Annotated in this window: 115 protein-coding genes, 3 pseudogenes and 2 riboswitches (2 of these 120 only partly in view); of the genes and pseudogenes, 97 read left to right on the top strand and 21 right to left on the bottom strand. The window is 38.4% G+C overall.

Annotation, left to right across the window (positions count from 1 at the left end; all coding sequences use genetic code 11):
• From ABC382_RS08440 to ABC382_RS08420, 5 genes are all read left to right on the top strand, one after another.
• Positions 1 to 848, top strand: the 3' portion of a protein-coding gene (locus ABC382_RS08440; RefSeq protein ID WP_322605348.1) for an MBL fold metallo-hydrolase. 223 nt of this gene lie to the left of the window's left edge; only the last 848 of its 1,071 coding nucleotides appear in the window; its start codon lies off the left edge, out of view; its stop codon occupies positions 846 to 848.
• Positions 841 to 1,650: a hypothetical protein gene (locus tag ABC382_RS08435; protein WP_412926707.1), complete on the top strand. Its 810-nt coding sequence runs from the start codon at positions 841 to 843 to the stop codon at positions 1,648 to 1,650. Before ABC382_RS08440 ends, ABC382_RS08435 begins: the two co-directional genes overlap by 8 nt.
• Positions 1,651 to 1,837: 187 nt before the next feature.
• Positions 1,838 to 3,136, top strand: a complete 1,299-nt coding sequence (locus tag ABC382_RS08430) for a M48 family metallopeptidase (protein ID WP_322605471.1) — start codon at positions 1,838 to 1,840, stop codon at positions 3,134 to 3,136.
• Between the two features lie 84 nt (positions 3,137 to 3,220).
• Complete coding sequence (locus ABC382_RS08425; protein WP_412926706.1) at positions 3,221 to 4,039, top strand: YitT family protein; 819 nt, start codon at positions 3,221 to 3,223, stop codon at positions 4,037 to 4,039.
• A 123-nt stretch (positions 4,040 to 4,162) separates the two neighbouring features.
• A complete protein-coding gene (locus ABC382_RS08420) occupies positions 4,163 to 4,528 on the top strand; it encodes an MmcQ/YjbR family DNA-binding protein (RefSeq protein WP_322610410.1) in 366 nt (121 codons plus the stop codon).
• 68 nt (positions 4,529 to 4,596) lie between these two features.
• Here ABC382_RS08420 and ABC382_RS08415 read toward each other — a convergent pair whose 3' ends face one another.
• Positions 4,597 to 4,941 (bottom strand): GIY-YIG nuclease family protein, encoded by a 345-nt coding sequence (locus tag ABC382_RS08415; RefSeq protein ID WP_312505692.1) that lies wholly within the window; start codon positions 4,939 to 4,941, stop codon positions 4,597 to 4,599.
• A 17-nt stretch (positions 4,942 to 4,958) separates the two neighbouring features.
• Positions 4,959 to 5,714, bottom strand: a complete 756-nt coding sequence (locus ABC382_RS08410) for a DUF2087 domain-containing protein (protein ID WP_274796308.1) — start codon at positions 5,712 to 5,714, stop codon at positions 4,959 to 4,961.
• A gap of 257 nt (positions 5,715 to 5,971) precedes the next feature.
• On the opposite strand from ABC382_RS08410, the gene ABC382_RS08405 reads away from it, so the two are divergent.
• Positions 5,972 to 6,673, top strand: a complete 702-nt coding sequence (locus ABC382_RS08405) for a ZinT family metal-binding protein (protein WP_274796309.1) — start codon at positions 5,972 to 5,974, stop codon at positions 6,671 to 6,673.
• Between the two features lie 319 nt (positions 6,674 to 6,992).
• On the opposite strand, the gene ABC382_RS08400 is transcribed toward ABC382_RS08405, so the two are convergent.
• From ABC382_RS08400 to ABC382_RS08385, 4 genes are read right to left on the bottom strand one after another with little or no spacing between them, the layout of a single operon-like run.
• A complete protein-coding gene (locus ABC382_RS08400; protein WP_322605346.1) occupies positions 6,993 to 7,868 on the bottom strand; it encodes an ABC transporter permease in 876 nt (291 codons plus the stop codon).
• Positions 7,868 to 8,788, bottom strand: coding sequence for an ABC transporter ATP-binding protein (locus tag ABC382_RS08395; protein ID WP_322605345.1), 921 nt, complete (start codon positions 8,786 to 8,788; stop codon positions 7,868 to 7,870). Before ABC382_RS08395 ends, ABC382_RS08400 begins: the two co-directional genes overlap by 1 nt.
• A gap of 5 nt (positions 8,789 to 8,793) precedes the next feature.
• Positions 8,794 to 9,195 carry a DUF3021 domain-containing protein gene (locus ABC382_RS08390; RefSeq protein WP_274796312.1) on the bottom strand — a complete coding sequence of 134 codons (402 nt, stop codon included), beginning with the start codon at positions 9,193 to 9,195 and terminating at the stop codon, positions 8,794 to 8,796.
• Position 9,196: 1 nt separating this feature from the next.
• On the bottom strand, positions 9,197 to 9,646 hold the full coding sequence (locus ABC382_RS08385; RefSeq protein WP_322605344.1) for a LytTR family DNA-binding domain-containing protein: 450 nt from the start codon (positions 9,644 to 9,646) through the stop codon (positions 9,197 to 9,199).
• 218 nt (positions 9,647 to 9,864) lie between these two features.
• Here ABC382_RS08385 and ABC382_RS08380 point away from each other — a divergent pair, with 218 nt between their 5' ends.
• The 5 genes from ABC382_RS08380 (at position 9,865) to ABC382_RS08360 (ending at position 15,093) form a co-directional block, all read left to right on the top strand.
• The gene (locus ABC382_RS08380) at positions 9,865 to 10,893 is read left to right on the top strand and encodes an AbrB family transcriptional regulator (RefSeq protein ID WP_312505686.1); all 1,029 of its coding nucleotides are present in this window, start codon (positions 9,865 to 9,867) and stop codon (positions 10,891 to 10,893) included.
• 161 nt (positions 10,894 to 11,054) lie between these two features.
• Positions 11,055 to 11,195, top strand: a complete 141-nt coding sequence (locus tag ABC382_RS08375) for an RAxF-45 family protein (protein ID WP_322610411.1) — start codon at positions 11,055 to 11,057, stop codon at positions 11,193 to 11,195.
• A 104-nt stretch (positions 11,196 to 11,299) separates the two neighbouring features.
• A complete protein-coding gene (abc-f, locus tag ABC382_RS08370) occupies positions 11,300 to 13,102 on the top strand; it encodes a ribosomal protection-like ABC-F family protein (protein ID WP_322610412.1) in 1,803 nt (600 codons plus the stop codon).
• Positions 13,095 to 13,886, top strand: coding sequence for a GNAT family N-acetyltransferase (locus ABC382_RS08365; protein WP_322610413.1), 792 nt, complete (start codon positions 13,095 to 13,097; stop codon positions 13,884 to 13,886). Before abc-f ends, ABC382_RS08365 begins: the two co-directional genes overlap by 8 nt.
• Before the next feature lie 472 nt (positions 13,887 to 14,358).
• Positions 14,359 to 15,093 carry a hypothetical protein gene (locus ABC382_RS08360; RefSeq protein ID WP_274796317.1) on the top strand — a complete coding sequence of 245 codons (735 nt, stop codon included), beginning with the start codon at positions 14,359 to 14,361 and terminating at the stop codon, positions 15,091 to 15,093.
• A 154-nt stretch (positions 15,094 to 15,247) separates the two neighbouring features.
• Here the strand turns inward: ABC382_RS08360 and ABC382_RS08355 are convergent, their stop codons facing one another.
• Complete coding sequence (locus ABC382_RS08355) at positions 15,248 to 15,625, bottom strand: hypothetical protein (protein WP_274796318.1); 378 nt, start codon at positions 15,623 to 15,625, stop codon at positions 15,248 to 15,250.
• 153 nt (positions 15,626 to 15,778) lie between these two features.
• On the opposite strand from ABC382_RS08355, the gene ABC382_RS08350 reads away from it, so the two are divergent.
• Positions 15,779 to 16,309: an NfeD family membrane protein gene (locus ABC382_RS08350; RefSeq protein ID WP_313470677.1), complete on the top strand. Its 531-nt coding sequence runs from the start codon at positions 15,779 to 15,781 to the stop codon at positions 16,307 to 16,309.
• A 15-nt stretch (positions 16,310 to 16,324) separates the two neighbouring features.
• Positions 16,325 to 17,878, top strand: coding sequence for a flotillin lipid rafts scaffold protein FloT (gene floT, locus ABC382_RS08345; RefSeq protein WP_274796320.1), 1,554 nt, complete (start codon positions 16,325 to 16,327; stop codon positions 17,876 to 17,878).
• 39 nt (positions 17,879 to 17,917) lie between these two features.
• On the opposite strand, the gene ABC382_RS08340 is transcribed toward floT, so the two are convergent.
• Together ABC382_RS08340 and ABC382_RS08335 are read right to left on the bottom strand one after the other, a co-directional pair.
• Positions 17,918 to 18,463: a GNAT family N-acetyltransferase gene (locus tag ABC382_RS08340; RefSeq protein ID WP_322610414.1), complete on the bottom strand. Its 546-nt coding sequence runs from the start codon at positions 18,461 to 18,463 to the stop codon at positions 17,918 to 17,920.
• Between the two features lie 14 nt (positions 18,464 to 18,477).
• Positions 18,478 to 19,302, bottom strand: coding sequence for a methyl-accepting chemotaxis protein (locus ABC382_RS08335; RefSeq protein WP_312505677.1), 825 nt, complete (start codon positions 19,300 to 19,302; stop codon positions 18,478 to 18,480).
• Between the two features lie 291 nt (positions 19,303 to 19,593).
• On the opposite strand from ABC382_RS08335, the gene ABC382_RS08330 reads away from it, so the two are divergent.
• On the top strand, positions 19,594 to 20,799 hold the full coding sequence (locus ABC382_RS08330; protein WP_322610415.1) for an MFS transporter: 1,206 nt from the start codon (positions 19,594 to 19,596) through the stop codon (positions 20,797 to 20,799).
• Between the two features lie 24 nt (positions 20,800 to 20,823).
• A complete protein-coding gene (locus ABC382_RS08325) occupies positions 20,824 to 21,552 on the top strand; it encodes a sulfite exporter TauE/SafE family protein (protein ID WP_274796324.1) in 729 nt (242 codons plus the stop codon).
• 48 nt (positions 21,553 to 21,600) lie between these two features.
• On the opposite strand, the gene ABC382_RS08320 is transcribed toward ABC382_RS08325, so the two are convergent.
• The 3 genes from ABC382_RS08320 to ABC382_RS08310 all read right to left on the bottom strand — a co-directional run bounded on the left by ABC382_RS08320 (position 21,601) and on the right by ABC382_RS08310 (position 23,518).
• Positions 21,601 to 22,383 (bottom strand): enoyl-ACP reductase FabI, encoded by a 783-nt coding sequence (locus ABC382_RS08320; protein WP_274796325.1) that lies wholly within the window; start codon positions 22,381 to 22,383, stop codon positions 21,601 to 21,603.
• Between the two features lie 156 nt (positions 22,384 to 22,539).
• The gene (locus tag ABC382_RS08315) at positions 22,540 to 23,133 is read right to left on the bottom strand and encodes a hypothetical protein (protein ID WP_322610416.1); all 594 of its coding nucleotides are present in this window, start codon (positions 23,131 to 23,133) and stop codon (positions 22,540 to 22,542) included.
• Between the two features lie 136 nt (positions 23,134 to 23,269).
• A complete protein-coding gene (locus ABC382_RS08310) occupies positions 23,270 to 23,518 on the bottom strand; it encodes a ferredoxin (protein ID WP_274796327.1) in 249 nt (82 codons plus the stop codon).
• A 106-nt stretch (positions 23,519 to 23,624) separates the two neighbouring features.
• Between ABC382_RS08310 and ABC382_RS08305 the strand changes: the two genes are divergently transcribed.
• The 7 genes from ABC382_RS08305 to ABC382_RS08275 all read left to right on the top strand — a co-directional run bounded on the left by ABC382_RS08305 (position 23,625) and on the right by ABC382_RS08275 (position 31,076).
• Positions 23,625 to 24,656 (top strand): YpbB family protein, encoded by a 1,032-nt coding sequence (locus ABC382_RS08305; protein WP_274796328.1) that lies wholly within the window; start codon positions 23,625 to 23,627, stop codon positions 24,654 to 24,656.
• Positions 24,657 to 26,099, top strand: a complete 1,443-nt coding sequence (locus ABC382_RS08300) for a RecQ family ATP-dependent DNA helicase (RefSeq protein ID WP_322610417.1) — start codon at positions 24,657 to 24,659, stop codon at positions 26,097 to 26,099.
• Positions 26,100 to 26,185: 86 nt separating this feature from the next.
• Positions 26,186 to 26,926, top strand: a complete 741-nt coding sequence (locus ABC382_RS08295) for a LysM peptidoglycan-binding domain-containing protein (protein WP_274796330.1) — start codon at positions 26,186 to 26,188, stop codon at positions 26,924 to 26,926.
• A gap of 113 nt (positions 26,927 to 27,039) precedes the next feature.
• Positions 27,040 to 27,801: a metallophosphoesterase gene (locus ABC382_RS08290; RefSeq protein ID WP_274796331.1), complete on the top strand. Its 762-nt coding sequence runs from the start codon at positions 27,040 to 27,042 to the stop codon at positions 27,799 to 27,801.
• A 113-nt stretch (positions 27,802 to 27,914) separates the two neighbouring features.
• Positions 27,915 to 28,880 (top strand): YpdA family putative bacillithiol disulfide reductase, encoded by a 966-nt coding sequence (locus ABC382_RS08285; RefSeq protein ID WP_274796332.1) that lies wholly within the window; start codon positions 27,915 to 27,917, stop codon positions 28,878 to 28,880.
• A 59-nt stretch (positions 28,881 to 28,939) separates the two neighbouring features.
• Positions 28,940 to 29,500: a glycerol-3-phosphate acyltransferase gene (locus ABC382_RS08280; protein ID WP_274796333.1), complete on the top strand. Its 561-nt coding sequence runs from the start codon at positions 28,940 to 28,942 to the stop codon at positions 29,498 to 29,500.
• 4 nt (positions 29,501 to 29,504) lie between these two features.
• A complete protein-coding gene (locus tag ABC382_RS08275) occupies positions 29,505 to 31,076 on the top strand; it encodes an aminotransferase class V-fold PLP-dependent enzyme (protein ID WP_322610418.1) in 1,572 nt (523 codons plus the stop codon).
• Here ABC382_RS08275 and ABC382_RS08270 read toward each other — a convergent pair.
• The gene (locus ABC382_RS08270) at positions 31,056 to 32,024 is read right to left on the bottom strand and encodes an asparaginase (protein ID WP_322610419.1); all 969 of its coding nucleotides are present in this window, start codon (positions 32,022 to 32,024) and stop codon (positions 31,056 to 31,058) included. The two genes, ABC382_RS08275 and ABC382_RS08270, sit on opposite strands and share 21 nt — an antisense overlap.
• 84 nt (positions 32,025 to 32,108) lie before the next feature.
• On the opposite strand from ABC382_RS08270, the gene prsW reads away from it, so the two are divergent.
• From prsW to ABC382_RS08085, 37 genes and pseudogenes are all read left to right on the top strand, one after another.
• The gene (gene prsW / locus ABC382_RS08265) at positions 32,109 to 32,783 is read left to right on the top strand and encodes a glutamic-type intramembrane protease PrsW (protein ID WP_004232588.1); all 675 of its coding nucleotides are present in this window, start codon (positions 32,109 to 32,111) and stop codon (positions 32,781 to 32,783) included.
• 98 nt (positions 32,784 to 32,881) lie between these two features.
• A complete protein-coding gene (sleB, locus tag ABC382_RS08260) occupies positions 32,882 to 33,691 on the top strand; it encodes a spore cortex-lytic enzyme (protein WP_274796336.1) in 810 nt (269 codons plus the stop codon).
• A gap of 15 nt (positions 33,692 to 33,706) precedes the next feature.
• Positions 33,707 to 34,990, top strand: coding sequence for a PepSY1/2 domain-containing protein (locus tag ABC382_RS08255; RefSeq protein WP_274796337.1), 1,284 nt, complete (start codon positions 33,707 to 33,709; stop codon positions 34,988 to 34,990).
• An 86-nt stretch (positions 34,991 to 35,076) separates the two neighbouring features.
• Positions 35,077 to 35,736, top strand: coding sequence for a flagellar brake protein (locus ABC382_RS08250; protein WP_274796338.1), 660 nt, complete (start codon positions 35,077 to 35,079; stop codon positions 35,734 to 35,736).
• 95 nt (positions 35,737 to 35,831) lie between these two features.
• Positions 35,832 to 36,506: a (d)CMP kinase gene (cmk, locus tag ABC382_RS08245; protein ID WP_312505659.1), complete on the top strand. Its 675-nt coding sequence runs from the start codon at positions 35,832 to 35,834 to the stop codon at positions 36,504 to 36,506.
• 102 nt (positions 36,507 to 36,608) lie between these two features.
• Positions 36,609 to 37,745 (top strand): 30S ribosomal protein S1, encoded by a 1,137-nt coding sequence (gene rpsA / locus ABC382_RS08240; protein WP_274796340.1) that lies wholly within the window; start codon positions 36,609 to 36,611, stop codon positions 37,743 to 37,745.
• A 965-nt stretch (positions 37,746 to 38,710) separates the two neighbouring features.
• Positions 38,711 to 40,021 carry a ribosome biogenesis GTPase Der gene (gene der / locus ABC382_RS08235; protein ID WP_274796341.1) on the top strand — a complete coding sequence of 437 codons (1,311 nt, stop codon included), beginning with the start codon at positions 38,711 to 38,713 and terminating at the stop codon, positions 40,019 to 40,021.
• Positions 40,022 to 40,128: 107 nt separating this feature from the next.
• Positions 40,129 to 41,145 carry an NAD(P)H-dependent glycerol-3-phosphate dehydrogenase gene (locus ABC382_RS08230; protein WP_412926705.1) on the top strand — a complete coding sequence of 339 codons (1,017 nt, stop codon included), beginning with the start codon at positions 40,129 to 40,131 and terminating at the stop codon, positions 41,143 to 41,145.
• A 224-nt stretch (positions 41,146 to 41,369) separates the two neighbouring features.
• On the top strand, positions 41,370 to 41,582 hold the full coding sequence (locus ABC382_RS08225) for a DUF2768 domain-containing protein (protein WP_155590613.1): 213 nt from the start codon (positions 41,370 to 41,372) through the stop codon (positions 41,580 to 41,582).
• Between the two features lie 23 nt (positions 41,583 to 41,605).
• On the top strand, positions 41,606 to 42,388 hold the full coding sequence (locus tag ABC382_RS08220) for a hypothetical protein (RefSeq protein WP_274796343.1): 783 nt from the start codon (positions 41,606 to 41,608) through the stop codon (positions 42,386 to 42,388).
• A 92-nt stretch (positions 42,389 to 42,480) separates the two neighbouring features.
• Complete coding sequence (spoIVA, locus tag ABC382_RS08215) at positions 42,481 to 43,959, top strand: stage IV sporulation protein A (protein WP_274796344.1); 1,479 nt, start codon at positions 42,481 to 42,483, stop codon at positions 43,957 to 43,959.
• A gap of 198 nt (positions 43,960 to 44,157) precedes the next feature.
• A complete protein-coding gene (locus ABC382_RS08210) occupies positions 44,158 to 44,430 on the top strand; it encodes an HU family DNA-binding protein (protein WP_004232618.1) in 273 nt (90 codons plus the stop codon).
• Between the two features lie 210 nt (positions 44,431 to 44,640).
• Complete coding sequence (gene folE, locus ABC382_RS08205) at positions 44,641 to 45,210, top strand: GTP cyclohydrolase I FolE (protein WP_036126769.1); 570 nt, start codon at positions 44,641 to 44,643, stop codon at positions 45,208 to 45,210.
• 62 nt (positions 45,211 to 45,272) lie between these two features.
• Positions 45,273 to 45,491 carry a trp RNA-binding attenuation protein MtrB gene (gene mtrB / locus ABC382_RS08200; protein ID WP_008180408.1) on the top strand — a complete coding sequence of 73 codons (219 nt, stop codon included), beginning with the start codon at positions 45,273 to 45,275 and terminating at the stop codon, positions 45,489 to 45,491.
• Between the two features lie 313 nt (positions 45,492 to 45,804).
• Positions 45,805 to 46,575, top strand: a complete 771-nt coding sequence (locus ABC382_RS08195; RefSeq protein WP_274796345.1) for a heptaprenyl diphosphate synthase component 1 — start codon at positions 45,805 to 45,807, stop codon at positions 46,573 to 46,575.
• Between the two features lie 15 nt (positions 46,576 to 46,590).
• Positions 46,591 to 47,295 carry a demethylmenaquinone methyltransferase gene (locus ABC382_RS08190; protein ID WP_274796346.1) on the top strand — a complete coding sequence of 235 codons (705 nt, stop codon included), beginning with the start codon at positions 46,591 to 46,593 and terminating at the stop codon, positions 47,293 to 47,295.
• Positions 47,296 to 47,314: 19 nt separating this feature from the next.
• Positions 47,315 to 48,289 carry a heptaprenyl diphosphate synthase component II gene (gene hepT / locus ABC382_RS08185; protein ID WP_274796347.1) on the top strand — a complete coding sequence of 325 codons (975 nt, stop codon included), beginning with the start codon at positions 47,315 to 47,317 and terminating at the stop codon, positions 48,287 to 48,289.
• Between the two features lie 86 nt (positions 48,290 to 48,375).
• Positions 48,376 to 48,792 carry a nucleoside-diphosphate kinase gene (gene ndk / locus ABC382_RS08180; protein ID WP_016994415.1) on the top strand — a complete coding sequence of 139 codons (417 nt, stop codon included), beginning with the start codon at positions 48,376 to 48,378 and terminating at the stop codon, positions 48,790 to 48,792.
• 252 nt (positions 48,793 to 49,044) lie between these two features.
• Complete coding sequence (locus tag ABC382_RS08175) at positions 49,045 to 50,193, top strand: thiolase family protein (protein WP_274796357.1); 1,149 nt, start codon at positions 49,045 to 49,047, stop codon at positions 50,191 to 50,193.
• 16 nt (positions 50,194 to 50,209) lie between these two features.
• Entirely contained in the window at positions 50,210 to 50,977 is a 768-nt protein-coding gene (locus tag ABC382_RS08170; RefSeq protein WP_322610421.1) for a 3-hydroxyacyl-CoA dehydrogenase, read from the top strand.
• Positions 50,978 to 51,059: 82 nt separating this feature from the next.
• A pseudogene (locus tag ABC382_RS08165) lies at positions 51,060 to 52,672 on the top strand (long-chain fatty acid--CoA ligase).
• A 125-nt stretch (positions 52,673 to 52,797) separates the two neighbouring features.
• Positions 52,798 to 53,028, top strand: coding sequence for a hypothetical protein (locus ABC382_RS08160; RefSeq protein WP_274796360.1), 231 nt, complete (start codon positions 52,798 to 52,800; stop codon positions 53,026 to 53,028).
• Between the two features lie 81 nt (positions 53,029 to 53,109).
• Positions 53,110 to 53,883 (top strand): CheR family methyltransferase, encoded by a 774-nt coding sequence (locus tag ABC382_RS08155; protein ID WP_274796361.1) that lies wholly within the window; start codon positions 53,110 to 53,112, stop codon positions 53,881 to 53,883.
• Positions 53,884 to 54,185: 302 nt separating this feature from the next.
• Positions 54,186 to 55,367 (top strand): chorismate synthase, encoded by a 1,182-nt coding sequence (aroC, locus tag ABC382_RS08150; protein WP_322605330.1) that lies wholly within the window; start codon positions 54,186 to 54,188, stop codon positions 55,365 to 55,367.
• 3 nt (positions 55,368 to 55,370) lie between these two features.
• Positions 55,371 to 56,462 carry a 3-dehydroquinate synthase gene (gene aroB / locus ABC382_RS08145; RefSeq protein ID WP_274796363.1) on the top strand — a complete coding sequence of 364 codons (1,092 nt, stop codon included), beginning with the start codon at positions 55,371 to 55,373 and terminating at the stop codon, positions 56,460 to 56,462.
• A complete protein-coding gene (gene aroH, locus ABC382_RS08140) occupies positions 56,459 to 56,824 on the top strand; it encodes a chorismate mutase (RefSeq protein WP_274796364.1) in 366 nt (121 codons plus the stop codon). The genes aroB and aroH overlap by 4 nt, the downstream gene beginning before the upstream one ends.
• 22 nt (positions 56,825 to 56,846) lie before the next feature.
• On the top strand, positions 56,847 to 57,947 hold the full coding sequence (hisC, locus tag ABC382_RS08135) for a histidinol-phosphate transaminase (protein WP_312505630.1): 1,101 nt from the start codon (positions 56,847 to 56,849) through the stop codon (positions 57,945 to 57,947).
• A complete protein-coding gene (locus ABC382_RS08130; protein ID WP_274796367.1) occupies positions 57,944 to 59,041 on the top strand; it encodes a prephenate dehydrogenase in 1,098 nt (365 codons plus the stop codon). Before hisC ends, ABC382_RS08130 begins: the two co-directional genes overlap by 4 nt.
• A 59-nt stretch (positions 59,042 to 59,100) precedes the next feature.
• On the top strand, positions 59,101 to 60,393 hold the full coding sequence (gene aroA / locus ABC382_RS08125) for a 3-phosphoshikimate 1-carboxyvinyltransferase (protein ID WP_274796369.1): 1,293 nt from the start codon (positions 59,101 to 59,103) through the stop codon (positions 60,391 to 60,393).
• An 89-nt stretch (positions 60,394 to 60,482) separates the two neighbouring features.
• Positions 60,483 to 61,751 carry a tetratricopeptide repeat protein gene (locus ABC382_RS08120; RefSeq protein WP_312505625.1) on the top strand — a complete coding sequence of 423 codons (1,269 nt, stop codon included), beginning with the start codon at positions 60,483 to 60,485 and terminating at the stop codon, positions 61,749 to 61,751.
• A 14-nt stretch (positions 61,752 to 61,765) separates the two neighbouring features.
• Complete coding sequence (locus tag ABC382_RS08115; RefSeq protein WP_036123193.1) at positions 61,766 to 62,323, top strand: ReoY family proteolytic degradation factor; 558 nt, start codon at positions 61,766 to 61,768, stop codon at positions 62,321 to 62,323.
• A 140-nt stretch (positions 62,324 to 62,463) separates the two neighbouring features.
• A complete protein-coding gene (locus tag ABC382_RS08110) occupies positions 62,464 to 62,913 on the top strand; it encodes a DUF2487 family protein (protein ID WP_274796371.1) in 450 nt (149 codons plus the stop codon).
• A gap of 154 nt (positions 62,914 to 63,067) precedes the next feature.
• Entirely contained in the window at positions 63,068 to 63,574 is a 507-nt protein-coding gene (locus ABC382_RS08105) for a QcrA and Rieske domain-containing protein (RefSeq protein WP_312505623.1), read from the top strand.
• 17 nt (positions 63,575 to 63,591) lie between these two features.
• Positions 63,592 to 64,266, top strand: a complete 675-nt coding sequence (qcrB, locus tag ABC382_RS08100; protein ID WP_008181573.1) for a menaquinol-cytochrome c reductase cytochrome b subunit — start codon at positions 63,592 to 63,594, stop codon at positions 64,264 to 64,266.
• A 41-nt stretch (positions 64,267 to 64,307) separates the two neighbouring features.
• Entirely contained in the window at positions 64,308 to 65,081 is a 774-nt protein-coding gene (locus ABC382_RS08095; RefSeq protein WP_016992617.1) for a menaquinol-cytochrome c reductase cytochrome b/c subunit, read from the top strand.
• A gap of 224 nt (positions 65,082 to 65,305) precedes the next feature.
• Positions 65,306 to 65,902: a lipoprotein heptaprenylglyceryl N-acetyltransferase LhaT gene (gene lhaT, locus ABC382_RS08090; protein ID WP_312505622.1), complete on the top strand. Its 597-nt coding sequence runs from the start codon at positions 65,306 to 65,308 to the stop codon at positions 65,900 to 65,902.
• 60 nt (positions 65,903 to 65,962) lie between these two features.
• Entirely contained in the window at positions 65,963 to 66,637 is a 675-nt protein-coding gene (locus tag ABC382_RS08085) for a zinc metallopeptidase (RefSeq protein ID WP_313471017.1), read from the top strand.
• 55 nt (positions 66,638 to 66,692) lie between these two features.
• Here ABC382_RS08085 and ABC382_RS08080 read toward each other — a convergent pair whose 3' ends face one another.
• Complete coding sequence (locus ABC382_RS08080) at positions 66,693 to 67,562, bottom strand: YitT family protein (RefSeq protein ID WP_274796374.1); 870 nt, start codon at positions 67,560 to 67,562, stop codon at positions 66,693 to 66,695.
• Positions 67,563 to 67,677: 115 nt separating this feature from the next.
• Between ABC382_RS08080 and ABC382_RS08075 the strand changes: the two genes are divergently transcribed.
• The 6 genes from ABC382_RS08075 (at position 67,678) to ABC382_RS08050 (ending at position 72,716) form a co-directional block, all read left to right on the top strand.
• Positions 67,678 to 68,013, top strand: a complete 336-nt coding sequence (locus ABC382_RS08075) for a nucleotide pyrophosphohydrolase (protein WP_274796375.1) — start codon at positions 67,678 to 67,680, stop codon at positions 68,011 to 68,013.
• Positions 68,013 to 68,810, top strand: a complete 798-nt coding sequence (dapB, locus tag ABC382_RS08070) for a 4-hydroxy-tetrahydrodipicolinate reductase (RefSeq protein WP_274797290.1) — start codon at positions 68,013 to 68,015, stop codon at positions 68,808 to 68,810. Before ABC382_RS08075 ends, dapB begins: the two co-directional genes overlap by 1 nt.
• Before the next feature lie 19 nt (positions 68,811 to 68,829).
• Entirely contained in the window at positions 68,830 to 69,234 is a 405-nt protein-coding gene (mgsA, locus tag ABC382_RS08065; RefSeq protein ID WP_274796376.1) for a methylglyoxal synthase, read from the top strand.
• 33 nt (positions 69,235 to 69,267) lie between these two features.
• Positions 69,268 to 70,413 carry an N-acetyl-alpha-D-glucosaminyl L-malate synthase BshA gene (bshA, locus tag ABC382_RS08060; RefSeq protein ID WP_322610422.1) on the top strand — a complete coding sequence of 382 codons (1,146 nt, stop codon included), beginning with the start codon at positions 69,268 to 69,270 and terminating at the stop codon, positions 70,411 to 70,413.
• The gene (locus tag ABC382_RS08055) at positions 70,400 to 71,569 is read left to right on the top strand and encodes a CCA tRNA nucleotidyltransferase (protein WP_322610423.1); all 1,170 of its coding nucleotides are present in this window, start codon (positions 70,400 to 70,402) and stop codon (positions 71,567 to 71,569) included. Before bshA ends, ABC382_RS08055 begins: the two co-directional genes overlap by 14 nt.
• 163 nt (positions 71,570 to 71,732) lie before the next feature.
• Entirely contained in the window at positions 71,733 to 72,716 is a 984-nt protein-coding gene (locus ABC382_RS08050; protein WP_312505619.1) for a biotin--[acetyl-CoA-carboxylase] ligase, read from the top strand.
• Between the two features lie 43 nt (positions 72,717 to 72,759).
• On the opposite strand, the gene ABC382_RS08045 is transcribed toward ABC382_RS08050, so the two are convergent.
• Genes ABC382_RS08045 through ABC382_RS08035 form a run of 3 tightly spaced genes read right to left on the bottom strand, consistent with a single transcriptional unit; the run spans position 72,760 to position 74,511 of the window.
• On the bottom strand, positions 72,760 to 73,596 hold the full coding sequence (locus tag ABC382_RS08045) for a DUF4097 family beta strand repeat-containing protein (protein WP_322610424.1): 837 nt from the start codon (positions 73,594 to 73,596) through the stop codon (positions 72,760 to 72,762).
• Positions 73,593 to 74,198, bottom strand: a complete 606-nt coding sequence (locus ABC382_RS08040) for a DUF1700 domain-containing protein (RefSeq protein ID WP_322610425.1) — start codon at positions 74,196 to 74,198, stop codon at positions 73,593 to 73,595. Before ABC382_RS08040 ends, ABC382_RS08045 begins: the two co-directional genes overlap by 4 nt.
• On the bottom strand, positions 74,191 to 74,511 hold the full coding sequence (locus tag ABC382_RS08035) for a PadR family transcriptional regulator (protein ID WP_322610426.1): 321 nt from the start codon (positions 74,509 to 74,511) through the stop codon (positions 74,191 to 74,193). The genes ABC382_RS08040 and ABC382_RS08035 overlap by 8 nt, the downstream gene beginning before the upstream one ends.
• A 410-nt stretch (positions 74,512 to 74,921) precedes the next feature.
• On the opposite strand from ABC382_RS08035, the gene panB reads away from it, so the two are divergent.
• The 10 genes from panB (at position 74,922) to ABC382_RS07985 (ending at position 85,754) form a co-directional block, all read left to right on the top strand.
• Positions 74,922 to 75,761: a 3-methyl-2-oxobutanoate hydroxymethyltransferase gene (gene panB, locus ABC382_RS08030; protein WP_412926704.1), complete on the top strand. Its 840-nt coding sequence runs from the start codon at positions 74,922 to 74,924 to the stop codon at positions 75,759 to 75,761.
• Positions 75,758 to 76,612, top strand: coding sequence for a pantoate--beta-alanine ligase (gene panC / locus ABC382_RS08025; protein WP_274796384.1), 855 nt, complete (start codon positions 75,758 to 75,760; stop codon positions 76,610 to 76,612). The genes panB and panC overlap by 4 nt, the downstream gene beginning before the upstream one ends.
• Before the next feature lie 2 nt (positions 76,613 to 76,614).
• Positions 76,615 to 76,998 carry an aspartate 1-decarboxylase gene (panD, locus tag ABC382_RS08020; RefSeq protein WP_312505611.1) on the top strand — a complete coding sequence of 128 codons (384 nt, stop codon included), beginning with the start codon at positions 76,615 to 76,617 and terminating at the stop codon, positions 76,996 to 76,998.
• 218 nt (positions 76,999 to 77,216) lie between these two features.
• Positions 77,217 to 79,367, top strand: coding sequence for a 5'-nucleotidase C-terminal domain-containing protein (locus tag ABC382_RS08015; RefSeq protein ID WP_322605322.1), 2,151 nt, complete (start codon positions 77,217 to 77,219; stop codon positions 79,365 to 79,367).
• 181 nt (positions 79,368 to 79,548) lie between these two features.
• Positions 79,549 to 82,320, top strand: a complete 2,772-nt coding sequence (gene dinG, locus ABC382_RS08010; protein ID WP_322610427.1) for an ATP-dependent DNA helicase DinG — start codon at positions 79,549 to 79,551, stop codon at positions 82,318 to 82,320.
• A 153-nt stretch (positions 82,321 to 82,473) separates the two neighbouring features.
• On the top strand, positions 82,474 to 83,241 hold the full coding sequence (locus ABC382_RS08005; RefSeq protein ID WP_312505606.1) for an isocitrate lyase/PEP mutase family protein: 768 nt from the start codon (positions 82,474 to 82,476) through the stop codon (positions 83,239 to 83,241).
• A 25-nt stretch (positions 83,242 to 83,266) separates the two neighbouring features.
• Positions 83,267 to 83,824 carry a bifunctional transcriptional activator/DNA repair enzyme AdaA gene (locus ABC382_RS08000; protein WP_312505604.1) on the top strand — a complete coding sequence of 186 codons (558 nt, stop codon included), beginning with the start codon at positions 83,267 to 83,269 and terminating at the stop codon, positions 83,822 to 83,824.
• Positions 83,825 to 83,837: 13 nt separating this feature from the next.
• Positions 83,838 to 84,752, top strand: a complete 915-nt coding sequence (locus tag ABC382_RS07995) for a DNA-3-methyladenine glycosylase family protein (protein ID WP_322610428.1) — start codon at positions 83,838 to 83,840, stop codon at positions 84,750 to 84,752.
• Positions 84,739 to 85,224, top strand: a complete 486-nt coding sequence (locus ABC382_RS07990) for a methylated-DNA--[protein]-cysteine S-methyltransferase (RefSeq protein WP_274796396.1) — start codon at positions 84,739 to 84,741, stop codon at positions 85,222 to 85,224. Before ABC382_RS07995 ends, ABC382_RS07990 begins: the two co-directional genes overlap by 14 nt.
• 200 nt (positions 85,225 to 85,424) lie before the next feature.
• A complete protein-coding gene (locus ABC382_RS07985; RefSeq protein ID WP_274796397.1) occupies positions 85,425 to 85,754 on the top strand; it encodes a DUF378 domain-containing protein in 330 nt (109 codons plus the stop codon).
• A 151-nt stretch (positions 85,755 to 85,905) separates the two neighbouring features.
• Here ABC382_RS07985 and ABC382_RS07980 read toward each other — a convergent pair whose 3' ends face one another.
• Positions 85,906 to 87,267 (bottom strand): aspartate aminotransferase family protein, encoded by a 1,362-nt coding sequence (locus tag ABC382_RS07980; protein WP_312505599.1) that lies wholly within the window; start codon positions 87,265 to 87,267, stop codon positions 85,906 to 85,908.
• A 170-nt stretch (positions 87,268 to 87,437) separates the two neighbouring features.
• Positions 87,438 to 88,607 (bottom strand): PucR family transcriptional regulator, encoded by a 1,170-nt coding sequence (locus tag ABC382_RS07975; RefSeq protein ID WP_274796399.1) that lies wholly within the window; start codon positions 88,605 to 88,607, stop codon positions 87,438 to 87,440.
• A 141-nt stretch (positions 88,608 to 88,748) separates the two neighbouring features.
• On the opposite strand from ABC382_RS07975, the gene ABC382_RS07970 reads away from it, so the two are divergent.
• The 10 genes from ABC382_RS07970 (at position 88,749) to ABC382_RS07925 (ending at position 101,573) form a co-directional block, all read left to right on the top strand.
• Positions 88,749 to 89,993, top strand: coding sequence for a Zn-dependent hydrolase (locus tag ABC382_RS07970; RefSeq protein ID WP_312505597.1), 1,245 nt, complete (start codon positions 88,749 to 88,751; stop codon positions 89,991 to 89,993).
• Between the two features lie 44 nt (positions 89,994 to 90,037).
• Complete coding sequence (gene hydA, locus ABC382_RS07965) at positions 90,038 to 91,441, top strand: dihydropyrimidinase (RefSeq protein WP_274796402.1); 1,404 nt, start codon at positions 90,038 to 90,040, stop codon at positions 91,439 to 91,441.
• 98 nt (positions 91,442 to 91,539) lie between these two features.
• Positions 91,540 to 92,907 carry an NAD(P)-dependent oxidoreductase gene (locus ABC382_RS07960; RefSeq protein ID WP_313471607.1) on the top strand — a complete coding sequence of 456 codons (1,368 nt, stop codon included), beginning with the start codon at positions 91,540 to 91,542 and terminating at the stop codon, positions 92,905 to 92,907.
• An 81-nt stretch (positions 92,908 to 92,988) separates the two neighbouring features.
• Entirely contained in the window at positions 92,989 to 94,251 is a 1,263-nt protein-coding gene (preA, locus tag ABC382_RS07955; protein ID WP_312505593.1) for an NAD-dependent dihydropyrimidine dehydrogenase subunit PreA, read from the top strand.
• A 133-nt stretch (positions 94,252 to 94,384) separates the two neighbouring features.
• Positions 94,385 to 95,890 (top strand): NCS1 family transporter, encoded by a 1,506-nt coding sequence (locus ABC382_RS07950; protein ID WP_274796406.1) that lies wholly within the window; start codon positions 94,385 to 94,387, stop codon positions 95,888 to 95,890.
• 45 nt (positions 95,891 to 95,935) lie between these two features.
• Complete coding sequence (locus ABC382_RS07945) at positions 95,936 to 96,145, top strand: hypothetical protein (protein WP_274796408.1); 210 nt, start codon at positions 95,936 to 95,938, stop codon at positions 96,143 to 96,145.
• 311 nt (positions 96,146 to 96,456) lie between these two features.
• On the top strand, positions 96,457 to 97,824 hold the full coding sequence (locus ABC382_RS07940) for an amino acid permease (RefSeq protein WP_312505591.1): 1,368 nt from the start codon (positions 96,457 to 96,459) through the stop codon (positions 97,822 to 97,824).
• Between the two features lie 143 nt (positions 97,825 to 97,967).
• A complete protein-coding gene (locus ABC382_RS07935; protein WP_312505589.1) occupies positions 97,968 to 99,401 on the top strand; it encodes a spore germination protein in 1,434 nt (477 codons plus the stop codon).
• Complete coding sequence (locus ABC382_RS07930; protein ID WP_312505778.1) at positions 99,388 to 100,467, top strand: GerAB/ArcD/ProY family transporter; 1,080 nt, start codon at positions 99,388 to 99,390, stop codon at positions 100,465 to 100,467. The genes ABC382_RS07935 and ABC382_RS07930 overlap by 14 nt, the downstream gene beginning before the upstream one ends.
• Entirely contained in the window at positions 100,464 to 101,573 is a 1,110-nt protein-coding gene (locus ABC382_RS07925) for a Ger(x)C family spore germination protein (protein ID WP_412926703.1), read from the top strand. Before ABC382_RS07930 ends, ABC382_RS07925 begins: the two co-directional genes overlap by 4 nt.
• Positions 101,574 to 101,630: 57 nt before the next feature.
• Here the strand turns inward: ABC382_RS07925 and pgeF are convergent, their stop codons facing one another.
• Entirely contained in the window at positions 101,631 to 102,392 is a 762-nt protein-coding gene (gene pgeF / locus ABC382_RS07920) for a peptidoglycan editing factor PgeF (RefSeq protein WP_322610430.1), read from the bottom strand.
• Positions 102,393 to 102,560: 168 nt separating this feature from the next.
• Between pgeF and ABC382_RS07915 the strand changes: the two genes are divergently transcribed.
• From ABC382_RS07915 to ABC382_RS07895, 5 genes and pseudogenes are all read left to right on the top strand, one after another.
• Positions 102,561 to 103,187, top strand: a complete 627-nt coding sequence (locus ABC382_RS07915; protein ID WP_274796414.1) for a transmembrane-type terpene cyclase — start codon at positions 102,561 to 102,563, stop codon at positions 103,185 to 103,187.
• Between the two features lie 209 nt (positions 103,188 to 103,396).
• Positions 103,397 to 104,005 carry a CAP domain-containing protein gene (locus ABC382_RS07910; protein ID WP_412926702.1) on the top strand — a complete coding sequence of 203 codons (609 nt, stop codon included), beginning with the start codon at positions 103,397 to 103,399 and terminating at the stop codon, positions 104,003 to 104,005.
• A gap of 283 nt (positions 104,006 to 104,288) precedes the next feature.
• A pseudogene (locus ABC382_RS07905) lies at positions 104,289 to 105,248 on the top strand (beta-propeller fold lactonase family protein); the annotation flags it as partial.
• A gap of 365 nt (positions 105,249 to 105,613) precedes the next feature.
• Entirely contained in the window at positions 105,614 to 106,609 is a 996-nt protein-coding gene (locus ABC382_RS07900) for a VanW family protein (RefSeq protein WP_412926701.1), read from the top strand.
• A gap of 87 nt (positions 106,610 to 106,696) precedes the next feature.
• Positions 106,697 to 107,521 carry a methyl-accepting chemotaxis protein gene (locus ABC382_RS07895; protein WP_412926700.1) on the top strand — a complete coding sequence of 275 codons (825 nt, stop codon included), beginning with the start codon at positions 106,697 to 106,699 and terminating at the stop codon, positions 107,519 to 107,521.
• Positions 107,522 to 107,572: 51 nt separating this feature from the next.
• Here ABC382_RS07895 and ABC382_RS07890 read toward each other — a convergent pair whose 3' ends face one another.
• Positions 107,573 to 108,190 (bottom strand): HAD-IA family hydrolase, encoded by a 618-nt coding sequence (locus ABC382_RS07890; protein ID WP_312505583.1) that lies wholly within the window; start codon positions 108,188 to 108,190, stop codon positions 107,573 to 107,575.
• A gap of 351 nt (positions 108,191 to 108,541) precedes the next feature.
• Between ABC382_RS07890 and ABC382_RS07885 the strand changes: the two genes are divergently transcribed.
• The 7 genes and pseudogenes from ABC382_RS07885 to ABC382_RS07855 form a co-directional block, all read left to right on the top strand.
• Complete coding sequence (locus ABC382_RS07885) at positions 108,542 to 108,706, top strand: hypothetical protein (protein WP_322605310.1); 165 nt, start codon at positions 108,542 to 108,544, stop codon at positions 108,704 to 108,706.
• A 250-nt stretch (positions 108,707 to 108,956) separates the two neighbouring features.
• On the top strand, positions 108,957 to 110,585 hold the full coding sequence (locus ABC382_RS07880) for an ABC-F family ATP-binding cassette domain-containing protein (RefSeq protein WP_412926699.1): 1,629 nt from the start codon (positions 108,957 to 108,959) through the stop codon (positions 110,583 to 110,585).
• A gap of 112 nt (positions 110,586 to 110,697) precedes the next feature.
• Positions 110,698 to 110,823: riboswitch (FMN riboswitch) on the top strand.
• Between the two features lie 189 nt (positions 110,824 to 111,012).
• A riboswitch (FMN riboswitch) is annotated at positions 111,013 to 111,138 on the top strand.
• Between the two features lie 221 nt (positions 111,139 to 111,359).
• A complete protein-coding gene (gene ribE, locus ABC382_RS07875) occupies positions 111,360 to 111,998 on the top strand; it encodes a riboflavin synthase (protein ID WP_274796420.1) in 639 nt (212 codons plus the stop codon).
• Between the two features lie 16 nt (positions 111,999 to 112,014).
• Positions 112,015 to 112,614, top strand: a pseudogene (ribB, locus tag ABC382_RS07870) (3,4-dihydroxy-2-butanone-4-phosphate synthase); the annotation flags it as partial.
• Positions 112,615 to 112,668: 54 nt separating this feature from the next.
• Positions 112,669 to 113,136 carry a 6,7-dimethyl-8-ribityllumazine synthase gene (ribH, locus tag ABC382_RS07865; RefSeq protein ID WP_274796421.1) on the top strand — a complete coding sequence of 156 codons (468 nt, stop codon included), beginning with the start codon at positions 112,669 to 112,671 and terminating at the stop codon, positions 113,134 to 113,136.
• Positions 113,137 to 113,288: 152 nt separating this feature from the next.
• The gene (locus ABC382_RS07860; protein WP_313470598.1) at positions 113,289 to 114,734 is read left to right on the top strand and encodes a spore germination protein; all 1,446 of its coding nucleotides are present in this window, start codon (positions 113,289 to 113,291) and stop codon (positions 114,732 to 114,734) included.
• 289 nt (positions 114,735 to 115,023) lie between these two features.
• Positions 115,024 to 115,343, top strand: the 5' portion of a protein-coding gene (locus ABC382_RS07855; protein ID WP_274796423.1) for an ATP-binding protein. It continues 988 nt past the right edge of the window; 320 of the gene's 1,308 nt are visible here — the first part of the coding sequence; it begins with the start codon at positions 115,024 to 115,026; the stop codon falls past the right edge of the window.

Genomic DNA, 115,343 nt, shown 5'->3' with positions numbered 1-115,343 from the left:
GGTATTCAGGACAAGTACTGATGAGCCACAGGACCGCACAGCAGCTTCAACAGCCTATACCAAATCTTCATACTTTCCATCCAGATTCCATAGGAAAATGGATTAAGGTTAATGACTGTATTGCCTTCCAATGGGGCTATAGCGGACATTTAATCGGAAGTGTGTGGTACAAAATTCAATTTTTTGATGAAGTACTTTTTTTCTCAGGCGATTATGTAGCCGATTCTTATTTGTTAAAAGCAACCCTACCAGAGGAGGACGGGACCGTTTATGATGTAGCATTTATTGATAGCGGCCATATAGAAAAATGTATTGATAATCTGGAAGTGTTACAGCAACTTGCTGCTTTCATTAAGGCTCAACCAAATCACGCTTTTATTTTTCCCTCCTCGTTTTCTGGCAAAACAGTTGATATGATCAGCTATCTTTCTGAACATACTTCGCGAGCTATCCATGTAGATACTAAATTACAAAATTTATTGGAGCAATATGATGAAGACCCTGACAACCTGTGGCCAAGCAAGAAGGTGTTGCCATTACGTCATCAGCACCTAGCGGACAGTGATCATATGCTTTATTTCTTTATGGAACAGAATGACGCTCGGTTAGAGGAGCTTGTAAAGAAGTATCCAACGGCCATTGTCATCCAAACTGGTTATGCACATTCCTCGCTTAAAAGAAAAGATTTGAATCGTCCTGTAACGGAGTTTTTTTATAAAACGCATCCTGACTATCGAGATCTTATGAAGCTGTCGCAATGTATTCATGCGCGAAAAACTATCTATTTTCATAGTACTCATACAAATTTAGCAACAACATTAAAAAGGGAGGAAATCAATTATGGTTAACTTGAAAAAATGGGCTGTATATATGTGTGTGATGGGTTTGACAATTATCAGTATTATGGGTGTAAGCACAACAAAGGTGAAAGCAGCAATTGAGCCAGGACATGAAATTAAATTCAATGTCAAATCAGAGCTTTTCACAGAATCATCCAATATTCTAGAGGTTTTTCAGGCGGTTAAGAAGGATGATGTGAAGATTTACTTTTATGATACGCCTGATCAATCCTTTCTCCAAAACGATTATATTCACCGCTTACGTGTATACAAAGGAAGCAATAAGATGGATATTACCTATAAAAAGCGCTTGTTGAATACACCATTGAGCGAAGCAATTGCAGAGACAGAAAGTCATGGCTTTACTGGTTCTGAATCCAATTACAAGTTTGAATTAGATATAAAGGGAAATCATCGTACGTTTACCATTAGTCGTAAAGAATCTTTAAAAACATCCTCGAATGTTTCTTACGATGAGGTAGATACGAGTGCTGCAAAAAAACTAATTCTTGATAATTCACCAAAGAAAATTCTAAATTGGGATTCTGATGCTTGGTATAAAAATACTTTATCTCAAGCCGTTGTGTACGGACCTGCTAATGCTACTACTTATAAAGGAAGCTTTTTTGGACACGATGCAGATATTGAGGTGTGGCAGTATAAAGGAGACATCATGGTTGAGCTTTCTACAAAAGTAGATCATGAGGCTCAGGCAGCCGTAATTGAAAAGCAATGGTATGAGCAGCTATTATTAGCTGGCTATTTAAGTGAAGACCAACGAGGAAAAACAGCTTTTGTCATGGATAAATAGGATATAATAAATTCGCAATATTTCGAACCAATGAGAAAGCTTTTATGTAATCATTGATAGAAATGTTGCGAATTTCTTCTTAGTGAGCGGAGATGTTAAAAAAGTAGGTCCTTGTTTGTTCTAACTTTGGTAATTTCGCTTACACTTACTATAGGACAATCTTTGGGTGATATGAGGGGGAAATGACATAGCAAAAAAAATGGGCATTGTTACGCTGCTTCTATTCGGTGTTTACGTGCTTTGTATGTACTGGTATATATTCCATAGTGGTGGAGGGAAAATACCTAGTGCTTTACAAGGAACGGTTGCAGATCCAGTGATGTTTATGTCTGGCAAGGAACTTTTTTTGAGTGGTGAATATTCAAAAATACGGAACTTTTTATTCTTTGTAGCGACACCTTTGGAGTGGCTTGTTTACTTTATGATTTTATTGCTGGGCGTCTCGCAGTATTTTGAGAAGGTGTCTACATCTCAATCGAAATGGAAGCTATTACAAAATGCAGGCTATCTATTCCTATTGTCTTTATTAGTCTATGTAGTTTTATTCCCACTTAACTATTATCGCTACTATCTTAGTAAAAGCTATGGGATTAGTACTCAAGCCTTTGGATCGTGGATGAAGGATGGAGTCATCGATTTTTGGATCAACTTTGGAATGAGCCTGATTATCGTTACCGTTATTTATTGGCTTATTAAAAAAAGCGAAAAAAGATGGTGGCTCTATGCATGGCTATTAACTATCCCATTTACAATTTTTGTAATGTTCATCCAGCCAGTAGTCATCGATCCTTTGTACAATGATTTTTATCCGCTAAAAAATAAAGAGCTAGAAACGAAGATATTGTCACTTGCTACGCAGGCAAATATCCCGGCAGAGCATGTTTATGAGGTGAATATGGCGGAAAAGACCAATTCCTTAAATGCTTATGTGACAGGGATCGGTAGCAATTCGAGAATTGTGTTATGGGATACCACCTTAAATAGACTTACGGACAATGAAATTTTATTTATCATGGCGCATGAAATGGGACATTATGTAGAAAAGCATATATATTTTGGAATCGCAGGCTATCTTCTGCTTACCTTAATAGGGTTGTGGATAACGGCGAAACTTATGCGGCGTCTAGTTGCACGATATGGACAGGTTTTGAAAATTAATAAAGTGAGTAGTATCTGCTCGTATCCATTATTTTTACTCATCACCTCCATTTTATTATTTGCTTCCAATCCAATGTCAAATTTCGTGTCAAGATATCAGGAAACACGAGCAGACCAATATGCGATTAACCTCATGAATGATCGTGAAGCGGCAGTAACAGCATTTCAAAAGCTAACAATTTCAGGCTTAAGTGAAGTCAATCCACCACTATTGGTGAAATGGTTCCGTTATACCCATCCACCAATGCTAGAGCGTATTTATAAGGTTGCTGATACAAGCGTTCACAAGGAGAATGGCCCTTTGAAGGAAGAACAAAAGAAAAAGTAAGGTCGTTAGGTTTTTCATTTAATGAAGTTGGGTAGTCTAAGAGAAAGTTCTATCAAAAATCGGTCGATTATAGGGGACATCATTATGCGTAATGTGATTATAATTACACTTTCTTCCATTGTAGTGGCCTTTGCTTATAATTTTTTGTTAATTCCTCATGAAATTCTCAGTGGTGGATTGAGCGGGATTGCCATCATGCTTGGGATTGTGACACCTTTAAATACAGGAGTGTTAAATCTACTCCTGAACTTGCCCTTGCTAATTATAGGTGTAATGAAGCTTGGCAAACGTTTTATTAGCTATACAATTCTTTCTGTGGCTGTTTTGTCAGTAAGTTTATATATTATTCCGGTTTACAAAGCGACACAAGAGCCAATCCTTGCATCGTTATTTGGTGGTGTCATTGTGGGTCTTGCAATGGGGCTAATTTTCCGTGCTGCAGGTTCCTCAGGGGGCTTTGATATTATTGCGATGCTTCTGAGCCGTAAACGAGATTTTCCTCTAGGTACTTTACTTGCCGCAATGAATGGTATTGTAGTGGCTGTTTCTGGTTTTGTCTTTAGTTGGGATGCTGCATTATTAACGCTTGTTTCTATTTATGCTACTGGAAAAGTGGTTGATACGATTCATACTAGCCATATTAAATTAACACTAATGATTATTACGAATAAAGGTGAGGAAGTTAAACAGCAGTTATTAGAAAAACTTCATCGAGGCGTAACCATTATTGATGCCAAGGGAGCCTACTCTGGTGAAGGTCGGAAAGTGTTAATCACTGTAATTACACGTTATCAACTTGCTGATGTGAAAAGCACAATCAAGGACACCGATCCTAAGTCATTTGTCAATATTCTACAGACGACAGAAGTAATAGGGATGTTTGATCGAGGTACAAGTAAATAACGCTATTTTCTACACACGTTTTCGATTATACTGACTATAATCGAACGTGTGTTTTTGTTATCTTCATTCTAAGAACATGATAACAAGTAAAACAAAGCTTATGGATTGAAAGGGGAATGTACGATGGAAAAGGAAAAGATTCATGCTTATTGTCTACAACTTCACGCAACAACCCATGACTATAAGGAAGAATGGCAGGCAGACCGTTATCATATTGGTGAGAAGATGTATGCCATGATTGGTGGAAAGGGGAGACTAGTACTTACGTTAAAATGTGAGCCTGCTCGTGCAGAGGTTTTACGTGAATCATATAACAGCATTATACCTGGCTATTATATGAATAAGACTCATTGGAATTCGATTTATATGGATGCTACAGAAGTCCCTATGGATTTGGTAGAGCAACTTATCCAACATTCGTATGAGCTCGTTTACAGTAAGCTAACAAAAAAAGCCCAAAAGGAAATTGGATTAAAAGAAACTAACTAAACGCAATGCATGCAAAAGTTTTAAAGCGCATTTACCTATCTTATTAGAGTAAATGCGCTCATGTAAAATTAAGAATGATAACCACGCTCACCAAAAGGCTTTAACGTGTCCAGCCATTTTTGCTCTAGTTTTTCGAGTTCTCTTTTAGCATCGAAATAGCCCTCTTCTTTTTTCTTCAAATATTCAACAATTTTCACTTCAAAAGCATCTTGGCCAAACGTATTGTAATCAGCTTGAAGCTCTTTATTGGTATGTGTATTTGTTTTTAGCATAAATTGAAAGCCATTTAGCCTTTTCAAGTTATTAAAGCTACCGACAAACACTTTTCCTGTTTGTGTATTAGTTATTGTAAAAACGCCTGCTTCAATTTTCATGTCTTTATACATTTCTTTTAACTCTTTTTTCTGATCCATGTGAAAAACCCGCTTTCTTATTTTTTTACCCAATAGGCACTACCGTCTGCTTTTCGGTCTAGAAATCCATATTCAATTAAGTAGCGACGAATATGGACATAGTCTTCATACATCGGTTTGATTACTTCATTCAATTCTTTTTCCGTGTATTGTTTTTCTGCGTCAAATAGCTTTGTTATGGCACGGAGTACTACAATTTTCTGCTTTTCTCGTTTAGGGAAACGTACTAGCTCCTTGCCGATACCATGTGGAAAGAATTTTTCTAATAATTGCTGTTCTTCCGAGTGGGTGACGTTGTAGCGATCGTCCACCATTGTAGCTGTTTTATGAATAGGCACAAATGGTTCCTCCTTCTGATCTTGTTCCTTCAATAACTCCATCATTACCAACAATGTTTTGGCTTGGCGTTCTTTTTCTTTTAACGCAAAACGGTGGTGGCGAATAGTCGTGGCACTTCCAATCTCTAATTCCTCTTTTATATCCTGGTCGGATTTACCTTCATAAAATAAGCGTAAAATATGACTTTGGTGTTCTGTTAAGCCTGTCATTTTTTTATTGAGACCATTTAAATAATGAAAGACAGATTGGTGTGCAACTGTTATATGTTGCTGCATCATTTTTTCCGCTTCATACAGTAAGCCTTCATAGGGATATATAATCCCTTTCTCTACTTTTTCACCGCACAATAAGCAAGTGAAATGTGTCTTTTCGTCGATGTAGCCCTTTTTGAGGTCGTTGATAGGAGCTTGCCAAAATAGTTCGTTTACATCCATGAGAAATCCTCCTATTTAACAAACGTTTTTGATATTCGTTTGTTAATTTATATTTAAAATAACAAAATGTTTATAAAAAATCAATGAAAACAATTCGTTTTATAAACGATGTGTCAATATGTTGGGGAAGCTTTTAAATTTTTACTAATACTAGATAAGCGAAAAAATAACCCTAGATGATGAAAACTATTTACAAATCGTAATGATTACTATATAGTTTTAAATCGTAAACATTACTATTTACAAGGAGGGTAACAATGAATAAAAAATGGTTAGTGCCATTTGCAGTAGCAACAATTGCTTCTACTTTAGTGGCGTGTCAGGAGAAAGAAAAAGAGGAGGATGTGGTTGCTAAAGCGACAGAGCATAGGGAGGACCATGAACAACATCACAATCACAGCCATGGGGAACAAACAGATAAGGATAAACAGATTTCCAAAGGTTATTTTGAGGATAGTGATATTACAGATCGCCCATTAACGAATTGGCAAGGTGAATGGCAATCTGTCTATTCCTATTTGTTAGATGGAACATTAGATGGGGTATTAGAGCATAAAGCTGCTCATGGCGATAAAACGGCTGAGGAATATAAGGAATATTACAAAGTTGGCTACCAAACAGATGTCACACAAATTGAAATTGCCGAAAATACAATGATATTTTATAGGAATGGAGAAGTTGTTACAGGTACATATGTGTATGATGGATATGAGATTTTAACATATGACAAAGGTAATCGTGGCGTTCGCTATATATTCAAGCAAACAGATGAAAATTCACAAGCGCCAACATATGTACAATTTAGTGACCATATTATTTCAGATCAAGCATCAACACATTTTCATATTTACTTTGGTGATGATCGTGCAGAGCTGTTAGAGGAGCTGGATAATTGGCCCACATTTTATCCGAAGTCATTAACAGGGGAGGAAATTGCTGAGGAAATGGAGGCTCATTAGTAGTAAATAGACACGAGGTTTCTGGAAGTCATTAAAATAATGGTTTCCATCGAAGTTGAAAATAATTTGTTTTAAAATTACTATATACGATAAAAACAGGCTGGAGCCAGCATTTTTTTTCCCATGTTTTATCCGTTAGAAGTAAGACTACTCGAAATGTAAATGCTTTCTAATTGGAAGTATGATTGATCACAAAATACACATTATAACCAATAAATACCTCCCAGGTTATTAGATTACTTTGGGAGGTATTTATCTGACTTTATAGATAGCTGTTTCTACAGAGGGGATGACTTGGTACATATTCTATTGACTAATCTTATTTATATTTTCTTTTGAAAAGCATGATAGACGCAGCTGCTAGTATGATAGTTGTGCTGACTATAATGAAAAAGCTAGTTGACGTACTAAGTATATTTCCATGAAGGTCATAGATGATGCCATAATTGATTTTATAATCCTCAACATAGGTAGTTGGCACACCATCAAATACTTGAGCAATAGAACCTTCCATAAAAGCATTTCGTAATAATAATGTTGTATGACTAATAGGGAAGTACATAATTAAATTTTGAGCAAAGTTTGGTAGTGCGCCTAGTGGTACATAGACACCACATAGAAATCCGAGTACTGTCCCGACGATTGTTCCTAATGTTGAGAAAGCACTTTGTGTTGAAACAAATAGCGAAAGGAATAAGTTAAAGACACTTGCAAGTAAGACAGCTAAAAATAAAATGCTGATGACTTGAACAAAACTTTGGAAGCTAAGAAGCTCACCACCGGTTGCTACAATAAATATCTCGCAGCCAATTAGGGCGATAAAGGTAAAAATACTTCCGATAATCAGTGCATTAACTACATAGCTCATCTGTATAGTGGCACGGGAAAGAGGAGCTGTTAAAAAATCCGCCTGCGTTTTGGATTCCTGATCCTTTACGGCAATGCCATATGCCCCAAGTGTAGTAGTAACAGCAATCATGGACAGTAATCCTGCTACAAGCCATTCATTGACAAGGGTAATTAATTCTGGTGTCGCTTCGGTTATTTGTTCAATGGCATCAATTTGCATCTTTTGGAGAAATACAGCGTAGAGCACAATGACAATCAGGACTGATAGTAGCGAAAAAAAGACTTGAGTCTTATCTCGCCTAAATACTTTACTATTACGCTGGACTATAGTTAACAATGCTTCCACTAAGCTACATCCTCCTCTGCCATTATGTGAATAAAGACATCATCCATAGACCCTTTAATGACCTCAAAGGAGGAAATAAGTGGCTCAGCCTTTTTTAATAGGGAGAGCGCTTCTAGAGTAGAATCCAAACGGATCGTATAGATGTTCTGTTTTTCGGTGTAGGGAATGGCAAGCTCTTCAAGCCATTTGACGCCATCTATAGGATGCTTGAAAACAAGGGCCATTGAATCATAAGTATACTTAGTCTTTAACGCATCAGGAGTCCCTTGTGCGACAATTTTCCCTTGTTTTAGGACAACAACTTGATGGGCGACTGCAGCTTCCTCCATATAATGTGTTGTTAAAAAAACGGTCATATTGGTTTCAAGTTGAAGCTGCTTAATGGCCTGCCAAACAAATTGTCTTGTTTGAGGGTCTAGTCCTGTGGTCGGTTCGTCTAGAAATAGAATTTGAGGACGATGAATAAGAGCGCGAGCGATATCAGCTCGTCTTTTTTGTCCTCCAGATAATGTTCCATACTTGTGCTTGTCAATATCTTCTAAATGTAAATACGTAGAGACAAATTGATAGTTTTCAGCAAGCTGTTTTTTCGATAAACCGTATGTTCTGCCTCGATGTAAAATGTTTTCACGCACTGTTAATCGCTCATCTAATAAATTTTGTTGGAATACAACGCCGATTGATTTACGGATATCCGCATTTTGATTGCTTGCATCAAGCGTGAAACCATTAATGGTTACTTGACCACTGGATTTTTTTAATAATGTACATAGAATCTCAATTGTTGTTGATTTTCCGGCACCATTAGCACCTAAAAAAGCGAAGAGCGTGCCTTGTTCAACTGTAAATGAAATGCCTTTGACTGCTTGATGTTCACCATATTGTTTACATAAATTTTCAACTTCTATCGCAAGGGTCATCTAGGCTAATCCTTTCTCTTTTGAATTTCTTGATTCATTTTTTCAATATCATTTAATTGAAGAACATAGAGAATACACCAAACAATCAAGTAAATAATGGCTTCCGCTATCAGTACATACCATACACCGGAATCAAACCAATGACCAAAATAGCCCGCGGTTAATACACATGCTGTCACCGCTACTAAATGCAATAGAAGCTGTATCGTAAAAGGCAATGGCTCAATATCAAAAATGATGGATAGCAGTCCAATTGCAATGCCAAGAATGGCTGCGATAATAATTTGTTCTAGTAACTCTGTACCTAATGCAACTTCATTGCTTGATAGGAGGCTTAACGTGACTAAGATGTACGAAGAGCTAAGTGAAATGAGTAGTCCAATAATCATCATGCGTAAGTACCTCATGCTATGAATCCCTCCCAATACCTAAGTGTCGCTTTAATTCTTTTAAATATTTTCGACTGACATGAATGGCTACATCATTTTCAAGAAGGAGTTGTGTTGTACCGATTTTGCCCATTTGAATGGAAGAAATTTTTTGAATATTAACAAGGGTGGATTTACTTACTCGTACAAAGTCTTTCGCTAGCTGTGCCTCTAGCTCATATAATTTTCGCTTTGACTCAAATTCTTGTTCATCCGTTTGCAAAAATACTTTGGCATCCTCTGCGTAAATGGAATAAATTTCAGAGATTTTTAGTAGATGAATTTCTTGTTGAAAATATCCATCTAGCATAGTAGTTTGGGATGCTTGCAGCTGTTTCATCAGTCTTTCAATTTGTTCGTTATATTCCTTGGCGTGTATATGAACCTCTGTTTCTTCAAGTTCATGATTGATGGTTAGATGAATTTTCATAGGAGGCCTCCTTTATTCTCCGGTTGGAGAAACGCTGAATCAGGTAATACTAATGTAGCATAGAAAATTTTAGTCAGGATAAATTGTTGGATAAGAGGTTAAATTTCCTCCATAACAGGTTCTTTTTTAGCAATAGCAGACAGCTCAAAGTCAGTCTGGTAGAAAAAAGGGGTAATAAAGGTCATAATAGGCTTATCCAGTTGTAAGGGGTTGCTAAAATGTTTGTTTTTGATAAACATATGCTTATCACATTATGTATTGGCCTCATCGGCGCTGTTGTTTTTCAGTTATTACATATTCCTATGCCTTGGCTATTAGGTGCGATTACAGCGGTGCTCATTGTACAATTGTCAACCAATGTACAATTGAAATGGCATCATTATTTCCGCAATTTTGGTTTAATTGTAGCCGGATATTCTATCGGCTATGCCTTTACACCGGAGGCCGTTCAGGATATTAAGCTCTTTTTAGGGAGCATGATCCTTTTAAATGTGTTATTTATTGTGCTATTTTTCGCTGTGAGTCTTCTTGTAGCCAAACGTACAGATATAGATTTTGCTACTGCTCTGACATGCTGTGTACCAGGGGGAATGTCACAGGTTGTAGCATTTGCGGAGGAGCAAGGAGATATGGATATGGCTGTCATCACCTTTTTTCAAATCCTTCGTGTTCTTTTAATCGTTGGCTTTGTGCCATTAATGGTGGCAGGCGCTGGTAGCAATAGTTCCCTTATTGAGGGAACATATTCATGGAGCCTTGTTGCTATCCTCGTTGTTTGTGGACTAGCTGGGTGGCTTGCTCAAAAGCTTAAAATTCCAACAGGTTATATGCTTGGTCCAGTGTTTTTATTGATGGGCATTAATATGGCTGGGATAGAAGTGCCTAAATTGCCATTATCCCTTTTGCATATTGCTCAACTAATGATAGGCATTTATATTGGATTACTTTTGAAAAAAGAGGATTTACATTTATCAAAGAAGCATATTTTTTATGCCTTTGTATCAGCAGGCATTTTTATCGGCGCAGCCTACGGGTTAACATTTATTATGACTAGTTTGTATAAGCTCGATTTTAGGACAGGCTTTTTAAGCGTTGTACCAGGTGGGCTAGATCAAATGGGGATTATCGCTGCTTCTGTACACGCAAATGTCACGATTGTTACGGCTTTCCAATTATTTCGTGTATTAGTGGTCTCGGTTTTCCTTGTGCCTGTGGTGAAAATGTTTGTGAAAAAAGCGAAAACATGAGGGACAGGATAATGACCCATCCTTCATGTTTTTTTAATTGTTCGAGCATCTAGTGTCAATGATGCCATGTAACATGGAAAAATCTAATAAATTTAACCCTTTCCAAATAATCTGAATAATGTTATGATACAAATAACTATGACGAACGGAGGTGAAAAGGAATGAATAAAAACGCTACGAAAACATGTGTAAAAGTGGATACAGCTATGTATTTTGCACGTGTAATTACTTTCGATTTTGCTAACAACGGGATATGTCTGTCCATTTTTAAGCAAAATCAAATAACAAACGTAGCGAATTAACCATTCTTTTTCACAAATGTAAATGAGAAGAAGACTGCTTGTTAATGAGCAGTCTTTTTTGTGTTTAAAAGATGTTTTCGCACGTTTCATTGGAGGAAAAAACGATGCAAATGAAAGCTGAACAAATACAAAAAATTATGGGTGGAAATATATTATTTGAAAATTTACAGCTCGAGGTCAATAGCGGTGAACATGTGGCCATTGTTGGCGTGAACGGAAGTGGCAAAACTACTCTATTACAGCTATTGGCAGGCGTAGATGTACCGGATAAGGGACGTATTATCAAAAGTAAAGATGCCACAATTGGCTACTTACATCAAATCCCACAATATCCACTACATGCTGTGCAAGAAGTACTGGAGGAGGCATTTGCGGATATTTATGCTTTAAAGGCTAAAATGACGGCACTTGAGCAAGAGATGCAGTCGGCTGTAACAGATAAAATACTGCTACAATACGGGCAAGTTCAGGAGCAGTTTATGTTACTAGGGGGATATGAAGTAGAAGCACAGTTGGCAATGATTGCAAATGGACTTGGCATTACAGATATGCTGGATCAGCCTTTTAGTAGCTTAAGTGGTGGAGAAAAAACAAAGGTGATGCTTGGGCAAATTTTATTAAAAAGGCCTTCGATTTTATTACTGGACGAACCAACAAACCATCTTGATATGCAAGCAATTGAATGGCTGGAACACTATGTGCGAAATTTTGATGGCATTGTTATTGTCGTTTCTCATGACCGACATTTTATGAATCAAATAGCACATAAAATTATTGAAATTGAGGATGGAGAGGCATTCACATATAGCGGTAATTATGATGCCTTTATGGCTCAAAAAGAGGCGAAGATTGAACAGCAGTTTGCTGACTATGAAGAGCAGCAAAAGAAAATTAAAAAAATGCAGGAAACGATAAAACGATTAAAGCAGTGGGCGAATGAAGCAAACCCACCCAATGCCTCCATGCATCGACGTGCTAAAAGTATGGAGAAAGCATTAGCGCGCATCGAGCGAGTGAAGAAGCCGATCACTAAAAAGAAAATGAATTTAGCTCTCACGATGGCTGAACGCAGTGGTAAAGAGGTGGTGCACCTACAGGCTATTCATCACGGATATGATAAACCTTTATTCAAGGACAGCAACCTTGCCGTCTATTTTGGGGAAAGGGTAGCCATTGTTGGGAGCAACGGTAGTGGGAAATCAACTTTATTAAAAATGATAGTAGGAGAAATTGTACCCAATCGTGGTGTCTGCCATATCGGTAGTAATGTAAAATTCGGCTATCTATCTCAGCAGTTTGAACATCATAATCCTACTATTCGTTTAATTGATGCCTTCCGAGAGAGTGTCGCAGTGTCCGAGGCTGAAGCACGTCATATTCTCGCACGATTTTTGTTCTATGGCTATGATGTCTTTAAAAAAGTGAAGGATTTAAGTGGCGGAGAAAAAATGCGCTTACGCCTGGCACAATTAATGCATGAGGATATTAATGTATTGATATTAGATGAGCCGACCAACCATTTGGATATTGAAGCAAGAGAGGTATTGGAAGAGACACTGGAATCCTTTGAGGGGACTATTATTGGTGTGTCACATGACCGCTATTTCCTACAGAAGATCTTTGCGAAAACGGCGTGGATTGAGGATCAAGTCATTCATGTTTTTGAGGGAGATTATGAATGGGCAAGACAAAAGAGACAGGAATTTTCCAAGAAAAAAGTGGTTGAAAAAGAAATACTCGCAAAAGTGCAGCCAGCAAAGAAAGAGCTTTCGATTGACCAACAAATTGAAAAAATAGAGGCAAAACTACAGGAACCTTCGCTTGCAACAGAGCAACGACAGAAGCTAGAAAAGCAATTAGAGGAGTTATATGAACGTTGGATGGAAGAGGGGACAGGAAATGCTTAATTTAGAACGTATTATGCAACTTGATATCGATTATTTAAAGAGTTTTAGTGAGATGGAAGAATGGAAAGAGGGAGCCTTATTTTACAATAAGACAATCCCAACCTATTATGATGCAAATCATGCACATATTTGGAGAAAGATTGATCATCCCAATGTTTTTTTGCAAGACATAAAGGATTTTTATCAATCAAAGTCACTGATCCCGCGGATGTATCTATACAACGTGGAAGACAATCATTCTTGTCTCGATGCACTAGAGAAGAACGGATTCCAATATGAAGATTTTCAGGATGATATCCAGTGTTGGAATGGTGAGTATGTGCAACTAACGCCTAATCCTGCGATTCAAATTGAACGGGTAACAGATACGAATATGGAGGAAGCATTAGCAATAGAAATGAGCATTTCTGCATTTGGGGAGCCTACTCTAATTAAACAGGCATTTGAGCAAACCTATCATTCACCAAACTTTACGTACTATTTATTAAAACTTGGTGGTGTGGCTTGTTGCACAGCAAATATATTTATCTCAGGAAATCAAGGACGGATTGAGAGTGTCGCAACGCTTGAAAGCTATCGAGGACGTGGCCTAATCGGCTATATATTGCAGCATATCCAACAACAATCAGTAAAGCTCGGACTAGAGTATCTTTGGATTTTACCGATTAGTGAGCAGGTTGCGAAAGTCTATGCCAAAGCAAACTTTCAATCAGTCGGCACTATTACATCCATTCATGCCTTTACAGAAGGTAAAAGCATTAAAGAAATACGACAAGACGTCTAAATCAATTAAACGTCGCCCATTTCCTGTGAAACTCACAAGGAATTGGGTGACGTTTTTTAGAACGTTACTTGCCAGTTAAGATTACAGGTTGCTTGGATGTAAGAATGCTTTAAAATATAATCAGCAATTAGCTCTGTCATGTCGATTTGTATTTCCTTTACCACATAGGGGCCCATTTAATTTTTGCGACGAACGCCTACAAATGGTCACAGGTAGGCTCTATTTTATTGGGGCTTGTTATTCTCATTCTAGTCGTGGAATATGTTTCGAATCGTGTGCGAACCAAGCTTGTAAAGGGGGAAGTCTTGATTTCTGAAAAATAGTAAAGTCCTGAATAGTATACTATTCGGGATTTTTGATTTATTGTTAAAAAGAAGGATTTTCAATTATTAAAAGTTTTTTACTTGAAAAATTACCGTATTCGATTTATTGTCTTTAGAGATACTTGTTTAATGGACTTGGAGGATATGGAATGCACGGAATTTATATATGCTATAATGTCTCAAAAGAAACCCCAGCAGCACAATGGCCCAAAAAAATGGATGCATTTGCGTATGTTCAACGAGGAAAACCACAACAAGACAATGACAACTTGCTGTCAATAGAAGAGCTAAAAAGCCATGCTATTCGCTATATTAAAAGCTTAAAAGATAATGCAAGTGTCCATTTAGTAGAGCAACGCAACGGCGAAATTGAGCATTTTGATCGACGCTATATGGAATCCTTAAAATTAAAGGAAAGCATCGATTCACAGCTTATTAATTTAGAAGAAATCCGTTTATTATTGCAATTAATGAATGTCTTGAATTTATCGCATGCATTCGGTGAAAATGCTGGAAAGCTCTTACGTCAAATTACTCCTTATGCAAAAGAGGTAGAGCATCCAACATTCCAAACTACTCGTGTTGAGCGACATTTTTATTCGGAATTAATAGAACAAATAGAAATGGTGTATGTTCGAATTATGCGACAACACAACCCATCTACAACGGAAATGCAGCAATCAGAAAAGCTGTGGACAACAGTCTGTGAGCAAGCAATAGAAAAGGTAGAGGCACGAATTGAACGTTTATCATCTATCAAATTAAAACATGAGAAAAATTTGCTAGAGTTTAGTCACTTAAAACAGCAAAATATCGAGGCAAAGGAACGCTTAGATTTAGCTGTTAATGAACTGGATGAAATTTTAAATGTATTAGAATCTTAAAAAAGCATGTCTACCGATTGGAGAGCCAGTCGGTGACATGCTTTTATCTTGTAGACAGATAGAAACGCCAAATTGCCCGATAAAAGCTACAATGTGACGGATAGAAAAGAAAAAACGGTGGATTAAGCCGTAGAAGTGACGGATACCACTAATCTTATTTTGTTTTTTCTTCTGTTTGTTCCCGTTTGCTTTGGCGTGAAATACGCAGTAAATCAAGTCCAAGCAACACAACAATGATATAGAATAGAGGACTTGTGAACGATAAGCCAATTTGTGATTGACCACCAAGCAATGTTAAAACAATCCATAGCGCGACTGTATATAGTGTTAAACCAATATAGGCCTTTTTGGATAATTTTTTATATCTACCTTTGTCGATAGCTAGCTGTATGATGACTAAAACAACTAATATCAGTAGAATTATTTTTTTAGTTAATAGTGCAGCCATCGCAGTGTCAGGAAAGAAATCATTGACGAATAATAACGTGAAAAATACTAAAATAACAAAATTGATGATAGTCGAAAGCTTCATGCCGTATCTCCTTAGTTGCCATAATTCCTTTCTATTGTAACATGGTTCGACATAAAGAAAAAAATAATACTTGAAGAAAATATTTGAAAATTTTTGAAACTTTCCTATGTGACATCCGTATAGTAGGTAATATGATGAAAAGGGGTGAGCAACTTGACGCTATTTGGCTATTCACTCGAACAAATCTTTTTAGTGGTTTTGATTTTCGCTGGCCTTGCCACAATATTAGTTATGTTTTTTGGTGATGCTGTCGAAGGTATTGGGGAAGGACTACCCATTTTGAATCCGAGTGTCATTCTATCTTTCATTACGTTGATGTCAGCAGCAGGATTTATTTTAGAAAAACTAGCCTTATTCTCTAGCGTTTGGAATATCATTGCTGCATGTATCATTGGCGCTATTTTAAGTACTTTATTTTATTTATTCGTTCTCGTTCCGCTACGGTCTGCTGATGTTTCTTTAGCTTATACCGAGGAATCACTAGGTGGGCAATTAGGGAGAGTCATTGTTCCCATTCCAGTAGATGGCTTTGGAGAGGTTGTCATCGAAACGACAAGCGGCATGATTTCAAAGCGGGCAACTGGCTATGATAATGAAGCGATTGCTTATGATGAGACCGTACTTGTAGTGGATGTGAAGGACGGTACACTTTTTGTTAGAACGTATGAGAAAAAATTTGTTTAAAGGGGAGATACATCTATGTCAACCGAAATTTTAACTGTATTAGGAATTGTAGCGTTTGTTTTAATTGCGCTAGTCGGATTGTATGTGACAAAGTATCGTACGGCGGGTCCTGATGAAGCACTGATTGTGACAGGTAGCTATCTTGGCTCAAAAAATGTACATAAGGATGAGTCAGGAAATCGTATAAAAATTATTCGTGGGGGAGGTACATTCGTATTTCCCATTTTCCAGCAAGCACAGCCGTTAAGTTTATTATCTAGTAAACTAGAAGTGACTACGCCAGAAGTGTACACAGAGCAAGGTGTTCCGGTCATGGCAGATGGTACAGCCATCATCAAAATTGGGGGTTCTATCACAGAAATAGCTACAGCTGCAGAGCAATTTTTAGGAAAGCAAAAAGCGGAGCGAGAAGGTGAAGCCCGTGAAGTGTTAGAAGGTCATTTGCGGTCAATTTTAGGTTCCATGACAGTGGAGGAGATTTACAAAAACCGTGATAAATTCTCACAGGAGGTTCAACGTGTGGCCTCGCAGGATTTAGCGAAGATGGGTCTTGTAATTGTATCCTTTACGATTAAGGATGTACGAGATAAAAACGGTTATTTAGATTCACTAGGTAAGCCAAGAATCGCACAGGTGAAACGTGATGCTGATATTGCAACAGCAGATGCAGAGAAGGAAACACGTATTAAGCGTGCTGAGGCGTCTAAGGAAGCCCAGAAGGCGGAATTAGAGCGTGCAACAGAAATTGCGGAAGCAGAAAAAGAAAACCAATTAAAAGTAGCAGAATTCCGTCGCGAGCAGGATATTGCTAAAGCGCGTGCTGACCAAGCATATGAGCTTGAAACAGCTCGTGCAAAGCAGGAAGTAACGGAGCAAGAGATGCAAATTCGCATTATTGAACGTCAAAAGCAAATTGAATTAGAAGAAAAAGAGATTTTACGTCGCGAGAAGCAATATGATTCTGAAGTGAAGAAAAAGGCAGACGCTGACCGTTATGCGGTAGAGCAAAATGCTGAAGCCGAAAAAATGCGAGAGCTTGCTCAGGCAGATGCAGAGAAATATCGCATTGAATCATTGGCAAAAGCGGAAGCGGAGAAAATTCGTTTGGACGGTCTTGCTAAAGCGGATGCAGAACGAGCAAAAGGGGAGACAGAGGCAGATATTATTCGTCTACGCGGTCTTGCAGAAGCTGAAGCTAAACGTAAGATTGCCGAAGCCTTTGAATACTATGGTCAAGCAGCTGTGCTGGATATGGTTGTGCGCATGATGCCAGAGTATGCAAAAGAGCTTGCAAGCCCACTTGGCAATATCGATAAGATTACAGTTGTCGATACTGGTGGTGGAGAAGGCAGTGGAGCGAATAAAGTCACATCCTATGCAACCAATTTAATGTCTACACTACAGGAAACGTTAAAAGAAACGTCAGGGATTGATGTGAAAGAACTGATTGAAAGTTATGCGGGTAAGCATACATTGCGACCAGAACTAGAACAAATTGCTTTAGGTCTAGAAAAAAAGCAAGCACCTGTTGAAGCCGTAGAGACGAAGGAAACAGTAGAACAATCCTAATAAAAGCGACCTGATGAATTTATCATCAGGTCGCTACTTTTATTTTTGTTGCTGCCATTCACTCTTGAGCATGCCATAGACCACATGATCTACATAATGATCATAGAGCCATTCTGCTGCACGAATCGTCCCCTCTTTAACTAGACCAAGTCGTTCAGGGATCGCGCGACTTTTGTAATTGGCCTCAGCAGCACGGATTTCTACTTTATGAAGCTGCAATGTTTCGAAGGCATATTGTAATAAGGCTTTAACTGTTTTGGTCATGATACCATGCCCTTGTGCTCCTTCACTAAGCCAATAACCAATCGTCCCAATTTTATTAGTAGCATTAATAGAATTAAAGCCAGCAATGCCAACAATTTCGTTTCTAAAGACAATAACGAGAGAGAGGCTACTGTTTGCTTCATGTCCTTTGATACAGCTCTCAATATAAGTGCGTGTATCTGCTACCTCCTTTGTATAATCCAACCATGGTAGCCATTCTTTTAGATACTCTCTAGAGGCATTCGTTAAGGCAAATACTTTTTCTGTGTCCCCAAGAGAAATTGTCCGTAAAGAGAGTTCTTGATTAATTGTAATCTGCAAATTGTTCACCTCACTTATTTTAAGGCATTATGCATAAAGCCTTTCATTTCACGACTAAGTACAGTCAGCTCTTCAATGATTTCGCTAAAATCCTGTACGAGCTGTGCTTGCTCATTCGTAGCATCATTGACTTGTCCCATATTTTGTCTTAGATTTTCAAGATTTCTATTAATATTTCGTAAAGAAGTTTCTATATTTTCAGTAGCGCTGGATGTCTCAAAGGACAATTTTCGAACCTCTTGTGCCACGATATTAAAGCCTGCACCATGCTGACCAGCACGAGCTGCCTCAATGGATGCATTTAAACCTAGTAAATTGGTTTGGCGTGAAATACTTTTAATTAAATCGGTCACTGCATTTGTTTTCTCAGAATCCTCTAATGCGTGCTGCGCTTGCTTATTAATTTCCTCACTTGTCGCCGCTAATTCCTCTGAATGAGAAGCAATGGTATGTACTTTATCTTGTAGACTGTTGATAATATTATCCATGGTACCCATATATTTTTCGAGCTTTAGTTCATTATCAATTGGTAGACCAAAAGCCAATGCCCCTACAACTTGACCATTTTCACGAATGGGGAATGAAAAAGCATTAAGGGCTACGCCGTATACCTCCTCTGGAATAATCACATCTGCATTTTGTCCATTAAAGGCAATGTAAACATTCTGATCATTAGGATTTACTTTTTGTCCATCTTTATCACCGGTATCCACACGTTTACCTGCCAAATATTTAACGACTGTTTCACTTTCCTTTTCAACAACAGCTACAATAGCTTCTTGTTTTAATGCAAGATGAATATAAGGTGCTGCTAGGGCTAAAGCCTCGATAATTTTCATAAAAGTTCCTCCGAGTATAGTCAATGAAAAATAGGTAGATCATCTAATTTTTTTGTGACAATGGTTTTAGATGATTTCTAGTTTTACTGTAGCACAATAGTTGCCTAAGCTAAAATAGTAAATTTCAAAAAAATGAATAAATAGCATTATTTCTTTTTGTCAACTAAAATTGGGGATCCCTCGTAAAAAATGATAAAATTTTTGTCTGTTTTTTGACAAACTGTTGTGTGTTTTGCGAAATATTGTATTAGAATAATAGTAGTACGTTGTAGAAGTGAAGGAGAGAGATATATGGAGTATATACAAAAGGGCACGAGAGCATTTCATAAAACAAACTGGGCATTGTTTTTAGCAGGCTTTATTACCTTTGCGAACTTGTATATAACACAGCCATTATTGCCAACATTTGCAGACATTTTTCACGTCTCACCAGCTATGGCTAGTTTATCTCTTTCGGTAACTACCTTTGCTTTAGCATTAAGTTTAATTATTGTCAGTTCGCTATCCGAGGCATGGGGACGAAAATCGTTGATGACCATTTCGATTTTTGCAGCTTCTATCCTTACGCTTGCACTAGCATTTTCTCCTAATTTTGAAACGATTATTATATTACGCATTTTTCAGGGGATTGTTTTCGCGGGATTACCTGCAATCGCTATGGCTTATTTAGGAGAGGAAATGGAACCAGCGAGCTTAGGGGTTGCTATGGGCTTATATATTAGCGGTAATTCAGTAGGAGGGCTTAGTGGGCGAGTTATCATTGGCACAATAACGGATCATTATAACTGGCATATAGGGATGATCGTGCTAGGGGGAATTAGCCTTCTTGTCAGTGTGTTGTTTGTCTGGATGCTGCCTAGTTCCAAACATTTTAGCGCCCGACCGCTACAATTAAAAGCATTGGCCAAAACACTTTATCAACATATGAAGGACCCTTCTATGTTATGTCTTTATGGTATAAGTTTTGTGTTAATGGGGAGCTTTGTTACACTTTACAACTATATTGGCTTCAAATTGATGGCACCCCCCTATAATTTGAGTGCAACCATTGTAGGCTGGATATTTGTCATTTACTTAGTTGGAACATTTAGCTCTGCATGGTTTGGTAGTCTGGCTGATCGATATGGTCGACAACGAATGCTGTTACTAGCTATTGCGATTATGTTAGCAGGTTCCATTGTCACGCTTAATGGACTACTTACTTTAAAAATTATAGGCATTACGGTTTTTACCTTTGGTTTTTTTGCAGCTCATTCTATTGCTAGTGGCTGGGTGAGCAAACGGGCCTCCCACGATAAAGCACAAGCTTCATCTCTTTATTTATTTTTCTATTATTTTGGTTCGAGTGTTGGTGGGACAGTAGGCGGTGTCTTTTGGGTGAAATACGGTTGGGTAGGTGTTATAGCGATGATTGCTCTATTTCTAGTGATAGCTTGTGTGCTATCTTATTTATTAAATAGGATTATTGCTAAACAAAATAGCGCAACAACTTTATAACATTTGATGATGTGAGGTGACGTTTTGCAGGAATTATTTATTTTCTTTTTTATTATCCTAACGGCATCGATTTTGCAAACTAGTACAGGATTTGGTTTTTCCATTATGGCTACGCCTTTTTTACTGCTGCTTTTTTCACCGCAAGAGGCGATGCAAATGAATATAATTCTGTCCCTTGTTATTTCCTTTTCCTTGATTTTAAAAGTAAGACAGGATATTGATCTGACCTTGCTCAAAAAGGTGATTATAGGAAGCGTTGTAGGCGCACCTTTTGGTAGCTTACTCTTTGCGTTGGTTGATGTGACGACATTCAAACTGCTCATCGCTATCCTTTTATTAGGGTTAACGATTCTTTTAATTAAAAATTTCTCCATTCAACAAACAAGCGGTAGAGATTACGGTGTTGGCTTCATCTCCGGTATATTTACAACGAGTATTGGCATGGCAGGACCACCGTTATTACTATATTTTGCGAGCACGAAAAAGAATAAAGAAATGATTCGAGCAACTTCATTAGCCTATTATATATTTATTTATCTAATTAGCTTACTATCTCAACTAACGATTGAGGGCACCAGTTTAATGGTTTGGCTCTATAGTCTATACGCCTTACCAATTGTTTTGATTGGCCTTATTGTGGGACAAATCGTATTTAAAAAACTTCATCAAAGGCTATTTTTAAAATTGGTATATTTATTATTATTTGCTGCAGGCATGATGCTATTAATACAAAGTATATGGACAATGCTGTAGACATAAAAAAAGTATGGAAGATTATTCATCTTCCATACTTTTTCGTTGTTAACCCATAATATTATAGCCAGCATCGATGTAGATTGTTTCACCAGTGACACCACGTGATAGGTGAGATAGCATCACAAGCGTCATATCTGCTACTTCGTCTTGTTGAACATTACGTTTTAAAGGAGCAGTTTCTTCGATTTTGTGTAAAATTGTATTAAAGGATGGGACACCTTTTGCAGCAAGAGTACGAATAGCACCAGCTGAAATAGCATTGACGCGAATATTATCTTGGCCGATATCAGCAGCAAGATAGCGCATAGAAGCCTCTAATGCAGCCTTTGCTACACCCATAACATTGTAGCCATCCAGTACACGTTCTGCACCTAAGTAACTCATTGTGACAATAGAGCCACCCTCAGTCATGTATGGATGAGCTGCTTTTGCTGTTGAAATTAATGAATAAGCACTTGTATCTTGTGCAAATGCATAGCCTTCACGTGTTGTTTCAAGGAAGCGATTGTGTAAATCTTCTGCATGAGCAAAAGCTACTGAATGAACAATGCCATGAATAACGCCAACCTTAGAGCCGATTTCATCGAAAGCTGCTTTTGTACTGTCATCACTATTTACGTCGCATTGAACAATGAGAGAATCGGATTGTCCAATATTGTCTAATTGTTTTTGTAATTTTTTTAATGAGCGTTCTTGACGATACGTGAAAATGACGTTTGCACCTACATCAAATAAGCGTTTCGCAATGCCCCAAGCAATACTTCGATCATTTGCAACACCCATAACAACAATGTTCTTATCTTTTAATTGTAATAAATTATCCATCATTATGAAGAACTCCTTTGTGAGATAATATCTGTTATTAGTACCAACTACTAAAATCTTATCATACATAAAATAGCGTTGCAATAATAAGATAAAAAGAGAGGCTGTTAAATAGCAAAAAAAATTCATCCCAGAAGAGACGAATTAAATAATGACTATTTATTTTATAACATGATATTCATACATATCGATTGCTCGATTAACTGCATTGTTGACAGCAATTCTAAAGCAATTTTGAGTGCGAATAGCTTGCACAAGAACTTTAATTGCTCTTGTTTGATCTCTATGAAAAGAAGCGTTGTCAGTTTGAAAATCATCCTCTAAATAAGCGAGAAAATATGGCTTCTCCTCTGGTAGCTCTAATAAATCAGACTCAGCACTTTTTTCAACGGTATTGTAAATCCACAAGTCTATGGCATTCCCTAATTGAAAGGCAACGAAGTATTGTAAGTCATCATTATCACATTCTCTTATTTTTCGAATTATTTGAATTTTTTTGAGCTCATCTATTAAAAATGTATTGATTGAGTAGTAGATAGCTTTAGAAGGATTGAGAATAAGTTCATCGGTATGCTGAGATTTAAAGAAAACCCAGCTATTTAAAACGCTGGCCCATGAATCTAACGTATTCAAACATTTTGCATATACATCTGGAAAAACTGTTTGCCATTTTGCCGCAAGAGTTTTAAATAAATCAATATGGTCTTGATCAATATGAAATAAACTATGCTCTACTTGTAACTGCTTAAACATCATCATTCCTCCAGTAGATTGTTATGTATAGAATGGACCATATGATTATTATCTGATGCAAAAATTAGCAATAATTTTAATCAATAAGAAGGCATCCAATGAAGGATGCCTTTTAGGGTATACATTCAATTGAAGACTATTCGTATTTTAATGCGTCCCCATCGAAAGTTTCATCTGCTACTTTGATAGAGTCTGTTGGACAACCTTCAAAAGCATCTTGCATATCTTCTAATAGATCTTCTGGTACTTCAGCAGTTCCCATGTTATCATCTAAAATAACGAAGGCAATCCCTTCATCATCATAATCATAAATGTCTGGCGCTGCGGCTCCACATGCGCCACAAGCGATGCATGTATCTTTATCAACAATTGTGTATTTAGCCATTTTATTCTCTCCTTTAACGATGTTCCTACAAAGCTTCATACTCATTTTAAAGATGTTTATCTTACATTTCAACTTAAATACTATTAAATTGGAGGAATTTGCGTCAATGTTTCATCAAATTTTATTGCAAATCTTTCAAAAACTCAATAATGAACGTACAATTTCGGCTGCCTATCATGTTTTAAGAGGTAAGCGCTCAGGCCAGACAATTCAAGATATTGGCCTTTTTCAGTTACATTCATATTTCGGCTTATTACCAAAACTACCTCGTGCTACATTTGATGAGGCTGTTACCTTATTTATGCAATATAGTTGGTTAAAAGTGCAGGAATCTGGTCATTTCTACATGGAAAAGCTAGGATTGCAGCGAGCCCAACAAACACCGAGCTTTTTCTTTGATGGTTGGCATTATCGTGGGAATGAGCATGTTTTTTTTGCCCGGCTATCTTTAATTGTCCAAAGTTTGTCACATCAAGCTGCAGCAGTTCGTTCGTTTTCTCCCATCAGTAGAGATCCAGCGATACAAGCATGGGTGCGGTCATTTTTACAGGGGCACCATTACAAAGAAGGGCATTTACAGCAACAATTATTAGTAGAATGTACAAATGTACTTAACATTCTTCCTATTTCAGATGCTAATAAGCAGCTAGTTCTATACCGTTTAAGCGGTCATCGATTACCTGGTTGGACGTGGCAACAGCTTGCGGATGAACGAAAGGAATCCGTGCTTGATAGTCAGTTAGCTTTTATTGAAACACTACATATTTTATTAAATGAAGTGCATCAAACAAATAATGATTATCCTTTACTTGGGCAAATAGCAGAAGGATTAAAAGTGAAAATATTGTTAACCGATTCTGCACAACAAACAGCACAATTATATGAACAAGGCTATTCAATAGAGCAAATTGTACAATTGAGGAAGTTAAAACAAAGTACAATAGAGGATCATTTTGTGGAATTAGCAATGTATGAACCGAACTTTTCTATTGGACCATTCGTCTCATATGAAGAAGCACAAAAAGTTTGGCAGGCGTCGGCGCAATATCAAACAAAAAAATTAAAAATATTACATGAAGCTTTAAATGATATGAGTTATTTTCAATTAAGGCTTGTCCTTGCGAAAGGAGAAGTTTAAATGGAACTTGAACAATTATTGCAAAAGCATTTTGGTTATTCATCCTTTCGACCAGGGCAGAAAGAAGTCATTGAAGCTATACTGGAGGAACAAGATGTTATTGCGTTATTACCAACAGGAATGGGGAAATCACTTTGCTATCAGCTCCCAGCCTATACGTTAGAGAAGCCGGTATTAATTGTTTCGCCATTGCTCTCATTAATGCAGGATCAAGTGGAGGAACTGAAACGTTTCGGGGAAAAAAGGGTTGTTGCACTAAATTCCTTTTTAACCGTCACGGAAAAACGCTATGTGCTACATTATTTAGAACAGTATCGCTTTATTTTTACATCACCAGAGATGCTCCTTCAACAGCAGGTACAAGAAAAACTAGCACACATAAAGCTAGGATTAATTGTAGTAGACGAAGCGCATTGTATCTCACAATGGGGATTTGATTTTCGGCCGGATTATTTACGCATAGGTGAATGGTTTTCGAGGGGAAATCGTCCACCAATCTTAGCGTTGTCAGCAACAGCAACGAAAAAGGTTGTTCAAGATATTAGGGAGACCCTATCACTTAAGGCTCCATTTGAGTTTATGTATAATGTGGACCGACCAAATATTCATTTAGGTCGCATTGTAGTAGAGGATAAGGCTGATAAATCTAAGTGGCTCATGCAACATATTAAAGAAACGGCAGGCCCAGGTATTTTGTATGTTTCCTCTCGTAAACGTGCGCAACAATACAGCGAGGCCCTTTTACAAGCCGGTATTCGGACTGCTGCATACCATGCGGGCTATGGTGCAGAGGACCGTCAGTTTATCCAACAACAGTTTATAGATGGTGAACTGGATTGGATAGTAGCAACAAATGCTTTCGGCATGGGGATTAACAAACTAGATATACGCCAAGTAATACATGAATCTATGCCTGGCAATATTGCGAATTATATGCAGGAGATTGGACGTGCCGGTCGAGATGGTCATTCTGCGCTTGCCATTTTACTGTATAGTGATGGAGATGAAGAGCAGGCGAAATTTGTTGTGACAGGTGATTTGCCGACACCTCACCATGTTGATCGCTACCAGGAATTACTTAATCAGCAAATCCAGCCAGCACAAATGCTAAAGAATGGCGAGTTGAGTGAGACAGCCTTTCGAGTGTTGGACTACTGGATTCAACAAGAATCTACGGAACAAGTAAAGGCCCGACTAAATCATTTAGCCCTAGAGAAGTACCGTGCAGTGGACGAAATGCTTAAAATCATTCAGACAAAAGACTGTATTCGTGAACATTTAGTCGGGTATTTTGGGCAAAAATTGCAGAAAAGGCCGGAAAACTGTTGTGAAAATTGTGGAATCCATTATGATGAAATCAAGAAAACACGCTTACAAGAAGATAAGAAAATGGAAATGATGTCATGGGTAAGTCGATTGCAGCAACTTTTAATGGGTATTTAGACTAAAACTGACGGTCATTTACTTTTTTCGTAAAATTCGTCATAATAGAAATGATAGAAAGCGTAGTAAGGTTGGGGGAAAGGCGAATGAATAAAGAAGATTATCGCGATAAAATAGAAGAGCATCGTCAATCATTTGAAGATGAACAAAAAGAGCAGTCTTTATCGAGAGTTTCCAGAATGAACAAAAATGGCAATAAAAACAAAAAGCCAAAAAATTCAAAACGAAAAACACCATTAATGACAATTCTTTTTGTTATTTTTATCCTTATTCCATTAACGATACTCATTTATTTTTGGAAGTTTTATGAACCAGGAAAAACGATTGAACAAGCTGAGAAGGATACAGCAGAACAGGTCGTCGAATTAGATCCTTCAGAAGCATCTGCATCAAATCAAGATAAAAAGGATCAAGACGGTCAGGCTGATAAAAAAGCTCAGGAGCAATCTCAAAAAGATGCAGATAAACTAGCGGCTGAACAAAAGGCCGCGGAAGAAGCGAAAAAAGCGCAAGAGGCTAAGAAGGCTGAAGAAGCGAAAAAAGCCGAAGCAGCTGAAAAAGCCGAAGCAGCAAAACGAGCTGAGGAAGCTAGAATAGCTCAACAACAGGCGGAGGCTGCGAGAAGAGCCGAAGAGGCTAAAAAAGCCGAAGAAGCAAAACAAAATGCTAAAGCAAGTACACATACTGTGAAAGCAAATGAGAACTTATACCGCATTGCATTAAATCATTATGGCGATGGCAGTGAAGCGACATTAGCAAAAATTCGCGCAGCCAATGGCATGTCTTCGAATACTGTCATGGTTGGTCAAGTAATAAAACTACCTTAATGTATAAAATAACAGACAAACGTTCACACCAAAACGTATGTCTGATTTAGCAAAAAGGCGATTCGTTTGTTAAGAAGAATCGCCTTTTTGCTGTCGTAAGGAGAAGTGAGGGAATGCTATATTTAGGGCTATTGCTATTAATAGCTATTGCCTTTCTACTTTATATGTGGAAGGTAGCGCATGAAAACAATGTTTTGCATCACCAGCTAACATTACAGGGTGAGCAGGAGAAGGTACGATTATTTTTTATTTCAGATGTTCATTTGCGTAAAATAAATAAGAAAATGATTGACCGGTTAGAGGGCCATTTTGATGCTGTCATCATTGGTGGGGACTTTGCAGATAGTCGTACACCCATTGCACGAATTCATGAAAATTTACAATTAGTAACTTCTATCGGACCAACCTACTTTGTTTGGGGGAATAATGACAGAGAAGTTGGAGAGGAAAGGCTGAAGGCCATTTTACAAGAGCACCAGGTTCAAATCATCGTTAATGATGCTGTGCTACTTCCCACCAAAAATCGCTTTTGGCTAAGTGCCATTGAAGATACAACGGTGAAGGAATATAGTTTTGAAAAGGCCTTTGCGAAGGTTGGAGAGCAGGATTTGGTTGTTTTTATCGCTCATAATCCAGGTGTTTTTGCCAAAGTTCGTGCAAAGTTCCATGCTGATTTAATGATGGGAGGGCATTTACATGGGGGGCAGATTCGATTTGGTCCCTATGGTGTACATCCAAATGGTTCTTATCGAGAGCGAGATGGTGTCATGACCTTAGTTAGTAATGGCTATGGCACGACATTAGTACCTTTCAGACTAGGTGCTAAGCCGCAATGTCATATTATTGATATTGATATTGATATTGCGAGTAAATAACCAACCAAAATCTGTGAGAAGGCGTATAATAAAAAGATATCATCTATTCTATGATGATGTGAAAGCATGGAGCAGCAAATTGTGCTGGTCCAATTCGATTGGAGTGTCAAGAAATGCAGCAAGCAGATGCAATTATTGTTGGAGGAGGCCCTTGTGGTTTAGCAGCAGCAATAGCTTTGCAAAATATTGGATTACAACCTATTGTGATTGAAAAAGGAAATATCGTAAATGCTATTTATCATTATCCAACACATCAAACATTTTTTAGTACAAGTGAGCGTTTAGCAATTGGTGACGTACCCTTTATTATTGAAGGACGTAAACCAAAACGCAACCAAGCATTGGTCTACTATCGTGAAGTTGTCCGTTTAAAAAATATACAGGTTAATCGCTTTGAAAAAGTACAAAGTGTTGTGAAAAATAAGGATATGTTTACGGTTACTTCCGATAAAGATACGTATGAAACGCCGTATGTTGTCATTGCAACGGGTTACTATGATCACCCAAATTATTTAAATATCCAAGGCGAACAGTTACCGAAAGTATTCCATTATTTTAAAGAGGGTCATGAATTTTTCGATACAGATGTTCTAGTTATTGGTGGTAAAAATTCAGCTGTGGATGCAGCTTTAGAATTGAATAAAGCGGGTGCCCGAGTAACGGTTGCCTATCGAGGAAGTGAATATTCTTCAAGCATCAAACCTTGGGTATTACCTGAATTTGAAGGGGTAGTTAAAACAGGGGAAGTTGCTATGCATTTTAATACGAATGTGTTAGAAATTCGCGAGCATGAGGTTGTTTTAGAAATAGATGGTCAAGAGCAAATAATCAAAAATGATTTTGTTTTTGCCATGACTGGCTATCATCCAGATCACTCCTTTATTAAAGCAATGGGAGTAGAAATTGATGAAGAAACAGGGCGTCCTTATGTTACCCCAGAAACGATGGAGACTAATATCGAAGGATTATTTATTGCGGGCGTCATTGCAGCTGGGAATAATGCAAATGAAATTTTTATCGAAAATGGGCGTTTTCACGGAGAATGTATCGCTCAAATTATCGAGCAAAGAAGAAAATAATGAAATGGGCTGTATAGGCAATGTAGCTTATACAGCCTTTTTAGCAAGGAGGGCCTTTTTTGTTTGGGTGGTACTGGCTATTCAGTTATATAATAGGAAACTTTATGACGGCCTATTTCGTTGGAAAGATATATAAGGTTAATTTACAGCAAGAGCGCAGTAAAAACTTAGGTGCTCGAAATGCAGGAAGTGTTATTGGAAAAGCGGCCTTTATTTGGACTTTGCTCGGGGATTCACTGAAAGGTGTGCTAGTAGTCGGATTAGGCCATCTGTGGCATTTGGATGAATGGATTATTATTGGGGGTGCTGCATGGGTTATTGTGGGGCATCTATTTCCTATTTGGTTGAAATTTAATGGGGGAAAAGGTGTGGCTACTTTTATTGGTGTAGGTCTCGCTCTATCTCCGAGCCTATTTTTTTGGATGATTATAGGAACTGCGTTTGTGATGGTTTTTACAAGAAGTTTGACACTTGGCATGGTCGGGGGCTTTATATTCTATGTCGGTGCAATCATTCTTGCAGGGAAACTAGAGCTCTATAGTCTGTTAGTCTTAGCCATTGTATGTATGCTCATCAAGCATAGGTCTAATATTCAGGAGTCGTTGACAAGAGGGAAGTGAAGAGATGTATTGGTGTAAAATTGCACAAACGAATGAGGAATTTGAGGCCATTGCCCAACTGAATTATGAGACTTTTGTAGAAGAAATTCCACAGCATAAACCAAATGCGACAAGAAAAAAAGTTGACCGATTTCATCAACAGAATACGTATGTTGTCGTGTACAAGGAAACAGAACTAATTGGAATGTTGGCATTTAGAGATCAAAGACCATTTTCCATAGATGAAAAAATTGGTAAGGTTGAACAGTTTTTAGAGAAGGAAAATTGTGCTAAGCTATGTGAAATTCGCTTGCTTGCAGTAAAAAGAGGTTATCGGACAGGGCGTGTACTTCTAAAACTTACACAGGCCTTAAACACATTTGCCTACGAAAAAGGCTATACAGCGGCAGTGATTTCAGGTACAACTCGTGAAGAAAAGCTCTACCGACAAATGGGTTTTAGACAGTTTGCGCCAGCGGTAGGGGAAAAGGAAACATTATTTTTACCGATGGTGCTTACTAGACATGAATTTGAGCAGTCACTACAACATAGACTATCTGCGGACCATTTTACTTTTTATCCAGGGCCTGTAAAGCAATTAGAGCAAATTGGTTATACAGATTTATCACACCGTTCATTACCATTTTATGCACTCTATGAACGTGTACAAAAAAAGTTACTGTATTTATCGAAAGCAAATCATGTTGGCATCATCGTTGGTACAGGGACGTTGGCAAATGAAGTGATGCTTGCGCAACTAAAGGAACAACAAGTTGGAAAAGGACTAATCTTAACAAATGGAGAATTTGGTGAACGTTTAAGAAAGCAAGCTATTCGTTGGTCATTACAATTTGATGTGGTAAGAAAAGACTGGGGGACAGCGTTTGATTTCGATGAAGTGGCGTCGCTGTTAGCAACAGGTTCTTATCAATGGATGCTAGCAGTACATGGCGAGACTTCTACAGGGACTTGTAATGATTTAGAAAGTCTTAGTAAGCTCGCCAAACACTATCAGGTAAAGCTGTGCATAGATAGTATCAGCACGTTCGGGGCCATGCCATTTTCTTTACAAGACTGCTATTTAGCAACTGCCGTGAGTGGTAAAGCTATAGGTGCATTAAGTGGGCTAGCTTTTGTTTTCTCTCAATCACTTGCACCATCATCTGCCACGCTTCCTACTTACCTAGATTTAGCTAATTATCAGCAAGGAGCCATACCATTTACGCTCCCAGCAGTGTTACTTGGCAATGTTGATAGGTCATTGCAAGCCTATCCAGAAAGGTATGAGCAACTACAGCAACGCTTTAAGGCATTGCTGAAGCTACCGATCATGCAGTATCAATATTCAACAGTTCAATATCCAATGTTGGTAACTGTTCAACTGCCGAGCACCTTTTCAAACTTACACATTGATTTAGCATTAAATGGACTATTCGTGCATGGTGATAGCCATTATTTACGTCAAAAGGGATTCCTCCAATTTTCGGTTATTCAACCAGATTTCGATGAAGCCCTCCAACGACTTGGCGAAATATTGAGCTACTATGAAAAGGTCATAAAGACAGAGACGTTGACTTTACAGGAAAAAGTCCTTTAAATTTAACGGAGAGCCTGTAGTATTAAGTCCAATTAATAATTTTAAACGTGCCTTTTGACCATTAATCCCTGTGGCAAAAATTGCGCCCAAATCTTCTAGCATTTTACCGCCGCCAACATAACCATAAACACCCTCTGCAATACCATTGAAGCAGCGGGAAACAAGTATAACAGGAATGTCTCGCTGTATAAGGCTTTCAATGCCCTTTACAACAGATGGTGGGACATTTCCTTGTCCTAAGCCTTCAAGCACAACACCATCATATTTACAAGCAAGCACAACATCAAGTAAATCTTCTTCCATACCGGCATAAACCTTTAACATTGCTACACGCTTTGATAAATTATCAACTTCTACATATTGTCTACGAATAGGTGCATGATGGAATAAGATACGTGATTTTGTAATCAATCCAATCGGTCCATACTGAGGGGATTGAAAAGTATTTACTGAACTTGTGCTTGTTTTTGTTGTATTAACCGCAAGATGAACTTCATCATTCATCACAACCAATACTCCTTTGTCACGAGCTTCATCATCAACAGCTACACGAACTGCCTCCACTAAATTATAAATGCCATCTGCCCCTAGTTCGTTAGATGAACGCATTGCACCTGTTAGCACGATCGGAATGGATAAATTTGTTGTTAGCTCTAAGAAATAAGCAGTTTCTTCCAAAGTGTCAGTGCCGTGTGTAATGACAACTCCATCGATTTGCTGTGACATAATTTGTTCCATCATGACATGGCGTAATTGCAGCATTTCTTTCGGTGTAATATGAGGAGATGGAAGATTAAAAGCTTCTATTTCAATGATGTCTGCAAGGGATGCCAGTTTATTACTTTCCTTCATGAGTGGATTTTCTATATTTGGCATGACCGCTCCTTCAGCACTCATGGCCATGGAGATTGTGCCGCCTGTATGAATTAATAAAATTGTCTTTTTCATAAAAAATAAAATCTCCTTTTAAAAAGTTTTTTTGTCATTACATGGTATAATAATAGCAGTCTATTGTTGAAAGGAGCCGGCATCATGATCATTTTATTATCTGCTGCCATTGCTCCCGGTCTAGCGCTTTTTAGTTATTTCTATTTGCGCAATCAGATGGCTACGGAGCCAAGAAGAACTTTACTACAAACGTTTTTATACGGTGCATTCTTAACGTTCCCTATCATGTTTTTACAGTATGTATTAACAGAGGAAGGGGTATTTCGATATCTTTATCTTCAAGACGTCCTTTTTTCTAGTGTTATTGAAGAGTTTTTTAAATGGTTTGTTCTATTAATTGCCATTTACAATCATATAGAATTTGATGACCCTTATGATGGTATATTGTATGGTGCCAGCATATCACTTGGTTTTGCGACAATTGAAAATGTCCTTTATTTACTTTCTTTTGGCTTGGACACGGCATTCATGCGAGCCTTATTACCAGTCTCAAGTCACGCATTGTTCGGTGTCGTCATGGGCTATTATTATGGACGTGCTAAGTTTTCGAAGCTTGTAAAGACAAAAGAAATGATTGCAATGGCGCTTTGTGCACCTGTTGTACTTCACATTCTATACAATACAATATTATCATTCAAAGGTCACTGGGTTTATTTAATGATTCCTTTTATGTTGTTTTTATGGTGGTTTGGCTTGCGAAAAGTAAAGCTTGCCCATTACCATCTAGTTCAACATTTGCATATGCAAAAGAAAATTTAAAGCGTAGAAATCGTCAAAGATTTCTACGCTTTATTTCTTTATTAGCATGTATAAATTACTTCTTTTGTTTCAAGCTATAAAAAAAAGGAGTGATAAAAGTGCGTTTAGTCAGCATACTTTTTGCTTTGATATTAGGAATTAGTATAATTGCGATTCCTCAAAATGATGCAATAGCTTTTAGTGACCAGCAAATTACTCGTGGTGCCTACGGAGATGATGTCATTGAATTGCAATCCAGATTACAATACTTAGGTTTTTATAAGAGTAAAATCGATGGCAAATTTGGCTATAACACATACTGGGCTTTACGTAATTTCCAAGAGAAATATGGTTTACCAGTAGACGGGATTGCTGGCGCAAAAACAAAGAAAGCGTTAGCAGGCTACTCTGATTATGATGAAAAATGGGTAAAAGCACAATTAAATGCGGGTAATCAATTTACTTATTATGGTGGCAAGCCACTTGATCAGCAGGTACAAAAAGGTACTGGTGGCGGTAATAGTAGTGGGAGCAGCAATAATAATGGAACTCAAACGCAAGTCCCACCAAAATATACAGAACGTGATTTGCAGTTAATGGCGAATGCTGTATATGGAGAGGCTAGGGGAGAACCGTATGAGGGACAAGTAGCAGTAGCAGCTGTTATTTTAAATCGTTTAGAAAGCCCCGATTTCCCTAATACAATTTCGGGTATTATATTCCAACCACTAGCTTTTACAGCAGTAGCTGATGGACAAATTTGGTTAGAACCTAATGAACGAGCAAAAGAAGCCGTTATTGATGCAATGAACGGCTGGGACCCATCTGAAAATGCGTTATATTATTTCAATCCAAAAACAGCAACAAGTAAATGGATTTGGTCACGTCCACAAATTAAACAAATAGGAGAGCATATTTTCTGTTCATAGAAAGGAGGAACATCGATGAAAACTTGGCTCGTGGTCTTAACGATTGCTGTTATTGGGTTAGGGGCATACAGCATAGATTTACATGGCGATAAAGAAGATTTACAACGTACCGTACTAGCGCAATATACAGATAAGTTAACAGATGCATCTGAAAAACTATCCCATCTCCAGCGGGCTGTATCACAATCCCTCTTGTTTCAAGACGAGCAGGCGATTCACAGTGAGCTAGACTCGGTTTGGCGCTTAAGCTCAGAAGTTCGTTCTTCCATTGCTAATATCCCGATTGGACAAGAACTATCGAATGAATGGATGAATTATTTAGGAAGACTTGGCGATGAAGCAAAAAGAACAGCAAAAACAGGTGATTATGAGGCTTGGCGTGATAAGATGCCACAGGTCTCCGCAAATTTACAATCCCTTTCTGATGATTGGACAGCTGCAACAGTTGATTTTTATAAGCATGATGGAAAAATGGATGTTTGGCTACAGCAAGTTGATAATAAAAATCCAAACACAAAATTTGATACTGTAAAAGATACGTTAAAGGGTTACGGAGAAAAGGATTTCCCGCTAACACTATCAGAATCTGATTGGCAGAAGAAAATCGAGTTAAAAGCATTGCAGGATGCTGTGATTACCGAAAAAGAAGCGTTAGAAAAAGTCAAATATTTATTCCCTGCCATTAAAGACGCAACATTTACGGTCACTAAAAGTAGTGACACCGCACCGTATCCTTTCTATCACATTCAATTCCATCAAGGGATACGTTTAGGCTATGTAGATTTGACGGAAAAGGGAGGACATTTACTGTCCTATTTAGTAGAACGTCCTGTTGATGAAGCAAAGCTCTCACAAGAGGAAATCCTCAAAAAAGCTCAGGAATATGTGAAGAAACTAGGCATGAAAGATGTGGCTTATGTGGAATCACGAGAAAATCATCAAGCATGGCATGTGACATTTGCCCGTGTACATCCTGGGGACAATGCGTTAATTTATGCGGATGGTGTTCAATTAAAAGTAGCGAAAGATACAGGTGAGCTGTTAGGTGCGAATGCAATGGAGTATATTCAAGAAGAGAATATTAAACCACAAACAGCGAAACCTATTGATTGGAAAACATTCTTCCAAGACGATATTCAAGTACAAGAGGTAAAAAATATTTATACAGATAATGGCCAATTTGAACAGCGACTTTGCTATGAGGTCATTGCATTACGTGACGGAAATACTCAGGAAACATTTAGAATTGTTATTGATGCGGAAAACCACAATGTATTAAAAGTGGAATATCTAACTTAATAATAAGAAAATACTACCAATTTTTATAGCCAAAATAAACTTCTCATGAGATAATTAAACCATATTTTTCGTACGAGGAGATGCTCATGGAAATAAAAATTGGTACACATTTACAACTTGAACCTACGTATACAGAGCAAGTGGAGAAATTCCGCTGTAAAGTTGTAGAGCAACAAGATCATATTCTTTATATTGATTATCCAATAAATATGGCAACGAAGAAAACAGCATTTTTAATAGATGGCTCAGAATTTAGAGCAACCTTTCGTACCGAGGATAAACAATCCTTTGCTTTTAATACAGAAGTAATTGGGCGTAAAGCAGGCAATATACCAATGATTATGTTGCATTGTCCAAAGCCCGAGGAATTTATAAAAATTCAACGACGAGAGTATGTTCGTGTTGAAACGCCAGTGGACGTTGCTATTCAGTTCAACGATTACAAGTATCAACTTGTGACTGTTGATATTAGTGCTGGAGGCTTGGCACTCATCTTGAAGGGAGAAGTAGCTTTCAATGATGGTGATGAGATAAAATTAACTATTGTATTACCTTTTGCGAATGGAGATGTCAAATACGTCATTACGGATGCAACAGTCGTGCGCATTTTTGAAAAAGACGATAAACGCATTGCGACCATTCAGCTAACGGATACAGATGATGTCGATCAACAGCATATTGTACGTTTTTGCTTTGAACGCCAATTAGTCAATCGTCGTAAAGAAGTGAATCCTTTCAATGTTTAATTTCCTTCATAATATTTTTACAAAGCCCTCTCCTAGCAGAGGGCTTTTTTGGGGTTATATGTTACAATATGAGGTGAAGAAAGTAGGGAAGAATAATGCAGAAAAACATTCAAATTGCGATAGACGGGCCTGCAGGTGCTGGTAAAAGTACAATAGCCAAAATAGTTGCTGAAGCACTTGGTTTTACTTATATCGATACAGGTGCCATGTACCGAGCAGTTACGTATAAAGCGATGCAACAAAACATACATTTAGATGATGAAGCAAAATTAGCAGAGATGTTAATGACTAGCACAATTGAATTAAAGCCATCTCCACAGGGCCAGCTTGTTTTTTTAGATGGTCGCAATGTATCGGCTGAAATTCGTTCAAATGAAGTTACTTCCTCTGTTTCTCAAGTAGCTGCCCATGCAAAAGTTCGAGAGCTATTAGTTGCTCAACAACAAAAGCTTGCAGCTAATGGCGGTGTTGTCATGGATGGACGTGATATTGCTACACATGTTTTAAAGGATGCAGAGCTAAAGATTTTTATGTCTGCAACAGTAGAAGAACGTGCAAGAAGACGATTAATCGATAATCAAAAAAGAGGGATTGATTCTTCTCTCGAAAAACTTCAGGAAGAAATTGCGCTACGTGATAAAAAAGATAGTGAGCGTGAAGCATCGCCACTTATTCAAGCTGAAGATGCAATATTTTTAGATACAACAGCATTGTCCATTGATGATGCAGCACAAGCTATTTTAAAATTAGCAGAAGAAAAAATGCTATAAATCCTAAAATTTCAGACATTTTTTGAATTTAAAGGATTTATTTTTGTCTTTGTCTTCAATATCGAATAAAATAGTAAGGGAAGATGCGAAGGAGGGTTACATATGTCTGAAGAAATGAACTATGCAGAACAAACGTTTAACGAGGGTGATATCGTCAAAGGTATTGCAGCACAAGTTGATGAAAAGGCAGTATCTGTATCAATTCCAGGTGCACCGTTTGATGGTATTGTACCGATTAGTGAATTATCAAGCTTACACATTGAGAAAGCGTCTGATGTCATCTCTGTTGGGGATGAGTTAGAGTTGATGATTACAAAGGTAGAAGAAGAGAACTTTGTCCTATCAAAACGTAAAGTGGATGCTTTAAAAGCATGGGATACACTAGAGCAACAATTTGCCGCAGAGGAAATTTTCGAAGCGGAAGTAAAAGATATTGTTAAAGGTGGTCTTGTCGTAGATTTAGGTGTACGTGGCTTTGTACCAGCATCACTTGTAGAAGACTACTTTGTCGATAATTTTGAAGGCTATAAAGGAAAAACGTTAAGCTTTAAAATTGTTGAGCTTGATAAAGAAAAAAATCGCCTAATCTTATCTCATCGTGCAGTAGTTGAAGCAGAAAAAGCTTCACAAAAGAAAAATGTCATTAATCAAATTAAAGCTGGCGATGTATTAGACGGTAAAGTACAGCGATTGGCTTCATTTGGTGCATTCATCGACCTTGGTGGTATTGATGGGCTTGTTCATATTTCGCAAGTATCACATGAGCATGTGAGCGATGTGAGTGAGGTTTTAGCTGAAGGACAAGATGTAACAGTGAAAGTTCTTTCGGTGGACCCAGAAAATGAACGCATTTCATTATCCATCAAAGAAACAATTCCGGGACCTTGGTCAAATATCGAAGAACGCGCAGCTAAAGGCACGATTTTAGATGGCCGAGTAAAACGTCTAACTTCATTTGGTGCATTTGTAGAAGTATTCCCTGGTGTTGAAGGCTTAGTGCATATCTCTCAAATCGCCCATAAGCATATCAACACGCCACATGAAGCGTTAAAAGAGGGACAAGAGGTACAAGTAAAAGTACTTGATGTCAATGCAGAAGAAGGACGCTTAGCGCTGAGCATTAAAGAATTATTAGAAAATCCAGAAGCAGAAGAAGTGATTGACTACGAATTACCAGAAGAAAACACAGGCTTCTCATTTGGTGATGTAATTGGCGATCAATTAAAAAACTTTAAATAAAGTGCGGGGCGAGGATGCAAACATGCATCCTCGCTTTTTTGTTGGGGTGGAGGATAGAGCTTCCGAAGTGATGGATAGAATTCATAAAGTAGTGGAAATAACTTAAAGTAGCGGATAGAACCTTCAAAGTGGCGGATAGAACTTCAAAGTGGAGGATAGAACTTGAAAAGTAGTGGATAGAGCATTCAAAGTGACGGATAGAACCCGTAAAGTGACGGATAAAACTTAAAGTAGCGGATAGAACCTTCAAAGTGGTGGATAGAACTTGAAAAGTGTTGGATAGAGCCCTCAAAATGGCGGATAGAACTAATAAAGTGAAGGATAGAACTTAAAGTAGCAGATAGAACCTTCAAAGTGGAGGATAGAACCCAAAAAGTAGTGGATACAATCCATAAAGTGAAGGATAAAACTTAAAGTAGTGGATAGAACCTTCAAAGTGTTGGATAGAACTTGAAAAGTAGTGGATAGAGTCCTCAAAGTGGCGGATAGAACTAATAAAGTGAAGGATAGAACTTAAAGTAGTAGATAGAACCTTCAAAATGGAGGATAGAACCCAAAAAGTAGTGGATACAATCCATAAAGTAGTGGAAATAACTTAAAGTAGCGGATAGAACCTTCAAAGTGGCGGATAGAACTTGAAAAGTGGTGGATAGAACTTGAAAAGTAGTGGATAGAGCCTTCAAAGTGAAGGATAGAACTTAAAGTAGTGGATAGAATCCTCAAAGTGGCGGATAGAACCCCTAAAGTGTTGGATAAAGCCCCAAAATTGAAGGATAGAATCCATAAAGTTCAGGATTGAATCAAAATACCTATATCCCCATTAAAGTACTGCTTAGACTCTTAAAAATAAATCCCGAGAGTGATGATTGCCATACATAGCGTTCTACTTTATGGATATGATATGATATAATGGCATTTTTCGTGTATAATAGCGAAAGACAAGAAGTTGGAAGGATGAAGTACAGATGACGAAACCAGTAGTAGCCATCGTAGGTCGTCCGAACGTAGGTAAGTCGACGATTTTTAACCGTATCGTTGGAGAGCGTGTTTCTATTGTGGAGGATATCCCAGGCGTAACACGTGACCGTATTTATAGTTCGGCAGAGTGGTTAACACACGATTTTAATATTATTGATACAGGTGGCATTGAAATAGGGGACGAGCCGTTTTTAGAACAAATTCGTCAACAAGCTGAAATTGCCATTGATGAAGCGGATGTTATTATTTTCATGACAAATGGTCGTGAGGGAGTAACGGCAGCAGATGAGCAAGTTGCTAAAATTTTATACAAAACAAAAAAACCAGTCGTATTAGCGGTCAATAAAATTGATAACCCCGATATGCGTGAAATGATTTATGATTTTTATGCACTTGGCTTTGGGGAGCCTTGGCCAATTTCAGGGTCACACGGCTTAGGCTTAGGGGATTTATTGGACGAATGTGCGAAACATTTCCCGAAAGAAGATGAAGAGCAATATGGCGATGATGTGATTAAATTTTCTTTAATCGGTCGTCCGAATGTTGGGAAATCCTCTTTAGTCAATGCATTCTTAGGGCAAGAACGTGTTATTGTAAGTAATATTGCTGGGACAACACGTGATGCGATCGATACGCCTTATGAATATGAAGGTCAGGAATATGTCATTATTGATACAGCCGGTATGCGTAAAAAAGGGAAGATCTATGAAACAACTGAGAAATACTCTGTTTTACGTGCTCTACGCGCCATTGAACGCTCAGATGTTGTTTTAGTGGTACTGAATGCAGAAGAAGGCATTCAGGAGCAAGATAAGAAAATTGCTGGCTATGCGCACGAGGCTGGAAAAGCTGTTGTGATTGTCGTGAATAAATGGGATGCGATTGAAAAAGACGAGAAAACGATGAATGTCTTTACACAGCAAATTCGTGAGCATTTCCTATTCTTAGACTACGCACCTATTATTTTCGTATCAGCCAATACGAAACAGCGTGTACATCAAATTTTACCGATTATTCAACGTGTAAGTGAGAATCATGCGATGCGTATCCAGTCATCTATTTTAAACGAAGTAATTGAGGATTCAGTGGCGCGTAATCCTGCGCCAACTGATAAAGGTCGTCGTTTACGTATTTACTATGCTACTCAGGTTGCGATTAAGCCGCCAACATTTGTTGTATTTGTGAATGAACCAGAGCTTATGCACTTCTCATATGAACGTTTCTTAGAAAACCGAATTCGCGAAACATTTGATTTTGAAGGGACACCAATACGTTTAATTACACGTGCTCGTGCTTAAATGAAATAGCGGTACACTATAATACGCCAACCTGACAGAATTGTTGGGTGGCGTCTTTTTACAAAAAAGAGCGTATGATAGACAACCCAGTAAAGGGAGGATTTTTAATGGAAAAAGTTTGTGTGTTAGGGGCAGGCTCATGGGGTACTGCACTTGCAATAGTACTAGCGGAAAATGGACATGATACGCTTGTATGGACACATAGAGCTGAACAGGCAGAGGAAATCAATAACCTGCATACGAATAAAAAATATTTACCTGAAACCGTTCTGCCAGCAAATTTACATGCGACAAGTGATATTGCAAAGGCGGCTATGCATGCAGAGACTATTGTTGTGGCTGTCCCAACAAAAGCTATTCGAGAAGTTTGCGAGAAATTGACGGTTGAATTAACTAGGAAAGTGTTGTTCGTCCATGTCTCTAAAGGGATTGAGCCGGATTCTTTAAAACGGATTTCTGAAATTTTAGCTGAGAGTTTGCCAGCTGAGTATGTGGAAGAGATTGTCGTTCTTTCAGGCCCAAGTCATGCGGAGGAAGTGGTATTACACCACCCTACAACGGTAACTGCTGCATGTGCCAATATAGATGCAGCAGAAAAGGTACAGGATTTATTTATGAATCAATTTTTCCGTGTCTACACAAATGAGGATGTCATTGGAGTAGAGATTGGAGGAGCATTGAAAAACGTTATCGCTTTAGCAGCTGGTATTACAGATGGCTTAAATTATGGAGATAATGCAAAGGCTGCACTCATTACACGAGGTCTTGCAGAGATTTCACGTTTAGGTGTAAAAATGGGTGGTAATCCATTTACGTTCTCGGGGCTAACTGGTATGGGCGACTTAATAGTAACTTGTACAAGTGTTCACTCTCGAAATTGGCGTGCAGGGAATCTGCTAGGGCAAGGGATGAAGCTACCGGAAGTTCTGGATCAAATGGGTATGGTTGTAGAGGGTGTACGTACCACAAAGGCAGCCTATCAATTAGCAGAAAAGTATGGTGTAGCCATGCCGATTTCCACAGAGCTTTATAGTGTGCTATTTAATGATGTTGAACCAAAAGTGGCGGTTGATGCATTAATGATGCGTATGAAAAAACGAGAAATAGATGATATGAAACATTAATGACAATTTTTTGATTAACTTTGTCATAAAATGGACATAAATGAGGTGTCTCAACGAATCTGTTGTGACGCCTTATTGTGTGCTATTAGTTGAATAGTGTGAGCAGCATAAAAGAGTTGTCCATTTCTTGATCGTTATGGGACAACTATTTCTTTTTAGCAGAGGCACATAGTATAATATACTTTGATTGTGTCTTGACATTGAAAGAAAGGTGGTTATTTGAAATGGGCCCGTTAGCTCATATGCCTGCACTAGATGTAATGTGGGTATCATTTTATTGCATCGCATTTATGATTATATCAGTCGGTTTAATTTATTTAGCTCGAAATAAAATTTCAAATGTATTTTTACGAACAATCGTAAATTTATGTGCATACATACTGTTTGGACTTGGCACATTTTTAATGGTACTAGTAGTTGCCACATGGCCAGCATAAAAATTTAATGAGGTGTCAGTAACATGAAAAAACTAAGTTCTTTTCTGTTGGTATTTGCAACCGCCATACTATTAGTAGGATGTGCGTACCCAGAAGACGAAAAAAGAGCAAAGGTCACGCCTGATGTCGACCAACTAGCTGCAGTTCAACGTGCTGTGAACGAATATCGTGAAGCAACTGGTGGGCTAGTACCGATTAAAAATAGTGAATTAGATACAGACATTTATATCAAATACTTGATCGATTTTCAAAAGCTTATGCCGAAGTATTTGACGACGATTCCTGGAAATGCCTATGAAAAAGGCGGGATATATCAATATATTATTTGGGATCCTGAACATGAAGCGACAGTCAAATTAGTAGATTTAAATGCGGCAGAGCGGATTCGTGAAATAGGCATTCGCAAATTATCTACACAATATTTACCGATAAAAGGTTCTTCATCTGACAATGTTTATCAAATTAATTATAAAGATTTAGGCTATAAAACAGATGTGACGGTGAAAAGTCCTTATTCTGGCGTCGAACTACCACTTTTTATGACGGGTGACGGTGAATTGCACGTAGATTATTCTGTGGATTTAGGGCAGCTTTTAAAAGAGGACAAGCCTGATGTGAAGCCTGGTGATGATATTCGCCAGCTACTAGTGGACAAATATCCCGTAGTGCCTGCTTATTCTATTCCTTATACTGTCGATAACAATGGGGAACCAGTTTATGATATGGAAACCTATAATGCAGATGTTCAAAAGGCCAAAGAGAGACAAAAACAAGAGGCAGAAGCTGCTGAAAAAAAAGAACAATAAGAAACAGGCTCCTTACATTTGTGAGGGGCTTTTTCATATTTGTCTACAAGCTTGCATATAGTGAAAAAGCGTAGATAAAGGAGGCAGAAACCTTGAGTGAAGCAGTATTTAGAGAAATTGCAGAGCGCACAAATGGCGATGTTTATATTGGTGTTGTCGGTCCAGTACGTGTAGGTAAATCAACATTTGTAAAAAAGGTAATGGAATCAGTCGTGTTACCAAACATTCTGGATGAGACGGAAAGAATGCGAGCACAAGATGAGTTGCCACAAAGTTCACCGGGGCCAGTCATTATGACTGCTGAGCCGAAGTTTGTGCCTGCCCAAGCAACACGTATTGTGGTCGGTGATGATGAGATGCCATTCCAAATCCGTTTGGCAGATTGCGTTGGTTATATTATCGAAGGAACGAAAGGCTATGAGGATGAAAATGGACCAAAATATGTTCATACTCCTTGGCATACAGAGCCGATTCCATTCCAGGAAGCAGCTAAAATTGGCACAGATAAGGTAATTCGTGATCATGCAAATATCGGTATTGTCGTAACCACTGATGGTACTGTGAACGGGATTAGCCGCCGTGCCGCAGAGAAGGCAGAGGAAGAAATTGTTGAGCAATTAAAAGAAATCGGCAAGCCTTTTGTGATTTTACTCAATTGCCAAATGCCAGCGAGAGAAGAAACGGTTCAGCTTCGCAATGAATTGTTTGAACGTTATAATGTACCTGTTATTGCTATGTCTATTGATCAAATGAGAGAAACAGATATTCAATATATTTTACAAGAAGCTTTATTTGAATTTCCGATTCGTACAATTGAGGTAGAAAAGCCAGATTGGCTGGATGTATTAGATGCCACGCATCCGTTGAATGTTGCGTTGATTGATTCAATGGAGGAAGTACTTTCGTCTGTGATGAAAATTAGAGACGTACAACAGGCATCAGATGCTTTTAAAGCGATTGATTTTATTGATCAAAGTGAAGTAGTTCATGTTGATGCAGGTGTTGGAACGGCTGTGATTCGTGTATCCTTACAGGGTGAATTATACAAATCGGTGTGTAATGAATGGCTAGAAGAACCGATTGAAACCAAAAAAGATTGGCTGCTCTTTATTAAAGAGGCTGCGGAGGCAAAAGAAGCACAAAAACGCTTTAAGAGTGCAATCCATGATGCGGATACGACAGGCTACGGCGTGACATTACCAATGATGCAGGAATTTGAGCCGACAGCACCAGAGCTCATTAAGCAAAATAATTTCTTTGGCGTTCGAATGAAGGCAAAAGCACCATCTTACCATATTATTCGAGTAGATATGGAATCAGAATTCGCACCGTTGATCGGCTCAGAGTTCCACAGTCAGCAACTACTTAAAGACTTAAATCATGCTTATTTACATGATCGTGAGGCATTATGGAATACGCAACTATTTGGAACTCCGTTACATGAAGTATTAAAAGAGGGTATACGCTATAAAATGGATGCTGTACCACCTACTGCCAAAAAACGGATGCGACAAACAATTGAACGAATGGTTAACGAAGGTGATAGAGGTTTAGTAACATTTATTTTATAGTAATAAAATTGAAAAAATGTGTGAAAAATAGGTGTAGGGCTTTTCGTTTTTAAGCGAAAAGTCCTTTTATTTTTGTTTTTTGGGTGAAAATCTAATTTTTTGGTTATAATCATGTATGAATACAGTTGCGTAGCGGTTTTCTATGTGTTACTCTTTTTACAGAATTGGTTCATGACCCTTTGAGAGGAGGTGAATGGTGTGAATAAAACAGAATTAGTAAACTCTGTTGCTGAAGCTGCAGGTCTTTCTAAAAAAGACGCTTCTAAAGCAGTTGAAGCTGTATTTGATACAATTCAAGATGCTCTTGCAAAGGGTGACAAAGTACAATTAATTGGTTTTGGTAACTTTGAAGTACGTGAACGTGCGGCTCGTAAAGGTCGTAACCCACAAACTGGTAAAGAAATCGAAATCGCTGCTAGCAAGGTGCCTGCTTTCAAACCAGGTAAAGCGCTTAAAGACGCGGTAAAATAATACACGTCTAGTAGTTACATAGAGCAGTCTTCATGTTAACGAACATGAAGGCTGCTCTTTTTAACTTTTTACATAAGAATTCTACGAGGATTTACTACTCTAAAGGCAATTTTTTTATGAAACAGGTAAGTCATTTTGCGCTAACCATTTGGATGTGCTACGATGCATAGGGAAATGTGTAATGTTTTGATACGCAGGAGGTTTTTTCGGATGTCGAATATTGATTTATTAAAAATAGAAGAAGCAGTAAAAATGATTTTAGAAGCGGTAGGTGAAGACGTAAATCGCGAAGGTTTATTGGATACACCGAAACGTGTAGCTAAAATGTATGCCGAAATGTTTAGTGGCTTGCATGAGGATGCTAAAGATTACTTTAAAACGGTATTTCATGAGGATCATGAAGAATTAGTCCTTGTAAAAGATATTCCTTTTTATTCAATGTGTGAGCATCATCTAGTGCCTTTCTATGGCAAGGCACATGTTGCATACATACCAAATGACGGAGTTGTTGCTGGGCTTAGTAAATTAGGACGTGCCGTTGAAACCATTGCTCGACGACCACAATTACAAGAGCGTATTACGTCTTCTGTAGCCGAGACGATTATGGAGATGCTTGCACCAAAAGGAGTCTATGTTGTCATTGAGGCTGAGCATATGTGTATGACGATGCGAGGACTAAAAAAACCAGGTTCTAAAACGGTAACTTCGGTTGCTCGGGGTATTTATGAGGAAGATGAAGTAAAACGAAGAGAAGTGCTATCATTTATCCAAATGTCTTAAATTACATGTCTAATTATGTTATGATGTACTAAGAATTTGTCGGATTTAAGGAGTGTACAAAGATGTCACAAGATTATATTGTAATTCAAGCAGAAGAAGATGGTGTACATGTCATTGGATTAACACGTGGAACAGATACAAAATTCCATCATTCAGAAAAATTAGATGCCGGCGAAGTAATGATAGCTCAATTCACAGAACACACGTCTGCCATGAAAATTCGTGGTAAAGCACAAATTCATACAGCACATGGTGTGATCCATAGTGAAGCGAAAAAATAATAAAAATAGTTACTAACATTGTTATTATAAAGAATTTTTTGAGTAAGTCTGAAAAATTCCGATTACAGTGACACCTTGGTAACTGATTTGTACAATAAGCACATATAAAAGCACTAGATGTGAAAAACTGAGTATAGATCTTAAGGGCAGTTAGCATTCCTTCAGCCATTTGTGGGAAAGCTTTACTGCCTGTCGTTTGAAAGAAGCAAAAATTTTTTATTCCGCATCGTTGCGTATGCTATAATGATTCAGTAAGTAAGCGTTATGCCTTAGATAGGACTAGCGTATCTGAAAGTGAAATGGAGTAAGGTCTATGAATGCAACATACATTCAAAATTCAATTGCACAGTTAAAAACAGAGATTTTCATGGATGTTCGTCATAGAACTTTGCAAAAATACACAGGGGTACCTGTGATAGATGAAAATCAATTGTTTTATTTGTTAATCCCGTTTTTGAATGGTGAGGAGTGGCAACAAGAACAACAAGAGGCTGCAATTACTGTTGGCATTGTATACGCGGCATTAGCGGCTCACGATCATATAAAAGAATTAGATGCAACATCAAAAGAACAGCAGCTTACCGTTTTAGCTGGAGATTTTTATAGTGGTCGTTATTATGAACTATTAGCGATGTCAGGGAATGTTGCTTTGATTCGTAGTTTGTCACAAGGCATTGTGGCACGCTGTGAACATCAGATTAAAGTATATGAAGCGGAACAACGAACAAAGGAGCAATGGTACGCGTCGATGAGTACGATTGAATCGGGGTTAATTGCTCAATTTTTCGCTCTTTATTCTTTCAGTGAATATATACCACTTATAGAAAAAAGTTTATTAATCTTGCGTTTAGAAAGAGAATGGACGGCTTATCAACGTGGGCAACAAATGTCTTTAATGGGTAAGGCACTAGAAGAAAGTGTCAGACGAAATGACGCAACCTTTAATAGCGTCATCCAGGAAAAAATTGTGCATTTAAAAACAGAGCTTTTACAGTTGATCGAACAGGCAAGTTTTTTACAAAGTGATATCAAACAAGCTTTACATGCACATGTAGAGGCATCTATTGCTTCTACTAACGGATAAGAGAGGTTTTTCAAAATGGCTAAAACGAAAGAAGAACACGTTCACGAAGTATTTGAGAGTATTTCGGAAAACTACGACAAAATGAATGGTGTGATTAGTTTCCAGATGCATGTTGGCTGGCGTAACGATACGATGAAGCACATGGCTGTTAAACCTGGAACAAAAGCACTCGATGTATGCTGTGGCACAGCAGATTGGACGATCGCATTGGCAGAGGCAGTTGGTGAAAGTGGAGAAGTAAAAGGACTCGACTTTAGTCAAAACATGCTGAAAGTTGGCGAACAAAAAGTAAAGCCGTACCCACAAATTGAACTAATTCATGGAAATGCAATGGAATTACCTTTTCCAGATAATTCATTTGATTATGTGACGATTGGCTTTGGTCTTCGCAATGTACCTGATTATTTACAAGTCTTAAAGGAAATGCATCGTGTTGTAAAACCGGGTGGTATGGTTGTGTGTTTAGAAACATCTCAATCAGAAATTCCTGGTTACCGTCAACTGTTCCGTTTTTATTTTAAATATATAATGCCGATATTTGGTAAAATATTTGCGAAAAGCTATAAGGAATATTCTTGGCTTCAGGAATCTGCGAATGATTTCCCAGGTATGAAGAAGTTAGCGGCATTGTTTGAGCAGGCAGGATTAGAAAAAGTAACGTACAAAGCATACAGTGGCGGGGCTGCGGCAATGCATATGGGCTTTAAAAAGGTACGTTAATGGGGGAAGGTTTTCACACGTGGAAAAGATGAAGTTAAAACTACTCTATTCCGATTTGAAATCAGATATTGATATCATTGAACGAGAGTTAGAAAAAGCAGTGGACTCATCTTCATATTTGATCAACGATGCTTCTCTCCATTTATTACAAGCTGGTGGCAAACGGATACGACCAATTTTTGTGTTATTAGGTGCAAAATTTGGCGATTATGATATTGAGAAGATGAAGGATGTAGCGGTGCCTTTAGAGCTCATTCATATGGCATCACTTGTGCATGATGATGTTATTGATGATTCCGATATGCGAAGAGGACGCCCGACTGTCAAATCACAATGGAATAATAGGGTAGCAATGTACACGGGCGATTTTATTTTTGCACGTGCGCTAGAATATATTACAAAGCTTGAAGACCCACTTGTTCATCAAATTTTAGCACGTACCATGGTAGAGATTGTTAACGGTGAAGTCATTCAAATTGAAGATAAATTTAGATTAGATCAGGGCTTAAAAGATTATTTTAGAAGAATTAAACGTAAAACGGCATTACTTATTTCCTCTAGCTGTGAGCTGGGGGCGGTCGCTGCAGGCGTTGATGCAAAAACAGTGAGACATTTAAAGCGCTTCGGCTACTTTGTGGGCATGAGCTTCCAAATTATCGATGATGTTTTAGATATTATGGCAACAGATAAAGAATTAGGAAAACCCGCGGGTAGTGATTTGTTGCAGGGCAATATTACCTTACCGATCTTATTACTGAAAGATGATCCAGAGATGCAACCTTATTTAGTTAAAGTATTTGCAGGTACACTAACAGAAGCGGAACGTCAAAATATGTTGCAATATGTGCGTAAATCTCATGCAATTGAACAAGCTAATCGTATGAGTGATAAATATTTGAAAAAAGCCTTACAAGAAATAGATGCTTTACCAAAACATCCAGTTAAGAAAAAGCTGCGAGATGTTGCATTGTTTATGGGTAAGCGCAAATTCTAGCTTTTTGTTGTATAAAGGCTCGTTTTTTGTTAATATTTATCGGTAGGTGTAAAACCTGTTAGACGAATTTAAGGAGTGTTTTAAACATGGCAATTGAACAAACTTTTTTAATGGTTAAGCCTGACGGCGTTGAACGTCAAGTAGTTGGAGACATCGTTGATCGTTTCGAACGTCGCGGTTTTGTAATGAAAGGTGCTAAATTAATGGTAATTCCTAAAGAATTAGCAGAAAAGCACTATGCTGAGCATGCTGAGCGTCCATTCTTTGGTGAATTAGTTGATTTCATCACTTCTGGTCCTGTATTCGCTATGGTATGGGAAGGCGAGAACGTAATCAAGCTTGCTCGTACAATGATGGGTGCAACTAAACCTGAAGAATCAAACCCAGGTACAATCCGTGGAGACTATGCAACAACTGTTTCTCACAACATCATCCACGGTTCTGACTCTCTTGCTTCTGCAGAGCGCGAAATCGGCTTATTCTTCGGTGAAGATTTAGTTTAATTCATGAATAGATTAGGCAATTCCAATTCATTTGGGATTGCTTTTTTTATTACCTTGAGAAACGGAAGAATTACAAAAGGTAATGTTCTATTGCAACATATAAATAAACTTCTTCTAGATACATATAGAATTGTTAAAAACTTCTTACTCATGTACAATAAAAAATATAATATTCAGACAATTAAGTTAGGAATAGAATTGTAGACCTGTCAATAAACTGTGAAGGATGACGAGGAAAAGGGGTTATAGATAATGAGAGAAGTGGTAATTGTCGCAGCAGTTCGAACTGCTGTTGGCCGAAGTAAAGGGGCATTAAGCCAAGTTCGAGCAGATGATTTAGCAGCAGATGTGCTAGAAGAGGTTGTAAGGCGTGCAGGGATTGACAAGGAACAAGTGGATGACGTTATTTTGGGCTGTGTAACGCAAACAGCAGAACAAGGTGCCAATATTGCGCGGACATCCTTATTAATGGCTGGCTTCCCGGATAGTGTGCCAGGGGTAACCATTGATCGTCAATGTGGCTCTAGTCAGCAAGCCGTTCATTTCGCTGCTCAGGCAATTTTAGCGGGAGATATGGATATTGTCATTGCTGGTGGCGTGGAAAGTATGTCGAGAGTACCGATGGGGTCAAACATGCAACATGCGCATAGTAGTAAACGCTTACAGGAGAATTATGACATTATCCATCAAGGGTTATCTGCGGAGAAAATAGCAGCAAAATGGTCTTTATCGAAAGAACAGCTAAATAACTATGCTTACCAAAGCCATCAACGGGCAATTTCTGCTATTGAAGCGGGTCATTTCAAACATGAAATACTACCTATTCAAGTGCCACAAGAGGATGGATCAATGACAACGTTTGCTGTTGACGAGGGACCACGTGCAGAAACAACTATCGAAATTTTAAATGGCTTAAAGACTGTTTTTCAAGAGGATGGCGTCATAACTGCAGGCAATGCAAGTCAGATGAGTGATGGGGCATCAGCAGTTGTGGTGATGGCTTTGGACAAGGCGCAGGAGCTTGGCATTCAACCACTTGCCAAAATTGTGACAAGAGTGGTCGTTGGCTCTGATCCAACATTGATGTTAACAGGGCCAATCGAAGCAACTAGAAAGGCGTTAGAACGAGCAGGCCTCAACATTGAAGATATCGACACTTATGAAGTTAATGAAGCCTTTGCACCAGTGCCACTTGTATGGCTACAAGAAATTGGTGGAGACCCGAATAAGCTTAACCCAGATGGCGGTGCTATAGCACTGGGGCATCCGTTAGGGGCTACAGGCACTAAATTGTTAACGACCATGCTACATCGTATGGAGCGAGAGAATTATCGTTACGGTTTACTTGCTATTTGTGAAGGGATGGGAATGGCTAATGCCACGATCATTGAAAAAATGTAAAAGGGGATAGAGTTGGATGAAAAATCATGAAGTGATTGCAGTAGTAACGGGCGGTGCCTCAGGTTTAGGTGAGGCAACTGTCCGTAAGCTGGTTGAACAAGGTGGCAAAGCAATTATTTTTGATGTGAATGATGAGCGTGGACAAGCTCTAGTACAGGAATTAGGGCAAAGCGTACATTATGTGCGAGTGGATGTCACAAAAGAAGAAGATGTGGCAACAGGTCTTGAGCAGGCCATTGCAGCATTTGGTAAGGTGAATGTGGCGGTAAATTGTGCAGGCATTGCAGATGCGAGTAAAGTCATCTCGAAGCGAGGGGTTCATGCTCTTGCTTTATTTGAAAAAATAATCTCTGTTAATTTAATTGGTACGTTCAATGTTATCCGTCTAGTTGCTGAGAAAATGCAGCATAACGAACCAAATGAGGATGGACAACGTGGCGTCATTATTAATACTGCATCGGTAGCAGCATTTGATGGGCAGATTGGACAAGCGGCTTATAGTGCATCAAAGGGCGGTCTCGCAGCGATGACCTTGCCAATTGCACGAGAGCTTGCAGAAATCGGTGTCCGTGTAATGACCATTGCGCCTGGGATAGTTGAAACGCCAATGTTTGCATCGTTACCTGAGCCAGCAAGAACGGCTCTTGCCCAAATGACACCATTCCCTAAGCGACTTGGTAAACCTTCAGAATATGCCTTGTTAGTTGATAGTATTATCCACAATGGTTTGTTAAATGGGGAGGTCATTCGTCTAGATGGGGCCATCCGCATGCAGCCAAGGTAACTATAAAGTCTATTTTTAATTGGTTTGTAGCAGCTGTAGAGTTGATCGTTTCAAAAATTCGTTTATGAAGGGAAGCGGTAGAATGCATATGATGGATACACCTTTATTATTAACAAGTTTTTTGAATCGCGCAGAACGATTTTTTCACTCAAAGAAGATTTATTCACGAACAAATGCTACAACCATTCACGAGTTCACGTACAAAGAATATGTTAAACGTACCCGCCGTTTAGCTGATGCTCTGACGAAGCTTGGAATGGAGCGAGGCATGAAAGTGGGCACATTTGCTTGGAATCATCATCGCCATTTGGAAGCCTATTTTGCTGTACCGTGTGCAGGGGCAGTACTGCATATGATTAATATTCGATTAGCACCAGAGCATATTGCCTATGTCATCAATCATGCGGAAGACGAAATATTATTAATCGATGACAACCTAGTGCCTTTAATTGCACCAATTGTGTCACAGCTTACTTTATCATTATGGGGGATGCTGTCGAGGTAGAATCTGTGCCCATTGCAAATGCTCTTTCTTATGAGGCATTACTCGCTGAGGCCGATGAACATTTTACATTTCCAGATGACTTAGATGAGAATACGCCTGCAGGCATGTGCTATACAAGCGCAACGACAGGTATGCCAAAAGGGGTTGTTTATACTCACCGTAGCATTGTCCTGCACAGTTTAACGGCTGGTCTTGCTGATAGTATTGCTATTTGTGAATCCGATGTGGTGTTACCTGTTGTACCGATGTTTCACGCTAATGCATGGGGCCTACCCTTTGCTAGTGTTGCATTTGGTTCTACACAGGTGTTACCAGGCCCGATGTTTACCCCACAGCTTTTGCTTGAGTTATTTGAAGTGTATAAAGTCACGTTAACTGCAGGAGTACCTACAATTTGGCTCGGTGTTCTACAAGAGCAACGCCAACATCCACGTGACTTATCGTCTATGCGATTAATTGTTTGTGGAGGATCTGCGTCGCCAATTGGTCTTGTCCGTGGCTTTGAACAAGAACTCAATATCCCATATATGACAGGCTACGGTATGACAGAGACATCACCGCTCGTTAGCCTATCCACGTATTTAACACATATGCAGGACTACACAGCTGATGAAAAGATGAATGTTCGTATTACGCAAGGTATGACGATGCCTCTCATTGAAACTCGAATTGTTAATGAAAATGGTGAAGTGCCATGGGATGGTAAAACAATGGGAGAATTAACGATTAGAGGACCGTGGATTGCCCATGAGTACTATCAAGATGAACGAACGGAAGAAGCGTTTAAAGACGGTTGGCTATACACAGGTGATATTGCCGTGATGACAGTAGATGGCTATATAAAAATCACAGACCGTACGAAGGATTTAATTAAGAGTGGAGGGGAATGGATCTCCTCTGTTGAACTTGAAAATGCATTAATGTCCCATCCAAAAGTATTTGAGGCGGCTGTCATTGCCATTCCGCATGAAAAATGGCTGGAGCGACCATTAGCCTGTGTCGTAGCAAAGCCAGAATTTAAAAATTCTATTACCAAAGAGGAGCTATTAGAGAGTTTACAGGCACAATTCCATAAAACGTGGATCCCTGATGATATTGTCTTCATTGAAGAGGTACCGAAAACGTCTGTTGGGAAATTTCTGAAAGCTAAATTACGAGAAGATTTAAAAGAGTATCGCATTGAAGTTTAACGAAAATGGATAGAATGAAGGTGGTGAAAAGCTACCTTCTTTTTTTAATTGAAATATATCCTAAAAAATGAAACTATTTTTTCCATTTTGCCGTATAATCTTAGTAATGAAAGGAAGTGGACGGAGTGTCAATTGCGATTGTAGCGATTATTGGAGGCGTCATCATCTCATTAGCAGGGATTTTTACAGATGCTCGTACAAGACAGCAAAAAATTAAATTAAAGGCTATCGAAAAAGAGGTGGAGTTAGAAAAGCTTAGGCTGGAAAACTATACAATAGAAACAGAAAAAATGCGTCTGGAATTAGAACAGTCTAAAATGCTATTATTAGAGGAAAAGCAAAACGCAAGCAAGTAGATAGGCAGTTAGAAAGACTATTTCAGGATTGGGACTTTTCCGCTATAATGGAAATACGACGCTAGAGGGGAAGATGACCATATGTCTGATTATGAACAGTTTATAGAAGGTATAAAGCGCAAAACAGGAATAGATTTAGCGTTATATAAAGAGGCGCAAATGAAAAGACGATTAACCTCTCTTTATGAGAAAAAGGGCTATCGTAATTTTGTAGACTTTCTAAAGGCACTTGAACAAGATCGTGATTTAATGAATGAATTTTTAGATCGTATGACGATTAATGTTTCTGAATTTTATCGCAATGGGAAGCGTTGGGAAGTGTTACAAAAGAAAATATTTCCGAAGCTGTTACAAACAAATAAGCGTTTAAAAATTTGGAGTGCTGCTTGTTCAACAGGAGAGGAACCTTATTCTTTAGTGATGGTATTATCTCAATTGTTGCCTTTATCTCAAATTCAAATTATTGCTACTGATTTGGATGAAAATGTAATCCAAAAAGCGAAGCTAGGTGTATACCCTGAACGATCTTTAGCAGAGGTTCCCAATGATATTAAAGCGAAATATTTTGAACAAGAAGGATCCTTTTATCGTGTGAAGGATGAGATTAAGCGTTGTGTTACCTTTAAGAAACATAATTTACTGAACGATTCCTATGACAGCAATTATGACTTAATCGTTTGTCGCAATGTTATGATTTATTTCACTGAAGAAGCGAAAGACCAAATTTATAATGATTTTAGTAAAGCACTGCGCAAGGATGGCGTTTTATTTGTTGGATCGACAGAGCAAATTTTTAATCCAGCACGTTATGAATTTGATGTAGAGGATACATTCTTCTATCGGAAAAATAATTAATAATATGGATGAAAAGCTTTGTACAAATGACCAGAACAGTCATGTACATATAAGTAAGCCGGCATTAAACATAGATATTTCGTACGCTTTTCGCTTATCATAAGCAAAGGCGTATTTTTTATAAAATTGAGCACTTCACTTCAGTAGTGAAGTAAGTTTTTAGAGAAGTCATTCAGAATATTCGCATTTGACTATGAAAATGGTAAGCATTTAAAAGACATTTGTAAAAGGACTGTTTTTTTAAAGAATATATGTTATAGTGAAAAATACATACTTTAGCGAGTTGAAGGGAGAAAGTGTTTATGCGTTACTTAACAGCAGGTGAGTCACACGGACCTCAATTAACAACAATTATTGAAGGTTTACCGTCACTCTTATCTATTACAGCAGAAAAAATTAATCACGATTTAAAACGACGTCAGGGAGGTCATGGACGTGGGCGCCGCATGCAAATCGAAACGGATACAGTAGAGATCGTTGCAGGTGTACGTCATGGACAAACACTTGGATCTCCAGTCGCACTTGTCGTAACAAACGATGACTGGAAGCACTGGACTAAAATTATGGGGGCTGAGCCTTTAGCCGATGATATTAATCCAGAGGATATCAAACGTCAAATTTCTCGACCTCGACCAGGTCATGCCGATTTAGTTGGGGGCATGAAATATGGACATCGTGATTTACGTAATGTATTAGAGCGATCCTCTGCACGCGAAACTACTGTTCGTGTTGCAGTCGGGTCAGTGGCAAAAGCTTTACTGAATGAATTGGGTATTTCTATTGTTGCTCATGTCACTGAAATTGTGGGGATTAAAGCTGATACCTCTTTAATAGAAGGAAAAACAGCTGATGAAATCCGTGCCATAGTCGAAGCAGATCCATGTTACTGTGTAGATCCAGAGGCTTCTGCCAAAATGGTTGAGGCAATTGATGAGGCGAAAAAAGCAGGTGATTCCATCGGTGGTGTCGTAGAAGTCATCGTTGAAGGTATGCCAGCAGGAGTTGGTTCATATGTTCATTATGATCGTAAGCTCGATGCAAAACTAGCAGCAGCGATGCTATCTATTAATGCATTCAAAGGTGTTGAATTTGGGCTTGGCTTTGAAATGGCACGCCGAAAAGGCTCTGAAGTGCATGATGAAATTATTTGGTCTGACGAAGACGGCTATACACGTGCAACAAATCGATTAGGTGGCTTAGAAGGTGGCATGTCTACTGGAATGCCAATTGTTGTTCGAGGTGTCATGAAGCCAATTCCTACATTATATAAACCATTACAAAGTGTGGATATCGAAACAAAAGAGCCGTTTAAAGCAAGTGTAGAGCGCTCTGATAGCTGTGCAGTACCAGCAGCATCAGTAGTGGCAGAACACGTTATTGCCTGGGAAATAGCTAATGCTATTTTGGAGCAATTCCATAGTGATCAACTTCCACAATTAAAAGCTCAAATTGATGAGCATCGACAATATACAAAGGGGTTCTAATATATGCGAGTACCAGTAGCAACAAAATCCCATCATTATGAGGTTGTTCTTGGTCATCAATTTCTAACGGAAGCTCTTCAAGCATTTGCTGATAAGCTTCAAAAAGCAGATAAGCTGATTGTATTTACAGATGCCAATGTATGGGCTGCACAGGGAGACTATTTCAAGGCTCATTTCCCATATGAATTTAACGTGTTTATTTTGCCTGGTGGCGAAGCATGCAAAACCTTTGAACAGTACAATGCTGCTCAAACATTTTTATTGGAACAAAAATGCTCACGAAAATCATTTATTTTTGCCTTTGGTGGAGGAGCTGTTGGAGATTTAACTGGCTTTGTTGCAGCAACCTATATGCGAGGGATTCCGTTTATTCAAATTCCAACGACCATTTTAGCTCATGATTCTGCGGTTGGGGGTAAAACAGCTATCAATCATCCGTTAGGAAAAAACATGATAGGTGCATTTTATCAGCCAGAAGGTGTTATTTATGATACAGCTTTCACGGAAAGCTTATCTGAGCGCGAAGTACGTTCAGGAACAGCAGAGTTAATTAAGCATGCGATGATTTCTGATCCAGCATGGCTTGAGGAATTAATGGCAGCAGATTCAATCATTCATTTTAATCAACATGAACTAGCAAAACAGCTGAAAAAAGGAATTGAAGTGAAAGCACAAATTGTGGCAGAGGATGAAACAGAGCAATCTGTTCGGAAATTTTTAAACCTAGGCCATACATATGGACACGCCATTGAAGCGGCTGCGGGCTATGGCAAAGTAGCGCATGGTGAAGCGGTAATGATAGGTCTTGTTTATTGTTTATTGCTAAGTGAACGCTATGGAGAATTAGATCGTGCGTTTACCAAAGCGTTTTTACAATTTGCGTTGAAAAATGGTTATCCTTTTGAGGCTGTAAATGATTATTCATTCGACCAGTTAACAGGTTATTTAATGAAAGATAAAAAAACGGAATATGGCATTTTGCAATTTGTTTTACTGGAAAATATAGGTAAACCGTTTGTGAGGGCCATTGAGTTAGAAGAATGCAAAGAAGTAGATGCAGAATATAGACAGTTATTAGCGGAGGTGCTTGTATGATTCGTGGACTAAGAGGGGCAATAACAATTGAATCTGACAAGCCAGAGCTTGTATGGGATGAGACAGCAAGATTAGTACGTGAGGTTGTGGCAGCAAATAACGTGGAAGTAGATGATATTGCATCCATTCTTATTTCCACTACGCCAGATATTACCTCAGCATTTCCTGCTCGTGCGGTACGCATGATGGATGGGTGGCAATATGTGCCTGTAATGTGTACACATGAAATGGATGTGCCCAATGCGTTACCATTGTGTATTCGTATTTTAATCCATGCAAATGTTGAGGTAGCGCAAAAAGATGTCAAGCACTTGTATCTCAATGATGCAGTGAAATTAAGACCAGATTTGGCTAAAGGCTGAATAAGTAGAGGAGATGTTTTAAATGAAGTGGAAACAACAATTGGACGGTATGCAAGCATATAAGCCAGGCAAACCAATTGAAGAAGTTCAGCGTGAATACGGCTTAAAGGAAGTCATTAAATTGGCATCTAATGAAAATCCATTCGGATGCTCACCTAAGGTAACCGCTTATTTACAAAATAATACAGTGAATCATGCACTATATCCTGATGGCTACGCACAAAATTTACGTACGGCTGTTGCGAATCATCTTGATGTTCAAGAAACACAACTTCTTTTTGGTAACGGATCTGATGATATCATTGCTATTATTACTCGTGCACTGTTGTATCCAGGGGTAAATACGATAATGGCTGACCCTTCCTTCTCTCAATACTGGCATAATGCGGAAATTGAAGGGGCTGAAGTACGTAAAGTTCCTTGTATTGAAGGCGCTCATGATTTAGATGCTATGGCAGCTGCAATCGATGACAAAACATCTATTTTGTGGGTATGTAGTCCGAATAATCCTACAGGGGTTGTCATTCCAGATGCTCAATTACGTGCCTTTCTCGCCAAAGTTCCGAGTGATGTACTTGTCGTATTGGATGAAGCGTACATTGAATATGTTACACATCCTGATCATAAAGATACGCTACCTATTATTGATGAATATCCAAATGTTCTTTTATTACGTACTTTCTCTAAAGCGTACGGACTAGCATCATTCCGAGTTGGTTATGCAATAGGGCAACCGGACATTATTGCTAAGCTCGATCCTGTCCGCTCACCGTTTAATAATACGATTTTAAGTCAAGCTGTTGCGGCCATTGCTCTTAGTGATCAAGATTACATTGAAGCATGTCGCAAAGCGAATGAAATCGGTAAAAAGCAATATGTAGAATTCTGTGAAAAGCATAACTTAACATACTACCCATCTGATACGAACTTTATTTTCTTTGATACACATGCTGATAGTGATGTTGTCTTCCAGGAGCTTATGAAAAGAGGATTTATTGTCCGTAGTGGCAATGCTCTAGGATTACCAGGGTTCATCCGTGTCACAATTGGTACAGAGGCGCAAAATGCAGCCTTATTGAATCAACTTGACGAAGTGTTAAAGGAACAAGGAGTATTTGCATGACACGCAAAGTACTCGTTATTGGGCTAGGATTAATTGGCGGTTCCATAGCCCTTGCTTTACAAAAAGCACCTGAAACAAAAATCATTGGCTATGATATGGATGCTCAAACACGTGAACAAGCGAAAACATTGAATATTGTGCATGAAATTGTGACAGATCCGCAAGCTGTTGCTGCTGAAGTTGATATTATTATTTTTGGTACGCCTGTTAATGCAACGCTTGATTGGATGGAGCAATTAAAATCATGGCCGTTAAAAAATAAAGTCATCGTAACAGATACAGGGAGTACAAAAAAATTAATTATGCAAAAAGCCAGCGAATTACGTGAACTCGGCATAACGTTTATTGGAGGACATCCAATGGCAGGTTCACATAAAAGTGGTGTGTTGGCAGCGAAGGCGCATTTATTTGAAAATGCATACTATATGCTTACACCGCTCGCTGGAGAAGAAATTATTCATATGGCGCAGCTTGAAAGTTTACTAAAGTTTACGCACGCAAAAGTCGTTAGCGTTTCGGCCAGTGAACATGATCATATGACAGCTGTAGTAAGTCATTTCCCACATGTCATCGCAGCCTCACTTGTACATCAATTAGGTGGGGAAAATGGGGAATATCCAATGACACGTTCTTTGGCAGCTGGAGGTTTTCGTGATGTTACACGAATCGCCTCTTCCAATCCGATTTTGTGGCGAGATATTACGCTACAAAATCGTGAGGAGCTACTCACGCAATTAGAGGGCTGGGAAAAAGAAATGACTCGTATTAAGGAGCTGCTGACGAATGGTTCTTCGCAGGACATTGAAAACTATTTTTCTGTTGCTAAAGAACTGAGAGATGAATTACCGATTAGTGCAGGGGCAATGTACACACCGTTTGACTTATATGTGGATGTTCCTGACTATCCTGGTGTAATTTCGGAAGTGACGGGCTTTCTTGCGGATGAAGCAATTAGTATTACGAATTTACGAATCGTCGAATCACGCGAAGATGTTTTCGGTATTTTAGTCATTAGCTTTCAAAGTGAAAACGATCGTGAACGTGCTGCTGCATGTATTCAAAAACGAGCAAATTTCGAAACGTATATTTCATAGTTCAAGAAAGCGTCGGTATTGCGGCGCTTTCTATCTTCATATTGGAGGGAAGAAAGTTCATGAGTGAAAAAGTTTTGCAATACAATAAGCCATCTTTACAGGGAGCTTTAACTGTCCCAGGCGATAAATCTGTATCTCACCGCTCTGTGATGTTTGGTGCCATTGCAAGTGGGACTACAACAGTAGAGGGCTTTTTATTAGGAGAAGATTGTTTAAGTACCATCGATTGTTTCCGAAAGCTAGGTGTTGATATTGAGGTGGAAGGAACAAATGTAACCATCCATAGTCCAGGTATGGATAGTTGGCAGGAGCCATCAGAAGTGTTATATACAGGAAACTCTGGTACTACAACACGTCTAATGCTAGGCATTTTAGCCGGATCTTCTGTCCACACTGTGATGACAGGTGATGCATCTATTGGAAAACGTCCAATGCGACGTGTCATAGATCCACTGCGTCAAATGGGAGCACATATTACAGGGCGTGCAGACGGGCAATATACACCACTTGCCATTCAGGGTACGACACTACAAGCCATTGATTATAATATGCCTGTAGCAAGTGCACAGGTGAAGTCTGCTATTTTACTAGCGGGCTTGCGTGCAAATGGAACAACGATAGTTCGAGAAATGGAAGTATCTCGAGATCATACAGAGCGAATGCTACGTCAATTTGGGGCGCATGTTGCAGTAGATAATGGGGTTGTTTCAATTGAAGGAGGACAAGCTCTAAAGGGGACACATGTTTCTGTTCCAGGAGATATTTCTTCAGCAGCCTTTTTCTTAGTGGCAGGAGCTATTTGCGAAAATAGTCAAATAACCCTTCATAATGTTGGGATCAACCCAACACGTGATGGCATTATCGAGGTTCTGCAAAAAATGGGAGCAACGATGACCATAACGCCAAATGATGATAATCAAGCTGAACCTACAGCAACGATTCAAATAGCAACATCTACGTTAAAAGCTACAACGATTGAGGGAGATATTATTCCACGCTTAATTGATGAGATTCCGATTCTAGCATTACTAGCTACACAAGCACACGGTCAAACTATTATTAAGGATGCAGAGGAGCTAAAAGTGAAAGAAACGGACCGTATTACGGCTGTTGTAACGGAATTGAAAAAGCTTGGTGCGCAGATTGAAGCTACAGAAGACGGTATGATTATCAATGGACCAACACCTTTAAAAGGAGCAAATCTTCAAACATATGGTGATCATCGTATTGGCATGATGGGAGCGGTCGCGGCTTTAGTAACGGATGGAGTCGTTACGTTAGATGATGCACAATGTATTGCTGTATCCTATCCATCTTTCTTTGAGCATGTTGAGGCAGTGAGGAACAATTAAAGATAGACTCTCCAAGCTTTTGGGGAGTTTTTTCTTGTTTCAAAGGTAAATGTTTTGTAGCATAAAGGTATCAATGAAAGAATAGGTGAATGACTGTGAACAATGCGATGACTGAAATGATGCAAGCACTTGAACAAGGAGACTTAGCATTAATAGATCAGCTACTAGAATCATTTTTAATGAAGGAGCTACCCGAAGAGATTTATGCACTTGCTGAGATTTTTATGCAATATGGGTATATGAAAGAAGCTGACCGTGTGCTGGAGCATTTACAATTTTTATTCCCAGAAGAGGCACAGTTAAAAATAGATCGTGCAAATGTATTAATGGAGCTTGGTGATGAAGATGAAGCATTAGAATTATTATTAGAAATCGAAGAAACATCACCAGAATATCCTCAAGCTTTATTAGTTTTAGCTGATTATTATCAAATGCAAGGGTTATTTGAGGTGGCAGAAAAACGTATAAATGAAGCATTAGTGATTTTACCAGACGAGCCATTATTACATTTTGCAAAAGCAGAGCTGTTATTTGAAACAGGACGTTTTTTAGAGGCAGCAAGATTATATGAGGAATTATATGAACAGCAAGAGGAATTCGCTGGGATACAACTGGTTGAACGATTGGCCGAGGTGTACCGAGCAGGGGCAGCCTATGAAACAGCTTTCGATTATTATGTAAAGGCTCTTGAGGATGAGGTAAAGCCAGATATTTTATTTGGAGCCGCTTATTCTGCCTTTCAATCACAAAAATACGAGATGGCTATTAAACAATTAGAGGAATTAAAGGAATTAGATCCTGATTATTTTTCAGCCTATTTATTGCTTGCTGAAAGCTACGCTATGACAGAGGATAATTCAAAGGCCTATGCTGCCATTCAAGAGGGATTAAAACGCGATGAGTATGATAAATCACTTTATTTATTTGCTGGTAAAATGGCATTGAAAAATGGTTTACCAGAAGAAGCAGAACAACACCTAAGAGAAGCCATAGCGCTTGATCCTGAATATATGGAAGCGGTACTGGCACTTATTTCTGTGTTAGGCCAACAAGAGCGCCATGAGGATGTTATTGAATTATTTGAATCTATACAGCAAAATGATTTTGAATGGAGCGCATTATATCCTTTTGCGGCAGAAGCATATGAAAATTTAGAATTGTACGACCGTGCATACGAATTTTACCGTTTGGCATATAATGATTTTAAGGAAGACGCAACATTTTTAGAGAAATATGTTTACTTCTTATTAGAGGAAGGAAAACGTTCAGAGGCAAAAGAGGTTCTTGGACAATTAATCAACATTCAACCGGGTGAACCAGAGTGGCAAGAGAAGTTAGAAACCTTAGAATTTGAGTAAAGGAGGGAGTGGGTATGACTGCTTCTGTATCAGTTGTTGATAAAAAAGCATTTGTTCGATGGTTTTTAAAAAATTATCAATTGAAACGTCGTGAGTGTGTATGGATTTTAAATTACTTATTAAGTAATGATGACCTATTAAAAAGAATCCGATTTGTGGAAGAAGCTCATTATTGTCCTAGGGCAATGGTGATGTCGACAGTAGACTCAACAGGTGTGCCTTTTCGTTTCTATAAAGGCAATGTAATGACGGCAGATGCTGAGAAGTCTTTCCATGATTTACGACTACATGAACAAGAAGATATGTATATACAATTGAATTTTCCAAATATACCACCAAGTGCACAATACTTAGCAGTTCTCGAAGAAAACCCTTATATGCCAGAAACACTGTTAGTCAGTGAAAAAGATCGTTTACTGGCAGAAGAGCTGCTTTCCAATAGCTTACTCGTATTCCAGGAAGAAAAATTACTCGCACAAATTGATGAAGCCCTCGACCAGGGAGATGAAGAGCGTTTTTATGAATTGTCTAATTTGTTACAAGCACTAAAGGAAACGGCCAATTTACGTTAATCATAGGTAAAATTTGAATGTCCTTTATCCACTTCAATATGGTAACATTACTAGTGAATGATTGTTTTCACTTTTAATTGGGTATCCTATTGAAGAGTGGATAAGGGATTTTTATTTTGCAATAAAAGGAGGTTTGTTGGATGTATTTTAATGCAAACGATGTGACATCGTTTATGGCACAGAAGGATTTCATTGATACTGCAATTGTTCCACTCGTATCCATTGATCTATCTTCTGAAAAAATGAAACAGAGTGGTGCGGAAGTAGATTTTGTTATGTCTTTAACTTCATTTATAGAGCAACAGTTCAAAGGCCGTTTACTAGTCATGCCACCATTTTCTTATATGACAACTTTAAAAAACGAAGATTTACCACAGCAATTAGAAGCACAATTACATAATGCTGGATTTAAGCATGTGTTCTTCATTACTTGTGACCATTTTTGGACAAATAGTGGGGATATAGTAAATATTATTTGGTTACCAGCTATTCCATTAGAAAGTATGGATGCCAGTGTGAAAAAATCCATTCTGGAAGATCAACTACGACAAGTGATTCCGATGCTTTCGACCAAATGGGCACAGATTTAACAATTAGTTTCAATAAATGTTCACATTCTCCAGCTTTCCACAGAATGCTATATTGACCAAGCTATGGACTTGATATATCATATATATGTCCTAGTATTACTATTTGTAAAAGTATGTCCGTTGGACTGACCTTTAAGTTAGAGGGGGGAAAATAATGAGTAATAATCGAGTTTCACGTCGTCAATTTCTTAGCTATACACTAACTGGTGTAGGTGGATTTATGGCGGCAGGTATGCTAATGCCAATGCTTCGATTCGCAATTGATCCAGTGTTACAAAAGCATGATGGTGGAGATTTTGTTAAAACAGAGCATAAAATCGCTGACCTCACTGAAGAACCTGTAAAAGTTGACTTTTCATTCGAACAAGTTGATGCATGGTACAAATCGGATGTTACAAACGTAGCGTGGGTATACAAAAATGGCGATCAAATCATTGCCCTATCACCAGTATGTAAACATTTAGGATGTATGGTTGACTGGAATGGAGATTCTGCACACCCAGAACAATTCTTCTGCCCATGTCACGCAGGTCGTTATGAGAAAAACGGGAAAAACATTGCAGGTACACCACCTCTAGGTCCGTTGGATGAATTTGAAGTAAAAGAACAAGATGGCTATTTAATGATTGGTCCAGCAAAAGCAAATACTCTAGTTAAATAAGTAAGGGGGTACGACAAGTGCTAAATAAAATTTACGATTGGGTCGATGAACGCCTAGATATTACACCTATTTGGCGTGATATTGCCGACCACGAAGTGCCAGAGCACGTTAACCCTGCACATCATTTTTCAGCATTCGTTTACTGCTTTGGTGGATTAACATTCTTCATCACAGTAATTCAAATTCTATCTGGTATGTTCCTAACAATGTACTATGTACCAGACGTTGTGAATGCCTGGAAATCAGTTTATTATTTACAAAACGAAGTAGCATTTGGTGAAATCGTCCGCGGTATGCACCACTGGGGAGCTTCATTAGTTATCGTAATGATGTTCTTACATACGCTTCGTGTATTCTTCACAGGTTCTTATAAGAAACCTCGTGAGTTAAACTGGATGGTTGGTGTAGGTATTTTTGGTGTAATGATGGGTCTTGGCTTTACAGGATACTTATTACCATGGGATATGAAAGCATTATTCGCTACTAAAGTAGGTATCGAGATTGCTGCATCTGTACCGTTTATCGGTTCAATGATTAAAGTATTATTAGCGGGTGACACAACGATTCTAGGTGCTCAAACGTTAACACGATTCTTTGCGATTCATGTATTCTTCTTACCTGCAGTATTGTTTGGGTTACTTGCAGCGCACTTTATCATGATTCGTCGCCAAGGAATTTCAGGACCGTTGTAATTGTCTTGACGGTTCGATGATCTTTAAAAGGAGGGGACACTATGCATCGCGGAAAAGGAATGAAATTCGTCGGCGATTCTCGTATTAAAGCGAATCACAGAATGCCGAACGTTCCAAAGGATTATTCCGAATATCCAGGTAAGACGGAAGCTTTCTGGCCGAACTTCTTACTGAAGGAATGGATGGTAGGTGCTGTATTTTTAATTGGATACTTATTATTAACTGTCGCTCACCCGTCACCACTTGAAGGGCCGGCAGATCCAACTAGAGCATATACACCGCTACCGGACTGGTACTTCTTATTTATGTATCAACTTTTAAAATACTCATTTGCTTCTGGTCCATACAATGTAATCGGAGCAATTGTTATTCCAGGTCTTGCATTTGGAGCGCTATTATTAATGCCATTTTTAGACAAGGGTCCAGAACGTCGTCCATCTAAACGTCCATTACCAACAGCGTTTATGTTATTAACTTTAGCTGCTATGTTCTACCTAACTTGGGAGTCAGTTGTTAACCACGACTGGGAAGCTCAAAAAGCTATGGGAGCAATCGTAGAAACAGTAGAGTTCGATAAAGAATCAGAAGGTTATAAAATCTACGCTGGTTCTGCATGTATTACATGTCACGGTGAAGGCTTAGAAGGTGGAGCTGGTGCGCCATCTCTAATGAACACTGGTTTAACAGCTGATCAAATTAAGGACATTGCTCATAATGGTTCTGAGAGTGGTAAAATGCCACCAGGATTATGGACAGGTTCAGATGAAGATCTTCAAAAACTTGCTGAATTCATCGAAAGCTTAAAAGCAGAGTAATAGTAAAAGAGTCAGGAAACTGGCTCTTTTTTTCTACCTTGTTATAGTAATGGGACTGAAAGCCAAACTAAAAGGTTCCCGTGTGTAAAGAATTTTAGCGAAAAATGTCGAAAAGACGTTTAATCTAGGAATTAATAAGCGAAATAAATCAAAAAAATAACATATCCTAGGTCTCAAAGCTATACATACTGAATGTTTTTAAAAAGAGGAAGGAGTTGATGATGATGCAATTAACAAGAGCAAATATTTGGTTTCTTCTTACTCATAAAACTTTTTTAATCGCGCTATTAATTATTAATTTACTAGGTACAATCTATGGATATTATTGGTATGGATGGCAGTTAGCCATTACAAAGCCTATTTTTTATATTTTTGTGCCAGATAGTCCGACAGCAAGTCTTTTCTTTTGTTTTGTGCTAATAGCTTGGATTATGGGTAAAAGCTGGCCACTCATGGAAGTGCTGGCACTCGTTACATTGGTAAAGTATGGCCTTTGGGCAGATGTCATGAATATTTGGACATTAATTGAAACAGGAACGATAGGCTGGCAAGGCTGGATGCTTGTAGGATCGCATTTTGCAATGGCTGTTCAAGCCATATTATATATGAAGAAATATGTTTTCTCTTATTGGCATGTAGCTATAGCTGCTGTATGGACGCTCCATAACGATGTTATTGACTATGTATTTGGTCAAATGCCTATGTATCGAGATTTAGCCGATTACACAAGCTATATTGGCTACTTCACGTTTTGGTTATCAATTGCATGTATTTTTCTTGCAATTTTCTCAATTAGATGGCGCAAATATTTGCCGAATTAGGGTATAAATTATAGAATTATAGTATCGAGGTAGAAAGGGGTTAGGATATTGTCAACAGGCATGTATATCGTTTATTTTGTTATTATTATGCTGCTGCCACTTTACGCACAAATGAAGGTAAAAGGCACGTATAATAAGTTTGCAAAACAACGTACAATGAAGGGACAGACTGGTGCAGAAGTAGCGCGTGCGATTCTAGATGCGAACGGACTATATGATGTACGAGTTGTGCCAACGCAAGGTGTGTTGTCTGATCATTATAATCCGGCAACCAAAACAGTTGCTTTATCGGAAAGTAACTTTTATGAAGCGAGTGTTGCAGGTGCTGCGGTAGCTGCCCATGAGGTAGGTCACGCCATCCAACATAAAGAAGCTTATTCTATGCTTACACTACGTAGTAAGCTCGTTCCAGTAGCAAATATTTCTTCCAATATGTCTTGGGTATTTGTGATGATTGGTATTTTTGCAAGTAGCACGAATTTCTTGCTGTTAGGTATCATATTATTAGCAGCAGGTGTCGTTTTCCAATTAGTGACACTGCCAGTGGAATTCGATGCTTCGAAGCGTGCGTTAGTTCAAATGAATTCATTAGGTATCATTACTAACGAAGAAGAACGTCCAGCTCGAAAGGTGTTAAGTGCAGCCGCACTCACATATGTAGCAGCGGCAGCAGTAGCTGTACTTGAGTTATTACGTTTAATATTAATTTTCACAAATATGCGTAGCGACGACTAAGAAAAAACTTGTTATAGTGGTACACCACTATAGCAAGTTTTTTATCTTCGTATGCTTAATGAAGTGGCTGCTTTTGGTCATCTAGCGTGAAGCCTTCACCCGCAACATCTCGAACTTCTATTATCGAAACGAATGCGTGAGGATCAACTTCATGGACAATTGATTTTAAACGTACAACTTCATTGCGGCCAATTACACAGTATATTACCTCTTTAGGCTGCTTAGTAAAATGACCATGACCTTCTAAAATGGTGATACCTCGTTCCATTCTTAAGGCAATTGTTTCAGCAATCATACCCGACTTTTCAGAAATAATTAAAGCACCACGTGCAGCGTAGGCACCTTCTTGTACAAAATCAATGACACGTGCACCGACAAATACAGCTACTAGTGTATACATCATAGAACGTGCATCTAAGAAAGTTAACCACGAAAGAATGATAACAATGGCATCGAAGACAAACATGGTCTTACCCATACTCCATCCAAAGTATTTATGTCCAAGTCGCGCCAAGATGTCGACACCACCTGTCGTGCCGCCAAATCGGAAAACAATACCAAGACCAAGACCAACAAATACACCAGCAAAAAGGGCAACGAGTAGCATATCGTCCTCTAAATGAATGGTAAATTGATATTTTTGGAAAATTTTTAGAAAAAGAGATACAGATAAAGTGCCTACAAGTGTATAAACAAATGATTTTTTTCCAAGCAATCGATAACCTATAATAAACATGGGAATATTTAATAACAGGTTCATTAAGGCGGGATCCCAACCTAGTGTAAAATAAAGGATGAGAGTAATCCCACTTAGTCCACCTTCACCTAGCTGATTTTGAATGTTGAAGTGAACAAAGCCGAAGCTGAAAATGGCAGCTCCGAGCATAATTGCGATAATATTGCGAATTTTAATCTGTTTTAGCATTTGACCTCCTGAAGTTCCAAACAAATGAAGTTGTGTTATCTATTATCTGACATTTTATTGGTTTTGACAACAATGGTGTAAATTTTATACGATGGTAAATAGGAGTGTGATTTTTATGACAGAGCAACTATCAATGCAAGCATTGCAACAGCGTGTTGATGATTATATAGGACAATTCAAGGAAGGATATTTCCCACCATTCGAGCTACTTGCTCGTTTAACAGAGGAATTAGGTGAGCTGTCACGCGAGGTTCAAGATGTTTACGGACAAAAAAAGAAAAAGAGTACAGAGGACACAAATAGTATCGAAGAAGAGCTAGGAGATTTTTTCTTTGTACTAGTATGCTTTGCAAATGCACAAGGTATTAAACTAGATGAAGCACTTTTACGCGTCATACATAAATTTGAAACTAGAGATAAGGATCGCTGGACTAGAAAGGATGAAGAATGATGTCGATTCGTGTAGCTATTGCGGGAGCTAGAGGAAAAATGGGAGCTGAGGCTGTACATACGGTCATGAAACATGACAAAATGGAATTAGTAGCTGTACTAGATTATAAGGAAGTAGGAAAAACATTAGCTGATTTAGATATGTTTCCAGCAAGCTATACGATACCTATTTTTACAGAAATGCATGATCTTGTAGAAGCAACTGCACCCGATGTGTTAGTCGATTTAACTAACCCTCATGCAGTATACAAGCATACTAAGGAAGCATTGCATTTAAATGTCCGACCTGTAATTGGTACAACAGGATTTACAGACGCACAACTAGAGGAATTATCAGCCATGGCTAAAGAAAAAGAGTTAGGCTGTATTATTGCACCTAACTTTGCGATTGGCGCTATCCTGATGATGAAATTTGCGAAAGAAGCGGCCAAATACTTGCCAGATGTAGAAATTATTGAAATGCACCATGATCAGAAGCTTGATGCACCATCTGGAACAGCAGTAAAAACGGCACAATTAATACAAGAGGTTCGTACGCCTAAGACGCAAGGACATCCAGAAGAAAAAGAAACCATTGAAGGTGCAAGAGGTGGAGACTTTGATGGCATGCGCATTCACTCCGTCCGTTTACCTGGTTTAGTGGCACACCAGCAAGTATTATTTGGAGGAGATGGGCAGCTACTAACGATTCGTCATGATTCATTAAACAGAAACTCCTTTATGTCAGGTGTTGCCTTTTGCATAGAAGAGGTTATGAAAATGGATCAGCTTGTTTATGGTTTAGAAAACATCATCTAAAGATTGGGATGGAAGCTATATGAAAATCGCATTGATTGCACATGATCGTAAAAAAGATAATTTAGTACAGTTTGCTATTGCTTACCAAGATATTTTACATGAACATACGCTTTATGCTACCGGCACAACAGGACAACGTGTAATCGAGGCTACTGGCTTAGAGGTAACGCGTTTTCGCTCAGGGCCACTTGGTGGCGACCAACAAATTGGCGCTATGATTGCCAATAATGATATGGACATGGTTATTTTTTTCCGTGATCCATTAACAGCACAACCACATGAGCCAGATGTTTCTGCACTTATCCGTCTTTGTGATGTTTACCAAGTGCCACTGGCGACAAATATGGGAACAGCAGAAATATTACTAAAAGGCCTACAAGAGGGCTTTGTGGATTGGAGACTGATACAAGAAAGACGCAATTAATAAAAGACGTGATTTAGAAAGGATGATCATCGAATGAAAAAGCTAAAAATCGGCATTACCTGTTATCCTACAGTTGGTGGCTCTGGTGTCATTGCAACAGAATTAGGCAAAATGCTTGCAGAAAGAGGACATGAAATTCATTTCATCACCTCAAGCGTACCATTTCGATTGAATAAAATTTATCCAACCGTCTTTTTCCATGAAGTCGAAGTTAATAATTATTCAGTGTTTCAATATTCTCCATACGATATTGCATTAGCGAGTAAAATGGCAGACGTCATAAAGGATGAAGAGTTGGATGTGTTGCATGTGCATTATGCCATTCCACATGCAGTATGTGCGGTATTAGCACGTGAAATGAGTGGTAGAGATATTGGCATCGTCACAACCCTTCATGGCACAGATATTTCGGTGCTGGGGCAAGATTCTACGTTATCACAGGCCATTAAGTATGGAATTGATAAATCTGATATTGTGACAACCGTGTCACAAGCATTAAAAGAACAAACCTATGAGTTAATTGATACAGTAAAACCAATTGAAACGATTTATAACTTTGTGGATGAACGTGAATACTTCCCTCGTAATTCAGGAAACTTAAAAGAGCAATTTGGTATTCAAGAAGATGAAAAAGTCCTCATACATGTATCTAACTTCCGTAAAATTAAAAATCTTCCACATGTTGTAGATGCTTTTATGAAAATTCGTGCAAACATGAAAGCAAAGCTCCTACTAGTTGGAGATGGTCCTGAAAAGCATCGTGTTATGGACCAAGTAAAGGGAAGTCCCTATATGAAGGATGTTTTATTTTTAGGAAAACAAGAAAACTTGGCTGAATTATATGCGATTAGTGATCTGAAACTATTACTTTCACAGCAGGAATCGTTTGGACTGGTTTTATTAGAAGCAATGGCTTGTGGTGTACCTTGTATTGGGTCCAATGTAGGTGGCATCCCAGAAGTCATTGATCATGGCGTAGATGGCTATATTGTTGAATTAGGGGATACAGATGCAGTAGCTGAGTATGCTACTCAATTATTGCAAGATGAAGAACAACTATTGCGTTTCCGAGAAGCGGCCATTCGTGCAGTAAGTGAAAAATTCCATTCAACAAAAATTGTTAAACAATATGAAAATTTGTATGAGAAGGTTGCGGAAAGAAATCATGCAAAACAATAATGAATGGCAGGCAGCCTTTTTTGTAATCGAACAGCTAGAACAGGCAGGATTTGAGGCTGTTATTGTCGGTGGGGCTGTAAGAGATGCTTTACTCAATCGGCCTGCCCATGATGTAGATGTTGCAACAAATGCCTTGCCTGAAGAAGTAAAATCTGTCTTTTCACGGACAGTTGATATTGGGATTCAGCATGGGACGGTACTTGTTATCGTACCCGCTGGACCTGTTGAAGTGACTACCTACAGGACAGATGGGGAATATACTGACCATCGCCGTCCAGAAAAAGTACAGTTTGTGCGTTCCTTGCAAGAGGATTTACAACGTCGTGATTTTACGATGAATGCCATTGCTATGCGTCGTGACGGTTCTATTGTAGATTATTACGGTGGGCGTCAAGATATCGAGAAGCATATTATTCGAGCTGTTGGTGATGCACCAAATCGCTTTGCAGAAGATGCTTTACGGATGCTGAGAGCGATTCGCTTTTCCGCGCAGCTTGATTTTACAATCGAGGCAAATACATTGACAGCCATCCAACAAAAAGCCGCTGATCTGGCTTTTATTGCAAAAGAACGTATAAAAGCAGAGCTGGATAAGCTTTGGGTAGGACAAACAGTTTTTGGTGGTCTACAGAAATTAGAGGAAAGCGGTTTGACTGCCTATTTAATAGGAGATTTTCATGCTGCGCATTGGCTTGAATTTCATACACAGGACAAGCGCTTGGGCTGGGCCTATTTTGCTTTACTGCAAGGGACAGATTGGCGGGGGGTTTTGCTAGATTATCGACTATCAAATAAAGAAATGGCATTTGTCAAATCGGTTTTAAGTGCCTATGATGCTCTAAAAGGTGGATGGACAAACACACATTATTTTATGTACACAGAGCAGGAGCTAGAGGCGGCACGCTATTTTGCCCAGCTGACTCAATTGGACGCTCCTATACCTCGGCTGTCTGTAAGAGAGTTACAGGCAATGCTACCCATTAAACAGAAGCAAGAATTAGTGGTGAATGGGGCAGATTTACTGAAATGGTCAGGAAAAAAAGGTGGACCTTGGGTAAAAGAAGCTTTGGAGGACATGCTGACAGCCATTCTTCATCATGAGCTTCAAAATGATCGACAACAAATACGAAACTGGCTAGAGCGACACTATTTCTAGAAAGGCTTCACTTACTTTAAGCCATATTATATACAGCAAATTGCCGTCTCAAAAATGTGGGACGGCTTTTTTCTTTGGTAGTCATTTACGTTAATTTACAGTATGATAAAGACAAAATAGGTACATAAAAAATAGCACAGTTGACTAAAGGATTGATGTGAAGATGACAATTTCGATGAAGGATGAAATTTTAAAAAGAATACTAGCTGCAGATGGTGAAGCTGTTTCAGGTCAGGAACTAGCAGATTCTCTTGGTGTCTCAAGGACGGCAATCTGGAAGCACATGCAGACATTACAGGAGGAAGGCTATACATTTGAAACAATTAAGAAAAAGGGTTATGTTTTGACAGGCGTACCAAATAGCTTGAATCCAACACAAATCGAGCTTTTTTTAAAGACCGAGCATTTTGGTCGTGAAATTCATTATTTCGATGTAGTGGATTCTACACAAACTATTGCACATAAGCTTGCCCAAGAAGGGGCTCCACATGGAACGATTATCATTGGGGAAGAGCAAACAGCGGGTCGTGGTCGAATGGCTCGTCCTTGGGAATCGGCACATGGCACAGGAATTTGGATGACGATTATCGTACGTCCAGATGTGACACCCCAGCAGGCATCCTCTTATACACTTGTAGTGGCAGTAGCGGTAACGATGGCCATCAAAACATTATATGAGCATGTAGAACCATTAATTAAATGGCCAAATGATTTGTTGATTAATGGCAAAAAGTGTACTGGAATATTAACAGAGATGCAGGCAGAGGCAGATCTTGTTCAGGCTTTACTTGTTGGCATTGGCATAAATGCAAATCAAGAGGCTACTGATTTCTCACCTGATATTGCAGATATTGCTACTTCTCTACGTCTAGAAGCTGGCGAAGAAATCAATCGGGCAGCATTGGTGGCCTCCATTTTACACTATTTAGAACAATTTACAGAGCTCTATGTAAATGAAGGTTTTGCAAGTATTAAAACACTGTGGCAGCAATTGTCCTGTACCATTGGTCAACGTATTGAGGTGACAACATTACGAGAACGTTTTGAAGGGGTTGCTAGTGGAATTACAGACGATGGCGTCCTCCAGCTTACCCAAGATGATGGGACAATACGAACGATTTATGCAGGTGACATCAAAATTATATAAAAAAGAAGCTGCAATGAACGTCTTGTTCTTGCAGCTTCTTCATTTACTTGAAAGTTACATCTAAATCACCTTGTGATAAAGATATATGTAGCTGATCATTACCATTGTTTACTTGAGTAACTGTACTACTTTGTTCTTCGTCATTAATTGTGAGATCACCGAAGCTTGTTATGAAGTTATAGCCTAGATTAGATTGTTTGTTTTGTAAGCGAAGGGTCGTATCACCAAAGCTTGACGTAATGGTTGATTGACCATTTAATGTCCCATCTATACTGATATCTCCATGTTCACTTTTAATACTAATACCGTTACTAGCAAGGCGTTGGAGCGTCAAATCACCAAAGGACTGAGTAATCTCTGTGTTGTTACCAATTATGTTGGTAAAGGTAGCATCTCCGTAATCTTGCACTAGGTTAAGCTGCTGATAATGTAGCTCGTGAATGGCTATATCACCGAAGTCGCTATCTATAGTAACAGCATCTATATTTGCATCCTTTGGTACATAGAGCTTGATCGAAGGAGATGAAAAGCTTCCAAAGCCAATTTGGAAATCACTCTTTTTCTTCGCTACGGTTTCAATCGTTAAAGTCCCATCTTCAATATGATAGGTCACATCCTGCTGCTTAAGGACCTTTGTGTCTAATTTATAGTCGTTATCACTAGCAACAATATCAATATCGCCATATTCATTTACGATCTTGATATTTGTAAATGCATCTAATTTGTGAGAATGACTTACTAATTTAGTAGAGCTTGGTACGTGAAGACCCTCTGCATCTTTTTCAATAAACCAGCGACCACCTGAAAAATAGCCGACCAGTGCAAGTAAAATACCTAAAGCAATCATGGTCATAGCAATTAGCGTATTTTTTGATGTCATTTAGAAGCCCCCTTTCCCTTTTTTGTTATTTTGTGAAATAGTCTCCCTAATGTTTCAACTGAGACAAGAACCGTTTTCTTGATAAAACGAGCGACAATAGGAAAGAGTAGGACACCTAAGCCCGTTACAATCAATCCGACACCCATAAAGAGCAGAGCGGTAGGCCAATGCTCTGTTAAAATCAGGAGGCCAGATATAAGCGCCACAACACCACCGACAAAGATACTAATGACTGTAGCGATAATAGCAAAGATTAAACTGACAATGACTGCGCCAAATGAAAAAATAAGTGCGATTGCAGTAGCAAGTAATGGCAATGAAAGGGGCGCAGATAGGATGGCTAAAATAATAAGCCAAATAGCCGATATATTCTTTTTTGTCGATTTTGCCGAGGAGGTATCCAAATCCTTCAATGCGAAATCAGCTAATATTTGTGAGGCGACATGTGAAGGAGAGCCAAGTTGTGAAATAACTTGTTGCTCATTTTCTTCTCCTGCTTCCTCGAAGTATTCCTCATAATAGGCAATTGCAGTGTCAAACTCATGCGCAGGAAGCCGACGCAATTTGCCTCGTAGCTGTTTCAAATAGCTAGCTCTATCCATCTAAATTCCCTCCTAAAAGTACACAATCAATCTTTTCCTTATACACTTGCCATTCCTTTAATAGCTCTAATAACCGAATACGTCCTTGCTCTGTAATTTGATAATAGCGTCTATTTCTGCCTTGATAGGGCTGATCGTAGGTTGTTAAGTAATGCGCTTTTTGTAAGCGACGTAAAACGGGGTACAGTGTAGATTCCGAAATCTCCATGACGGATTGTACTTGCTGTGTTAGTGAGTAACCATAGGCGTCCTCTTTGTCGACAATAGCGAGTACACAAGCGTCAAGTAAAGCTGAACCAAGCTGAAATGTCATCTTTCCACCTCACATGTAATACTTATATTTCATTTTATATTATATATCGTATAGTATGTGGATAGTATATGACGTATAGTATTAATTGTCAATTAGTTAAAATAAACTCTGTTATTATAAGAAAATAATATTTGAAGATTACGAGGATTATTGTTATAGTATGTGCTGAAGGGCAGTATCCATTGTGAACGGCACCTTCACAAGCGCAAGATCCAATACAACAAATATCTGCCTTGATCTTTTCAGACAGGGACGGAAGAAAACACGCGTTCAACATAGCTGCTAGCTATCGCCTCTTGTCAACACTTCATCAAGAGGTATTTTGTGACGAACGAAACACTACCCTTCTGTCTATTTTCGAAAACAGAAGGGTTTTTCTGTTTTCTTCCCTTAAAAAGGAGGACTACAAATTGAAAACGACTACAGATTTTTTAAAGATGAAAGCGGCCGGTGAAAAAATTGTCATGGTGACAGCCTATGATTATCCCGCTGCTAGATTTGCTGAAGACGCTGGTGTAGATATGGTACTAGTCGGTGATTCACTTGGGATGGTCGTGCTTGGCTATGATTCTACAATGCCAGTGACTGTAGCGGATATGGTGCATCACGCTAAGGCGGTTCGACGTGGTGCGAAGAATACGTTTATTGTCGTTGATATGCCATTTGGTTCTTATCATGGCGATGTCAATGAAGCATTAAAAACGGCTGTTGACATGATGCAACAAACAGGAGCCGATGCTTTAAAGGTTGAGGGTGCAGGAGAGGTCATTTCGGTCATACGTAAACTTACATCAGCCGGTATTCCAGTAGTAGCGCATTTAGGTTTATTACCACAATCAGCAGGTGTGCTTGGTGGTTATAAAGTACAGGGAAAAACGGCAGAACAGGCTGCTACCCTTATAGAGGATGCAAAGAAATGTGAAGAAGCAGGAGCTTGTGCTGTCGTGTTAGAATGTATCCCACATCAGCTAACAAAAATTGTTTCAGCTAGCCTTGTGATCCCGACGATTGGTATAGGTGCAGGAGTAGAAGCTGATGGACAAGTGTTGGTTTATCATGACATGTTAAGCTATGGCTCACACCATGTGCCTAAGTTTGTTCAGCAATTTGCTAATATGGGGAAAGAAGCAAGTACTGGTATGCTTCACTATGTTGAAGCAGTTAAAGCGGGTACATTCCCTGCACCTAAGCATTTCTTCACAATGAAAGAGGAAGCGTTAGATCAGCTATATGGGGGCATCAAAGCATGAAAGTAGTCACTACCATACAAGCATTAAGAGTAGAAATTGATGCAGCAAAGCAGGCTCATAAAACGATAGGTCTTGTCCCAACGATGGGCTATTTACATGAAGGTCATTTGACATTGGCAAAAACAGCACGTGCAGAAAATGATCTAGTTATTATGAGCATTTTCGTCAATCCAACACAATTTGGACCGAACGAGGATTTTGAAAGCTATCCTCGGGATTTACCTAGAGATACCGCTTTAGCACAATCTGTCGGTGTTGATATTGTGTTCGCTCCAAGTGCGGAAGAAATGTATCCGCATGATGGTGGTATTCGAATACATGCTGGTGAACAGGCAACAATTCTTTGTGGTGCGAGTCGACCAGGTCATTTTGATGGTGTGCTACAGGTTGTCTCAAAATTATTCCACTTAACACAACCAACTCGGGCTTATTTCGGACAAAAGGATGCACAGCAGGTTGCGATTATTGCTACAATGGTACGTGATTTTAACTTCCCATTGGAATTGCGAGTAGTCCCAATAGTGCGTGAGGAGGACGGTTTAGCCAAATCTTCTCGCAATATCTATTTAAGTGAATCAGAGCGACAGGAGGCTCCTGCGATTAATGAAGCTTTGCAATTGGCACGTGATAGCTTTTTAGCGAATGGTGATGCTGAGCGCGCACTGGTTAAAGCGAAAGCGCATATTCATGCACGAACGCATGGCCGAATTGACTATATAGAGTTATTAGCGTACCCCGATCTAACACCAGTAACTGCAACGACACAGCAAGTCCTGTTGGCAGCAGCCGTCTATATTGGCAAAACACGCTTAATTGATAATTGTATTTTTACTGTGAAAGAAGGACTGTAAAGATGTTACGAATGATGATGAATAGTAAAATCCACCGTGCAACAGTGACACAGGCCGATCTAAATTATGTCGGCTCCATTACAATTGATGAAGATATTTTAGATGCGGTAGGTATGCTGGCGAATGAAAAGGTACATGTCGTTAACAATAATAATGGAGCCCGCTTTGAAACATATATTATTGCTGGTGAGCGAGGTTCTGGTGTAATTTGCGTTAATGGCGCAGCTGCACGACTTGTACAACGTGGCGATATTGTAATTATTATTTCCTATGTATATGTGGATAATCATGAGGCAAAAGAGCATAAACCAACCGTTGCCATTATGGGTGAGGGTAATAGGATTAAAGAAATGATTACACATGAGCCTGAAGCCACGGTGATGTGATCAGATTATAGATAGAAGAAAGGAGGAGTGGCAAATGCTTTGTCAATCCTCCTTTTTTGATTGCATCTATTACAAAAGTAACTGGTAAAATTTTGTTTTTCTTACTATTAAACTAGTTTTTAAAATTATAATTTTACAAATGTTCTAGTATTTTGGGTCATATTTATGTAGAATTTAGTTGTAAGTACATCAATTTACTAGTGGAGGTATCATTTGTAATGGAAAATAAACGTAACAAATTTTTAACAGTAACTGCCGCGGCATTGGCTGTAACAGCGGTAGCAGTAGCGCCAGCATCGGCAGCAAGTCCTTTTTCAGATGTAAAAGAAAGCCATGCAAACTTTGAAGCCATTTCTACACTTTATGCAGCAGGGATTATTAGCGGGTATCCAGATGGTACATTCAAACCAGATACAAATGTCACACGTGGACAAGCAGCAAAAATGATTGCAGGCGCATTAAAGCTAGATACAAAAGATGTGGAGAATCCAAACTATAAAGATATTGATGTTTCTAATCCATATTACGGTCCAATTGCAGCACTTGCAGGATTAGAAGTGATTACAGGCTATGGTGATAATACTTTCCGTCCAAATCAAACAATTACACATGGTGATTTAGCTAAAATTTTAGCGTCTATTCCAACATTACCAGAGCTAGAAAGTGCTAAAAACCACGCGGCAACTGATAAAGTTACACGTGGACAGCTTGCAACATTGATTGCAGAAGCTTTAACAAAATCAAGCACAGAAACACCAGAAACTCCTGAAACACCAGAGAAACCTGAAACGCCTGAAGGTGCATTTTCTCTATCTATTTTACATGTGAATGATACACATGCTCGTGCAGAGAAGTTACCTCAATTAGCAACAGCGGTTAAGGAGCAACGTGAAACGAAGAAAAATGTCTTAACTTTACACGCTGGAGATGCATTTAGTGGAACACTATATTTTAACGAATTTAAAGGAAAAGCTGACTTAGCGCTATTAAATGAAATTGGCTTTGATGCAATGGTATTCGGTAACCATGAATTTGATTTAGGTTCTTCACCAGAAGGTCATCAGGCATTAGCAGATTTTGTTAAGGCTGCTAAATTCCCATTTGTGGATGCCAATACAGATTTTTCAGCAGATGATAAATTCACTGGTTTATTTACAGACTTAATTTCAAGTGAGCCTGAAAATGGCAAAATTTATTCAGGGATTGTGAAAGAAATTGATGGCGAAAAAGTAGGTATATTCGGCTTAACAACAGAAGAAACATTGGATATTGCTTCTCCTGATAAAGTGACTTTTACAAATTACATCGATGAAGCGAAAAAAGCAGTAGCTGCCTTTGAAGGAATGGGTGTTAACAAAATTATTGCTTTAACACATATTGGCTACAATGATAATCCAAATGTTGATAATGATATTTTACTAGCGAAAAACGTACCAGGAATTGATGTCATCGTTGGTGGACATGACCATACAAAATTAGAAGAGCCAGTTGTTGTTGATACAAACACAGTGGGTGAAGCAAAAGAGGCAACATTAATCGTACAAGCTAATGAATATGTAAATTATTTAGGCACACTTGACGTAACATTTGATGGAAATGGTGTTGTTACAGAGTATGGTGGCGAATTAATCGACCTTGGCAAAGTTGCACAAGACGAGTCTTTAGTGAAGTTACTTGAACCATTTAAAGCTAAAGTAAATGAAGTAAGCAACAAGGAAATTGGTGTGAAAATTGCTGAGGAGTTAGCAAATCCACGTGCAACTGAAGAAAATTTAGAAAGTGTACGTAGTAATGAAACAGCTCTAGGTAATATCATTACTGATGGTATGTTGGCAAAGGCACAAAAATATACAGATAAAACTGTTGTGATGGCTTTACAAAATGGCGGTGGTATTCGTGCGGCGATTCCAGCTGGTAATATTACAGTTGGTCAAGTGATTACGGTATTACCATTTGGTAACACATTAGCATTAATGGATGTTACAGGTGCAGAGTTAAAGGCTGCATTTGAAGTATCTCTGAAAAGTGCACCAAAAGAAAACGGTGGTTTCCTACACATTGGTGGAGCGAAATTACAATATGATTCTTCAAAAGAAGCTGGCTCACGTGTAGTATCTATCGAATATTTAGATAAAGCAACTGGAAAGTATGTTGCTTTAGAAGATACGAAAACATATACAGTAGCAACAAATGCTTTCACTGCTAAAGGTGGGGACGGCTTTGATATGTTTGCTAAAGCATATGAAGAAGGTCGCGTTACAGACTTAGGTTTATCTGATTGGGAAAACCTACAAGAACAATTACTTTCATTAAAAGAAGTAAAAACAACAACAGAAGGTCGTATTGTTGATCTTGCTAAAAAACAATAATCGAATAGCTTGAATTACTATTTTATTTAACTACTATTCATTTACGCAACCTTAGGGGCTTCCTCTAAGGTTGTGTTTTTTTGTATAGATTAAGTGATTTTACAAGGAGGAGAAAGGATGCTGCAAAGCCAAATCTATGATAAAATTCAACTTATCTAATGTGAACTGTGAGTTGAGATGTATGATGGAAAGTCAAAAATATGCCATTGTCGATTTGGAGACAACGGGTCATTCACCAGCCAATGGGGACCGGATGATTCAAATAGCAATTGTTATTATGAAGGATTGGAAAATTGAGCGTACTTATACGAAGTTCATTAATCCAGGAAAAACCATTCCATCTTTCATTCAAGATTTAACGCATATAACGGATGAAGATGTAAAGGATGCCTTGCCATTTGAGGCACATGCGGATTACATATATGAGCTATTAGCAGACTGTGTGTTTGTCGCACATAATGCAGATTTTGACTTATCCTTTTTACAAGCAGAGTTTAAGCGAGCAGGACTTCCGAAGTGGCAAGGTAAAAAAATGGACACGGTGGAGCTTGCTAAAATTTTATTTCCTATGTCCCTTGGCTTTAAGCTAGGCGATTTAGCGGCAGATTTAAATATTGAGCTAGCCAATGCGCATCGGGCAGATGATGATGCACTGGCAACAGCAGAATTATTCAGATATTGCTGGAGGGAGCTTTTAAACCTTCCTCAGCTAACGTTGGAACAGATGCATAAACGTTCTTTCCGTTTGAAATCAAATGTTTCCCAGCTCTTTTTTGAGGCTTTGCAAATTAAACGACAGCATGTGACAGGTCATGAGAATGTACATTATTACCGCAATTTTGCCATTTGCAATGGTCGCAATAAGCATGAAAATGCATCAGAACCACTAGTCTATCCGCAAACAGTAACTGAAAAAATAGCTTTAATGTCAAAGGCCCTTGCGAATTTTGAGGAACGTCCAGCACAATTTGAGATGATGGACACGATCTGGCAGGCATTACATGAACAAAAGGAATGTGTGATTGAAGCCTCCACTGGTATTGGCAAAACGGCTGGCTATTTATTGCCTGCGATTTTGTACGCCCGTACTGTCGATAAAAAGATTGCCATTAGTACGTATACATCGTATCTACAGGAGCAGCTTGTAGAGGAGGAACTACCTAAGATTGAAAAAATCCTAGGAACAAAAGTAAATGTATGCGTATTAAAGGGAATGCAACATTATATTGATCTTGAACGCTTTGAGCAATGTATGGCCCATGCAGATGAGTCCTATGATGAAACATTTACTATTCTACAAATACTTGTGTGGCTTACTAAAACAGAGACAGGTGTGTTAAGTGAATTAAATGTTTCAGGTGGCGGACAACTATTTTTAGAAAAAATCCGAAAAATACCAAGTGACAAGCCTTCAAAGGGCTTTGATTTCTATGAACAAGCTTTAAAAAATAGTGCCGTTGCGGATTGTATTGTGACGAATCATGCTATGGTATTAAGCGATTTAGTTCGTCAAACACCACTCTTTACCCAAATCGATGGATGGATTATTGATGAAGCACATCAATTTATTCAGGCAGCCATGCAGCAGGATGAAATTGCCTTCTCCTATACACAATGGAAGTATATCTTTGGACAAATTGGTACGATGGAGGAGACCACCCTTTTTCACCAGTTTTGTGAAGCAGCGAAGAAAAAACAGCGCGTAGCCATGCAAAATTTGCAGCGTCTGGATGCCCAATTTATACGCTTGCAGCGGTCATTTGATGAAACCATTCAGTTAGTTATTCAAAAAGTACAGCAACAAGTTAAAGGGAAGCAAGTAGGTAGTAAATGTACCCTATTTTTAGAGGATCTATCATTTGCGAAAGAATCATTCGTGCAAGTTAGTAAGCAGACACAACAATGGCTAGACCTTGCAACTGCAATTACGCAGACATTCGAAAATAATATTGAGCAATTAGATAAAAATGATCTTTATGTTTTATCTGAATGGCAGTATTGGATACGAGAAGTGAAAATAAAAATTGCTGAATGGGAAGATATTTTTCTATCACCACATGAGGGTAATTCAATATGGCTAGAACTGGATCTCCGTAGTGTTCCTGGCAGTCTTCATGTCTTTAAGAAACCAGTCAATGTCACACCGATTATTGAACAAGTATTAGCACCGCTTCGTAAAGAGGCAAGCATTGTTTGGACATCAGGTACATTAACCGTACCAGGCAATGAGCGCTTTGTCACACGCCAGTTAGGAATCTCTGATGATGTTGAGATCATAAAACTCCAAGCACCTCCAGCCTATTACGCTGGTGCCAAGGCTTTTATTGTAACTGATATGCCAGATATTCAGCATGTTAGCCAGGAAGAATACATTGAGGCTGTTGCACATGCAATTACACGGACAGTCCGCATGACGGAGGGACGCTGTTTTGTGCTCTTTACGGCACAGGATATGCTTCGGAAAACAGTCGAGCTCATTCAAGAAAGTGAACTTTTAGATGACTACATGCTTTTTGCACAAGGTGTTACTGGTGGAAGCCGTATGCGCATTCTAAAATCATTCCAAAAATTTAGCCATGCTGTTCTGTTTGGGACAAATAGCTTTTGGGAGGGAGTGGATGTACCAGGAGATGCTCTCGCTTCTGTCATTGTGGTACGATTACCATTCTCTTCACCAGAAGAGCCAGTATTTAAGGCAAGAGCCAAGCATCTGACAGCTCTAGGTGGCAATTCATTCACGGAGCTTTCCTTACCAGAGGCCATTATGCGCTTTAAACAAGGCTTTGGTCGATTAATTCGTTCTTCCCAAGATAAAGGAGCCTTTATCGTCCTCGACCGACGTATCACTAGTAAGTCTTATGGGAAAGAATTTATTAAGGCATTACCGCCTATCGATGTGAGGAAAGTTCAGCTACCTGAATTATTAAAAGAGTTGAACCGTTGGCAAAAATAACATGAAAAGGCGTCAGGACAAGGCTATTGTCTTAGGCGTCTTTTTTTTGTAAAACAATCCGCTTCGCTAGACCATAACAGCAAGATTGAGGACGAAGTGAAGAAATCATTCCTGATAAAATGAGGTCTATCAAATAGTATGGAGGCTTTCGATATGTCTAAAATTCAGGAATTCAATGATTTACATTCTTCACAAGAGCTCTTATTTTTAGGGAATGCTTGGGATTTATTATCGGCATTAATGTTAGAAAAGGCAGGTTTTCAAGCGATTGGCACAACAAGCTGGGGTATTGCTAATTCACTTGGCTATGCAGATGGTGAATTAATAGATTTTCAACGACATCTTAATATTATCCAAACCATTGCAGAGAATGTGAGCATACCTGTATCTGCTGATATTGAAGCAGGGTATGGATCTGATGAGCAGAGTATTATCGACAATGTATTAAGAACGGCCGATGTCGGTGTAGCTGGGATTAATATTGAGGATTCTCTCAAAAACCAAACAGGGTTAAAAAGTGTAACAGAACATTGTCGTCTACTAACAAACCTAAGGGCAGCGTTAGATTACCACGGTTTTAAAGATTTTTTTATCAACGCTAGAACGGATACGTATTTTCAATTGGAGCAACCATTTGAAGAAACCATGGTGAGAGCGAAGGCTTATGTAGAGAGTGGGGCTAGTGGTATATTTATTCCTGGATTAACGGATTTCAACGACATAAAAGCCATGACAAGTAACATAGAAGCACCCATCAATCTGCTTTCATTACCCGGCTTAACCAATTGTCAGCAGCTAAAAGAATTAGGGGTAAGGCGTTTTAGTTTTGGTAATGCACTATCAGATAAAATCATTGCATATATAACGCAACATGCTGCACAATTATTAGAAGACCAAAATACATCTTCTTTATATGTTTAATCAATGAAAATGAGGTGAGGTATACGTGGACCATCCAATCAATTTATCTTTTGAGGAGAAGTGGGAAAAGATTATAGCTTGTGATCAAACCTATGATGGGCTTTTTTATACAGCGGTTAAAACGACTAGGATTTATTGCCGTCCTTCCTGTAAATCCAGAAAACCGAAAAAGATGAATGTTGAATTTTATGAGGATTTACAAGAAGTAGAGGCTGCTGGCTATCGTGCATGTAAACGATGTCAGCCAGAGATTGAACATTCACCACATACACAATTGATTAAAAATGTAACAGCCTTTATTATCAACGAATATAAACAAAAGATGACATTACAAGATATGGCGGAGCATGTCGGCATCAGTCCATTTCATCTAGAACGGCTTTTTAAACAAGAAACAGCAGTGACACCCCGAACATATTTAGAAAAAATAAGAATTGATAAGGCTGCCCACTTATTAAGACATACAGATTTTACAAATTTAGAAATTTGCTATGAAGCAGGATTTCAAAGTCCCTCTAATTTTTATAAGGTGTTTCGACGATTGAAAAATTGCTCACCTACAGAATATCGAGGCCTTTCCTAAAAGGAGTCAGGATATGCACTGGATTAATGACGAAACTTATTTAGAAATCGTGCAGCCAAAAGAATTTAATTTTAAAGAGTGTTTGCTGTTTTTAAATAGATCCAATCAAGAAATTCTTCATTCAATAAAAGGGGATGTGCTTTACAAATTACTGAATATTGATGAACAGCTTATTTTATGTAAAATCAGTGAGCAAGACAATAACATAAAAGTGGAATTTCCAATGGATCAACCAATAGCCAATGTAAGAGAAAAAATCGTCCAGTATCTAATGGAATGGTTTGAAGTAAAGCAAGATTTGGCTTGTTTTTATAAGATGGCTAACCGAGATAAAATCCTACAGCCACTTGTTGAAAAATATAGTGGTCTACGATTAATCGGTATACCTGATTTATTTGAAGCGCTAGTTTGGGCTATTATTGGTCAACAAATCAATTTAACATTTGCCTATACACTAAAAAAACGATTTGTCGAGCAATTTGGAGAGTATGTAAGCTTCGAGGGGCAAAGCTACTGGCTATTTCCACCGCCAGAAAAGATCGCTGCCATTCAGGTGGAAGATTTAAGAAGTCTCCAATTTACGTTAAGAAAGTCGGAGTACATTATTGATATTGCAAAAAGTATGGCAAGTGGTCAATTGACAAAAGAGTTGTTGAAGCAAAAAGATAACTACGAGGACAAGAAAAAAAGTTTAATGGCTATTAGAGGCATTGGTGCATGGACCGCAGACTATGTGCTGATGAAATGTTTACAAGAGCCGTCTGCCTTTCCAATCACAGATGTTGGTTTGCACAATGCGTTAAAAACTCAATTAGCGTTAGAACGAAAACCAACGATAGAGGAAATCAACCACTATGCGATACATTGGCAAGGTTGGCAGGCTTATGCCACCTTTTATTTATGGAGGTCTCTATATGAAAAAGTATAAAGTAGATTACAAATCACCAATTGGAGTAATTGAAATAGAGGGTAGTGATAGCGCTATTTATGGAATTAATTTTGCGGAGCGGGATGAAATTATCCATATTCCTCAACAAGATACACCGAAAGTTCTGATGGAATGTGCCAAACAGTTGCAAGAGTATTTTATAGGTGAACGTCATGACTTTTCATTTCCCTACGTAGTTGAAGGAACAGACTTTCAACAAGCGGTTTGGCAAGCTTTACCGACTGTAAGCTATGGTGAAACGGCTTCCTATAAGGATATTGCTGTAGCTATTAACAATGAAAAAGCTGTAAGAGCTGTTGGTAGTGCAAATGGCAAAAATAATATTAGTATCGTTGTTCCCTGTCATCGCATTATTGGCTCTAATGGAACGTTGACAGGGTATGGCGGCGGGATGTGGCGCAAAGAATGGCTTCTTCAGCATGAACAAACCTATAAAAATCCATCAGAGTAATATTTGTTTGAGTACCCTTCTTTGGTCGCAATATCACTGTGCAGCCATTTCTTAGGACTGTATAAAAAAGTGGTTATTGCAAAAAATAAGACCGTCAAAATGGCGGTTTTAATGACTAGTCTTTGTCATTTTATCGCTTCTTATGACACTTCTCTGCTAAGAAATTAGCTTGGAGTATAGACGATAAAGGAGGTGTACTCATGAGCGTACTTTATAGAATTGCCTTAATATTAGTCATTATAGGTGCAATCAACTGGGGACTCATTGGATTCTTTAGATTTGATTTAGTGGCTTATTTATTTGGTGGACAAACTGCGGTCTTATCTCGATGGATATATGCCCTTGTTGGGCTTGCGGGACTGATCACGATTCCAATTCTGATGAAGCGATTTGAAGATGAGGAGGATGTAGATACATTCTCTCGTATGGACAGAAATCCTAGCTATGGTATGGAGGCTGGGGAAGAAGCAGATTTTACTGAAGTAACAAAAAAAGAAGTAAAAACTGTAGAGAAAAAAGACAAAAAATAATGTATGTAAAAACTGGGTCCACCCGTTTTTGAGAAACATTCGCCTAGTTCCTTCAAGGGAGCTAGGCGAATGTTTACTTTTAGAATTATTTATTTAGAAAAGGTTCAGCCCAAGGCCATGTTCCGAACAGCAAGTCAGCGATTTATTCATGCTATTGTTTAATGGAATGTAATGCTTGTACAAAATTTTTAACGATAAAATCTTTCTCATCAGAGGAAATAATCAATGGGGGAGATAATGTCAGAACATTATTAAACCCAGCAACGGTTACGCCATTTTTCCCAATGATTAACCCCAGTTCCTTACACTGTGCAATCACTTTGTTTACAAGTGTGACATCGAGTGGTGTTTTGCTGTCTTTATCTTGTACAAGCTCTACGCCAATTAATAAGCCCTTACCGCGAATATCCCCAACATGTGGGTGCTCCTTTAATTGCTCCTGTAAGGCCGTAAGAAGCGTATCACCAAGTGTAGCAGAGTGAGTAAATAAATTTTCCTGCTCCATTATTTCAATATTTTTCAATGCTACAGCACAAGCTGCTGGTGATCCACCGAACGTATTGACATGGCGGAAAAAGTCATATTCCTCACTACCTGCAAAAGCCTCGTAAATTTCACGTCGAACGGCAGTTGCTGATAGTGGCATATAAGCGCTTGTCAAACCCTTTGCCATTGTAACAATGTCAGGCTGAATGCCGTAATTTTGGAACCCGAAAGCTTTGCCTGTACGTCCAAAACCACAAATTACTTCATCGACAATGAGCAGTGCGCCATGCTTCTCACAAATAGCTTTGACTCCTTGTAGGTAGTTGTCGTGAGGCATAATCACACCACCACCAGTAATGATAGGCTCCATAATGACTGCAGCAATTGAATCTGACATTTCCCATGTCATTACATGATCGATCGCTTGCACAGATGGCAGTGCACAAGGATCTTTACTTTTAATATGGTCTTCATTTGCACGATACGAGTCAGGTGGTGTGACATGTAAAAAACCAGGTGCTAATGGCTCGTATTTATATTTACGTTGAGCTTGTCCTGTAGCGGCTAATGCACCCATCGAACTACCATGATATGCACGGTAACGAGAAATGATTTTTGTTCGATTGACGTGTCCTTTTTGTTGATGATATTGTCGAGCAATTTTAAAAGCAGCCTCATTTGCTTCAGAGCCGCTATTAGAGAAAAAGACGACATAGTCATCCCCTAATAGCTCACTTATCTTTTCACTTAGCTGGATGGCGGGAATATGGCCAACAGATAAAGGTGTATACGTATTTTCAAGTAACTGCTCATAGGCAACTTTCGCAATGTCTTCTCGGCCATAGCCAACATTTACGCACCATAAACCAGCCATAGCATCTAAATAACGTTTTCCTTCAATGTCGGTAATCCATGCTCCTTTAGAAGATTGGACAATCATCGTAGCATTCGGATTATATGGTTTCATTGAATGCCATACATATTGTTCATCCTTCACTTGCCAATTTGGACTTGTTACATTTGTCACAAAGCTTCACTCCTTCTTAACAGGTAGATGATTAGCATGCATACGTTTTAGTCAGATGTGGACAACAAAATGCACAGTCGTCCCCATTTATACTTTATATGTATGCCGCCAAAATTTTAGAAGGAGGATTTATAAATAGAAAATCCAGATAATTAAACAACCTGCTAATTCTATTGATGTGTTAAAACATCCTCTATTAAAAAGGCAATATATAAGTTTGTCTTTGTAAAGGAGTTGCTTAAGTCAATATCCAATAGCATTTCAATTTTTTTTATTTTATAAAGGACCGTATTGCGATGAATAAATTGTCGTTCACTAATCCGACTTGTACTGCCATTCTCTTCAACAAATACACGTAAAAAAGGGACATAATCAGTATTGTGCATTTCATCATAGCGATAGAGCTGGCCTAAAATATCCTGACTAAAGGACTTCATCAATCGTTGGTTTTGCACCGCCATCAGAATTTTATAGGCACCAATTTCTTTATAGCTATATAAGTAACGGTTGTTATGGAGCTGTGCTAAATGAAGGACCATTAAAGATTCATCATAGCTTTTGCGAACATTTTCGAGCTCTTTATGGTAGTTGCCTTTTCCAATAATAATATCCAAGTAACCATTTTTTAATGTGATTTTATCGTAGATTTCTTCAACGATTTTTGAGAAGGGTGTATTTGGTGTAATGATTTGTGCTTTATCAATTAAAAAAATGAGGTAATTTTTATGCTTTAATTTTAAGAAGCGTTGATAGCGATTTTGAAAAGCAAATTGTATCATCACTTCATAACGATCGATGGTGGCTTGCGTGCCAGTAGTTGTGCAAGTAATGATCGCTAATTCTCTTCCTTGAGGAAATCCTAGCTGTGCTAATTGATCTTTTATAGAGTTAGCGTTTGCTTTGTAATGAAAAAGTAGATTGAACAGAACCTTTTCTTCGATGGAAAGCTCTTGATGGTGGTTGGCAATAAACTGAAAGGTAGTTTTTAATAGATCAGCAATACGGTAACTCCATGGCATTTGAAAAATAGGGAAATCATGTTGGTTTGCAAAAGAGATGACGGCTTCAGGAATAGTAGGAATGAATGGCCCTATGTTGATAATAAAGCCCGCTACTTTTTTCGCGTACGCTTGTTTGACAAGCTGTTCTAGAGAATCTTCCTGTGCATCTAAATTAATGCCTGTTGTGACGACTAATTCATTGGGTCTACAAAACATAATTAGATCATTGCTTTCCACAACATTAATACCAGTAACTCTGCGATACGTACCACTATGTCCAGCGACTAATGTAAGCATTGGGAATTGAATTCCCTCAACAATTTTACGAATCGTCCCCATATTTTCCCCCCCTTAATTATGAACATAACTTACCATATATAATGTGCAGTTGCACATATTTTTTTAGTTTACTTTCCATATCTCACAAATTTTATCTATTTTAGAATGTTTAATAACTACTGTGAAAGAGAGGACTTGCATATGTATAAATGTAATAGTAGACGATTGCAAGAGTTAATTGAACAGTTCAGTCAATTTGGAGCCACTGACAATGGTGGCGTTACACGTTTATCTCTTTCGGATGAGGATGTTTTAGCTAGAAACTATTTTTGTGAATGTTGTAAAGCGTTAGGTATGGATATACAGGTAGATGATATGGGAAATATTTATGCCACTCTTCCTGGCAAAAAGGATATGCCACCTATCGTCATGGGTTCCCATCTAGATTCAGTTGAAAAAGGTGGGAGATTTGATGGCGTGTTAGGTGTACTTACAGCTATCGAGGCCATTCGAACAATTAAGGAAAATGAAATTGAGATGGATATCCCACTTATGATTGTGAATTTTACCAATGAAGAGGGCGCACGTTTTGACCCGGCCATGATGAGTTCAGGGGTAATTACCTCAAAATTCGACAAAGAAAAAATGCTGCAATCTACAGATAAAAATGGTATTCGCTTTCACGAAGCATTACAGGCAAGTGGCTATGAGGGAGAGCAAGAAAATCGACTAAAAGAAGCACTTGCTTATATTGAATTGCACATTGAACAAGGACCCGTTTTAGAGGCAAAACAACGTGAAATCGGTGTTGTCGAAGGTGTGCTCGGCATGGTCTGCTATGAAATTACGATTACTGGACAATCAAATCATGCAGGTACAACGCCGATGTCGATGCGTAAAGACCCGATGATTGTAGCATCGACGATTATTACAGAGCTCCATGAGCAATTAGGGAAAATTGACGAACAACTTGTTTTTACCTTTGGTCGCATGAATGTTTCGCCAAATATTCATACAGTCATCCCGAATAAGGTGACATTTACCATCGATTCACGCCATCAAGATCCAGAGGTGATGCAACAGGTTGAGGATATTCTTAATGCGCTTCCAGAGACAGCAGGAGGGTGCAGCATTCATCCTACTAAACTATGGGGGAGAGAGACAGTGTATTTTGATGCAGCCATTTGCGATGAAGTAGAAAGAGCATGTCAGAGCTTCGGCTATTCTGCACATCGTATGTTTAGTGGGGCTGGACATGATGCCCAGTATATGGCGAGTATGGTTCCGTCCGCCATGATTTTTGTCCCAAGTATTGAAGGCAAGAGTCATTGTGAGGAGGAGGAAACAACATTTGAGGATTGTGCAAAAGGTGCAGATATTTTGCTCGAAACAGTTTTAACGCTGCAAACAAAGTTTAGTATAGGTGAAACATATACATTGCATTAAACATCAAGCATTCTCTAATTTTGTAATGAAGGGTGAGGGGCACAATGAAAAAAATCATTAAAGGTGGACGAGTAGCAACAGCTGCTGATGTATTTGAGGCAGATATTCTAATTGACAACGGTAAAATTGTTCAAATTGGCCAGAACTTAACGGATGCTGGCGCTGAAATCATTGATGCGACAGGTAAGTACGTATTGCCTGGTGGCATTGATCCTCATACGCATTTAGATATGCCATTCAATAATACAGTGACAGATGACGATTGGAAATCAGGTACGATAGCCGCAGCTTTTGGTGGGACAACTACTATTTTAGATTTTTGTTTAACAGCGGGAGAAGAAAAATTATCGACAGCAGTGGAGAAATGGCATGAAAAGGCGAAAGGAAAGTCTGCTATTGACTATGGTTTCCATCTGATGATTGGTGATTTAACACCTGAAACAGAAGCTGAATTACCCCAACTATTAGAGCAGGAGGGCATTACTTCTGTAAAAGTCTTTATGGCTTATGCAAAAGAATTCCAAGCGACAGATCGTACACTATTTAAAGCCTTTAAAATCGCCAAAGATCTTGGCGCAGTGGTCATGGTGCATTGTGAGAATGGCTCTGTCATTGATGAGCTTGTCGAGGAAGCAAGACGTGCGGGACATAAAGAACCGATTTATCATGCACTGACTCGACCAGCCGAATTAGAGGGTGAGGCGACAAAGCGTGCCATCGAATTAGCTCATATAGCAGGAGCGAAGCTATATGTGGTTCATGTAACATGTAAAGAAGCAGTAGATGAAATTATTGCAGCTCGTGAAAAAGGGTATGACGTCTATGGTGAAACATGTCCACCATATTTAACACTCGATCAATCAGCTTTAGCGCAGCCAGGCTTTGAGGGAGCAAAATATGTCTGGTCACCACCACTTCGTCCGAAATATCATCAAGAACATTTATGGAATGCATTAAAGGCCAAGCAGCTACAGACAATTGGCTCTGACCAATGCTCTTTTAGCTTTAAGGGTAAAAAACAGCTTGGCCTAAATGATTTCTCAAAAATTCCAAACGGTGGGCCATTCATTGAGGATCGCTTTAGTATTTTATATTCGGAAGGTGTTGCAAAAGGTAGAATTACAATCCATGAATTTGTTGATATGATTTCTACAAGTGCAGCCAAAATATTTGGGCTATTCCCGCAAAAAGGAACGATTGCTATCGGTTCAGATGCGGATATCGTAATTTTTGATCCAGAGGCAAAACGCCAAATTTCTGCTAAAACACATCACATGAATGTGGACTATAACCCTTATGAAGGCTGGGACGTTACAGGTGAGCCGGTTAGCGTACTGGTTCGTGGGGAATACGTCATTAAAAATAAAGAATTTGTAGGGGTACTTGGTAGTGGACAATATATTAAACGTCCATTAAAAACAGTAGCTGCGGAAGCACTAAATATTTAGCTTCCTTCAGTATAGGACCGATTGTTTTGATGGAGAGCAAAGCAATCGGTCTAGTAATTGATGTACGGAAAAAATGCTCACATGAGGGGGATGTGGAAATGGTTCCGATTCAAGAAAATGAAATGACCATACAGCTTAGACGTAATTTTATGGAATTAAAAAGCAAAATGACAAAGAATGAGGCTATTGAGGAAGCCAACCGTTGTCTGTATTGCTATGATGCACCATGTATTAAAGCTTGTCCAACAAGCATTCAAATCCCAAATTTCATAAAAAAAATTGCATCTGGTAATATGAAGGGTTCTGCTACGACTATATTAGAAGCAAATCCTATTGGTGCAAGCTGTGCAAGGGTTTGTCCTACGGAAGAATTATGTGAAGGGGCGTGTGTCTTAAATTCTTCTACAAAGCCAATTAAAATTGGTGAGTTACAGCGTTATGCAACAGATTGGGCAATGGAAACCAATACACAGCTATTTAAGCCAGGACAAAATAACGGACAAAAAGTAGCAATCATCGGGGCGGGTCCTGCTGGCTTATCAGCAGCACGAGAGCTTGGCCGTTTAGGCTACCAGGTAACAATCTATGAGGCAGAAGAGAAGGCTGGCGGACTAGGAAGCTATGGAATTGTGGCATTCCGTTTACCTAATGAAGTAGTGGATTGGGAAGTGGAGCAAATTGAACAGCTTGGCGTGAACATTCAAACGAATACAGCAGTCGGTGTGGATATTTCTGCTGATGAAATTTTGGCGCAATATGACAGTGTAATTTTAGCTGTCGGTATGGGGGCTGTACCGAATCTGGGCATTGAAGGGGAAGATTTAGAAGGTGTGCATGATGCCATTGAGTTTGTTCGAAAAACAAAAATGGGACCGCTTACAAATGACATCGTTGGGAAAAAAGTAGCTGTTATTGGTGCTGGAAATACAGCAATTGATGGTGCGACAAGTGCGGTGCGATTAGGGGCAGAAAATGTACAAATTCTTTATCGCAGAACACAAAAAGAAATGACTGCTTACAAATTTGAATATGAATTTGCGAAGCAGGATGGTGTGGAATTTAAATGGCTGACTGCGCCGAAGAAAATTATTGGCGATGAAGCTGGCAAGGTGACAGGTATTGAGTGTGTAAAAATGAAGCTTGGTGAGGCAGGTCCTGATGGTCGACAAAGACCAGAAGAGGTCCAAGGCTCTAATTTTATTATTGAAGTGGATGCTGTCATTAAAGCGATTGGGCAAACTCGTTTTGTTTCATTAATCGAAGCCTTTGGTTTAGCTCATACAAACGGTGTTGTCGATATTGATGAGACGACAATGCAAACGTCTAATGACAAAGTATTTGCCTGTGGAGATGTTGTCTTTGGCAATGGACAGGGTGAAGCGATGGTGGTGACCGCTGTGCAGCAAGGGAAAGATGCAGCATATAAGATTCATGAACGTTTAAGAAAACCAAGTGAGATTGCATAAAGTGAACCTTCAAACAGTGGGGGTTTTCTACATCCTTCACTGATTGTTAGTTTCACCAATCAGGATAAAGGGGGAACTTACATGGCAGACTTACGCATTAATTTAGCGGGCATCAAATCGCCGAATCCATTTTGGCTAGCATCCGCACCACCGACAAATTCGGGTTATCAAGTACAGCGTGCATTTGAAGCAGGCTGGGGTGGCGCTGTTTGGAAAACGTTAGGAGAACCGATTTTAAATGTGTCCTCCCGTTTTGCCGCTGTGAGTTTTAATGGTCAACGTGTGGCAGGCTTTAATAATATCGAATTAATTACGGATCGACCATTAGAAGTAAATTTACAAGAAATTTATGACACGAAAAAGAAATTTCCTAATCACGCAATTATTGCCTCCCTAATGGTGGAGCCGAAGCAGGAAAAGTGGCATGAAATTGTGAAGCGAGTAGAAGATGTGGGGGTTGATGGTCTTGAGCTTAACTTTGGTTGTCCACATGGGATGGCAGAACGAGGCATGGGTTCTGCCTCTGGTCAAGTCCCTGAATTGGTGGAAAAACAAACGTACTGGGTAAAGGAAGCGGCACGTACACCTGTGATTGTTAAGCTAACGCCAAACATTACGGATATTACAGTAACGGCGGAAGCAGCGACAAGAGGTGGAGCAGATGCAGTTAGTATGATTAATACAATTAATAGTTTAGCCGGTGTCGATTTAGATTCTTGGAACACTATACCGCATGTTGCAGGAAAAGGGGCGCACGGTGGCTATTGTGGTCCAGCTGTTAAACCGATTGCCCTCAATATGGTGGCTGAATGTGCGCGTAATCCATTAGTGAATGTACCGATTTCAGGTATTGGCGGCATCTCGAATTGGCAGGATGCAGCAGAATTTATTTTAATGGGTGCGACAGGCGTTCAGGTTTGTACAGCTGCAATGCACCATGGCTTTAGTATTGTAGAAGATATGATTGATGGTCTAAATAATTATTTGGACGATAAAGGCCTAGCTTCAGTTATGGATTTAGTTGGTCGCTCTGTACAAAGGTATTCAAACTGGGGTGATTTAGATTTAAATTATAAAATTGTCGCAGAAATAAATAACGATGTGTGTATTAATTGTAATAAGTGCCATATTGCCTGTGAGGATACATCTCATCAATGTATCGATCTGTATACAGAGGATGGCCGTCCAATGTTAAAAGTGCGAGAGGAAGATTGTGTCGGCTGTAATTTATGTTCCATTGTTTGTCCAGTCGATGGTGCCATTTCAATGGTTGAACGTAAATCAACAATTCCACCAATGACTTGGAATGAACGCCAATCACTGCTTAGCAGTCTTTCCAAATAAAGTACCTTTTATCGTGAATGAAGATAAAGATGAATAAAATCGAAATTCCACCTTCCTTCAGCCATTTTTAGTGAGGGAAGGCTTAACTTCAAGTAGGTTGTCACGGAAATTTAAGAAAAAGGAGAGAAATAGGATGGAACGTGAAGGGAATTATTTAAAATCCCCAGATTTACTTCCAGTGACACATCAACAAAGAAATATTGGAACATTTGGTTTTGCGGTAATTTGGGTAGGAATGGCGATTGTATTAGCGGCTTTTGCTATCGGTGGTTCAGCAATAATGAACTTATCATTGCCAATGGTCATATTTGCAACATTGGTAGGTTCCTGTTTAATCGGTGTCTTTATGACGTTAATTGGTGATATTGGGATAGAGCATGGGCTTTCTTTCCCTGTTTATATGCGCGCACCATTCGGTACATTTGGTACCCATATACCATCCCTTGTACGTGGTGTTACTGCTGCATGTTGGTTCGGTCTTAATACCTATTTCGGTGCGTTAGCAATAAACGGTATTTTAAACTTATTATTTGGTTTTGATAATTGGTTTATCTGTTTCCTTGTTTTTGCAGCACTTCAACTCTTTAATACATCACTAGGCATTAAATCCATTGAACGCTTTGCTGATTTAGCAGCACCTGTCATTATTTTAATTTCTTGCTGGATGTATTACACATTGGCAGATAATGCTACATCTCAAGGGAAAAATGTTTGGACATGGGTGGAAACTCCAACAACAGGCTTTGCCGCCTTTACCGCGTTTATGGTAGTGGTAATGGCAAATATGGGCTTCTGGGCAACACTGGCAGCTGACATGCCGTCCTTGTCTCGGTTTTTTAAAGCACCTAAAAATGAGCGTAACTGGTTCAAACGTAATAAAACACAGCTCGTTGGGTCATTGATTGTTATGCCGATTACCAACACATTCATTGTAACAATTGGCGCTGTTTGTTATATGGCTGTAGCTTCAGCTGATCCAATCAATGCTTTACAGCAAAGTGCAAGCGGCTTTATTTTAGGGATTTTATTGTTGATGATTGTGTTAGCGCAATGGTCAACTAATACATCAGCCAATGTTGTACCAGCGGCTACTATTTTCTCTAATATTGGTGGACCAAAAGTACCGTTTTGGGTAGGGGTTGTTATTGCAGGTATAATTGGAATTCTGGCACAGCCATGGAGTCTATTTGATGTCATGGTCAATGTCCTATTAATAATTGGTGGTATTTTAACGGCCATCGTCGGTATTTTATTTGCTGATTATTACCTACTCCGTAAGCGTCGTGTACACGTTAAAGACCTTTATGAATTAAACGGGCAATTTAAATATTATAAGGGCTTTAATATGGCTGGATTAATTGCCTGGGTAATTGGGGGCGCTATTGCGAATATATTTGCAACCTATTCCTCGCTAGTAGGGTTTGTTGTAGGAGCGGCTGTATATTATGTATTGGCGAAGTATTGGTGGTTTAAAAAATATCCTCAGGCAGAGCTAGATGATCCAAGCGATGATAAATATTTAGGCATTACGGTTGGGCATAATTTGGATGAAATATTTGGCCAACCAGCAGCTGCTCCAGAGGAAGATGAACTGGTGGAGCAAGCAGATCCTCTGTTAGAAATGAAGGGTGCCGAGTAAGAAAGACAACATCTTGACATTTTCAAAAGAAGGTGAGGTGATGGCATGTCTGAATTCCAACAAAGCACAGAGGAAATCCAAAAAGTGGATCATTATTTAGATAGTGGCTTCAAAATCAAATATGTCTACGAAAACTTAAGTGGGATGTTTGTCGAATTTGCTCGCCAAGATGAAGTAACATTGCTGCAAATTTTAACAGCAGATGCACGGAAATACTTCTCTGCTAAATTACAAGAACAAACTTTATTACAATAACGAAGTAAACTCTATTCCTTTCATCGTGATCGGAATAGAGTTTTTTGAATTTTTGGATTATAGTAGAGCTATATATGACAGGAATCAGCGGATGGATTCCGGGTTCTTAGAAAATGGATAAATAATTAAACAAAGAGGTGTTTCTACTGATGAGTAAAGGCATCTTTTTATTTCTATGAGCATAGCTATTCTATAAAAATAGCCATATTTTTTGTTTTTCCTAAAAATACATTTGTCTTTTTTAGAAAAATTGATTATTATTTTAAAGTAAAAACATCGTAGAAAGAACAACAGAAAAGAGGCGTAACAGAGTGGCCAATAAAGAATTAAAACGAGGATTAGAAGCACGTCATATCCAAATGATTGCGCTTGGCGGGACAATTGGAGTTGGCCTATTTATGGGCTCAGCAAGTGCTATTCAATGGACGGGTCCTTCTGTACTCCTTGCCTATGGGATTGCAGGTATTTTTATATTTTTCATTATGAGGGCAATGGGTGAGATGCTTTATATGGAGCCGAGTACTGGCTCTTTTGCGACATTTGGTTACAAATATATTCATCCGTTGGCGGGTTATTTAACTGCGTGGAGTAACTGGTTTCAATGGGTAATTGTTGGGATGTCGGAAATTATAGCAGTGGGAACGTATATGCAATATTGGTACCCTGAGTTACCAGCTTGGATACCGGGTCTTATTGCTATGGTGATATTAGGGGTTGCGAACTTTATCTCTGTCAAATCATTTGGTGAGTTTGAGTTTTGGTTTGCTATGATTAAAATCGTCACGATTATTTTGATGATTATTGCAGGGGTTGGACTAATTTTCTTTGGCTTTGGCAATGATGGTATTGCGATTGGCTTATCCAACTTATGGAGTCATGGTGGCTTCTTTACTGGTGGCTGGACAGGTTTCTTCTTTGCATTATCCTTAGTAGTCGCTGCCTATCAAGGGGTAGAGCTAATTGGGATTACGGCGGGAGAAGCAAAAAATCCGCAGAAAACAATTACCAATGCGATTCAAAGTATTATTTGGCGTATTTTAATATTTTATATCGGAGCTATTTTTGTGATTGTCACAGTCTATCCATGGGATGAACTTGGCACAATCGGTAGCCCGTTTGTTGCAACATTTGCTAAGGTTGGTATTACAGCTGCTGCAGGTATTATTAATTTTGTTGTCATCACAGCGGCTATGTCAGGCTGTAACAGTGGGATTTATAGTGCTGGACGTATGTTATATACGCTTGCTATGAATGGACAAGCACCCAAATTTTTCGCCAAGCTTTCGAGTAATGGTGTACCTTTATTTGGTACAGCTGGTGTGTTAGTTGGACTAGTTATTGGCGTTATTCTTAGCTATATTGCACCTGAAAATTTATTTGTCTATGTGTATAGTGCGAGTGTTTTACCAGGGATGATTCCATGGTTTATTATTTTAATTAGTCAAATTCGATTTAGAAAGGTGAAGGGAGCCCAACTTGCAGAGCATCCTTTCAAAATGCCTTTCGCGCCATTTACAAACTATGTAACGATTATCTTTTTAATTATGGTACTAATTGGCATGTGGTTTAATGATGATACGCGTATATCATTAATTGTCGGCATCGTTTTTTTAGTACTTGTCACAGTCAGCTACTATGTATTTGGTATTGGCAAAAACCGATACGGTAAGATTCAATAGAATAGTTTAAGAGGATGCATCTCAAAAATGGGATGCATCCTTTTTTTGCTAGCACAATTTTTACATAATTCAACTATAAAAAGCCAAACTACTAAAAAGTTTATACGATGGACATGTCTTGGGAAATCAAGGAGTTGATATGGATGCGTGGGATACCTGAACAAATCGTTGCACATTTAAAGCAGGAATTAAATGAAATAGATGATGTAAAACTGAAAATGATGGCAACGGAAGAAGGGGACGTCACGGTCATTTATTTCTCCTCTCTTATTGAAAAAATGACCTTACAAACCATGGTAATAATACCGTTGGCCAATAATTTAAAACAGATACATCAAATGTCTCAATATATAGATGCAAAGGACGTAAAGGATGTCATTAAACGATTGAATGCTGGTCAAACCTTGCTATTCTTTCATGAAACAAATGCACTTGTAAGTATGGATACATTTAGTGCACCAATAAGAGCTATAACCAATACTGAAACAGAATCAACCGTGATTGGGCCACAGGATGCATTCACAGAATCATTGGAAACCAATATTTCTTTAGTAAGAAGACGTATTCAAAGTTCTATGCTAAAAAATGAAAACCGGATTGTAGGTTCTGAGGCTAATATTAAAATATCGATCGTGTATATGGACAATATTGTGAATGACGAAAACTTGAAAAATTTAAGAAATCGTATTGATCAAGTGAATTATCCATTATTTACGGATATTTCAGTTTTAAAGCAATTAATAGAAGATAATCCGTTATCACCCTTTCCACAATATTATATGACCGTACGTCCAGATAGTGTTTGTCGGTACCTTCTAGATGGTAGAATTGTTGTGTTTATGGATAACAGTCAATTAGCGATTGTCTGCCCTACATCCTTTTTTGAGATGTTCGTTTCGATTGAGGATTATTACAACCGCTGGACAACGGCATCTTTATTAAGGATGCTGCGCTTTTTTGGTTTTTTCATAACGATCATGATTACACCAATGTATATTTCAGCTTTAACCTTCCATCCAGAAATTTTGCCTTATGAATTATTGTTAAGCCTTCAAGAGTCGAGGAGTAAGGTACCATTTCCACCTTTGATTGAAGTGTTATTTATCGAGCTAATTATTGAAGTCTTACGAGAAGCGGGCTCTCGAATGCCTGCAAAAGTCGGCCAAACAATTGGTATCGTAGGAGGTATTGTAATAGGTACGGCGGCTGTAGAAGCTGGATTACTCAGCAATATTCTAATCGTCCTGGTCGCAACATCTGCCTTATTATCGTTCCTACCACCAATCTTTTTAATGAGTAATACGAGCCGCTTTATACGATATATTTTTATTTTATCCGCAGGGCTCTTTGGTTTATTTGGCCAGATGCTCGCCTTTGCATGGTTAATCCATCATTTACTAAGTCTAAAATCTTTAGGAACAAATTATATGACACCAGGGATACCAAGAAAGCCGACAGATTTATTAGATAATGTCATCAGATTTCCATTGAAATATTTAACGAAAAAGACGGGAATTTCAAGAACTCAGACAAAACAGCAAGAAGAGAAATTAGGTGAAGACGTTGAGCACAGCTAAATTAAAGGTTTTGAACCGCTATCATGTCATCTTTTTGGCTCAAAGCATTATGATTGGTACAGGTATACTTTCGTTGCCGCAAAAAATGAGTTCGATGGGGTATACTCAGTGGCTTGTGCCGATTATATTTGGAATAACTGCTACGTTAACTCTTTGGCCAATGGTTTGGCTTTGCTCTAAATATCCTACTGAGCATTTATTTCGTATCAACGAAATATTATTAGGAAAAATCATAGGAAAGGCCATTAACCTATTTTTTGTCTTGCAATTTATTGTCTTTAGTGCAGGTATCATTAGTAATTATATGCATCTCATTCAAAGTACAGCGCTGCCTGAACAAACGATCACATTGCCTGTTATTTGTTTATTACTTTTACTTATTTACATTGTAAGTGGGGGCATAAAATCAATAGCTAGATTTTGCATGATGACTTTTTTTATAACAATCCCCATGGTCTACTTTACACGGTGGGCAATTGAAAAAGGGGAGTTTAGCCATTTACTTCCGTTATTTAATTTTAATGCGAAACAATTTTTTGATGCGTTCAAAGATGGCTATTTATCAATCCTTGGTTATGAATTAATCATGATTTATTTTCCTTATATTATGGATCAGAAAAAGGCATTTCGCCATTCGCTAATCGGGATTTGGATTAGTATTTTTCTTTGTTTTTTCACAACAGTCGTAAGTGTCATCTATTATTCTGAATGGCAATTGAAAAATGTGGAGTTTTCTGTATTGAATTTATTTAAAGCTGGTGAATTTACGTTTGTTGAACGAATAGATATTATTGGGATCACGCTATGGGTATTTTTAATATTATCATCCGTAACTGCCTATGTATGGTGTGCCAAAATAGGAATTGACTCAGTATTTAAAAAGAAAAAAATTTATATACTCTATTTAATTGCAGCTATCATATTTGTGATTGTCAAGATGCCTTTTTCCCGCGAGGTTCAAGAAAAGCTATTTGCAGCAAGTAACTATATAGGCTATATGCTAATTATTTGGCCAGTCATATTAATGCTCGTATATGCAGTTAGAAAAAAGAAGGTGGAGCAATGAATAAAAAGCTTCTATGCATCATCCTTTCCTTGTTATTGTTACTAGTTGGTTGTGCAAGAAAGGAACAAAAGGTTCCACTAGAGGATATAGGTATGGTTGGTACAATGGCTTTTGATTATATAGATGATAAGCAAATGAAATTAACCGTAGCCATTCCGCAGTATTCGCCCGAAGCACAAAAAAACACACAAATTTTCTCTGTTGCTACTGACCTTGTTTCAAATGGAATAGTAGAAATTGAAAAGCTATCAGATAAAAAGATTGTCTTTAACCAATTACGTGTTGTCTTAGTCAATGAAGAGTTTGCACGAAAAGGGCAGGTGCGAAAGGTTATTCAGCATTTATACAGAAATGCAGAGGTAGGCAATAAGGTACTTATTGCTATTGCAAAGGACAATGCAGAAACTATTTTAAAGGGAGATTATCCTGATAAACCAAACATTAATTTTTACATTAATGATCTTTTAGAGCCAAGTATTAATACGGCGTTTAATCCCAATACAAATGTCCATGATTTTATTTACACCATTTCAAATCCAGTGATAGACACAATTCTTCCTTATATTGAAAAGCTTGATGATAAGTTAGAAATAAAGGGTGTTGCTATTTTTAAAGGGAGCCATATGCATGAACTAATAAAGCCAGAGGAAGCGCTCATTATTCAAGCTATACAGGGACGAAAAAATCTGGCGCCGCTCCATTTAGATTTGCATGAGGGACATGGTGAAGAGAAGCTGATGATTGATTTAATTGAGAGTACGGTCAATATACAAAGCAATAAGGATATTGAGTCACCTAAGATAACCATTAACCTTAACATTAAAGGGACATTAAGCGAATATAAAGGCGCAAGAGAGTATGAGCTAAAAACCGCTGAGAGCATTAGTCATTTGGAGAAAGATGTTAATAAGCAGCTGAAAGAGGATATCACTAAATTTCTAGATAAATTAAAAACGATGGATGTGGATCCAAGTGGATTAAGTGAGAAATTTAGAATGTATTATCACGGAAAATGGACGACTAAAAAAACAAGGGAACTAATTAGAAAGCTAAATACAGAAGTACATGTTAAGACATCCATTATTAGTACAGGAACCTTAAAATAAAAGGACAATCAAATCTGCAATCCATTAGAGCGCAGATCTGTTCGTCCTTTTTTATGTTTATGATTTGCGCATAATAAAGCTTAAATGTCTGCCTGCTTTTTTGTCCTGACGGTAAGAGAAGCCATCAGGGCTAAGGAATGTGCAGGTTGCATCAATTTGTATTTGCTCTGCTGGAATACCTGCAAGCTCACATTGTTTTTTGACGGTTTGTTGATTATCAATATGATATTTATTGGTTTCAGCATTAAAATACATGAATTGTTCAGCATAGCCCAGGCTATGGAATTTTTCGTAGACATCTGCGTCGACCTCAAACTTTTGCTGACTTAGAGCCATGCCGATTTGAACATGAAAATCCTCAGGTCGGCATTGTTCTTCATGTACAAGATGTTGGAATAACTTTAGGGTTATTTCTTTGACTGTTCCTTGCCAGCCTGAATGGATAACACCAACTAGTCCATTCACTGCATTATAAAAAATAACGGGAACGCAATCTGCGGTAAAGCTACATACTAATAAATTGGGCTCTGTGGTATAAAGAGCATCCGTATTTTTAACTGCTGTATCCATTTGCTCAGCTCCACGTCCTTTATCGGCCAATGTAACCTTGTGGAAATTAGCACTATGGGTTTGCTCTGTACAAATAAATTGTTGTAAATCACAGTTCAACGTAGCAGCTAATTGTTGACGATTTTCAATCACATCTTGAACATTGTCGCATATGTGCAACGCCATATTATTTTGCTCCAATTCCAATGGGTCTTTTAAGGTAGTACCCGCAATAAATTGTTCATTATCTACATAAATTTTTGTTTTCATTCTAATCACCTCGTTTTACTATATAGGATTACTTATGGAAAGTATAGGTTGCAGTTATTTGTTATTTAGCTCTCTTTTACCCGACTATCAATCTTTTAGACATAATGAACCAATTTCCCTACATATAGTGGAAGGAATGATATTGATAGCTAGAGGAGAGGGCAAATTTTGAGTGAACTAAACATATTATTGATTTGCCAATTAGGTATGGGCCTTTTTTGGATTATTACATATATACTCGTTATTTATAAAGGATGGCGAGATAAACAATATGGCATGCCCATGGCGGCAATTTGTGCCAATATTTCATGGGAGTTTATCTTTGCTTTTATCTACCCGCAAAATGATCTCCAACGATTCATTACGCTCATTTGGTTCCTATTAGACATCTTTATTTTAATGCAATTTTTACGCTATGCTCCAAATGAATACCGTAGAATGCTTTCAAAAAAATTATTGTATTTCTCCTTTTTGCTGACTTTAGTTTTCAGCATGTTGACGATTTTAGGCTTAGTCCATGAGTTTCATGATTACGAAGGGAAGTACGCGGCCTTTTTTCAAAATCTCATGATGTCCGGTTTATTTATCGCTCTATTGTTGCAAAGGGGGAATTTGGCGGGCCAGTCGATGGCAATTGCTATCTGTAAAATGTTAGGTACATTGTTTGCCTCAGTTGGCTTTTATCTCTACTTCCGCACGCCACTGATTACCATTATTTCTGTGGCAACGCTCTTTTATGATTGGCTTTATATTCTCTTAATCTATCGTTGGCAGAAGCAAAAACCAAAATTATAACAGATATACCTATTGGTAATGTATGCTAATTACAAATAGATTGCAACTTGATGACAAGTGAAAGGATAAAGAGGGCGTCAAAATGGGCTTTGTCTGTTAATGTTGGGGGCATGTCATACAATTGTAAAAATCCTTCCAAATATTTTGTGATGATTATCGCACTAAAACTATTTACGATAGTAGTAGAGCAAAGAGGAAGGATGATTAACATGTTGAACAAAATCAAAAAAGCAGCATTTTCTTCAGTAATAGCAGCTTCTTTATTAGTACCAGTAGGAGCAATGGCAGCTGAATCCTATACTGTAGCATCTGGAGATACTCTATGGAAAATAGCGTTGAAAACAGGAACTGGAGTACAAGAATTAATTGATGCCAATCCACAGCTTACGAATACAAATCAAATTTCCCCTGGACAAAAAATCACTGTTTCTGTAAAGGAACAAGCAAGTGTTGAACAAGAGGTAGTTAAACTTGTCAATGCAGAGCGCGCAAAAGCAGGTCTACCAGCATTACATGAAGATTTAGAGCTATCAAAAGTAGCAAAAAACAAATCTCAAGATATGCATGATAAAAATTACTTTGACCACACTAGTCCAACATATGGCTCACCTTTTACTATGATGAAAAACTTCGGCATCACCTATAAATCGGCTGGCGAAAATATCGCGAAGGGCCAACGTTCAGCTCAAGAGGTTGTCACAGCTTGGATGAATAGTGAAGGACACCGAGCTAATATTCTCAACAAAAGCTACACACATATTGGGATAGGCTATGTACAGGATGGGAACTACTGGACACAAATGTTTATTCAAAAATAATTATACAGAACTGCCCGAATTCAGTTGTCACTGATGAGGGACAGTTCTTTTTATGTAGATAAATAAAATCAAATCAATCCATTTTGTATATTAAACATCCCTTAATACTTTTCAGAAACAATATGTTTGGGTAAAACGCACAAGAAATTACAATTTTTTCGGCATATTGTATCCATATATGATAGAAAGGGCGTTTATTGTGGGAAAAGAACAAAAATTTTTTAGGTTTAAGTTTAAATCCAATCCTGCTTGTCATTGTCATTGTTGTGGTTTTTGTTGCCCTTGCCGTTGTAAGCCACCATTTTTACCAGAACCACCAATAACAGTCTGTGATTATTTAGTATATGTGACGGATGCTGGGCAGTTAGAAACCCCTGATAATAGGGTATCAGTGATTGATACAGCGACAAATACTATTGTTGCTTCCATTCCAGTAGGAACGGCTCCTTTAGAGGTAGCGATCACACCAAACGGAGCATTTGGTTATGTTCCAGCACTCTTCTCCGATAATGTCACAGTTTTTAATACTGCAACAAATACGGTAGTCACTACGATTCCTGTAGGAGATGAGCCGCTTGGTATAGCGATTTCACCAAATGGTGCCCTTGCTTATGTCTCAAATCATGGACCAGCAGCTAACTCTGTATCCGTCATTGATACAGCGACAAATACCGTAACAGCTACCATTCCAGTTGGGCTCCAACCTCAAGGTATCGCTTTTACGCCGAATAGTGCGTTTGCCTACGTGGCAAACGAAAATTCAGGTACTGTATCGGTTATTAACACAGCTACTAATACGGTGGTTGCTACAATCCCTGTTGGAATTCGCCCAAGATCCATTGTTTTTACTCCAAGTGGACAATTTGCTTACGTTACAAATGAAAATAGCAACAATGTATCTGTCATTAATGTTGCAACAAATACAGTAATCAATACAATTCCTGTGGGAACAGGGCCTGTAGGAACAGCCATTACGCCTGATGGCACACTTTTGTATATTGTCAATAAAGGTAGTAATACTGTTTCTGTCATCAGTACAGCAACAAATATGGTGATAGCTACAATTCCTGTAGGATCATCTCCTGATCAAGTAACCATTTTGCCAAATGGAATGTTGGCATATGTCACAAATCAAACGGACAACACAGTATCTGTTATAGATATTGCAACCAATATGGTAGTGGATACAATTCCAGGATTTAATGGTCCGACTGGTATAGATACTGGAACAATCTGCCTATAGTAAATGAGCTAATTTTTTGAAGTACTCAAAGATTGCAAACAAAATTAAAGTAGTAGCCTCCTAAAAATCAACACCACTAAAATTCAAGACGTCATATTGGGGTGTTAAAGAAAATAATGGCCAAAAGATGTTCTGATAGAAAGTTACGAATGAATTGTATAGCCTGATTTTGGATAGCTCTCTCATTTTAAATTTTAGTATGGCTATCCTAGCACTACATAATTTTATTAAATGTTGATTTCAAAGGTCGTTATGATTTATGTTTCCCATTAACAGATAAATAAATTTCCATAAAAACCACACACTATTAGCAATATACGAATAAGATGTCTCTGTAGTATGAAGATAGAGGTAGGTGTACATTGTTGAGAAAGAAGTGGATGGCTGCATTTTGCGTATTAAGTATGATAGGACTAGTGGGATGTCAAAAAAATGCCGCAAATGAGCATAGGCTAGAGCAAGAAAATCAGCAATTAAAGCAACAAATCGAAGAATTACAAAAGCCTGTTAACTCCGAGCAAATAACGCAAAATGAGCCGGCTATTGTAGAGATAGTGGATCCTACGACAAACACGATTATTGAAACGATTTCACCAAAGGAAAGTGGCTATGAGACAAATCCGCAAGCCTATCAGCAGTTTATCGAGAAAGTCGCTAAGGAATTAGCGAGAGGAACGAAAACAACCAATGGCTATGATCAGCGGATGGTGCTTGATCGATTGGATGAAACAGGGAATATAATTAAGGGAAGACCACAAACGATTTTAAAAGAAAGTGAATTAGTGGAGAGAATTTTAGAAGCCTCAGCGACTGGTGGTCAAGTGGAAGTGCCACTTTATATCACTCAAAGTGGCTATTCGCTTGAGGATATTCCTTATCTAGAGGAGGTTGTTGTCGCATCCTTTACAACCTATTTTAATAGCGCTGATGTGGGGAGAAATAAAAACATTGAGCTTTCTGCCAAGGCCATTGATAATGTCATCGTTGGCAGTGGGGACCATTTTTCGTTTAATACGGTTGTGGGACCACGAGATGAAGCTCATGGCTATCAGCCTGCACCAGAAATTATTAATAAAAAAGTTGTCATGGGCATCGGCGGGGGGATCTGTCAAACATCTTCAACCCTGTTTAATGCAGTGGATCAAATTCCAGTTAAATATGTGGAGCGCCATCACCATTCCTTAGACGTAGGATATGTACCAAAGGGGAGGGACGCAACGGTGTCCTATGGTAGTTTAGATTTTAGATTTCAAAACACTAATGATGTACCATTTTTAATAAAGACTAGCTATGGCAAAGATTTTCTAACAATCGAAATACGAACAGCAGAGAAATATGTAGAATTATTGACAAAGCAATAATATAGTGAAAAGACACTAATAGACATTGGTGTCTTTTTTTAGGTGCCATGATATAGTTAATTTGAAAAGCTCTGGGAGGGGAAAACCATGCATCCAAAAATACAGGCAGTAATTGATTCTATTGATTTATACCAAGCGACTTATCCAGAAGATGCTTGTGTCATAGTGGCAGATACAGAAAGGGTTCTTGCCTACAAACCAGGTAAACATGTTGACCTGAAAGTAGGGATAGGTGAATCCGTCCATACATATAGAGGAACCGCAACAGAAATAGCATTAAGTTCAGGTCGATTTGTGAAGGAAGAACGAAGTGCAGAAGGATTTGGTATGGCCTATATCGCCTCTGCACAGCCTATTTTTGATGGTGGACAAGTTATAGGCGTATTAAGTGCCATTATTTCGAATGAAAAAATGGATAATATGCGCTTATTGGCTACAGAACTTTCAAGTACTGTGGAAGAAATGACTGCTACAAATGAAGGGTTGGCCACTGCTAGTATGGATGTTTCAAAACGTTTGGAAGAGCTATCTAATTTCTCTGAATCGATGGCTGGCGACATTGAACAAATCAATGTCATTGTTAATTTAGTAAAAGATTTGGCAATGAAATCAAAAATTCTTGGCTTAAATGCTTCGATTGAAGCTGCACGTTCAGGTGAGCATGGGCGTGGCTTCGCGGTTGTCGCTTCAGAAATTCAAAAAATGTCCCAAAGCAGTACTGATAGTGCCGATAGTATTACAAGACAATTAGAAAGCATTAAGCAATCTATTGATCAAGTAAATGCTTCTGCTAATCAAATTGCTGCCTTTACCCAGCAATTTGCAGAAAGTATGCACGAATTAACGGATGCCTATAAAGGGGTTAATAATACAGCAGAAAAGCTCATGCATATTAGCGAGATTAAAGGATAGCATAGAAAAAAGGATAATAGCCAGGTAGATTGCTATTATCCTACTCTATAATTAAATAATTTCTAAAATTTCTTGTGGAGTTGCTACCTTGTATTCAGGCTCTTCATTTTTAACCACTTCCTTGGCATCATAGCCCCATTCCACCCAAGCAATGGGCACACCTGCTTTTTTACAAGCCACAATATCCCGTTGTTCATCCCCGATATATAGCACATCGGATGAGTGAACATTCGATTCCTTTAAAAACTTTTTCATCACTTTATCCTTGCCGAAAATGCGGTTTGAGCAAAGAACATCGGCTACACAATGAATACCGTTCATTTTTAGAAATTCTAAAATATTGTCCTTAGAATTTGAGGAAATAATGAGGATTTTATAGCCTCTTTTATCAATTTCCAGCAGTACTTCTTTCATTCCATCAAAAAGATGAACATCATTTAACGATTGGCGATACAATTTATAAAATTGCGGTAAAATCATCGGCAATTTATACATTGGAAAATCAAATAATTTACTCCGCTCAGAAATCGATAATTTTTTCAAGGCATCAATTTCCTTTAATTCGATGCCTTTAAATTTATATTTTTGAGCTAATGTATTCCATGCTGATGCAAACACGGCAGTTGAATCTGCCAATGTTCCATCAAAATCAAAGATAATATGCTTCATTGCAAACTTTCTCCTTTACCATCTAGTTGTATTGACGTTTTATGCTTAAAAATGTTACATGGAATGGGCTAACAACTGCCTCATGAAACAACAACCATTTTGAGCGTACGTAAACATCTTATGGTAAATATTATCAAAAAATACTGCGATTGCAACGGAAATGGTCGTACAAAAAAGCACTCTCTCAAAAGAAATTGGGCTTTCAAACGATAGACGCCAACTCAAAAAAATAAGTGTTTGCCTATTGTTTATGCATTAAAATGAAAAAAGCCAGTATTTAAAAACAATTGTAATCTCTAAAAATTTGTGTTAGATTAATTGATACTATTATTCGAAAGGAGGTAAAAAGTGATGGAAGCTAAATTCGCAAAAGGTTTGATTGAGATAGAGGTGAAATCTTACAATTTCTGTGGGGACTTGCTGGCAAAGGGAGAGGTCTGCCCTTTTTTAAGCAAATTTCATATGGAAACAGGTTCCGGAAGCTTTTTACCTTCAAATTATCATAATTATTTTTAGTAGTATTACTGTAAAATAGAAAGCAGGGTAAGCGCCGGTTCTTGATCGGCGCTTTTTGTGTTTTATTGTGAAATATAGAATAAAGCCTCTTCATTACAGAGGTTTATTTTTTCAAAGGTGCCGTTTATTACGGTGCTTTTTTTTATTGGGGGAGGAGAGAGAAGTGATGTGTAACCTTATACGTCCATTTATTTCTTAAGTGCTAACGCTTGGTGAAATGATGGCCAAAATAAATAAGGAGATTGAAAAAATGATACTTCAATTAAATGGAATTAGTAAAAGCTATTTAGGAGATCCTATTCTCTCAAACATTACCTTAAAACTGGAACGTGGGGACCGCATGGGCCTTATTGGGGTAAATGGAGCTGGAAAATCAACGTTACTGAAAATAATTGCAGGAGATCTTCCATACGATCAGGGGGAGATTTTCATGGGGAAAGGGGTTAAAGTAGGCTATTTAAAACAGGACAGTGGATTGCAGATGGAACAAACGATTTGGTCTGAAATGCTCGGGGTATTTACGGAGCTACTAAAGGTTGAACAGGAACTTCGAGAACTGGAGGCGCAAATGAGTGAGCCATCTTTAGTCCATAATCCGGATAAATTTGAGCAAATAATGACACGCTATGCTGGCAAGGCGGATTGGTTTACGCAACAAGGTGGGTATGATATTGAGCCAAAAATTAAAAGTATGTTAAATGGTATGGGTTTTGGCGACATCCCCAACGATACACTGATTAAGAAGCTCAGTGGTGGCCAAAAAACAAGGCTTGCTCTTGCCAAAATCCTGTTAGCACAACCAGATTTATTACTTTTGGATGAGCCGACAAATCACCTGGATTTCGAGACATTAAATTGGCTTGAAAATTATTTACGTGTCTATCAAGGGGCCATTTTAATTATTTCTCATGATCGTTATTTTTTAGATGCCCTTGTCCATGAAATTTATGAGATTGAGCGTACAAAAGGCACAAAATATAGCGGTAATTATTCTCGATATGTAGAAAGTAAAGCTAAGAATCGTCAGTTGCTAGAGAAAAAATATTCGATGCAACAACAACAAATAGCTAAAATGGAGGATTATATTCAACGGAATATTGCCATGGCAACTTCTTCAAGAAGCGCTAAAAATAAACGGAAGCAACTTGAACGAGTTGAACGGATTGATCAACCACAAAAAGATTTAAAGCATGCACAAATGGCATTTGCTATGGATAAGAAATCTCATAAAGAAGTGTTGAAGGTAAGAGACTTAGAGATATCGTTTAAGGTAGAAAATATCCAAAAAACGCTGTTGCGAAATATTTCCTTTGACTTATACAGAGGCGATAGGGTTGCTTTAATTGGGCCGAATGGTGTTGGAAAATCAACATTAATTAAAGCACTGCTCAAAGAGATTGAGCCAGATAGTGGGGTAGTGGCTTGGGGGCATGGTGTTACGATTGGCTATTACGATCAAGAACAGGCAACATTAGACCCCGATAATTCGGTACTACATGAGGTTTGGAGTGCATTTCCAACGATTGAAGAAGCAAGAGTACGAACGGTGCTAGGTAATTTTTTATTCACAGGAGAGGATGTTTTTAAAAAGGTTTCCTCTCTAAGCGGTGGGGAAAAGGCTCGTGTTGCCTTAGCGAAGCTGATTTTACAGAAAGCGAATGTCCTTATCTTGGATGAACCGACCAATCATCTCGACTTATTTAGTAAAGAAGTATTAGAGGAAGCACTTTTAAAATTTGAGGGGACATTATTGAGCATTTCACACGATCGCTATTTCTTAAATAAATTAGCAGGTAAAATGCTTGAACTTACTCCTTCGAATGTGACTGTTTTTCAGGGGAATTATGATGATTATGTTCTTCGAAATATAAGAAATTAACAGTACTACTCGCCACCTCTTAAGCAAGGGGTGGCCCTTTTTTTGAAAAATTTAAGATAGAAGGATGGATAATATAATAAAATAGTGTTATTGTTAGAACTAGCTAAATAAAAATATCCTTCAGGGTAGGGTGAAATTCCCGATCGGCGGTGATGAAGTCATTCAAAGTCCGTGAGCGCAAGCTGATTTGGTGCAAATCCAAAACCGACAGTTATAGTCTGGATGGGAGAAGGGTATAAATGCAAACTTTTTAAATTTAAAATAATTTAGAGGGTTTATTTGACTATGCATTTATTACAAACTTCCCATTCGTTATGCGGGAAGTTTTTTTGTTTTCGTTTAATAACAAGTACGCAATACAACCACCTCAAGGATAGAGATGCATAGTAGATCTCACTGATTTAGCGAACAAACTAATTGAATAGAAGATGTTCTTCGGGGTAGGGTGAAATTCCCAATCGGCGGTGATGAAGTCATTCAAAGTCCGTGAGCGCAAGCTGATTTGGTGCAAATCCAAAACCGACAGTTATAGTCTGGATGGGAGAAGAACAAATGAGATAGTAGTCTATGGAAAAAAAGTTAATCCAACTAGGCTTATTTGTTGATGTCTTATACTCCCAAAACCCCTTTGTCAAAGGGGTTTTTTCTTTTTTTGTTAGCTAGGAAGGGAGACGGATACAACGTTTAAAATGACGGATAGAAAACTAAAATTAACGGAAACACTCCGAAAAGTGACGGATAAAAACTGTCAAAAAAAGGAAAGAAGGTGGAGAAATGTTTACGGGGCTTGTAGAGGATATTGGCACAATTAAAGCCGTGCAAAGCGATAAGTACAGTATGAAAATTACTGTTCAATCACCCAAAATAGTGGAGGATGTAAAGCTTGGCGATAGTATAGCAGTCAATGGTGTTTGTTTAACGGTGACACATTTTACGCAGCAGGAACTTACCATGGATGTTATGCCTGAGACAGTCAAAGCAACTAATTTACAGCAGCTAGCGATAGGAGATCCCGTTAATTTGGAGCGCGCTATGCCTGCAAATGGGCGATTTGGTGGTCATTTTGTAGCTGGACATGTGGATGGAATCGGGAAAATTTTACGAAAGCGTCCGGTTGCTAATGCAGTCTATATCGATATCGAGTTATCAGAGGAACTCACAAGCTTTTGTATTCCAAAGGGTTCCATCACAATTGATGGCACGAGTTTAACCATTTTTCATGTTGAATCGAACAGTGTCACTATTTCATTGATTCCGCATACGTATAAGGAAACTGTTTTAGGTATGAAGAAGGTTGGAGCAATCGTAAATATCGAAACAGATTTGGTTGGTAAGTATATTTTGCAGCAACTGAAAAAAGGACAAGTTACGTCAACCATTACAAGAGATTACTTAGCCCAACATGGTTTTTAATATAAAAAATGAGGAGATGACACTAGTGCTGCATGCAATTGAAGAAGCCCTAGAAGATTTAAAGCAAGGCAAAATAATTGTGGTAGTTGATGATGAAGATCGAGAAAATGAGGGGGACCTTCTAGCACTTGCTGAATTCATCACACCGGAAACAATTAACTTTATGGCAACCTATGGTAGAGGTCTTATTTGTACGCCTATTTCACAGCAGCTAGCACAAAAGCTAGATCTACATCCAATGGTTCAGAACAATACAGATAACCATCAAACAGCATTTACGGTCAGTATCGACCATGAAGAAACAACGACAGGAATTAGTGCCTTTGAACGCGCGTTGACAATTCAAAAGATGATTGAAGATCAAGCAAGGCCAACTGATTTTCGTCGACCTGGCCATGTTTTTCCTCTAATTGCAAAGGATAACGGTGTCTTAGAGCGTAGAGGACATACTGAGGCAACTATTGATTTAGCAAAGCTTTGCCAGAGTGTGCCTGCGGGTGTTATTTGCGAAATCATGGGTGATGATGGACAGATGCTACGTTTTGAAGAGCTGACAAAGTACGCAGCTCAACATGGCTTAAAAATGATATCGATAGAAGCATTGGTTGCCTATCGCAATCGGTTATTCACAACAGAAAATACACTATCTATTTAAAAAGGAGAAAGAACAATGGGTAAAAAATTTGAAGCACAATTAATTGGAACAGATTTAAAAATAGCGGTAGTCGTAGGACGTTTTAATGAGTTTATTACAAGCAAATTATTGGATGGAGCAATGGATGGTTTAACACGACATGGAGTAGATGAAGCATCTATTGACGTAGCGTGGGTTCCTGGAGCTTTTGAAGTTCCATTTATTGCTAAGCAATTAGCAGAAACAAAGAAATATGATGCCATTATTGGATTAGGAACTGTTATTCGTGGATCAACAACACATTATGACTATGTGTGTAATGAGTCGGCAAAAGGTATTGCCAATGTGTCCTTAACAACAAATGTCCCTGTTATTTTCGGTATTGTCACAACAGAAAATATTGAACAGGCAATTGAACGTGCTGGCACGAAGTCTGGTAATAAAGGCTATGATGCTGCAATGTCAGCAATTGAAATGGCAAATCTGAAAAAAATGATTGGATAAGAACATGTTCTAATAGCCATCACATCATTTGTTTTCTTGAATATTTTTAATATCCATGGGAAAAATATGCTTAAGTGTATTTATTGAAAGTTGTTTATCATAAATGTACTAATCTTGAGCTGGCTCAGTAGGAGATGAGAAGTATTTCATCAATGGAACAAATGATTAATTTGAAAATGCTGAAATCACTATTTCAACGCTCTGCTGATGTGATATTCCAACAGTATAAATTTCAGCAACATACGGTACATTTTATAACTTGTGATGCGATGGTAGACGAGCAAATACTTCAAACAGTGATTGTTCAACGGGTTCAAGACTTATTAAATAATAGCTCTGACGAAATGCTAGAAGAACAAATAGAACAGCATTTACAAATTCCTTATCTTCAAAAGGTACTAACGAAAGAGGATATACTGACAAGAGTTTATAAGGGCCACGTATTATTGTATTTTGAGGAAAATCAATTATTATATTCGAGCAATATTTCAAAACGACCTAACCGAGAGCCTGGAGAAACAACACTTGAATTAGTAGTTAAAGGACCTAGAGATGACTTTATTGAAGATATATTCATTAATATTGCTTTGTTAAGAAAACGATTACCAACCAATTCATTTAGTGTCGAGACATTAGAAATTGGTAAACGTTCTAAAACTACAGTAGCGATCCTTTTTATGGAAGATATTGTGAACCTCAATATGCTGGAGCAAATTCGATTACAATTACAAAAGATTGATACGGATATCGTTGTCAATGGTGATTTATTAATGGAAGCAATCGAGAAAACTGCCACGATTCTTCCAAGACATGACTATACCGGAAGACCAGATTTTGCAGTCCAGGCATTGATTAGGGGAAGAATACTTCTCATGATTGATGGTGTTTCGTATGCCATGATTACACCAACAAATATTATGCTGCTTTTTAAATCGGCAGAAGATAATGAATATCCTATTATTGTCAGTTCAATGGAACGAGTGCTACGAATTGTAGGCATAATGATTAGTATGTTATTACCCGGCTTTTGGCTTGCATTAACAACTTTCCATCAAGAACAGCTACCTTTTCTACTTCTTGCAACGGTTGTAGAGTCAAGAACGGGTTTACCATTTCCAACGATTTTAGAAATACTACTAATGCTATTTATGTTTGAACTGTTTCGTGAAGCGAACTTACGTCTACCCAGTGCTGTCAGTGGCTCCGTTAGTGTGGTAGGTGGCTTAATTATCGGCGATGCTGCGATAAAAGCTGGTGTTACAAGCCCTTCGATGATTGTGGTGATTGCCATTTCAAGTATTGCTGCTTTTACACTTGTTAATCAATCATTCGTGACAGCTATGAGTATTTTCCGATTAATCATCATTATTGCATCTGCATTTTTGGGTTTATTTGGGTTTTTTATTTCAGTCTTCTTCATTCTACTGTATACAGCAAATATGCAAGTACTAGGTGTACCATATATTAACTTTAGTGCAGATTTTGAAAAAGGCAATATTAGAAAATCTTTATTACGTGTTTCTCCAAAGGGCTATAGCAAGCGACCTTCCTTTTTAAAGCCACAAGATCGAACACGTACTTCAAGTAAAAATAAATAACTTTTCAAAGAAGATCAGGTATTGTTAGTACCTGGTCTTTTTCTTTGTTTTATTTTAGTGAAAAGAGACATAAAACGTTACTATTTACCTTTTTAGTTTACTTTCTTGTTAAGGATTATTAAACTATTTGTTAAGTGTATAATTTTAGTAATGGAAAAATAAAATTTGATTTTATGTTTTAATTTATGTAGGATATACAAGCAATGTTCGCAATACAAACGATACAATAGAGTTAATTATAATATAATAATATTCTAGAATATTTATAGATGAGGAAGTCCCGTTTTATATGAAAAATCGAAAAGTAAAACTAATATTAATTCTATCAACGTTTTTATTATGTTTGTTTACAAGTTTAAACATCTTTACATCCTATGTAAAAATTAAAAAGACCGTTGAGGAGTCGATTGCCAATCAAAGTTTAGAGGCTGCCCGTTCCATTGCTTCATCTATTGATACGGATGCTTATCAGCAATTTTTGAATAATCCACAGGAAAATGCGTATTATTGGAAAGTAAGAAGCTACTTAAACGATGCAAGAATAAAACTGGGTGCACTATTTGTTTACACCCTAAAGGTGGATAATCCAGAAGTATCGACAGCCATGAT

Source organism: Lysinibacillus phoenicis (genome assembly GCF_047238325.1).
In the GTDB taxonomy this organism is placed as follows: Bacteria; Bacillota; Bacilli; order Bacillales_A; family Planococcaceae; genus Lysinibacillus; species Lysinibacillus irui.
This window is presented reverse-complemented; position numbering and strand designations above follow the sequence as displayed.

Bases quoted from the DNA above. Each gene is read 5' to 3' on its own strand.
- ABC382_RS08425 (WP_412926706.1), top strand. From the start codon at position 3,221: ATGCGTAATGTGATTATAATTACACTTTCTTCCATTGTAGTGGCCTTT.
- ABC382_RS08365 (WP_322610413.1), top strand. From the start codon at position 13,095: ATGCTTAATTTAGAACGTATTATGCAACTTGATATCGATTATTTAAAG.
- aroH (WP_274796364.1), top strand. From the start codon at position 56,459: ATGATTCGTGGACTAAGAGGGGCAATAACAATTGAATCTGACAAGCCA.
- ABC382_RS07935 (WP_312505589.1), top strand. From the start codon at position 97,968: ATGCGTGGGATACCTGAACAAATCGTTGCACATTTAAAGCAGGAATTA.
- abc-f (WP_322610412.1), top strand. From the start codon at position 11,300: ATGCAAATGAAAGCTGAACAAATACAAAAAATTATGGGTGGAAATATA.
- ABC382_RS07945 (WP_274796408.1), top strand. From the start codon at position 95,936: ATGTCTGAATTCCAACAAAGCACAGAGGAAATCCAAAAAGTGGATCAT.
- der (WP_274796341.1), top strand. From the start codon at position 38,711: ATGACGAAACCAGTAGTAGCCATCGTAGGTCGTCCGAACGTAGGTAAG.
- ABC382_RS08375 (WP_322610411.1), top strand. From the start codon at position 11,055: ATGAATAAAAACGCTACGAAAACATGTGTAAAAGTGGATACAGCTATG.
- ABC382_RS08320 (WP_274796325.1), bottom strand. From the start codon at position 22,383: ATGATGGATAATTTATTACAATTAAAAGATAAGAACATTGTTGTTATG.
- ABC382_RS07960 (WP_313471607.1), top strand. From the start codon at position 91,540: ATGGTTCCGATTCAAGAAAATGAAATGACCATACAGCTTAGACGTAAT.
- dinG (WP_322610427.1), top strand. From the start codon at position 79,549: ATGATGGAAAGTCAAAAATATGCCATTGTCGATTTGGAGACAACGGGT.
- ABC382_RS08050 (WP_312505619.1), top strand. From the start codon at position 71,733: ATGACAATTTCGATGAAGGATGAAATTTTAAAAAGAATACTAGCTGCA.
- ABC382_RS08290 (WP_274796331.1), top strand. From the start codon at position 27,040: ATGCTATATTTAGGGCTATTGCTATTAATAGCTATTGCCTTTCTACTT.
- mtrB (WP_008180408.1), top strand. From the start codon at position 45,273: ATGTCACAAGATTATATTGTAATTCAAGCAGAAGAAGATGGTGTACAT.
- ABC382_RS08285 (WP_274796332.1), top strand. From the start codon at position 27,915: ATGCAGCAAGCAGATGCAATTATTGTTGGAGGAGGCCCTTGTGGTTTA.
- ribE (WP_274796420.1), top strand. From the start codon at position 111,360: ATGTTTACGGGGCTTGTAGAGGATATTGGCACAATTAAAGCCGTGCAA.
- hisC (WP_312505630.1), top strand. From the start codon at position 56,847: ATGAAGTGGAAACAACAATTGGACGGTATGCAAGCATATAAGCCAGGC.
- ABC382_RS08250 (WP_274796338.1), top strand. From the start codon at position 35,077: ATGGAAATAAAAATTGGTACACATTTACAACTTGAACCTACGTATACA.
- ABC382_RS08310 (WP_274796327.1), bottom strand. From the start codon at position 23,518: ATGGCTAAATACACAATTGTTGATAAAGATACATGCATCGCTTGTGGC.
- ABC382_RS08255 (WP_274796337.1), top strand. From the start codon at position 33,707: ATGAAAACTTGGCTCGTGGTCTTAACGATTGCTGTTATTGGGTTAGGG.
- aroC (WP_322605330.1), top strand. From the start codon at position 54,186: ATGCGTTACTTAACAGCAGGTGAGTCACACGGACCTCAATTAACAACA.
- ABC382_RS08095 (WP_016992617.1), top strand. From the start codon at position 64,308: ATGCATCGCGGAAAAGGAATGAAATTCGTCGGCGATTCTCGTATTAAA.
- ABC382_RS08415 (WP_312505692.1), bottom strand. From the start codon at position 4,941: ATGGATCAGAAAAAAGAGTTAAAAGAAATGTATAAAGACATGAAAATT.
- ABC382_RS08045 (WP_322610424.1), bottom strand. From the start codon at position 73,596: ATGACATCAAAAAATACGCTAATTGCTATGACCATGATTGCTTTAGGT.
- ABC382_RS08315 (WP_322610416.1), bottom strand. From the start codon at position 23,133: ATGTTTAAGCAGTTACAAGTAGAGCATAGTTTATTTCATATTGATCAA.
- ABC382_RS08385 (WP_322605344.1), bottom strand. From the start codon at position 9,646: ATGAAAATTCATCTAACCATCAATCATGAACTTGAAGAAACAGAGGTT.
- ribH (WP_274796421.1), top strand. From the start codon at position 112,669: ATGGGTAAAAAATTTGAAGCACAATTAATTGGAACAGATTTAAAAATA.
- ABC382_RS08005 (WP_312505606.1), top strand. From the start codon at position 82,474: ATGTCTAAAATTCAGGAATTCAATGATTTACATTCTTCACAAGAGCTC.
- ABC382_RS07990 (WP_274796396.1), top strand. From the start codon at position 84,739: ATGAAAAAGTATAAAGTAGATTACAAATCACCAATTGGAGTAATTGAA.
- ABC382_RS08360 (WP_274796317.1), top strand. From the start codon at position 14,359: ATGCACGGAATTTATATATGCTATAATGTCTCAAAAGAAACCCCAGCA.
- ABC382_RS07860 (WP_313470598.1), top strand. From the start codon at position 113,289: ATGGAACAAATGATTAATTTGAAAATGCTGAAATCACTATTTCAACGC.
- ABC382_RS08390 (WP_274796312.1), bottom strand. From the start codon at position 9,195: ATGAGGTACTTACGCATGATGATTATTGGACTACTCATTTCACTTAGC.
- ABC382_RS08420 (WP_322610410.1), top strand. From the start codon at position 4,163: ATGGAAAAGGAAAAGATTCATGCTTATTGTCTACAACTTCACGCAACA.
- ABC382_RS08225 (WP_155590613.1), top strand. From the start codon at position 41,370: ATGGGCCCGTTAGCTCATATGCCTGCACTAGATGTAATGTGGGTATCA.
- ABC382_RS08080 (WP_274796374.1), bottom strand. From the start codon at position 67,562: ATGCTAAAACAGATTAAAATTCGCAATATTATCGCAATTATGCTCGGA.
- ABC382_RS08120 (WP_312505625.1), top strand. From the start codon at position 60,483: ATGACTGTGAACAATGCGATGACTGAAATGATGCAAGCACTTGAACAA.
- rpsA (WP_274796340.1), top strand. From the start codon at position 36,609: ATGTCTGAAGAAATGAACTATGCAGAACAAACGTTTAACGAGGGTGAT.
- ABC382_RS08015 (WP_322605322.1), top strand. From the start codon at position 77,217: ATGGAAAATAAACGTAACAAATTTTTAACAGTAACTGCCGCGGCATTG.
- cmk (WP_312505659.1), top strand. From the start codon at position 35,832: ATGCAGAAAAACATTCAAATTGCGATAGACGGGCCTGCAGGTGCTGGT.
- ABC382_RS08330 (WP_322610415.1), top strand. From the start codon at position 19,594: ATGGAGTATATACAAAAGGGCACGAGAGCATTTCATAAAACAAACTGG.
- ABC382_RS08335 (WP_312505677.1), bottom strand. From the start codon at position 19,302: ATGAAAATTATCGAGGCTTTAGCCCTAGCAGCACCTTATATTCATCTT.
- ABC382_RS08170 (WP_322610421.1), top strand. From the start codon at position 50,210: ATGAAAAATCATGAAGTGATTGCAGTAGTAACGGGCGGTGCCTCAGGT.
- ABC382_RS08035 (WP_322610426.1), bottom strand. From the start codon at position 74,511: ATGACATTTCAGCTTGGTTCAGCTTTACTTGACGCTTGTGTACTCGCT.
- ABC382_RS07880 (WP_412926699.1), top strand. From the start codon at position 108,957: ATGATACTTCAATTAAATGGAATTAGTAAAAGCTATTTAGGAGATCCT.
- ABC382_RS08410 (WP_274796308.1), bottom strand. From the start codon at position 5,714: ATGGATGTAAACGAACTATTTTGGCAAGCTCCTATCAACGACCTCAAA.
- ABC382_RS07910 (WP_412926702.1), top strand. From the start codon at position 103,397: ATGTTGAACAAAATCAAAAAAGCAGCATTTTCTTCAGTAATAGCAGCT.
- panD (WP_312505611.1), top strand. From the start codon at position 76,615: ATGTTACGAATGATGATGAATAGTAAAATCCACCGTGCAACAGTGACA.
- ABC382_RS08195 (WP_274796345.1), top strand. From the start codon at position 45,805: ATGAATGCAACATACATTCAAAATTCAATTGCACAGTTAAAAACAGAG.
- ABC382_RS08055 (WP_322610423.1), top strand. From the start codon at position 70,400: ATGCAAAACAATAATGAATGGCAGGCAGCCTTTTTTGTAATCGAACAG.
- floT (WP_274796320.1), top strand. From the start codon at position 16,325: ATGTCAACCGAAATTTTAACTGTATTAGGAATTGTAGCGTTTGTTTTA.
- ABC382_RS07975 (WP_274796399.1), bottom strand. From the start codon at position 88,607: ATGGGGACGATTCGTAAAATTGTTGAGGGAATTCAATTCCCAATGCTT.
- ABC382_RS08305 (WP_274796328.1), top strand. From the start codon at position 23,625: ATGTTTCATCAAATTTTATTGCAAATCTTTCAAAAACTCAATAATGAA.
- ABC382_RS07950 (WP_274796406.1), top strand. From the start codon at position 94,385: ATGGAACGTGAAGGGAATTATTTAAAATCCCCAGATTTACTTCCAGTG.
- ABC382_RS08130 (WP_274796367.1), top strand. From the start codon at position 57,944: ATGACACGCAAAGTACTCGTTATTGGGCTAGGATTAATTGGCGGTTCC.
- ABC382_RS08110 (WP_274796371.1), top strand. From the start codon at position 62,464: ATGTATTTTAATGCAAACGATGTGACATCGTTTATGGCACAGAAGGAT.
- ABC382_RS07970 (WP_312505597.1), top strand. From the start codon at position 88,749: ATGTATAAATGTAATAGTAGACGATTGCAAGAGTTAATTGAACAGTTC.
- ABC382_RS08270 (WP_322610419.1), bottom strand. From the start codon at position 32,024: ATGAAAAAGACAATTTTATTAATTCATACAGGCGGCACAATCTCCATG.
- ndk (WP_016994415.1), top strand. From the start codon at position 48,376: ATGGCAATTGAACAAACTTTTTTAATGGTTAAGCCTGACGGCGTTGAA.
- aroB (WP_274796363.1), top strand. From the start codon at position 55,371: ATGCGAGTACCAGTAGCAACAAAATCCCATCATTATGAGGTTGTTCTT.
- preA (WP_312505593.1), top strand. From the start codon at position 92,989: ATGGCAGACTTACGCATTAATTTAGCGGGCATCAAATCGCCGAATCCA.
- ABC382_RS08295 (WP_274796330.1), top strand. From the start codon at position 26,186: ATGAATAAAGAAGATTATCGCGATAAAATAGAAGAGCATCGTCAATCA.
- ABC382_RS07925 (WP_412926703.1), top strand. From the start codon at position 100,464: ATGAATAAAAAGCTTCTATGCATCATCCTTTCCTTGTTATTGTTACTA.
- hydA (WP_274796402.1), top strand. From the start codon at position 90,038: ATGAAAAAAATCATTAAAGGTGGACGAGTAGCAACAGCTGCTGATGTA.
- folE (WP_036126769.1), top strand. From the start codon at position 44,641: ATGTCGAATATTGATTTATTAAAAATAGAAGAAGCAGTAAAAATGATT.
- ABC382_RS07890 (WP_312505583.1), bottom strand. From the start codon at position 108,190: ATGAAGCATATTATCTTTGATTTTGATGGAACATTGGCAGATTCAACT.
- ABC382_RS07885 (WP_322605310.1), top strand. From the start codon at position 108,542: ATGGAAGCTAAATTCGCAAAAGGTTTGATTGAGATAGAGGTGAAATCT.
- ABC382_RS07985 (WP_274796397.1), top strand. From the start codon at position 85,425: ATGAGCGTACTTTATAGAATTGCCTTAATATTAGTCATTATAGGTGCA.
- ABC382_RS08230 (WP_412926705.1), top strand. From the start codon at position 40,129: ATGGAAAAAGTTTGTGTGTTAGGGGCAGGCTCATGGGGTACTGCACTT.
- ABC382_RS08085 (WP_313471017.1), top strand. From the start codon at position 65,963: ATGTATATCGTTTATTTTGTTATTATTATGCTGCTGCCACTTTACGCA.
- panC (WP_274796384.1), top strand. From the start codon at position 75,758: ATGAAAGTAGTCACTACCATACAAGCATTAAGAGTAGAAATTGATGCA.
- lhaT (WP_312505622.1), top strand. From the start codon at position 65,306: ATGCAATTAACAAGAGCAAATATTTGGTTTCTTCTTACTCATAAAACT.
- mgsA (WP_274796376.1), top strand. From the start codon at position 68,830: ATGAAAATCGCATTGATTGCACATGATCGTAAAAAAGATAATTTAGTA.
- ABC382_RS08155 (WP_274796361.1), top strand. From the start codon at position 53,110: ATGTCTGATTATGAACAGTTTATAGAAGGTATAAAGCGCAAAACAGGA.
- ABC382_RS08395 (WP_322605345.1), bottom strand. From the start codon at position 8,788: ATGACCCTTGCGATAGAAGTTGAAAATTTATGTAAACAATATGGTGAA.
- ABC382_RS08435 (WP_412926707.1), top strand. From the start codon at position 841: ATGGTTAACTTGAAAAAATGGGCTGTATATATGTGTGTGATGGGTTTG.
- ABC382_RS08105 (WP_312505623.1), top strand. From the start codon at position 63,068: ATGAGTAATAATCGAGTTTCACGTCGTCAATTTCTTAGCTATACACTA.
- ABC382_RS08300 (WP_322610417.1), top strand. From the start codon at position 24,657: ATGGAACTTGAACAATTATTGCAAAAGCATTTTGGTTATTCATCCTTT.
- ABC382_RS08075 (WP_274796375.1), top strand. From the start codon at position 67,678: ATGACAGAGCAACTATCAATGCAAGCATTGCAACAGCGTGTTGATGAT.
- ABC382_RS08175 (WP_274796357.1), top strand. From the start codon at position 49,045: ATGAGAGAAGTGGTAATTGTCGCAGCAGTTCGAACTGCTGTTGGCCGA.
- ABC382_RS08355 (WP_274796318.1), bottom strand. From the start codon at position 15,625: ATGAAGCTTTCGACTATCATCAATTTTGTTATTTTAGTATTTTTCACG.
- ABC382_RS08405 (WP_274796309.1), top strand. From the start codon at position 5,972: ATGAATAAAAAATGGTTAGTGCCATTTGCAGTAGCAACAATTGCTTCT.
- ABC382_RS08040 (WP_322610425.1), bottom strand. From the start codon at position 74,198: ATGGATAGAGCTAGCTATTTGAAACAGCTACGAGGCAAATTGCGTCGG.
- ABC382_RS08380 (WP_312505686.1), top strand. From the start codon at position 9,865: ATGTTTGTTTTTGATAAACATATGCTTATCACATTATGTATTGGCCTC.
- bshA (WP_322610422.1), top strand. From the start codon at position 69,268: ATGAAAAAGCTAAAAATCGGCATTACCTGTTATCCTACAGTTGGTGGC.
- ABC382_RS07895 (WP_412926700.1), top strand. From the start codon at position 106,697: ATGCATCCAAAAATACAGGCAGTAATTGATTCTATTGATTTATACCAA.
- aroA (WP_274796369.1), top strand. From the start codon at position 59,101: ATGAGTGAAAAAGTTTTGCAATACAATAAGCCATCTTTACAGGGAGCT.
- prsW (WP_004232588.1), top strand. From the start codon at position 32,109: ATGATCATTTTATTATCTGCTGCCATTGCTCCCGGTCTAGCGCTTTTT.
- ABC382_RS08220 (WP_274796343.1), top strand. From the start codon at position 41,606: ATGAAAAAACTAAGTTCTTTTCTGTTGGTATTTGCAACCGCCATACTA.
- ABC382_RS08115 (WP_036123193.1), top strand. From the start codon at position 61,766: ATGACTGCTTCTGTATCAGTTGTTGATAAAAAAGCATTTGTTCGATGG.
- ABC382_RS08190 (WP_274796346.1), top strand. From the start codon at position 46,591: ATGGCTAAAACGAAAGAAGAACACGTTCACGAAGTATTTGAGAGTATT.
- ABC382_RS08275 (WP_322610418.1), top strand. From the start codon at position 29,505: ATGTATTGGTGTAAAATTGCACAAACGAATGAGGAATTTGAGGCCATT.
- ABC382_RS07995 (WP_322610428.1), top strand. From the start codon at position 83,838: ATGCACTGGATTAATGACGAAACTTATTTAGAAATCGTGCAGCCAAAA.
- pgeF (WP_322610430.1), bottom strand. From the start codon at position 102,392: ATGAAAACAAAAATTTATGTAGATAATGAACAATTTATTGCGGGTACT.
- dapB (WP_274797290.1), top strand. From the start codon at position 68,013: ATGTCGATTCGTGTAGCTATTGCGGGAGCTAGAGGAAAAATGGGAGCT.